This window comes from Roseibium sediminicola, from assembly GCF_023156505.1.
In the GTDB taxonomy this organism is placed as follows: domain Bacteria; phylum Pseudomonadota; class Alphaproteobacteria; order Rhizobiales; family Stappiaceae; genus Roseibium; species Roseibium sediminicola.
On record NZ_JALNMJ010000022.1, the window covers coordinates 1 to 98,652 of the forward strand.

The window sequence follows — 98,652 nt, forward strand, 5'->3', positions numbered from 1 at the left end:
CCGGGAGCCTTGCTTCGAACGGACTGCCACGTACCGCGGATCGTACGGTCTCCGGCCCACTTGGGAGGGCAGCAACCGGCCCTCCCAAAACCAATCTACAAAAATTCAAACAGATAAGGATCCGGCGGCATACGCTGGAACAAGCGGCCGCTCCTTCGAGACAGCGCTGGCGCGCTTCCTCAGGATGACGCTGAAGGAGGGCGGGCTCAGCAAGGGGCCGCCTTTGTGGCAAACCTAAAGAACGGTCTCTCCACACATTCCACCGTCATCCTGAGGAGCGCGCTTGCGCGCGTCTCGAAGGACCGCCCCCCGGGCACCCGAGCAAGCGGCCCGTCCTTCGAGACGCCGCTTTGCGGCTCCTCAGGATGACGTCAATGGGTGTGGCGGCGTCCCGAAATGCAGTCGACCAATACCGTCCCCTGCCCTATTTCGGCTGTGGCCCCGTATCGAAGCGCGGGTTGCCGCTCTTGAGGACCGGGCGCTGCAGGGAGACATTCTCCCGGCTTTCACGCCAGACGACGAAGATGCCGGAGGCGATGATGACCGCCGAGCCGATGCCGACATAAAGATCCGGCGTTTCGGAAAAGAACAGCATGCCGAACAATGTCGCCCACAGGATCTGGCTGTATTGTAGCGGCGCGACCACGGCGGCGGGCGCGGCCTTGTAGGCCGTGATGGTGCCGAACTGTGCAACCACGGACAGAATGCCGATGGCCGCCATCATGCCGAGATCCAGGAGCTGCACCGGCACATAGACCACCGGCAGGGTCATGGACATGGCCAGCATCGACAGGATCATCGGATAGAGAATCAGAACGGCCGGGCGTTCCTTGCCGCCGAGCTTGCGCACCAGAATGGTCGACAGCGAATTGGCAAAGGCCGCCAGTAGGGCTGCCCCGTGCCCCAGTGTCAGCTCGGTCACGCCGGGACGTAAAACGATTAGAACGCCGATCAGGCCGACGATCACGGCGGCCCAACGCTGTGCCCGCACCGTTTCGCCCAAAAGCGGCACCGACAGGGCAGTGATCAAGAGCGGCATGGCAAAAAGCAGTGCATAGACCTCCGCAAGCGGCAGCGCGGTGAAGGCATAAAATCCGCAGGACATGGCGATGATGGCAAGGCCCGCGCGCGACAGCACAAGCCAGGGATGACGCGGCCGGAAATTGTCGACCGCCTTGTCGGCCAGCATCGTCATCGACATCGGCACAAAGGCGAAGAGCATGGAAAAGAAGATGATCTGGAATACGGGATAGCCCGCCCCAAGCGCCTTGATCAGGGCGTCATGGGTGGAAAACAGGGCAAAAGCAATGAGGGCGGCGGCAAGTCCCTTGAGCGTTGCTGACATGGCAAGGCCTTTCCGGTCCGGTGGTCTCCGCCCGCCGGGAGACGAGCTTTTGAACGAGAGGAAGGGGCGCTGCGTGGGCTTGCCACTCCTGACGCCGGGAGCCAAAGGAAACGCGGCTCGAGAGTCTTGTTACCAGACTTTTCCGGTTCGCCAAAGGGGCGCCCCGGGTCTTTGAAGCCGGCTCGCAAGCTGCCGTTATCGATCAGCCTGCGCGGGGCTCAGACAAACACCCTTGCCAAGGCTGCCACGGCAAGTGCGGTCGCTGCCCGTTTCGGCCCGGCAAAATCGGACGCCGCCTGGCCGGGCACCATCAGGTCGATCCGGTTGAGGTCGGTGGCTTCGAGATGATCGAGATCGGCGGATTTGGCTGCTTCCTCGGCGGAAATGCGGATTTCATCGAGCATGCGCACCAGGCCCTGCCAGATGTGCAAGGGCGGCGCCTCATTCGTGCTGCACCAGCGAACAATTTCGTCTTCCGATACGTTCAGAGCCGTAGCTGCCTCTGCCGTCGCCAGTCCGAGATAGCTCATCACATCACTGAAATTGCTCATTCTTTTCCCCAAGAGACGTACAACGCCCCACACAGCTGATCCGCAATGATGCACCGCAATATGTCAAAAATCCAGCGCTTTACGGAATTTGAGTTAACTCCTGCACCGGCAAAGCAATCCGGAGGTCCCGGAATCCTGCGATTCCCGAGCCTCCACTCGGTATAAATCTCAAGAGTGGGACACAGCTTTTGACAAATTGCCTATGCGGAACCTCCAATTGTCTGAAAAACCTTGTAAAAATTGATATCGGTGGAAAACGATAGGCTGCCCGATTGTCCGGTTCGGTTAATGATAGGTTTATCCGACCAAATCACTTTGACCGCTGACGCCGCCGGACCTCTTTGATGAAGTTCAAGGGAAAATCCTTCATTGCGATCGTATTGAGCCCGGAGCCACCCTTCACAGACTGGCTCCAGGAAATCGACCGCATCATTGTCCGCTCGCCGGGCTTTTTCATCGACCGGCCGATCATTCTCGACGTGCGCGGCAGCAAGATCCCGATCGACGAGCTGGAGCAGCTTCTGGAAGAGCTGGGCAGCCGCTCGATCCGTGTCATGGGCATCGACGGCGTTGCCGGCACGCGGCTGAAACCCGGTATGCCGCCGAGCTTTTCGGGAGGGCGCCTGGCCTCGGACATCGATGTTCCGACACCTGCGGCCGGTGGAGCAGCCGAGGACGACGCAGACGAGCCTGCGGCAGGACCCACAGCCGCTAAGGCGGACAAATCTGCGGAAACGCCCAAACCGGCTGCGAAATCCAAGGGCAAGGCTGCTCGTGCGACCGCAGAAACCGTGGCGGCTCCCGCCAGCGTGGTCAGCGGCTCGTCGATCGTGATCACCGAGCCCGTGCGCTCCGGACAGAGCATCCTGCATCCGGAGGGCGACGTTACCGTGATCGGCTCGGTCAGCTCCGGCGCGGAGATCATCGCGGGCGGGTCCATACATGTTTACGGCGCCCTGCGCGGCCGGGCGCTGGCCGGCGTTTCCGGCAAGGATTGCGCCCGCATCTTCTGCTCCAAGCTGGACGCGGAGCTGGTCTCGATTAACGGCCTTTACAAGGTTGCCGACGATTTCGACGGCGCCTTGCGCAACGCGCCGGCCCAAATCCGCTTCGAAGACGAGACCCTTGTCTTCGAAGGGCTGAATTAACCCCGGTTCCAGCCGCCCGACGGCGATGGAACCGACAACAAAAACGGGACGAACACCATGAGCAACGCAACCGTCGTTGTGGTCACGTCAGGCAAGGGCGGAGTGGGCAAGACCACGACCACCGCCGCCATCGCCTCGGCTCTTGCGAAAGAAGGCTATCAGGTCTGCGCCATCGACTTCGACGTCGGGCTGCGCAACCTCGACCTGATCATGGGGGCCGAGCGCCGGGTCGTTTTCGATCTTGTCAATGTGGTGCGCGGCGAAGCCTCCATCAAACAGGCCCTGGTGCGCGACAAGAAGCTGAACAACCTCTATCTTCTCCCGGCCTCCCAGACCCGGGACAAGGACGCCCTGACCGAAGAGGGTGTTGCCAGCGTCATCAGCGAATTGCGCATGTATTTCGACTGGGTGATCTGCGACAGCCCGGCCGGGATCGAGCGCGGCGCGACTCTGGCCATGCGCCACGCAGACGAGGCCATCATCGTGTCGAATCCGGAAGTCTCTTCCGTGCGCGACTGCGACCGGATCATTGGCCTGCTCGATGCCAAGACCAAGATCGCCGAAGATGGCGGCCGCATGCCGAAGCACCTGATGATCACACGCTATGACACGGAACGCGCCAAGACCGGCGACATGCTGGCGACCGACGACGTGGTCGACATCCTGTCCGTGCCGCTGATCGGCGTGGTGCCGGAAAGCAAGGATGTCCTGAAGGCGTCCAACGTCGGCCTGCCGATCACGCTGTCGGACGAGAATTCCCCGGCCGCAAAGGCCTATACGGAAGCCGTCCGAAGGCTGCTCGGTGAGAATATTCCCGTCACCATCCCGGAAGAGAAGAGGAGCCTGCTCGGCAAGTTCTTCAAGGGGAGGGCCGCATGAATCTCCTGAGCCTCTTTGGCAAAAGGGGCGAGAGCGCCTCGGTTGCCAAGAACCGGCTGCAAATTCTTTTGGCCCATGAGCGGGCTGATGACGGCTCCGACGCGGTGCTGATTTCAAGCCTTCGCGAAGACATTCTCGCGGTGGTCGCCAAACGGGTGGCAATCGATCCGGATTCGGTCCGGCTCGAGATGGATCGCACCGGCGATGTCACCACGCTCGGCATCGACATCGAACTGCCCTCAGCCCGGGCTTCCTGAGGAAAAAACCGGCCCTCGCGGCCGGTTGTTCCCATATTCTCCCCTCACCATCGTCATCCCGGCCAAGCGGGGCGCGCGCTGGGATCGGGGAGCCCGAGCAATTTGCCGTTTGTCCGGTATATCACCACAAGGCATCGACTCACCGGTCCCGGATCTTCGCTGCGCTGCGTCCGGGATGACGATGGCTGGGGTTCCGGTTGTTCGACTTACCCCGGCTGGCTGGCCGGCTGGATCGGCACGTGGCGGAAATCCAGCAGGTCGGCGGAATAGACCGCGACCTGCCCCCTGCCCCGCCGCTTGGCCGAATAAAGCGCGACATCGGCCTGGCGCAGCAATTCCGTCGGGTTGTGCGAAAAGGCAATGCCGACACTGGCGCCGATGGCATAGCTGGCGCCCTCCAGATTGACCGGCTGGCTGAGCTGTTCGACGATCGCCCGACCGGCCGACAGGACACGTTCCCGCCTGGCCCGGCCGAACACGATCACGAATTCATCCCCGCCAAGCCGAACCACCGTGTCGTCCGCGTTTGCAAGATCCCCCAGGGCCTCGGCGACATAGAGCAGCATCAGGTCGCCGGTTTCGTGGCCATAGGTGTCGTTGATTTCCTTGAACCGGTCCAAATCCACATAGAGCAGCGCATGACCGTCCGGCAGAGGTCTCTGGCCCTGCAGAAAGGCCAGCTTTTCGTCGAGAAGCCGCCGGTTTCCGAGACCGGTCAAAGGATCGCTTCTGGCCTGGCTCGCCAGAAGTTCGCGCGTCTGTTCAGCTTCCAGCTTGGCCGCCTCCAGCTCTCTCACCGTGTCGCTCGCCCGGCGAAAAAACAGCCTTGCCGCCAGGAACATGCAGAAGAATACGATCAGGACCCCGGCCGCCAGAATGGGCAGCATCCGGAAGCCGGCCAGCGCCGGATTCCAGACAAAATAGCCGATCAGCTTGCCGTCTATGCCCCGGATGTCATAACCCGCCTGCCAATGTGCCGGCGGCATATCCGACAGTTTCAGATTTGGCAGACCGTATTTGGCGGACATTTCCGTCAAGATATCCGCGTTGATGGGGCGTGCGAAAATCAGCACGTGATCCGTGCTCTTGTCGCTTTCCTCGGCATATCCGGTCATCAGGACCGCGCTGGCGAGATAGAGATTGGCAAGGCCGCCGACCATGCCCGTTGCCGGCTCCGGCGCATCGTCCTGTTTCGTCGCGCGGGCCTTGGCAATGAGCACACTTACCGAGTCGCCGTAACGCGCCACAATATCCGCATCCCTGACGATACCCTTCACCACATGCAGTTTCGGCTGGTTGTTGCCGTCGATCACATGCATGCCTTCGATCTGCAGTTCCTCCTGCATGTAGTCGACAAAGGTTTCCCGCACCCAACTCATGTTCAGGTCATAAACGACATTCTCAATGGCATCGTTCCAGTAACCGTATTCCAGCGTGATATCGGCCAGATACTCGGACCGGTCACCGAGCATGGCGGTGAAGATCTGCTGGGAGGACCGGATGGAATTGCGGTCGAGCGTGAAGGACAGAAACGACACGAATGCCATCAGGCTCACCGCGCTGATCAGAACGGTGGCCCAAAACGGCTTGGAAAGACGGCGGATCTCCACCGCTTGCGCTTCCCCCGTGGCCTTTTGAAGCGGGTGCGGTGAATCAGGCCTAATCGGCTCGTGACGCACGTGTTGGTTCACTTTCTTCGCTGCGGTTCCGCAAAGACTTAAATGCTGCAGCTTTAACGATTATCGTAGACAAGCGTTACCGCACTATCAACAAGAGAAAGCTCAATTCAAATAGATACTTAGACGGTTATTCCCCGCAAACACACCAATGGGAATTTTTATGCATAAAAATACCGATAGAAATGTTCACATCACATCTGTACGCCCTCGTAATTATTGCAGGATACAAGAGCCACCACCGCACTCCAGCACGCCGTGGCGCTTGCTCCCCGGCACAGATGACCAACTTGCCGGTAAGAAACGGCGTTGAAATTCCGCAATAAAAGCGGGGCGGCCCATCGCCCAGGGGCGTGACCGGTCTATCTCTGCGGCCCTAGAAGAGCCATGTCGCGCTCGGCCAGAAACAGGTTGGAATACAGGTTGGCGATCCATTGCCGGCCGGAAGCCGTCACCTTCAGATACTGGATCGCCTTCTGGATATAGGGCGCAACGCTGTTCCAGTAGAATTGCGGGTAGCGATGCACCAGATCGGCGGGCGTGTCATAGCCGAGCTGCTTGTTGAGCCCAGCCTCCTCGAACTCGAAATAAAGCGCGTTGGCCTTGCGGATGTAATGCGGATCGCCCAGCTGACCGATGAAATCCGCAGCCCGGACCAGATTGGCGTCTTCGCTCAGCACATCGCTTTCATTGGGGATGGTGCTTGGAAAGCGCGAGCCTTCGATGGCATCGGCAATGCGCTGCGGATCCAGCAGGCCCGTGCCTTCAAGCCGTTCGAACACATAAAGCTTCGAGCGGTCAACATGATAAGCGGTCAGCGCGGCGTCCGACGCCCCGCGTGGCAGCTTCACCGCCTCGCCGCCCGCGTTGATCACATATCCGTCCGGCCTGTCCTTGGGCAGAATGCCCCGGATATAGCCAATATCGTGGGTCAGGCAGGCCACGATCACATGGGCATAGTCGGACGGTGCCATGTGGGTCTGCAGCGCCCGTCCACGCAGGATGTCATGGCCAGCCATGGTCACCAGCATGGTGTGCTCGATATTGTGATAGAGCGCGTCGCTGTTGCCGATGCATTCCATGGCGATACGGGCGATCGAGGGCACCAGTTCGGCCAGCTCCGGCTCGGACTTGCCGAACCGCCGTTGCACATAGGCCGTCAGGAAGTCTCCCAGCGCATCGGCTGCAAGTTCCGGCAAGGTGATCATGGCACGGCCCATCCCAGACTGATCTGACAAAAGGCAAAAACACCTTTGATTTGGCACCTTTGCCGGTGGCTGTGTCAAGCTCGTGGAAATCCGGCAATGAAATTTTTCTTGGAACCCGAGAACTCCGAATAATCTTTACTGGCATCAAAACTAGGGATGCACCTGAATATTTCATCAACTTAAAATAGAAATAATTTGCTCAATGCATGCATTGCTAGTACTCGTAGAGCGTGTATCGGCGCCGGCTACACTTATCAGAAACCCTTTTCAGGGAGGATCTCATGGCAGATCAGATTGTAGATGTTGGCGAAGTTTCCACCGCGACCGCGAACACATCAAATACCTGGAGCTGGTCGCTCAGCTTGTCCAACCTGCGTGGCAATTGCGTCATCAGCTGGTCCTCGAACGCGCCGTTCCGCGCCCAGCAGTCGCAGGTTCAACTGATTGAATTGCCAAGCGGAAATGTCGTTGCCACCGCCTGGGCAACGGATCAGTCCGGGTCCTGGGACACCGGCAAGAACTACGGCCCCGGCTGGGCCGCGCGCTTTATCGCGCAGATCGGCGCGCTGGACGCCAATCCTTACCAGACAGTGCTGGAGACGCCGGTTTCGGAATAGTCGCCGGCGGGCACTGCGCGGGCTGCCCCCCGGCCCGCGCGGTGTTTCCACCCGATTGCAACCTGTCCGATCAGGCCTCGTACACGATCTCGCGGGTTTCACGGAAGGTCACATCCGGGAATTTTTCGGTGACGTGACCGATTTCCCAGGCGTTCTTGAACAGGAACACCGGCTTGTCGTCGCGGTCGTTGGCGATCGACATGCGGTGACCTTCCAGCATCGTCTGCAAGGTCTGCTGATCGGTCTCGATCCATCGGGCGGTGGTATAGGGCACAGCCTCGAAGCCGATTTCCGTGCCGTATTCCGCCTTCAGCCGGTCGACCACCACGTCGAGCTGCAGCGCGCCGACCACACCGACGATCCAGTTGGAGCCGAGATCCGGCTTGAAGATCTGCACCAGGCCTTCTTCCGCCAAGTCCTGCAGGCCCTGGCGCATCTGCTTGACGCGCATTGTGTCGGAGAGGCGCACACGGCGCAGGATTTCTGGCGCGAAGGCCGGCAGACCGGTCACATGGATGTTCTCGCCCTCGGTCAGCGTGTCGCCAACGCGCAGCTGGCCGTGGTTGGGCACGCCGATGACGTCGCCCGGATAGGCGAGATCGGCGATCTCGCGTTCCTCGGCAAAGAAGAAGATCGGCGCGGAGACGGCAATCTGCTTGCCGGCGCGCACATGTTTCAGCTTCATGCCGCGCTTGAACGTGCCAGAGCACAGGCGCACGAAGGCGATGCGGTCGCGGTGTTTGGGATCCATGTTGGCCTGGACCTTGAAGACAAAGCCCGTGACCTTGTCCTCTTCCGGCATGATGACACGTCCGCCCGTGGCCGGCTGGCTGTGCGGTGCCGGGGCATTGTCCGCGATGAAATCGAGAATTTCCTCGATGCCGTAGTCGCGCAGGGCCGAGCCGAAGAAGACCGGTGTCAGGTGGCCTTCCAGGAAGCTTTCCCGATCGAATTCGGCATAGCCTTCCGCGCCGAGTTCCACATTCTCGGTGAGTTCGTCCATGATCCGGTCGAAGACCGTGCCGGTCAGAATCTCGTCGTCAAGGCCGGAGACGTCCTTGGTCTGGGCGTAAGGCCCGCCGCGCTCGCCTTCAGACGTGTGAAACTTCTTCTTCTTCCAGTCATAAACGCCGAAGAAGTCGGAGCCCATGCCGACCGGCCAGGTTTGCGGGGAAACGTCCAGCGCCAGCGCTTCCTGGACCTCGTCGAGGATTTCCAGGGCATGACGGCCTTCGCGGTCGATCTTGTTGACGAAGGTGATGATCGGGATGTCGCGCAGGCGGCAGACCTCGAATAGCTTGCGGGTCTGGGTCTCGATGCCCTTGGCGGCGTCGATCACCATGATCGCTGCGTCAACGGCGGTCAGCGTGCGGTAGGTGTCCTCGGAAAAGTCCTCGTGGCCCGGCGTGTCGAGCAGATTGTAGACGATGCCCTTGCGCTCGAAGGTCATGACCGACGAGGAGACGGATATGCCGCGTTCCTGTTCGATCTTCATCCAGTCGGACCGGGCGCGGCGGCGTTCGCCGCGGGCGCGCACCTGACCGGCGGCCCGGATCGCGCCCCCCGACAGCAGCAGCTTTTCCGTGAGCGTGGTCTTACCGGCATCCGGGTGGGAAATGATCGCGAAGGTGCGCCGGGCTTGATGAGGCGCGGTGCCGTTGAGGCTGCTCATAAAGATCTCCTGATCCGGTTCCGGTCTGGCGGGCCGCGCAAACGCGCCGGAGAACCGGGGCGCAGCCTAAATCTCAAAGCCGGACGGATTGATGTTTCGTTGGCGCATGGTCATAGAGAGAATCCTGCTAAATTTCCAGCATAGAATCATTGATCTCACACCTGCGCGAGGAGCTCCGCGTGAGCCAAAGCAAATGCCTGATCATCGGCGTCCTCATGATCGCCGCCACCGCCGCCATCCTGCTCGCCATGGGACGGATCCCAATCTGCGACTGCGGCTATGTGCTTCTTTGGACCCCGGCGGACGATCTCGCCGGCTCGTCCCAGCACATTGCCGACTGGTACACGCTCTCGCATATCATCCACGGCTTCATCTTCTACTGGGTGCTGTGGCTGGTGTTCCGGCGCAAGAGCGTTTGCGAACGGGCACTCGGCGCGATCTTCATCGAGGCGGCCTGGGAGGTTGCCGAGAACAGCCCCTGGATCATCGACCGATACAGGGAGGCCACCATTGCCGTCGGCTATACCGGCGACAGCGTCCTGAATTCGGTTTTCGACATCGTCTGGATGCTGACCGGCTTTATCTTCGCCTGGCGCATGCCGGTCTGGGTGACGGTTCTGACCGCGATTTTCTTCGAACTTCTGGCGCTCTGGGTGATCAAGGACAATCTGACACTGAACGTGCTGATGCTGGTCTACCCGGTCGAGGCGATCCGGGTGTGGCAGGGCGGCTGAGCCGAAATGGCTTTTCACCATGCCCAACACCTTCGTCATTGCCGGACTTGATCCGGCAATCCATGCCGTGACGGTGCCTCAAGCCAGACCCTGCCTTCAGCCGACCTGAACGGCATGGATACCATGGTCGAGCCAAGGCATGACGAAGACCGAGGTGTTGGTCCTAGAGCTGAAACAGCCTGTGTTTTTTCAAAAGCTCGATCAGCACCTCGCGGGCGTGCTGGCGGTGGCTTCGGTGGCATTCGCGGGCCTTGTCGGCATCGCCCGTCCTGATGGCATCAAAGACGGCCCGGTGATCCTCGTTGGATTTCACCGGCAGCGGCCGGATGTAGAGCGTCATGGCGCGGGCCCGGCGGACCTGGTTGGCCATCATGGAGACGATCGACTGGACCCGGGAATTGCCACCAAGGCGCACCAGCTCGGCGTGGAAATCGTTGTCGGCCATGGCCCAGGCTTCCCGGTCTTCCCGTTTCAGCGCGTCTTCCATGGCCTCGATGGATTGTTTCAGCGCCGCGAGCTCTTCAACGGAATAGCCTTTCCCGGCCGCCTCTTCCGCGGCGAGCGCCTCCAGTTCCGTCAGGACGGCATAGATCTCTTCCATGTCCTTGAGCGACAGGGTCGCGATGCGAACGCCCTTGCGCGGCCGGACTTCCAGGAGCCCCTGCTGGGCGAGCATCAGCGTTGCTTCACGCACCGGTGTGCGCGACATGCCGAGCCGGTCAGCCAGTTCGCTTTCCAAGTGATCGGACCCGGCCGCCAGTTCGCCGTCGAAGATCAGCTGGCGGATCTGTTCCATCGCCTGGGTGGTGATGGTCTTCTGTTTCGGAGCTTCAAGCATGACCGAACTCCCTTATTTTCCGTCCCGTACTGTCTGACTCGTAAATGGCACGTTCAATCGCGATCACCCGCAAATAGTCGCGCGCTTCGTTTTCCAGCGGCGCCCCGTCCAGGACACCGCAGATGACATGATCTATCAGATTCTTGACGCAATCTCCGCCAAAGCCCGTCCAGGACCGCGCGGCCAGCAAGGTGGTCGCCTCCAGGTCGCCGAAATGGCGCAGATGAACAGATCCGTCGCCTGCTAGCGACAGCGTTCCCCTGGTTCCTTCCACCAAGGCTTCACCCAGTGTTGTGCGGCAGTTTTCGGCGGCGTGGTCGAGCAGGCGATTGCCATCGAAAAGGGCTCGGACGCCATTGTCGTAGTCGAATATGAAATAGCCGGCATCCTCGCCCTTGATCACAGGGTTGAGCTTGCGCAGATCCGCATAGACGGCGCTCGGCTCGCCGAACAGATAGCGGAACGTGTCGATCCAGTGGACGCCGGTTTCGTGAATGAGAAGCTTCGGCATGTCCTGGAAATAGGGCTGCCGGTCGAGATAGGCCTCCGGCCCCTGCCCGTCTCCGGTGCGAAGCCGGAAAGTGAGTTGCAGCACGTCTCCGATCAGGTCTGTGTCGAGGGCCTGGCGGATGGTGCGGTACCAGGGCTGGAAGCGGAAATTCTCGTGCACCACGACAGTCACGCCAGCCGCTTCCGCAATTTCGGTAACCGTCTGGGCCTCTTCAAAGGACGTGCAAAACGGCTTCTGGCAGATAATCGTCTTTACGCCGTGGTCTATCGCCTGGCAGATGGCCGCCCTGTGGGTCTGCGGTGGTGTGATGATATCCAGCAGATCGGGCTTGGCCATTTTCAGCATGCAATCAAGTTCGCCGAAAGCGGTCAGGCCGGTCGCTTTGGCCTTGTCGCGGTCACTGTCACAGGCACCGACCAGGTGCACACGGCTGCTGCGCCGCCAGGCGTCATAATGGAACTGCGCGAAATATCCGGCCCCGAGACAGGCAACCCGCAAGGTATCCGCGCCGTTTTTCATCTCTTCCCGATCTCCTGAATCACATTGGCCAGGCAGCTAATCCCCGGTGTTTCACCCGGAGTGCCACCATTAATGGATTTTTGATAGTCGACATTCACCAAGTTGACAAGGGATTGATTTGCGTATACGCAATCGAATGTGTAAATCAATACGGCCTTGGAGCGGCCGTGGGAGGAGACCGAAATGCTTGACAAGAAATCACTCAGCCGCCTGTTCCTGAGCGCGGCGATCCTGGCGGTAGGCATGGGCGGCGCTGAAGCCGTCGAAACGCTGCGCTTCAGCCACACGGACAATCCGGGCGGCTCGCGCCAGGCGGCCGCCGAGGTGTTTGCCGAAAAGGTCGCGGAATATACCGATGGCCGCTATGAGGTGCAGATCTTCCCGTCCGGCCAGCTGGCCAACGATCCGAAGGCGATCGAACTGCTGCAGCTGGGCGGCGTCGACTTCACGGTGTCCGCCACCGGCAGCTATGCCACACACCTGCCCTCCCTCAACCTGACGGCCATGCCGTTCCTGGTCGATACCTATGAACAGGGCTGGGAGCTTTATGACAATTCGGTCTGGCTGCAGGGCGAATTCGACAAGCTTCCGGAAAAGGGGTTCCGCGTTCTATCGACCTGGGAAGCCGGCTTCCGCAGCTTCACCACCAACGAGCCGCTGAATTCGCCGGAAGACGCCAAGTCCATGAAAATGCGCGTCTTTCCGAATGACATGATCCGCTGGTCGATGGAAGCCATCGGCTTCCAGACCGTGGTGATGCCGATCACCGACGTTTACATCTCGATCCAGCAGGGCATCGTCAACGGACAGGAAAACCCGGTCGACACGATCAAGTCGCTGCGCTTCTATGAAGTCGCGCCGTATATCACGCTGACCCGGCACGTCTACAGCCCGCTGCCGCTGACGATTGCGGAAAAGACCTGGCAGTCCTTTTCCGATGAGGACAAGGAAGCCGTCCTGAAGGCCGCCGCCGAATCCGCCGCTTTCAGCCGCAATCTCGTCAAGAGCTCGGTCGACAGCCAGCTGACCGAAATGCAGGAAGCCGGTGCCACGGTCACCGTGCCCGACATCGCGCCGTTCCGCGAAGCCGTCCAGTCCGTCTATGCCAAGGCCAAGGACGTCTATGGAGCGGAAGCAGTCGACAAGATCCTCGCCGATGCAGCAGCAATCCGCGAGAAACTCCCGGCCCAGAACTGATCGAGCATTTGGGCGAAACTAGCCGGAACCCTTCTGGGTTCCGGCCCTTTCTTAAAAGAGAAGAGCCTTGGATTACCGAGAGCATTATCCGGCTGTGCTGCGCTGGCTCAGCCATCTGGTCGACCTGTGCCTTGCGCTTGGCGGCTTTGCCATCGTGACGCTGGTGTTCTGCAATGCCTCCCTGCGCGGCTTTGCCGGCTTCGACCTCGCCTGGTCACTGGAAGTCACCAGTTTCCTGCTGCTATGGAGCACGTTTCTAGGCTGTTCCGCCGCAATCGCGCGCGGCGCTCACATGCGGGTGACCGAAGTCGTTGAAAAACTGGTTCCGCTCACCGGACAGCGGATCCTGTCTGTCGCGATCGACGTCATCATCGCGATCCTGCTGATCTGCCTGATCTACACCGGCTACAACATCTCGGTGCACACCTGGGCGCAGAAGACGACCGTTCTCTACTGGCCGGTCGGGCTGCTTTACGCTTCCATGCCGGCCGGCATGACGGTGTCGCTGATTTTCCACCTCTACAACATGGCGTATGACCTGAAGAACCCGGTCGTGCCCCATGCCACCCATTCCGATGGCGGCGAGGCCCTGTCATGATCCTGCTCTTTGTCGTTGCGGTCTTCCTGACCTCCGTCTTTCTCGGCATTCCGCTGGTCTGGGCGATCCTGATCACCGCCGTTCTGCCGATCATCGTCTTCGATCTCGGCTATCCGCTGCAGGCGCTGTTCCTGAATTTCATCGGCGGCGTCGAACCGCACCACTTCCTGGCGATCCCGCTCTTCATCGTCGCCGGCGAGATGATGAGCCGGGGCGGCGTCGGCCTGCGCATTATCGGCTTTGCCCGCGCTGCCTTCGGCTTCATGGCCGGCGGCCTCGGCATGGTCGTTGTCGGCGCCTCCATGATCTTCGGCGGCATTTCCGGCTCGGCAATCGCGGACAGCGCCGCCATCGGCTCCGTCATGATCAAGAACATGTCCCGCGAGGGCTACAACACCGCGTTCGCGGCCGGGCTGGTTGCGGCGGCCGGGACCATTGGCATCATCATCCCACCGTCGATCCCGATGCTCATCTACGGTTTTGTCGGCAACGTCTCGGTCGCGGATCTGTTTTTGGCCGGCATGGTGCCCGGGGTCCTGTTCGGCGCCATGTTCATGGCCGTCTGCTATTATGTCGGCAAGTCGACAAACTGCGACCCAGGCGGGCGCACCACCTCTTTCAAAGAGCTGACCAGCTCCTTCATCGGCACGGCGCCAGCGCTGTTCATGCCGGTCGTCATCCTCGGCGGCATCTTCACCGGCTGGGTGACCCCGACCGAGGCAGCTGCCCTCGCCGTCGTCTACGGCCTGTTCGTCACCACGGTCGTCTACCGGGATTTCAAGCTGAGGGATCTGCCGCGCCTCCTGATCGACAGCTTCGTCACCAGCGCCGTCGTGATGGTGGTGATCGGCGCGACCACCGTGCTCGGCTGGCTGATCACCCTGGAACAGATGCCGCAGATCCTGGTCGGCTTCGTTCAGGATTTTTCCTCAAGCCCCTGGATGTTCCTGCTCCTGGTCAACATCGTGCTTCTGGTGCTCGGCCTGGTGCTCGATCCGGTCCCTGCGATCCTGCTCACCGCGCCTTTGTTCCTGCCGACAGCAAAGACCTTCGGGGTCGATCCGGTCCATCTCGGCGTCATCATGACCTGTAACGTCGCCGTCGGCCTGTTCACACCACCGGTCGGGGCAACGCTTTACGTCGCCTCGAGAATCTCCGGGGTTGGCGTGCTCTCCATCGCCCGCAAGATGGCCCTGCTTTACATCGCCGCCATCGCCGCGCTTCTTGCCGTCACCTATGTGCCCATCGTTTCCATGGGTATGGTGCATCTGTTCCGGTGACGAGGAGAAAAGAGATGTTCGCAGTCACTGTACTGTTTCAGATCAAGGAGGGGCAGATGGATGCCTTCATGCCCCTCATGATCAACAATGCGCAGACATCCCTGAAGACGGAGCCAGGTTGCCTGCAGTTCGATGTCTGCGCCGACCCCGCCCGGCCGCGGGAGGTCTTTCTCTACGAAATCTACGACGACGAAGCGGCGTTCAAGATGCATCTGACCAGCGCTCATTTCCTCACCTTCGACGCCAAGGTCGCGGATATTGTCGCTTCCAAGGCCGTGCAGACTTTCAAGCAGGTGATGCAATGACGCCTTGGGAAGTTTTCGCGGTCAAATATGCCGACCGGAACGCGCGCACGCGCAAGGACAGTTTCCTGTTCGACGACAATCATGACCAGCCCCATGACATGGACTATTTCCTGTGGGTGCTGCGGCAGCGCGACGAGATCGTGCTCGTCGACACCGGCTACGACATGGAAGAGGGTGAGCGGCGCGGCCGGCCGGTGCGGCTCAACCCGGCAGAAGCCCTTGCCCCGCTCGGCCTGTCGCCGGACGACATCACCACCGTCATCGTCACCCATCTGCATTACGACCATGCGGGTGGCCTGAAACATTTCCCGAACGCGACGATCCACTTGCAGGCGGCGGAAATGGCCTATGCCACCGGCCCCTGCATGTGCCACGGCACACTCAATGCGCCGTTCACCGCCGACCATGTCTGCGAAGCCGTCCAGCGGCTTTATTCCGGCCGGGTTGTCTTTCACGAGGGCGGCGGCGAAGTCCGTGAAGGCGTCACGGTTCACCGCACCGGCGGCCACAGCAAGGGATTGCAGGTGGTGCGGGTCCTGACGGAAGCCGGCTGGCTGTGCCTCGCCTCGGACGCCTCGCACTATTACGAGAATTTTCTGGAGGCCAAACCATTCCCAATCGTGGTCGATCTCGACGACATGCTGCGCGGCTTCAAGACGATCCAGGCCCTGGCCAGCTCCAAGGACCTCGTCGTTCCAGGTCACGACCCACTGGTGCGGCAGCTGTTTCCTGTTCATGGGCCCGACCATATCGTCCGGCTCGACCGCGGCCCGCTGAAAGGGATCGGCTCATGAAACTCGGCGTGATCGCGGATGATTTTACCGGAGCCTCGGACATTGCCCTGATGCTGTCGGAAGGCGGCATGCCGACTGCACAATTCGTCGGCGTGCCGAAGGATCCCGCGCCTGCCTCGATAGAAGCCGGTGTCGTTGGCCTGAAAACACGCACCATCGCTGTACAGGATGCCGTGACGCAGTCTCTCAAGGCCTGTGACTGGCTGATCGAGCAGGGCTGCACCCAGATCGTCTTCAAGGTCTGTTCGACTTTCGATTCCACCGATGAAGGCAATATTGGCCCGGTTGCAGAAGCATTGGCGGACAGGCTCGGTGAAACATCCGTCCTGGTCTGCCCGGCCTTTCCGGAAAACGGCCGCTCGGTCTACCAGGGACATCTTTTTGTCCGCGACGAGCTCCTCAGCGAAAGCGGCATGCAGGATCATCCGCTGACGCCGATGTCCGACCCGGATATCCGCCGGGTGCTGCAAAGGCAGACCACTTGGCCCGTGTGCCATGTCCCGGTCTCCGGCGTGTGGGCGGGGCCCGCGGCCATCAACCTGGCGGCCTCGGCAAGCGGCAAGGCGATGATCATTGTGGACGCCATCCGCAACGAGGACCTGCTCACGCTTGGCCGGGCCGCCGGCACACGCCGGCTTTTGATCGGCGGCTCGGGCATTGCCCTCGGCCTGCCGCAGAATTTCGGCCATGCGCCGGCGGCGTCCACCTGGACCGGCGTTCCCGGCAAGGCCGTGGTCTTTTCCGGATCCTGCTCGCGGGCGACGCGCGGCCAGGTCGAAGCGTTCAGGAACAGGGCCCCGTCGCGGGAGCTGACAGCGGATGACGTTGTCGCTGAAAAACTCTCCCTGCAGGAAATCGTCGAATGGACCCTGCGCCAGGAGACAACGCCGCTGATCTACTCCTCCGCCGATCCGGAGGTGGTTGCCGCCGCTCAGCAAAAATACGGCCGCGAACGCAGTGCCGACGCCATTGAAAGCCTGTTCGCCAACCTGGCCGCCGCGCTTTCGCAGGCCGGCGTCAACCGGATCGTGGTCGCCGGCGGCGAAACCTCGGGCGCCGTTGTCTCCGGCCTACAGGCGGACATTCTTGAGATCGGCCCCAAGATCGCACCCGGTGTGCCGGCCCTAAAGGTGGCGGACCGGCCACTGGCGCTGGCGCTGAAATCCGGCAATTTCGGCGGCCCTGACTTCTTCTCCGAGGCCCTCGCCATTCTGGAGGGCGCGGAATGAGCGCATTGTCCGCCACCCGCGAACAGATCTGCCGGATGGCGAAATCGCTGTTTGACCGGGGGCTGACCCACGGCTCGACCGGCAACATTTCCGTGCGGCTTGACGATGGCAGCCTTCTGGTAACGCCGACCGGCTCCTCCATGGGGTTTCTCGACCCTTCCCGGATCAGCCACCTGTCGGCGGAAGGCAATCTTCTCGCGGGCGACAGGCCCACGAAGGAAATGCCGCTGCATGCGGCCTTTTACGACACGCGCCATGGCACCGGAGCGGTGGTGCATCTGCATTCCTGCCACTCCGTGGCCCTGTCGCTGCTGCCGGAGATCGATCCGGACAACGTGCTGCCACCCCTGACCGCCTACGGCATCATGCAGCTCGGCAAGGTGAAGCTGCTGCCGTTCTTCGTACCCGGCGATCCGGCCATGGGCGATGCCGTGCGCGGCCTTGCCGGCAAGCGATCGGCGGTCCTTCTTGCCAATCACGGCCCCGTGGTCGCGGGCAAGGATCTGGAAGCCGCCGTCTATGCCACAGAAGAACTGGAAGCCACGGCACAGTTGGCGCTTCTGCTGCGGGGCGCGGCGGCAACCTCATTAAACGCACACCAGACCGCCCGCATCGTCGAGCGGTTCGACGTTGATTGGACTTAAGGACATTCCGATGAAAATAGCCCTGATCAAAGGTGACGGTATCGGCGTCGATGTGGCGGAGGCGGCGCTTGCCGTCCTGGAAGCCGCGCTGGACAAGACCGGACAGCCCCTGCCCGTCTACGACGAGATCCAGGCTGGTGCCGGCTATTTCGCAGAGACCGGCCGCGACATTGAAGCCGACGGCGAGGACCGCGCGGGCGCGGCCGACGCGATCTTCCTGGGCGCCATCGGCCTGCCCTCTATCCGGCATGCGGACGGCACGGAAATCTCGCCGCATCTGCGCCTGCGTGACCGGTTCGGGCTCTATGCGGGGGTCCGCCCCGTCAAGGCCTATCCCAACGCACCGCAGCGTCTTGCCGATCCACGCGCCGCCGGGATCGACCTGATCATCTTGCGGGAATCCACCGAAGGCCTGTTCTATTCGGCAGCCGCTCACAAGCGCAGCCTCGTGGTGAGCGACAACGAGGTCATGGACATCCTCAGGATCACCCGCGAGACCACAATCAAGCTGCACGAATTTGCGTTCAGTCTGGCGCGTAAACGCCGCGAGCGTGGCCTTTCCGGCCGGTTGACCTGCGTCGACAAGGCCAATGTCTTCACCTCGATGGCGTTTTTCCGCCAGCTCTTCGACGAGGTGAAGCAGGCCCACCCCGATATGCCGGTCGGCTACAACTATGTCGACGCCATGGCGCTCGACCTGGTGCGCAAGCCCTGGGAGTTTGACGTGCTGGTGATGGAAAACATGTTCGGCGACATTCTTTCGGATCTGGCCGGCGGCCTGGTCGGCGGCATGGGCATGGCCGCCTGCGGCGAGATTGGCGACACGACCGGCCTGTTCCAGCCGGCCCATGGCAGCGCACCGGACATTATGGGCCAGGACAAGGCCAACCCGCTGGCGGCGATCCTCAGCGGCGCGCTGATGCTGGATTACCTGGCTGAGAAACTGGACCGGCCGGTGCTTGCCGATGCCGCGGACCTCATCAATGACGCCGTCATGGCCGGATTTGAGGACAACGCGCTGCGGCCGATGGAATTCGGCGGCGACATGGGAACCAGGGCCGTGACCAACGAACTGCTGGCGCGAGTCGCCAGCCAGGAGCCTGCCCGAAAGACGCTTAGTGCGTGATCGGGGCGCGTGACTGGGAAGCGCCTATTCGGGCGGGCGCCTCCCCCTTCAACCCGATGATTATCGATTCCGCGAAATACCCGCACAGCTCTCCCGGACGATCAAATCGCCATGCAGCAGATGGCGCTGGTGCTCCAGCGAGCGGTTGGCGAGACGGTCGAGCAGGATGGTCATCGCCTTTTCGCCGATGTGCTGGCGTGGCTGGCGGATCGTGGTGAGACCCGGCGAAAAATTGTTGGCGAAGGGAATGTCGTCAAAGCCGAGCACCGAAAAATCCTCCGGAACCCGGTAGCCGCGTAGCTGCAGCGCCGAGATCACACCAATCGCGGTGTTGTCGTTGAAGCAGAAAAACGCGGTCGGCAAGTCGTCCTTGATGAACAGTCGCTCAACGGCCGCTCGGCCGCTTTCTGGCGTCCCCTCGCCTTCCACCCTCCAGTCGCGCAGGGCTTCGGGCGATTCCTTCAAGCCCTGTTGATAGCCGGAATGGCGCAGGTCGCTGCGGATGTCCGCCGGGCCGCCGGAAATGAAGGTGATTTTCCGGTGGCCGAGCGAGATCAGGTATTCGGTTGCCATCTTGGAGGCGGCCACGTCGTCAACGCCGACATAGCTGATATCGGGGTTTGCCAGTGGCCGCTCCGTCGCCACGATCGGTGGCAGCGTGTGCAAGGGTGCCTGCGGTTCGCCGGCGACAGGAATATGTCCTGTGAGCAGCACCAGTCCGTCGGCCATGCCGGTGGACAGGAAGCGCATGTAGCTCTGCTCAAGCCCGGTCGTGCCTTCCGTGTTGCCGATCAGGACGCCATAGCCCCGGTCGGCGGCGGCCTTCTCCAGCCCTGTCAGAATGCCGGCAAAATTCGGATCGGCGATGGACGAGGCCAGCACCAGCACCATCTGCGAGCGCTGCATGCGCAGGTTCTGCGCCATTGCGTTGGCGGTGTAGCCGGTGCGGGCAATCGCGGCGGTGACTTTCTTGCGGGTGCTTTCGGCAACTTTCTCGGGCGAGCGCAAGGCCCGGCTGACCGTCGCGATCGAGACGCCCGCCAGCTTTGCAACATCTTCAATAGTGGCCGGCCGGTCTACCGGTTCGCTCATATTGCGCGTCCAGACATGTTGCAGTGCGGGCATGCGCCAAGCTCATGAATCTCCACACCGTTTACGCTGTATAGTGCGCATTGCACCAAATGAAAAGGTTTACAATGGCGAATGTAAAGGTTTACATCATTCATGAAAACGTTTACATCAATACCATGGCGCAAATGTGGAAGAGGACGTTTTCGCCTGGGAGGAACCAGAAATGAACGTGGAACCAGCCACGCCGGCAGCGATTATCGAGGCCGTCAACATCAGCAAATCCTTTGGCCCCGTGCCGGTGCTGTTCAGCGTCAGCATGGATGTGCGCCCGGGTGAGGTTCACGCGCTGATCGGCGAAAACGGCGCAGGCAAGTCGACCTTGATGAAAATCCTGTCCGGCTTCCACGATCCGACCTCCGGCCAGATCCGTCTGGATGGTGAAAAGACCGCCCTGCCCGCGAATGGCGGCGCTGAGTCGCTCGGCATCGTGCTCATCCACCAGGAACTCAATCTCGCGGAACAGATGACGGTCGAGGAGAATGTCTTCCTTGGCCGCGAGATCCGCTCCAAGGGTTTCCTGGACAAGGCGGCGATGCGCGCCGCCGTCCAGACCTATCTTGACGAGATTGGTCTCGACATTTCCCCGACCGACCGCATATCCGACCTGACCATTGCCCAGAAGCAGATGGTCGAGATCGTCAAGGCCGTCAGCCGCAATGCCCGCATCCTGATCATGGACGAGCCGACCGCCGTTCTGACCGAAGAAGAAACAGACGTCTTTTTCCGCCAGGTGGAGAAGCTGAAAAAAAGCGGTGTCGGCATCGTCTTCGTGTCGCACAAGCTCAACGAGGTGAAAACCATCGCCGACCGGGTCACCATCCTGCGTGACGGTCAGTGGATCGACACCCGTGCCTCGAATGACCTGACCCCGGACATGATGGCCCAGATGATGGTAGGCCGGGAACTCTCCGATCTTTATCCGCCCATGCACGAAGCCGATATCGATGCCGAGCTGGTGCTGGAAGTGGACAATCTCGTCGCTCCCGGGGTCGGCCCCGTCAGCTTTGCCCTGCGCAAGGGAGAAATCCTCGGGTTCTCCGGCCTGATCGGCTCCGGCAGAACGGCCGTTTTCGAGGCGATCTGCGGTCTCAACCCCATCGAAGGCGGGTCCATCAAGCTCTTCGGACGCGACGCCGGCCCCATGACCGTCGCGGCGGCGCGGGACCAGGGTCTCGCCTATCTCACCAAGGACAGGAAGGAAAAGGGCCTGCTGCTCGACAAGCAGATGCAGCCGAACCTGACTCTGTTCGCGCTGCCAAAATTCGTGAAGAATTTCGGGCTCGACCGGAAGGCGGAGGAAGACGCACTGAACCGCGCCATCCGCCGTTTCGATGTCCGGGCCAAGGACCGAAACATCACCGTCGGCAAACTCTCCGGCGGCAACCAGCAGAAACTGCTGCTCGCCAAGATCATGGAATGCGATCCGAAGATCGTCATCATCGACGAGCCCACCCGCGGCATCGATGTCGGCACGAAGCAGCAGATCTATCATTTCATTGCCGCGCTTGCCGCAGAAGGCGTGTCGGTTGTCGTGATCTCCTCCGAAATGCCGGAGATCATCGGCATCTGCCACCGGGTGGTGGTCATGCGCGAAGGCCATATCACCGGCGTCCTGACGGGCGACCACATCAACGAAAACGAAATCATGCGCTATGCCGCCGGGCTGAAACGGGAGGACCTCCAGTGACCATGATGACCGCGTCCGACGATACGGCCACCAAACAGGCCAAACGGCCTTCCGTCGACTTCAAGACCATCGGCCCTGCCCTGGCGCTGCTGATTTTGTGCGTGATCGGGTTCATGCTGAACCCGGCCTTTGTCAGTGAAGGCAACCTGACCAATCTGCTGACCCGTTCGGCCTTTATCGGCATCATCGCGGTTGGCGCGACCTTCGTCATCACCGCCGGCGGCATCGACCTCTCCGTCGGTTCCATGGCGGCGGCCATTGCCGGGGTCATGATCATCATCATGAACGGGGCGGTCGAAACCATGGGCACCGGCTTGGCGACCGTGCTGCTCGGCTGCGGCTGCGCGCTGGTGCTTGGCATCGGCGCCGGCTGGATCAACGGCGCGCTGACAACGAAGGGCAAGATCGAGGCCTTCATCGTCACACTCGGCACCATGGGCATCTACCGCTCGCTGGTGACCTATTTCGCCGACGGCGGCACGCTCTCGCTCAATTTCGATATCCGCGGCACTTACCGGCCGGTCTATTACGACAGCTTTCTCGGCCTGCCCTATCCGGTCTGGGTGTTCATCTGCGTGGCCATCTGTGGCTGGCTGCTTTTGAACCGGACCGCCTTCGGCCGCTACTGCACCGCCATCGGCTCCAATGAAGCGGTCGCCAAATACTCCGCGATCAATGTCGACCGGGTGAAAACGCTGACTTACGTCATCCAGGGCCTGTGCGTTGCTTTTGCCACCATCATCTACGTGCCCCGCCTCGGCTCAGCCTCCGCCTCCACCGGTGTTCTCTGGGAACTGGAAGCCATTGCGGCGGTGATCATCGGCGGCACGGTCCTGAAGGGCGGCTACGGCCGGATCGGCGGCACCATCCTGGGCGCCCTGATCCTGACCACCATCGGCAACATTTTGAACTTCACCGATCTGATCTCGAACTACCTGAATGGAACCATGCAGGGCCTGATCATCATCGTTGCGGTTTTCCTGCAGCGCAGCGACTGGAAGCTCGGCAAGAGCAAGTAAGCCGCCCGCACTGAACTCAAGCGAATAGGGACCCGTCCCCACATTTTGAACCGGCTCGCACCGGACGGGAGAGGTGCGTCCAAATGGAATGGCATTGGAGGAGGAAACGATGCTTTTGAAAAGAACTCTGGGCGCGGTGGCCGCCGTCGGACTGCTCGCCTTCGCCGGGACCGCACTGGCCCAGGACAAGATCAAGATCGGTGTCAGCTACCCGACCCCGACCCACGCCTGGGCCGCCGGCATGAACTGGCACGCGGAGCAGGCCGAAAAACGGCTCGAAGCGCTTTATCCGGATGTCGACCTGATCCTGGTCAATTCGTCGGACCCTGAAGCCCAGGCGAGCGCCCTGGAAGACCTCGTCTCCGTGCATCAGATCGACGCCCTGGTGGTGCTGCCGTTCGAATCCGAACCGCTCACCGATCCGGTGCTGAACGTCAAGAAGTCCGGCGCCTGGATCACGGTCGTCGACCGCGGCCTCAGCCAGCCGGGCATCGAGGATCTTTATGTCGCCGGTAACAACCCGGAACTCGGCAGGGTCTCCGCCCAGTACATGAAGGGCCGCCTGAAAGACGGCGACAACATCGTGGTTCTGCGCGGCATTCCGACCGTGATCGACAATGAGCGCTTCGACGCTTTCATGGCAGAAATCGAAGGCTCGGGCATCAACGTGCTCGACCACAAGCACGCCAACTGGAACCGCGACGACGGCTTCGAGGTCATGCAGGACTTCCTGTCCCGCTTCCCGGACATCGACGCCGTCTGGGCCCAGGATGACGACATCGCCATCGGCGTGGTCGCGGCCCTGAAGCAGGCCGGCCGGGACGGTGACGGCATGTTCGTCGTCGGCGGCGCCGGCATGAAGGAAATCATCAAGGGCATCATGGACGGCGAAACGCTGATCCCGGTGGACGTGCTTTACCCGCCCGCGATGATCGCCACCGCCATGGACCAGACCGTTGCGGCCTTCAAGTCCAACGGCCCGGTTGCCGGCCGCTACATTCTCGGCGCGACGCTGATCACGCCTGAGAATGCCGAGAGCTACTACTTCCCAGACTCGCCGTTCTAGGACGCGAGCAACTCCGAGTGGCCGGGGCTTTTCGCGATGGAGCTCCGGCCCTTTTTTGTCCCCTTCAATCCCCTTTTCGGGAGGCAATCATGAAAACGATAAAAGGCCCCGCTTTGTTTCTCGCCCAGTTTGCCGGGGACGAAGCACCGTTCAACTCCTGGGATTCGATCACCAAGTGGGCCGCCGATTGCGGCTATGCCGGTGTGCAGGTGCCCAGCTGGGACGGAAGACTGATCGATCTGGAAAAGGCCGCCAGTTCCAAGACCTACTGCGACGCGTTTGCTGGCACAGCGCGGGAAAACGGTATCGAGATCACGGAGCTTTCGACCCATCTCCAGGGCCAGCTGGTTGCCGTGCACCCGGCCTATGACACGGCCTTTGACGGCTTCGCCGCGCCCCATGTGCAGGGCAATCCGGCCGCGCGCCAGTCCTGGGCGGTCGATCAGGTCAAGCTGGCGCTCGCTGCCAGCCGCAATCTCGGCATCACAGCGCACGCGACCTTTTCCGGTGCGCTCGCTTGGCCCTATGTCTATCCCTGGCCGCAGCGGCCCGCCGGCCTGATCGAGACCGCCTTCGACGAACTGGCCCGCCGCTGGCGGCCAATCCTCGACTATGCCGACGAGATGGGCGTCGATGTCTGCTACGAGATCCATCCAGGCGAGGACCTTCACGACGGCATCACCTTCGAAATGTTCCTGGAACGCCTGAACGGCCACGCCCGCTGCAAGATGCTCTACGACCCGTCCCACTACGTCCTGCAGTGCCTTGACTACCTGGACAATATCGAGATTTACCGGGACAGGATCGGCATGTTCCACGTCAAGGATGCCGAGTTCAATCCAAACGGGCGCCAGGGCGTCTATGGCGGCTACCAGTCCTGGGTTGACCGGGCCGGCCGGTTCCGCTCGCTTGGCGACGGCCAGGTCGATTTCGGCGCGGTTTTTTCCAAAATGGCGGCCAATGACTTTGACGGCTGGGCCGTGGTCGAATGGGAATGCTGCCTGAAACACCCGGAAGACGGTGCCCGCGAAGGTGCGAAATTCGTCAGGGATCAGATCATCCGCGTCACTGAAAAAGCCTTTGACGACTTCGCCGACGGCGGCAGCGACGCGGCCGCCAACCGGAAGATGCTCGGGATCGGCTGAGGCAAGGTTTCTGTCGGCGCAACGGACTTTCGCCGCCTGGCGACAACCTGTTCTTCAGTCTCAACCCCGGGAGGGCCAGCAGGTCCGCCGCGAAGGGTCGGCGCAGTTCACTGAACAAATAGCCATCCTTCAAGAGCGCAAATTCGCACCTATCCAGGGCACGATTTTCTATGTAATCAGGCTATGTAATCGATTACAGTGCCTCTCACGACGAAACAGAACCAACTTCAGGAGACACCTATGACCATCGAGGGAACAAACAGAGCGCTGACGCGTCCGATCAGGCTTGGCATGGTCGGCGGCGGCAAGGATGCCTTTATCGGTGCGGTGCACCGGATTGCCTCGCGCATCGACGGCAAATACGAGCTGGTTGCGGGCGCGCTGTCCTCGACGCCTGAAAGAGCTCGTGAATCCGGCCACACGCTCGGCCTCAAAGAGGACCGCATCTACGATTGCTTTCTTGAGATGGCCAAGCGCGAGGCAAGGCTGAAGGACGGCATCGAGGCCGTTGCCATCGTCACGCCAAACCACATGCACTATCCGGTTGCCAAGGAGTTCCTGAAGCGCGGCATCCATGTCATCTGCGACAAACCGCTGACCTCGACGCTGGCAGACGCCAAGAAAATGGTGAAGGCCGCCGAGAAATCCGATGCCCTGTTCTTCCTGACCCACAACTACACCGGCTACCCGATGGTGCGCCAGGCACGCGAACTGGTCCAAAACGGAGATCTCGGCCCCCTGCGCGTTGTCCAGGTGGAATATGCCCAGGACTGGCTGTCGGTCGACCTGCACAACAAGCAGGCGGACTGGCGCACGGATCCGGCCCGCACCGGGATCGGCGGATCGACCGGCGACATCGGCACCCATGCCTTCAACCTGGCCTGCTTCATCACCGGACTGAAGGCCGAGAGCCTCGCGGCCGATCTGCAGTCCTTCGTCCCGGGCCGGAAGGTCGACGACAACGCCCATGTGATGCTGCGCTTCGAGGGCGGCGCGCGCGGCATGTTGTGGTGTTCACAGGTGGCGCCGGGCAACGAGAACAATCTCAAGATCCGGGTTTATGGCGAAAAGGCAGGACTGGAATGGTGTCAGGAGAACCCGAACTACCTCCAGTTCACACAATTTGGCGCACCTCAGCAGCTGATTACGCGCGGTGGCGCGGGCATGTCCGCCTCGATCGCCTCGACAACCCGGGTCCCGGCAGGCCATCCGGAAGGCTATCTGGAAGGATTCGCCAACCTCTACAGCGAAGCCGCTGACGCAATCCGGGCCCATCAAAGCGGCAAACCCGCCGCAACGCTGATCCCAGGCATCGAAGAAGGCCTGGCAGGCGAACAGTTCATCGACGCCTGTGTGCGCTCCTCGGCCAGAAATTCCGCGTGGGTGAAGCTGGACGGGTAATTTCCTCCATCGTCGGACCGCGAAGCCCGGGGCACCTGCCCGGGCTTCATTTGTTTTGTCTCGCAGTCATCCCGGCGCAAGCTGGGCCCCAGGGGCCCTCATCGCCTGTTCTTTAATCGTGGATGCCCGGGCGTCCTGTTGGGTTGGACGGGGTCTATGGCATCTTTGGGTCCCGGCTCTCCGCTGCGCTTCGGCCGTGATGCCGGTCTTTGCAATTGCCTCCCCTCGTCATTGCCGGACTTGATCCGGCAATCCATGCCGTTCCGGTGCCCCAAAATGGCCTCTGCAAGTGGCAATGGAACGGCATGGATGCCATGGTCGAGCCATGGCATGACGTCGAACGGAATTGGTAAATTCTTGAATTATCCCAATTTTTTCATAAACTTAACTATTTTCCTCGCAACGCACAACGTCAGACACTTTACAAAAGTAATAAAGTAATACTTAATGACTTTTGTGAGGAGAACAAACTCTGTGGAGGAGACCCTATGAAACTCAAGGCAATGCTTATTGCCGGGGCGATGTCGCTTGCCCCGATGACCGCGCATGCGGCCGATCTGACCATCGGCTTTTCGCAGATCGGATCTGAATCCGGCTGGCGCGCGGCGGAAACCACCGTCACCAAACAGGAAGCGGAAAAACGCGGCATCGACCTGAAATTCGCCGATGCCCAGCAGAAACAGGAAAACCAGATCAAGGCGCTCCGGTCCTTCATCGCCCAGGGCGTTGACGCGATCCTGCTCGCCCCGGTCGTCGCGACCGGCTGGGACGAAGTGCTGGAAGAAGCCAAGGATGCGGAGATCCCCGTGGTCCTGCTCGACCGCACCGTCGATGCCCCGGACGATCTCTACATGACCGCCGTGACCTCCGACCTGGTGCATGAAGGCCGGGTTGCCGGCAAGTGGCTCGCGGACGAAATGGCCGGCGCGAAATGCGACATCGTCGAACTTCAGGGCACGACCGGCTCGTCGCCGGCCATCGACCGCAAGAAGGGCTTCGAGGAAGGCATTGCCGGCAACGACAATCTGAACATCGTCCGCAGCCAGACCGGCGACTTCACCCGCAGCCAGGGCAAGGTCGTCATGGAAAGCTTCCTGAAGGCGGTTGGCGGCGAGAACATCTGTGCACTCTACGCCCACAACGACGACATGGCCGTCGGCGCCATCCAGGCGATCAAGGAAGCCGGCCTGAAGCCGGGCGAGGACATCAAGATCGTCTCGATCGACAGTGTTCCGGACATCCACCTGGCCATGGCCAATGGCGAAGCCAACGCCACGATCGAGCTGACGCCGAACATGGCCGGCCCGGCCCTGGACGCCCTGGAAGCCTATCTCGCGGACGGCACCAAGCCGGCGAAATGGATCCAGACCGAGTCCAAACTCTACACACTCAAAGATGATAACATGGCCATCTACGAGATGAAGAAAGACCTGGGATACTAAAAAGTCCCCGTGCCGGGCGGTCCCGCCGCCCGGTACCAAACAAGGTTTTCTGAACGACACGCCGGGGGAAGGCCATCAATGGCAAGCGCAACCGAGCCTGTGCTGGAATGCAGGGGCATATCCAAGTTTTTTCCGGGCGCCATTGCCCTTGATGCCGTCGATCTGACGCTCTACCCGGGCGAAGTTCACGCCCTTTTGGGTGAAAACGGCGCCGGCAAGTCCACCCTGATCAAATGCCTGACCGGTGCCTACCGGCGCGACGCTGGCAAGATCCTGCTGGATGGCGAGGAAATTTCACCCGGCAGCACCCAGGACAGTCAGAAGCTCGGCATTGGCACGGTCTATCAGGAGGTCAATCTCCTGCCCAACCTGACGGTTGCCGAAAACCTCTTTCTCGGCCGCCAGCCGACCCGGCGCGGCCTGATTTCACAGCGCAAGATGCTGACAATGGCGGGGGATCTGCTCGCCGAATTCGGCCTCAGGATCAATCCGGCGGAACCGCTGTCGGCCTATTCCGTCGCCGTGCAGCAGGTGGTCGCCATTGCCCGGGCCGTGGAACTGTCGGGCAAGGTGCTGATCCTGGACGAACCGACGGCCAGTCTCGACAGGGACGAGGTCCAGCTGGTCTTTTCCGTGGTGGAGAAGCTGAAGGCCCGCGGCCTTGCGATTGTCTTCATCACCCATTTCCTCGACCAGGTGTTCGAGATTTCCGACCGGGCCACCGTGCTGCGCAACGGCCGGGTGATCGGCACCCGCGAGCTCAAGAACACCAGCCAGACCGAGATCGTCACCCTGATGCTGGGCCGCCAGCTGGAAGACCGGATCCAGGACCGCGCGCCGGCCCGGACCGGCGACACGCTGATAGAGCTCAAGGACTTCGGCAAACGCGGGGTCATGGAACCGTTCGACCTGACCGTGCGCAAGGGCGAGGTTGTCGGCCTCGCCGGACTGCTCGGCTCGGGCCGGACCGAAACCGCGGGCCTGATCTTCGGCGCCATTCAGGCGGACCAGGGCGAAGCCCTGTTGGAAGGCCGGAAGATCGGCCTCGGCAGCCCGCGCGAAGCGGTTGCGCACCGCTTCGCGCTCTGCCCGGAAGACCGCAAGAACGACGGCATCGTCGGCGATCTGTCGGTGCGCGAAAATATCATCCTCGCCCTGCAGGCCCGGCAGGGCTGGTTCCGGCCGCTGCCCAAGGCCAAAGTCAACGAGCTGGCCGAGGCGTACGTGAAGGCGCTCGACATTAGGCTTGCCAGTCTCGACATGCCGATCCGGCTGCTTTCCGGCGGCAACCAACAGAAGGCGCTGCTGGCGCGCTGGCTGGCGACAAACCCGGTTTTCCTGATCCTGGATGAGCCGACCCGCGGCATCGATGTCGGCGCTCATGCGGAAATCATCGCCCTGATCGAGAAACTGCGCGAGGACGGCATGGCGCTTCTGGTGGCGTCTTCCGAAATGGAGGAGCTGGTCGCCTATTCAACGCGGGTCATTGTCCTGCGCGATCGCCGTCAGGTGCGCGAACTGAAGGGTGACGAGATCACCACCTCTAACATTGTCGCGGCGATTGCCGATGACACCATGGCGGAGGCGGTATGATGTCGGCGCATGTCCATTCCACCTTCCGGCGGATCATGCCGCAGCTGATCATCCTGATCGCGGTCCTGTTCCTGAATTTTCTGGTGTTTCCGGATTTCTTCCGGATCGAATTCCAGCACGGCCGCCTGTTCGGCAACCTCATCGACGTGCTCAACCGCGGCGCGCCGACCGCGCTGCTCTGCATCGGCATGACACTGGTCATTGCCACAAAGGGCATCGACCTGTCGGTCGGTGCGGTGATGGCGATTGCCGGCGCGGTCGCGGCCTCGCTGGTGGTCGACGGCCATAGCTGGCAAACCGCCCTTCTTGGGGCGCTCGCCGTCGGCGCGATCTGCGGGCTCTGGAACGGCGTTCTGGTCGCTGTCCTGCGCATCCAGCCGATCGTCGCCACGCTCGTGCTGATGGTCGCGGGACGCGGCATTGCCCAGCTGGTCACCGAGGGCACGATCCTGACCTTCGTCAATCCGGGGCTGATCCATCTCGGGGCCGGCACCGTCATCGGCATTCCAACCCCGATCCTGATCTGGATCGCGCTTGGACTGTTGGTCACCGCCGTCGTGCGCAAGACCGCGCTTGGCATGCTGATCGAGGCCATCGGCATCAATGAAAGCTCATCGCGGCTTGCCGGCATCAACAGCCGGGTGCTGATCGTCTCGGTCTATCTGATCTCCGGCTTTTGCGCCGCACTGGCCGGCGTCATCGTCGCGGCGGACATCAAGGGTGCGGATGCCAACAATGCCGGGCTTTGGCTGGAACTCGACGCCATCCTGGCGGTGGTGATCGGCGGCAATTCACTGCTCGGAGGCCGGTTCTCGATCCTGGCCTCGCTGATCGGCGCTCTGATCATCCAGTCGGTCAATTCGGTCATTCTGCTCTCCGGCATGCCGCCCGAGTTCAATCTGGTGATCAAGGCGCTGATCATCATCGCGATCCTGGTGATCCAGTCGCCGACGGTGAAACACGCGCTTTATATCCTGCGCGCCTCCGCGGAACCCCTGCCCTCCGATCCCATCAAGGAAGCGAAAGAAAGTCCGCAATGATCCGCTCTACCCATCTTCCGCTCCTGATCACCATCGCCACCTTCCTGCTGGCCTATACGCTGTGCGCCTCGCAATATCCGGCGATGCTGTCCACCCGGGTCGTGGCGAACCTTCTCACCGACAATGCCTTTCTCGGCATTGCCGCGGTCGGCATGACCTTCGTGATCCTTTCCGGCGGCATCGATCTGTCCGTCGGCTCGGTGATCGCCTTTACCGGCGTCTTCCTGGCTGTGATCCTGAGGGACACCTCGATCCATCCAATTGCCGCCTTTGTCCTGGTACTGGCGATCACCATCTCTTTCGGCGCGGCCATGGGGGCGATGATCCACTATCTGGACATGCCGCCCTTCATCGTCACGCTGGCCGGCATGTTCCTGGCGCGCGGCGCGGCCTATGTGCTCTCGACCGAAAGCGTACCGATCACGCATGAATTCTACGACACGCTGCAGTCGCTCTACTGGAAGGCGCCCGGCGGAGGCCGCTTCCGGCTGACCGGCATGATCATGCTCCTGACCTTCCTGACCGGCATCATCGTCGCCCACCGCACCCGCTTCGGTCAGAATGTCTACGCCATCGGCGGTGGTCTTTCGACGGCCCGGCTGATGGGCGTACCGCTGGCGAAAACCACCATCGGCATCTACGCCACCTCCGGCGGCCTTGCCGGTCTTGCGGGCATCATCTTCTCGCTCTACACCTCCGCCGGCTATTCGCTGGCGACCGTCGGGGTCGAGCTGGACGCCATTGCCGCGGTCGTGATCGGTGGCACGCTGCTCACCGGCGGCACGGGATTTGTCGCCGGGACATTCTTTGGCATTTTGATCATGGGGTTGATACAAACCTTTATCGTCTTTGACGGCACACTTTCCAGCTGGTGGACAAAGATCGTGATCGGCGGTCTGCTGTTCGGCTTCATCCTGCTTCAGAAGGGACTCACTTGGGCAACGACACTGCGCAGAAAACCAGCGACAGAGTTCGCCGCGCAATCATGACATTCGTCGCCACCGGCGGGTTGGGCAGCCAGATCGGCAATCACACCGATCAGGTGGTCGAGCAATTGGGCCGCGCCATCGTCGCCGGCGAGTATCCGCCGGAAACCATGATCCCGCTGGACCCGGACATTTCCGAAATGTTCGACGTGTCGCGCACGGTGGTGCGCGAGGCGAAAAAGACCCTGATCGCCAAGGGCCTGATCCAATCGAAAGCCAAGGTCGGCACCCATGTGCGCCCAGCCTCGGAATGGAACATGTTCGACCCGGACGTGCTGCGCTGGCATGCGGCGCTCAACAACCAGCGTCCCTTTCTGGAAGACCTTTTCGAGATCCGGCTGATCTTCGAGCCGGCGGCCGCCAGCAGCGCCGCGAAACGGGCGACCGACGCCGATTGCGCCGCCCTCGCCAAACTCTGCGACAATCTCGCGACCGGCACCGACCGGGCCGCCGTCGCCGTGGCCGATCTTGAATTTCACAAGATGATCCTGAAGGTCTCCGGCAACCGCTTCCTGCAATCGCTCGGGGACTTGGTCCAGGCCGCGCTCTATTCGCTGTTCATTGCCGAAGCCAATGAGCGCAACGACCAGGAAACCTACGAATTCGTCGAACGCCACCGCGCCATCGTCACGGCCATCACCAAGGGCGATGCCAAGGGCGCCTATGAGGCAATGGAGCAGGTGATTCTGGCCGGACGGAAGATCGAATTGAACATCTGACGCCGGTTCAGCCAAATTCCCGCCGTACGCTTCCCCTTCACACGGTCGATATGCGCCTCTCCGGGCGTTCCCGTGCGAGCGAAACGTGTGCTCCAGAATTCCATGCGACTACAACCTGCGTTCAACCCGGTTCAGTTGTTTCCACCTTTACCGGAAACAAAATAACGCGAAAAAAGTTCTTCGAAAAATCAAACACCACCACCTCCTTCTTAAATAAGATGTAAGAACAATTTTTACTTCCCCTCTAATAATGGTCCGTTCGACGTAATAATTACCCATTCAAAAACATATACTTATCGAACTTCACTCCATTAAAAATTTACTTAAATTACTTGCACCTAATTATTATCCAATTATTGCACTTTTTTCGCCTTATTTGACCAGATTTTTCGCCAAATTGAGGCGAATACATTAAGCGCATAACAACACGTCACCGAAGTTAATCACTTGGGCACCATATCTTTTAACGCCGTGGGCAAGCCGGCGTAGGGAATTTCTTTACCTTGTGGGAGGTCAAAAATCATGCAATCGAACGCCGGAACCAACATCCTTTCTCCTGTCTTCTCAATTGATGGTGACACGCAGTTTTCAGGAGAGAGGGGGGACTATGTGGATACCGGCAATGCCGATGCGCTGGACCTGACCGACGGCACCATAGCCCTCACTTTCAATGCCGATCATGTCTGGGGGGCCCAGGCTCTCTTCTCCAAGGACGGTTCAGGCTATGACGACGGCGGCCATCTGACGGCCTGGATCCAGGAGGGCCGTCTGGTGATCCGTCAACAATCCGCGGACTCGACCGAATATCTGAAAGTTCCCGATCTCTACCTGACCGCCAACACCGACTATCACCTCGCCGTCACCTTCGGCGCCAATGGCCTGATGGTCTATGTCAACGGCCAGCTTCTGGCGGCCGAGCCGGAGTTCAAACAGGGCATCGACATGAACGAGCGCGCCTTCCTGGTCGGCGCCTCCGGTGCCTGGCGCTCCGACGATGCCCACACCGCCGCGCAGCAGTTCAAGGGCACCATCTCCGATGTGATGGTGTTCAACGAGCAGATCGCTGGCGAGGACATGGCGGCCTTGGCGGGCGCCGTGGACCCAAGCTTCGAGGTGGAAGCCCTGGACGCCCTCGCCCAGGACGACCTGATGCCCGCCTTTCAGCAGTTGCATCACGGCTCCGACGAACTCAAGGCGCTCGCGACTGCCTACGGCTTCAACCACGATGGGGAACCGACAACGGGAGCCGCCTACCAGCAAGGCACGGACGCGGGAGAGACGCTGGAAGGCACCGAAGGCGCAGACGCCATCGACGCCGGCCTCGGCAACGACATCGTCAATGGAGGCGGCGGCAATGACGTCTTGCAGGGCGGTTACGGCAATGACGACCTCAATGGCGGCGACGGCGACGATGTGCTCGACGGCGGTCATGGCGAGGATGTTCTGAATGGCGGCGCCGGCAACGACCTGCTGATCTCCCAGGCCGACGGACGCGAAGGCCAGGTTGCCTATGATCCTGACCGGGACGAAGGCGATCCGCTCAATGAGCTCACCAACGGCAAGCTCTATCCGGACCAGCCGATCCCGGCGGACGATATCCTCACCGGCGGATCCGGCGGCGACATCTTCTATTTCCAGACGCTGATCAACGCCAAGAAGCGCTTCATCGAGGAGCACACCCAGGATGACGGCACCATCCGCTGGCACGGCGTTGCCGGAGAAAACGAGAACATCCACGACCACTGGGTCGATGTCATCGGCCATGACGTCATCACCGACTTCAACCGCGCCGAGGGCGACAGGATCGTCATCGAAGGCCACACCACCAAGATCCGGTCCATCACATACGGGGATTCAAACGGCGACGGCGTCGTCGATCACACGGTGATCGCTCTGTACTCGGATCAAGGCTCCGGCGGCGGCGCCCACAACAACGATGATCTGGGTACGATTACGGTCTATGGCGACCTGGTCACCCAGACCGATATTTCTACGACTTCCAAACCCGCCTACGGAATCGTCAGGTCGATTGCCGATCTCGAAGAGGCCCTGCAGCCGATCGAGATGGGTGAGGAACGCACGGATACCCCGGCGCTGCCTGACCTTCCTGACGTCGATGACCTGCCGCTGCCAGAGGGCATGACGCCCGTGTTCGCCATTGCTGGAGAGCATGACTTCTCCGGCGAGCGCGGCGATTATCTCGACGCCGGCAATCCGGATGCCCTGGATCTCACCAACGGCACGGTCGCCCTCACTTTCAATGCCGATCATGTCTGGGGCACCCAGGCGCTGATCTCGAAGGATGGCAGCGGCTATGACGACGGCGGCCACCTGACCGTCTGGATCCAGGAAGGACGTCTGCTCATCCGCCAGCAGGACGCGGATTCGACTGAATATCTGAAGGTGCCGGATCTCTGGCTCAAGGAAGGCACGGAGTATCATCTCGCCGTCACCTTCGGCGAGGACGGACTGCTCGTCTATGTCAACGGCCAGCTTCTGGCGGCCGAGCCGGAGTTCAAACAGGGCATCGACATGAACGAGCGCGCCTTCCTGGTCGGCGCCTCCGGTGCCTGGCGCTCCGACGATGCCCACACCGCCGCGCAGCAGTTCAAGGGCACCATCTCTGACGTGATGGTGTTCAACGAGCAGATCGCTGGCGAGGACATGGCGGCTCTGGCGGGCGCCGTGGACCCAAGCTTCGAGGTGGAAGCCCTGGACGCCCTCGCCCAGGACGACCTGATGCCCGCCTTTCAGCAGTTGCATCACGGCTCCGACGAACTCAAGGCGCTCGCGACTGCCTACGGCTTCAACCACGATGGGGAACTGACAACGGGAGCCGCCTACCAGCAAGGCACGGACGCGGGAGAGACGCTGGAAGGCACCGAAGGCGCAGACGCCATCGACGCCGGCCTCGGCAACGACATCGTCAATGGCGGCGGCGGCAATGATGTGCTGCAGGGCGGTTACGGCAATGACGACCTCAATGGCGGCGACGGCGACGATGTGCTCGATGGCGGTCATGGCGAGGATGTTCTAAATGGCGGCGCGGGCAACGATCTGCTGATCTCCCAGGCCGACGGCCGCGAAGGCCAGGTCGCCTATGATCCGGACCGGGACGAAGGCGATCCTTATAACGAACTCACCAACGGCAAGCTCTATCCGGACCAGCCGATCCCGGCCGACGATATCCTCACCGGTGGATCCGGCGGCGACATCTTCTATTTCCAGACGCTGATCAACGCCAAGAAGCGCTTCATCGAGGAGCACACCCAGGACGACGGCACCATCCGCTGGCACGGCGTTGCCGGAGAAAACGAGAACATCCACGACCACTGGGTCGATGTCATCGGCCATGACGTCATCACCGACTTCAACCGCGAAGAAGGCGACAGGATCGTCATCGAAGGCCACACCACCAAGATCCGGTCCATCACCTATGGCGACAGCAACGGCGACGGCGTGGTCGATCACACCGTGATTACGCTCTATTCGGACCAGGGCTCCGGCGGCGGCGCCCACAACAACGATGATCTGGGCACCATCACCGTCTATGGCGACCTCGTCACCAAGACCGATATTTCTACGACTTCCAAACCCGCCTACGGCATCGTCAGATCGATTGCCGATCTCGAAGAAGCCTTGCAACCCATCGAGATGGGGACCGATCGGGGCCCCATCGCTCCACCGGCGGACCTGCCGGATGTCGATGATCTTCCCCTGCCCGCTGGCATGACGCCTGTCTTCGCAATTGCAGGAGACACCGAGTTTTCCGGGGAATGGGGCGACTATCTTGAGGCGGGCAATCCGGACAGCCTGGATCTCACCAACGGCACTATCGCTCTCACCTTCAATGCGGACAAGGTCACCGGTAGTCAGACCCTCTTCTCCAAGGATGGTTCTGGCTATGACGACGGTGGTCATATCACCGCCTATCTGTGCAACAACCAGCTCTATATCCGCCAGCAATCCGGCGATACCTCCGAGTATCTGAAGGTCCAGAATGTCGAGATAGCGGCGAACACCACCTACCACTTCGCCGTCACCTTCGGCGAAGACGGGTTGATGCTCTATCTCAATGGCACGCTGGTCGCCGCCGAGCCGGAGTTCAAGCAGGGCATCGACATGAACGAGCGCTCCCTGGTGATCGGAGCAACCGGTGCCTGGCGCACGGTTGACACCCAAACGGCCGGCCAGCAGTTCGACGGCACCATCTCCAACGTGATGGTGTTCGACGAGCAGATCGCTGGCAAGGATATGGCCGCTCTCGCCGGTGCGGTCTATCCAGGTTTCGAGGATGCCGCCCTGGCGGTCCTCGCCCAGGACGACCTGATGCCCGCCTTTCAGCAGTTGCATCATGGTTCTGACGAGCTGAAGGCACTCGCCACGGCTTACGGCTTCAACCATGATGGTGAGCTGACGACGGGCGCGGCCTACAGCCAAGGCACTGACGCCGGCGAGACACTCAACGGAACGGATGCGGCCGATGCGATTGATGCCGACCTCGGCAACGACATCGTCAATGGCGGCGGCGGCAATGATGTGCTGCAGGGCGGTTACGGCAATGACGACCTCAATGGCGGCGACGGCGACGATGTGCTCGACGGCGGTCATGGCGAGGACGTGCTGAATGGCGGCGCCGGCAACGACCTGCTGATCTCCCAGGCCGACGGCCGCGAAGGCGCTGTTGCCTATGATCCGGACCGGGACGAAGGCGATCCGCTCAATGAGCTCACCAACGGCAAGCTCTATCCCGATCAGCCGATCCCGGCGGACGATATCCTCACCGGCGGATCCGGCGGCGACATCTTCTATTTCCAGACGCTGATCAACGCCAAGAAGCGCTTCATCGAGGAACACACCCAGGACGACGGCACCATCCGCTGGCACGGCGTTGCCGGAGAAAACGAGAACATCCACGACCACTGGGTCGATGTCATCGGCCATGACGTCATCACCGACTTCAACCGCGAAGAAGGCGACCGCATCGTCATCGAAGGCCACACCACCAAGATCCGGTCCATCACATACGGGGATTCAAACGGCGACGGCGTGGTCGATCACACCGTGATCGCTCTGTACTCGGATCAAGGCTCCGGCGGCGGCGCCCACAACAACGACAATCTGGGCACCATCACCGTCTATGGCGACCTGGTCACCAAGACCGATATCTCGACAACGTCGAAGCCCGCCTACGGCATCGTGCGCTCCATCGCGGACCTCGAAGAAGCCCTGCAGCCCATCGAGATGGGTGAGGAACACACGGATACACCGCCGCTTCCCGATCTGCCGGATGTCGATGATCTGCCGCTGCCAGAGGGCATGACCCCGGTCTTTGCCATCGCGGGGGCTCTGGAACTGGACGGCACAAGGGAGAACCAGATCGCCATTGCCCATAATGAAGCGATGGAGATTGCAGAAGGGACGATTGCCTTCTCCTTCCGCGCCGACCAGATCTGCGGCTACGACGCGCTCTTCTCCAAGGATGCCAGCGGTAATGGCACTGGCGGACATCTGACCGCCTGGGTCACCGAATGGGGCGATGTCAAAGTACGGTTCCAGACCGAGACGTCTGAAATCTGGCTGAAGGCCCAGGACGTCATCGAGGCCGGCACCGAGCACGATTTTGCCTTCACCTTTGGCGACGACGGCATCTTCCTGTTCATCGACGGTGTCGAAGTCGCAGCTGACGAGGAGTTCCGTTCCGACTGGCTCGGCAACGAGGAATATCTGATGATCGGGGCCAATGGCTGGGGCAGCCCTTCTGGCGAAATCGGCTGGACAAACGACCATTTCGACGGCGAAATCTTCGACTTCCGAATTCTGGACGATCAGCTTAGCGCGGACCAGGTCGGTGACAGCCTGTTTGTCTGAGACAGAAACGTAATTCCCATCAGAGACTTCAAACGCCCCTTCGTAAAGGAGGGGTGTTTGTGCTGGAGCCCATGCACATTGCCGCCACGGCCTCAAACCGGACAACATGGCTCGTCATCCGCATGACCACTGGCGGCGCGAACAGATCAAAATTTGCAAGGGGGAGAGTGGTGCCCAGAGCCGGAATCGAACCAGCGACACGCGGATTTTCAATCCGCTGCTCTACCAACTGAGCTATCTGGGCGTGCTGTGCGCGATCCGGGACAAAGCCCGTTCGCCGAAAGCCCGGTCCTTATAGAGGCTGGATCTGACCTTGTCCAGCGCCCCGGCAAAGTTTTTTGCAATTCGAAGGCATCGCAGTTGTTGATAACATGAACCTTTCGCAACTTGCTGAAAAAAAAGGGGTTTCCACCTGCTTCACAAGACCTCGCACGCGGGCGCTCCGGCTCGGTCCGGGGCGCCCGTCCCTGCCAGCCGCTATTGATTTTTTCAAAGGCCAAAACGCAAAAGGCGCGCCGGGATACGGCGCGCCTCCTGTAGGCCGAAAAGCTTCGGTGGCCCTATTTCGCCGTGATGCGGTCGTCGGTGTACGGCGTATAGCCGTCTTTCGCCGACAGATATTCCGAGACGACATCTGCTAGATCCGGGCCGAAGTCGTAGGCGTTCATGCCTGCGGTTTCGAAGATGTCGTAACCATCGCCACCACCGCGCATATAGTTGTTGGAGACGACACCGTAGGTTTTCTCCGGATCGAGCGGCACGAAGCCGTCGCCGTCCTGCACCATGACGTCGGAGACACGCTCACCGGCCGGCTTGGACTTGTCGAAAGTGTATTTCAGGCCTGCGACCTGGGGGAAGCGACCAGCGCCTTCCTCAATCTGGCTGACACCGTTTTCGAGGGCCGCCAACACGTCCGCCCCCTTTAGCTCGAAGGTCGACAGGGTGTTCTGGAACGGCAGCACCGTCAGCACTTCGCCCTTGGTGACTTCGCCCGCATCGATGGACGCGCGCAGACCACCACCGTTCTGGATGGCGATCTGGACGCCCTGGCCCTTCACGCGCTCCAGCATGGCGTCGGCAACGAGAACGCCCATTTCGCAGACCCCTGCCCGGCAGACATCACGCTCGCCGCCGATCGGCCCGGTGGTCTGAGCCACAACTTCCTGGCGGATTTCGTCGAGCGGCTCGGCCAGTTCCTTGATGCGGGAGACAAGCTCGGCATTTTCCGCGATCTGGCCGTCAACGATGATCGGCTCCCCGACGGCTTCGGTAATCACGCCGTTATCGTCGAAGGTGACGTTCAGTTCGCCCAGGAACTTGCCATAGGCATAGGCCTGGACAACCGCGGTCGGCGTACCGTCCGGTCCGTCGATCATGGTCGGGTATGGGCCGGCCGCCTTGTCGGACGTGTTGGACAGATAGGTGTTGGAGTGACCGCCGACGATGACGTCGATGCCCGGTGCCTTGGCGGCGACTTCCTTGTCGACCGCGTAGCCGGAGTGGCTGAGCACGATGATCTTGTTGACGCCTTCGGCTGCCAGTTTTTCCGCTTCGCGCGTGACGGCAGCCACCGGATCGGAGAAGGACACATTCGGACCGGGGCTTGCCAGTTCGTCGGTGTCTTCAGGCGTCAAGCCGATAAGGCCAATCTTCTCGCCGCCGCGTTCAATGACGACGGACGGCTTCAGAACATCGGCCAGCTGCGGCTCCTTGGAGACATCCGCATTGGACATCAGCACCGGAAACTCGACTGCGTCCATGAAGCCGCGCAGCACTTCCGGGCCGTCGTCGAATTCGTGGTTGCCGACGGTCATGCCGTCGTAACCGAGCTTGTTCATGAACTCGGCCGCGGCCTTGCCCTTGTAATAGGTGTAGAACAGCGTGCCCTGGAACTGGTCGCCGCCGTCGACGAGGATCGAATTGTTGCTGGCCGCGCGGCGGTCCTTGATCACCGTGTCGAGACGCGCCGTGCCGCCGAAGCATTTACCTTCGGCATTGTCTTCCGCCTTGCAGGTGGAATCATACTTGTTGATCGGCTCGATGCGGCTGTGAAAGTCGTTGGTGTGCAGGATTGTCAGCGAATAATCGGCATAGGCCGCCGTTGACAGCGCCGTGGAAACGGACAGCACTGCGGCGCTCAAAAGACGTTTGTTCATCGGACCCTCGCCCTTGGATAGGTTGGTGATGCCGCGTCCGGGATTTCTTCCGGTCAACGGCTCCCGGTGTTGTTTTCAACCCGAGGCAACCACCCATGCGGCGTGTCTCTGGTGACAGGACACAACCGCGATCGATGGTGCCGGGCTCGCCGGTATAAGCAGATCTTGGTGCAGTTTTGTGACAGCCGCAAGAGCCGCACACCATGAAACTGAAAAAAATTTTGCTGGATAAATATTTTTGCAGACCTGCCTCGAAAGCGCACAAACACGCCAAATCAGGAGGTGGAAATATAAAAGAATCCGTCACTTCAGGTTGTAAACACGTCCCGAAACGGCGGTAAGTTGCCCGGCGACACCGGACACATACACGTTTGATTTGTCGGCTAAATTTTAGGCAGCTGCAGAGCCCGGTCGGCGTACTGGATCACTCGTCCGGAAAATTGCTCTCGTCGATATCGTCGGTTTCGACGACCGGGATCGTATAGCCTTCGGAGAACCATCGGTTCAGGTCGATCTTGGCACAGCGGTCCGAGCAGAAGGGATAGTCGCCCGGCGTCGACAATTTTGAGCAGATCGGACAGGGGCGCATGCGCCGTTCCGGTTTCTGGCTGTCAGCCATGGACTTCTCCCGAGTTTGACACTGCCTGCGGCCGCGGTCAGGCCGCGGCGGTTGCCCAGCCCTGATGAACCGGGTAACCGGCCGCGCTGAGCAGGTTCGCGGTTTCCACCAGCGGCAGTCCGACGACGGCCGGATAGGAGCCGACCAGCTTGACGACGAAGCTTCCCGCAAGACCCTGGATCGCGTAGCCGCCGGCCTTGCCGCGCCATTCGCCAGAGGCGATGTAGTCGTCCATGTCCTTGCGCGACAGGCGCTTGAAGCGCACCCTTGTCTCGACCAGCTTGGAGCGGACCTTGCCATTGGCTTCTGCAACGGCGACGCCTGTAAAGACGCGGTGGCCGCGCCCGGACAGGAGCGACAGGCACATCAGCGCCTGGTCGGTCAGTTCCGCCTTGGGGAGCGCCCGGCGGCCGACAGCGACCACCGTATCGGCGGCCAGAACGACGCTGTCGCGCAGGCCCTCGGAGGCGTCCGCCGACTGGCGCACGGCCTCGGCCTTGGCCCGCGCGAGGCGGAGCGCCAGGCTGCGCGGCGTTTCGTGCTTCTTGGGCGTTTCGTCGATATCGGCCGGCAGAAGATGATCCGGCTCCAGGCCGATCTGCTGAAGCAACGCCAGACGCCGCGGCGAGGCGGAAGCCAGGATCAACTGTGGGGTAGTGGTCATCTAAGCGCGCGCCTTGAAACGAATGTCACCCGGAACCAGCTTACTTGAAGCGGTAGGTGATGCGCCCCTTGGTCAGGTCGTAAGGGGTCATTTCAACAAGAACCTTGTCGCCCGCCAGGACGCGGATCCGGTTCTTGCGCATGCGCCCGGCAGTGTGCGCGATGATTTCGTGATCGTTTTCAAGTTTTACGCGGAACGTCGCATTCGGCAACAGTTCTGTTACGACGCCCGGAAACTCCAGAGCTTCTTCTTTGGCCATTTGATATCCTGAATAAAGCGGGCCCTGCCCGCGGGTGCCGCGGAACCTAGCGGATTAGGGGGAAAATGTGAACCTTTCTTTCCGCTGCCCTGCAAAGAAACTGCCAGATCCACAGAACAGGCGCCCGAAGACCCGATGAATTGCTGTTTTCCGCGGTGAATTTCAGGCTTGAACGGCCTGTTGCCGCCACTCGTCTTCGAGCAACGCATAGTAAAATTCCTCGTCCCAGCCACCCTTGAACAGCGCATGCTCGCGGAAGTGTGCTTCCCGGCGCATGCCGAGCCGTTCCATCACGCGCCAGGACGCGGTGTTGCGGACATCGCAACAGGCAAAGATGCGGTGTAGGCCGAGATCCTCAAAGCCGATGCGCAACAGCGCCCGGCAGGTCTCGGTGGCATAGCCCCTGCCCCGGACATCCGGATGCAGATTGTAGCCAATGGTGCCTTGCCGGGCCGCGGCATCGGTCACGCGAAGGGAAAAGTCGCCGATGAGCCTTGTCTCCGCCTTTGTGATCGCCGCGAAGGCAAGCGTGCCCTCGCCGTCCAGCCGGCGCATCGTGGTCCACTCGCGAAGCTTCGCCCGGACATCGCCCAGGCTTCTCGGCCCCCAATGGTGATACTGCGCGACCTCGGGCAGGGACTGATAGGCATGCAGCGCCTCCGCGTCGCTCTCCTCCAGGGGCCGCAGAAGGAGCCGCTCGGTTTCAACCGGCTTTGTGATTTCGTATTTCATTGTGATGAGTTCCGTTCACCCGCTCGGCGGAGGTGTCCAGTCGAGCCGCTTCTTGATGCGCATCATCAGCTGGTCACGGACGGTGCGGTATTCTGAAAGGATCTGCTCGCGGCTGCCGGTTGCGAGGGTTGGATCCATTGTCGGCCAGTATTCCACGTCGACGGATTCGGTCCGGGTCATGTCGAGCGCCTTGTGGTGCGCTTCCGGTGCCAGGGTCACCACCAGGTCGAAGCCGGACTCGTCCAGATCCTCGAAGGTCTTGGGTTGATGCCGGCTCATGTCGATGCCGATTTCGGCCATGACCGCATCGACAAAGGGGTCGATCTTGCCGGAGCGCACGCCGGCGGAACGCACATAGATCTGGCCGGGAAACAGTTTTGCCGTCAGGGCTTCGGCCATGGGCGAGCGCACGGAGTTCATCCCGCAGGCATACAAAACCGCAGTCGGACGCAGGCCCGGCCCGGTCACCGCCGTCAGCCCTTCCAGTGCAGGGCGTAAACGAGGGTGAACAGCCGCCGCGCGGTCTGCATGTCCACCTCGATCTTTCCGGCAAGCCGTTCCATCAGGACGGCGGAGCCCTCGTTGTGGACACCGCGCCGGCCCATGTCGATCGCTTCGATCTGGCTCGGGGTCGCATGGCGGATCGCCTCGTAGTAGCTCTCGCAGATCAGGTCATAATCCTTGACGATCTTGCGCAGCGGCGACAGCGACAGAACGTGGGTGACCACTTCCCTGTCATCCTCGGTGCGGATCTGGAAGACCAGCTTCTTTTCAACAACGGAAAGCCTGAGCACATAATTGGCCGCGGGCTGGCCAACCGGCTGGAAGGCATTTTCCTCGATCAGATCGTAGATGGCGACCGCACGGTCATGCTCGACCTCCGGCGTGGAGCGGGCAATCGAGGCTTCGTCCAGGACGACATCGACAAGCCGGCCGCCGGAGCTTTGCGGTTCGGATCCCGGTTGCGGTTCGCTCATCTTGCAGACGTCCTCGTGTTTCGGACTAAAGGTTCAGCCTGATGGAAACAGAGCGCGCGTGCGCCGACAACCCCTCCGATTCACCAAGAGCGATCGCGGCCGGTCCCAATTGGCGCAGATTATCCGGATTGCACTTCAAAATGGACGTGCGCTTGACGAATTCCAGGACGGAGAGACCTGAGGAAAACCGGGCGGAACGCGCTGTCGGCAGAACGTGGTTGGAGCCGCCGACATAATCGCCGATGGCTTCGGGCGTATAATGCCCCAGGAACACCGCCCCGGCATTGCGCACATGTTTCAAGAGCGCTTCCGGGTCGTCGACCGCCAGCTCCAGATGCTCCGGCGCGATCCGGTTGGCAAGCGGCATCGCGCGGACAAGATCCTGGACCAGGATGATCGCGCCGAAATCCTGCCAGCTGGCCCGGGCGACGTCTTCGCGTGGCAGCGTTTTGAGCTGCGCCTCAACGGCCTGTTCGACCTGGTCGGCGAGATCGGCGCTGTCGGTGATCAGGATCGACTGGGCGGCCGTGTCATGCTCGGCCTGGGCCAGAAGGTCGGCCGCGACCCAGTCGGCATTGTTGCCCTGATCGGCCAGAATCAGCACTTCGGACGGACCGGCGATCATGTCGATGCCGACCGTGCCGAACACCCGGCGCTTGGCGGCCGCGACAAAGGCATTGCCCGGTCCGACGATCTTGGCGACAGGGGCAATCGTTTCCGTGCCAAAGGCGAGAGCGGCCACGGCCTGGGCACCGCCGATGCGGTAGATTTCCGAAACACCCGCGACCTTGGCGGCCGCCAGAACCAGCGGGTTCAAGACCCCGTCCGGGCTCGGCACCACCATAACGACGCGCTCGACACCTGCGACACGGGCCGGCACCACATTCATCAGGACAGAGCTCGGATAACTGGCAAGGCCGCCCGGCACATAGACGCCGACGGCTTCGACCGCCGTCCAGAGCGAACCGAGTTCGACACCGATAGCATCCGTGTAGCGATCGTCCTTGGGCATCTGGCGGGCGTGATGGGCGTGGATGCGGTCGTGGGCGAGCTGCAGCGCCGCAAGCGTTTCGGCAGGCACCTGGCTCAACGCCGCTTCGATCTCGGCCTCGCTGACCTTCAGCTCCGCCATGGAGGCGGCGTCGAGGCGGTCAAATTTCCGGGTGTAGTCCAGGATCGCGCGATCGCCCTCGGCGCGCACACGCTCCAGAATATCGCGCACGATCTGGTCGACATCTTCCGAGACTTCCCGCTTGCCGGCGAGAAGCGCGGTGAACTGGTCCTCAAAGCGGGCATCGCTGCTGTTCAGGCGTAGAACCACGCGTATCTTCCTTCTGTCCGGCGCAAGGCGCCGTCGTCTTCAAATCCGAATTCAGCTGAGATCGTGCTGCGGCAGGTTCGGCGTCGACCAGGCAGCGCCGAGATCAGACAGCTGCGCCTCAATGCAATCGACGGCAAGTTCCAGGCTGGCACCGCCGGCAAAGGCGAGCAGGATCTTGCCCGCCGGCTCTTCGCCGGCCGTAAAGGTCACGGCCAGCAGTTCCAGCACGGCGCCCTTGGCCTTCTGATTGACGTTCTGTGCCTTCATGGCCTTGACCTGGGCAAAGGCCAGCGCGGAGCGGCGGCGCTCATGTTCCCTGGAGCGCTTGTCGGCTTCCTTGTCCCAGACAAAGCGGTTCATCACGAACACCGCCTTCTGCTCCTTCGGCAGATAGCGGATGTCGGCAACCGTCAGGACGGCGTCCTGCAGATGGGCGGAAAGAACCTGGAGGTCTTCCTCGTCAAGGGCGGCAAGTTTCAGCTGATCCATGTCGGTCCTGTTCTGGTCCGGTCGTTGGTCTTCGGCAGGAGGCATATAGGCGATTTTCAGCCCATCCCCAAGGCTGTTGACCTAATGGGGAAATCGGCATTTGGCAATGTTGAATGCCGATGGAACAACCTGATTGCCCGTCATGGCCCCTCATCCACCCGCTGGCGCAGGTCCGCCTTGACGTCTTCCAGCGTCGCAATGCGCTTAAAAACCCGTCTGCCGAGCCAGAGGCCGAAGACCACGAGAAACAGGCCGAGCGTCGGCCCATAAGGGGCCGGAACCAGAACAACGGCGGCCATGCCGGCGAAGGCAAAGCCAAGCTGGATCAGAAAACGGATGGTTTGAGCGCCCAAGTCTGTCTGCTCCCTGAACCTTCGGAAAGCGGGTAAGGCGACGGCCGATCATGCCTTGCAATCAGCCTCTTCATTCGGGACAGTGCCCTACCAATGGATCGTGTGCCAGCCCAAGCCGAGTAAATCATGTTGAAACTGCTTCCCGGACTTTTCCTGCTGCTAAATCTTCTTGTTCCCGCCCAGGCCCAGGATGTCCTTCAAAAGGCACTCGGCGAAAGCATTTACGTGCCGGCCTATTCCAGGATCTTTTCCTATCCGACCCGGTCTGACCTTCTGGCGACGACGCTCGCAGTGCACAATGTCGATCCGAAGACACCAATCACGCTGACCTCGGTCGCCTATCATGGCGAGGACGGCAAGTGGCTGCGCAGTCTTTTGGACACGCCGGTCACGCTCGCGCCGTTGCAATCGACCAGCGTGCTTGTCCCGATCAACGACACCTCAGGCGGTGTCGGCGCCAATTTCCTGGTTGAATGGAGTTCAGAGACACCGGCCCTCAGCCCAATCGCCGAGGCGATCATGACCAGCGGCAGCGGCGGCCCCGGCCCGTCCTTCACCTCGCGCGGGCGGGTGATCGAACGGCGGGTGGCCGGCGACTAGAATTCCGTCATCGTCATTGCCGGACTTGATCCGGCAATCCATGCCGTGACCGAAGCCAAAAGCATGACAGTGCCAGATCTGCGACGAAACGGCATGGATGCCATGGTCAAGCCATGGCATGACGAAGGAAGCTCAGATTTCCGGTCGGAGAATGGACCGTGGCGCCCTGCGTGTTATCAGCCGGAAATCCGCTCGATCTGCGCGCCGCAGCGGGTCAGCTTGTCCTCCAGGCGCTCAAAACCGCGATCAAGGTGATAGACGCGGCTGACCGTGGTCTCGCCTTCGGCGGCCAGGCCCGCAATCACCAGCGAGACAGAGGCTCTAAGATCGGTTGCCATCACCGGCGCGCCGCGCAGCGTGGAAACGCCGTCAATGGTGGCGGTGCGGCCGTCAATATGGATCTGCGCGCCGAGACGGGCCAGTTCCTGGACGTGCATGAAGCGGTTTTCAAAAATTGTCTCGGTGATCCTGCTGGTACCGCCCGCCTTGGTCATCAGCGCCATGAACTGGGCTTGCAGGTCGGTCGGGAAGCCCGGGAACGGCTCGGTGGTGACATCCACCGGCTGAATGCCGTTGCCGTTGCGATAGACCTTGATGCCGTCCGGCGTCTGGGTGATGTCCGCTCCGGCCTGGCGAAGCGTGTCCAGGGCCGCATCCAGAAGATCGGCCCGCGCGCCCTGCAACAGGACGTCGCCGCCGGTCATGGCCACCGCCATGGCATAGGTGCCGGTCTCGATCCGGTCGGCGACCACGGCGTGATGGGCGCCATGAAGGCGCGGCATGCCCTGAATGCGGATGGTCGAGGTGCCCTCGCCCTCGATCTTCGCGCCCATGGCCTTGAGGCAGGCGGCCAGATCGACCACTTCCGGTTCGCGCGCGGCGTTGACGATTTCGGTCTCGCCCTTGGCGAGTGTCGCCGCCATCATGATGGTGTGGGTCGCGCCGACGGAAACCTTCGGAAACTCCACCCGGCCGCCCTTAAGGCCGCCCGGTGCGCGCACTACCACATAACCGCCCTCGATCTCGATTTCCGCGCCGAGCGCGCTCAGGCCGTCGATGAAGAAGTCGACCGGACGCGTGCCGATGGCACAGCCGCCGGGCAGCGACACGCGCGCCTCGTGGCAGCGGGCGACCAGCGGGCCGACGACCCAGAAGCTGGCGCGCATCTTGGAAACCAGTTCATAAGGCGCGGTGGTGTCGACGATCTCGCGGGCGGTCAGGTTCAGCGTCTGGCCGGCCAGATCGTCCTGGCCGTTGCGCTTGCCGTTGACCGAATAGTCGACACCGTGATTGGACAGGATCTGCATCAGCTGGGCAACGTCGCGCAGGCGCGGCACGTTGGTCAGCGTCAGGGTTTCGTCCGTCAGCAGCGAGGCGATCATCAACGGCAATGCCGCGTTTTTGGCACCCGAAATCGGAATCGTCCCGTTCAGCTCGACACCGCCAACGACCTTGATACTGTCCATCTCTGTCCCCGAACCGGACCGCACGCCCCGCGCGGTCATCCCATCAAAAGCTCACAACACCGTCGCGGTCTACACGCAACTTATGGCCCATGCAAGGCAGACCCATACCGCCCGCCGGGCAATTTCAGGGCACGGCAAACCGGTCTTTGTCCGGCGTGCACGCCGCTCAGTCGTCCTGGCGCGATTTGGCGGCGCTTTTGCGGCGGCGCAGATTGGCCCGAAGCGCCTCTGCCAGCCGGTCCTCGCGTTTTTTCTTGCTCGAGCTCTCGCCGGTCTTAGGCACCGGGACTGCCTCTTTGTCCCCGTCGCCTTCAACAGACTGGTCTTTCATCTCTTTTTCGCTCATGGCGATCCCATCCGGTGAAGGGCAAGGCTCTTCTTTAGCAAGCTGCCCGCGACAAGGAAAGCACGGCGAGGCAACGTTCACGCGGTGCAAACCGCCGACCAGGCGTGGCGCAATGCTCAAGCCAAGGGACTTGGCGCGGCCGCGCGCAGCCTCCCAGCGTGCCGGCCTGCGTTCCCCGTCCGGCGCCGGCGGTCTCTTTGCCGGTTTGATTAATATCCACAGCTGCCGCGTCAGGGCTGAGGCGCGCGGTTTCGCGCGTTTGAGCGCTTCGCGCACATGTCCGCCAGCCCCACGGATCCGCCTGCCAAAAAAAAGCAAATCACCGCTTGCGTCCCACAGGCTCTTATGGCAAAAGCCCCCTCATTCCGGTCGGCACCGTCGGTCGGAAACAGCCCTTGTGTCCCTAATGACCGGCGTTTCAACGTCCGTCCGGGCCCAAGGCCCGTCTTTTCAAAAAAAGACGCGCAAGCTGCCGTAGCTCAGGGGTAGAGCACTCCCTTGGTAAGGGAGAGGTCGAGAGTTCAAATCTCTCCGGCAGCACCACTAACCATCAGAAAAATAAGAGTTTTTTCCAATTCCCCAAAAAGGGCAAACTGCAGCAAAATGCAGAACAAAGCAGGATTAGCCGCTTATTCTGGCACGTTTTTGACACGCGGGTTTCGGCTCTGTTCACGTCGAGGCCGCGCCCTTTCAACATCATCCGGCGACACCATCGCCCCCGCCGCCTCTTCCTGCCCGGAAGATTTCAAGCTGCTGGACACCCTGCACGGCTGACGGAATCGCCCGCCCCAGAAACGACGAAAGCCGCGCCCATGGGACGCGGCTTTTCTCTTTGTCTTGCCCGTTCCAGCCCGCCGCGCTAAATGAGAACACAACGCGAACAAGAAAGGGGCTTGCCATGTCCAGACGCAGCGGCCGGCGGCTTGTGCTGACCGGAGAAACACTCGCAAAACTCGGCACGGGCCGCGCCGGCGCGGTCGATGTCATGACACGGGCAAAGATCGGATCGCCCGAGTACAAGCGCGCGTCCTACGTTCTCAACGCCGTTGACGATCTGGCTGAAGTCCTGACCGGCGACCACAAGCATTTTCACTCCAGGCCGGCAACCACCGAGCCGCGGGAGTAGGTCAAACCGGCCGGTTCAGCCTGACTGCAAAGCCTCGATTTCGTCTGAGGGCCGCCCTAGAGCGCGGCCTCCTGTTTCAACAACGGGTGCTCGAAATTGGCGATAATCAATTCGCCAAATTCTTTGGGGTCAGCTTGTGCGATTGTATAGGACACCTTGACCGGCTTTATTGTCAGCCCGGCGAAAACCTCTCGGATTTCCGGCGTGTCGTTGATAGAGACAATCGCCTTACCCTCGATCGCGCGCAGCTTGTCAGCCAAGGCTGCAAAGTCGGCGCGATCAAACATGCCCTTCCCATAGTCGTTTTCGCAGCCGAAATACGGCGGATCGCAATAAAACAGAACTTCCGGCCGGTCATAGCGCGCTATGAATTCCTCAAAAGACAGGTTTTCAATGGTTACGCCGGCCAGACGCTCGTGCACATCCTCTAAGAGCGGTGCAAGGGTTGTCAGATTGAAGCGACCATCGCGTTCTTTTGAAACGCCGAAGTTTTGCCCCGTCACCTTGCCACCGAACGCCGTGCGCTGCAGGTAGAGGAATCGCGCGGCTCGCTCCAGGTCGGTCAGTGTTGACGGATCGACTTTCTGCAGTCGCTCGAATTCGCGCCGGCTTGTGATCTGGAATTTCAGGCAGTCCAGGAACTGCGGATAGTGCCGCTGCAAGATCCGGAAGAGGTTCACCACTTCGCCCGAATAATCGTTGATCACTTCGCTTTTGGGCGCGACCGGCCGGCGCAGAAAGACACCCCCCATACCGACGAACGGTTCTGCATAAGTGTCATGCTCGACACTGGCGATGATCCGCACCAGGCGCTTTGCCAGGGCACGCTTACCGCCTATCCAGGGTGCAACGGGATTGACGCCGGCGCCCTCGCGCTCGCCAAATAAATTTGACTCCATGTGAATAGCCTTCCAATAAGCCCCGGTCTGCAGCACGCAGAATCGGCCCTCACGGGCTGATCGCGGGAGTGGTGGAATGCTAAGTGCCATCGGGCCGGCTTCAATCTTGGCGGATAGGTGCCGGCAGTCCGGAGCGTTCCCGCGCTCCGGGCCTCCTGCGTCAAACGCAGAAAGTTCAAGTTGTGAGAAAGCAGCCTGAAGGAAAGCCGATCACGATCGCCGAGGCGCGCGAGCGCTGCAACGGCGTGCAGGTGCATTGCCTGCGCTGCGCGCAAATGACAGTTCTAAGCCTCGATCGGTTTTCGGAAAGCGATGTCGTCGCGGATCTGGCGAAACGCCGGCGCTTCAGGTGCCAGCGCTGCGGCGGATCATGGGTGGCAACGCGGCCGAACTACATCAGCACGAATGACAGCCGAACATGGTACGGCTTGGAGCACGACTAGGCGCCTATCGGCTGCCGACAGTTTTGCCAGTTTCAATAGTCTTCGCGGCCCCAAAAGGTCACCCAGGATTCCTTGCCTGCAATGCGGAAGAGTTCGACAGCGTCGAATGGCTGGTAGATCCGGGAACTGGTGACAAATTTCTGAATGTGAACAGCTCTAACTACACAGAGAAGCGATACTGGACGCACTGGATGCCGCTTCCAGCGCCACCACAAAAACCCTAATCAGAAAGGCCGGCGCATCTCTGCCCGGCCTTTTTGCTTTAGTGAATTTCAACCTCAGTCCTTCCAACCGCCCGACAGCAAGCGGGGCGTTTTTTCACTTCCCGTTGAAAGCCCGCAAGCCTGCCAGGATGGCATCCCACCGAGACACGACCCATGCAGCGGCAAAGAGTACAAACCCGCCGACGATCCAGAAGAACCGGCCCAGCCTGCCCGCCCCCGTCGCTTGCGCTTTCATGTTGGAGAACTCTTCAAGCGTCGGTTTCGCCGCATCCATGGACGAGTTCAATTGCGCAACGTCTTTTTTGACAGCCTCAATCTGATGCTGACTGTCGAGGATCGCCCGCCCCTGCTCTTCCAGTTTCAGATAGACATCGCGGCGGCTGTCCGATGCGCGGCGGTCGCTTTCGTCCAGCTTCGACACCAGGTTTTCGAATTTTCCGTCCAGCCATTTGACCAGATCCGGATCAAGTCCAGGTTGCGGCATGTTTGCCCCCGTTGTTTGGGCCGCAGGTCAGCGACACCCATGCTCCCGTTCCATTTCCAGGACCTCATCCAATGACCCGGCCAGTGTGCCGGACACATGGTCGGCGTCTTCCTCGGTCCATTTAATCCGCGAAAGCGCCTTGCAGACGTCGCCGACTTCGACAGCGGCATCCGGCGTTACGGCTTTGGCGACACCGGCCACCAGATCGGCCGCCGGGCTGTCACCGCCGCCTTGCGTGCCGGCGCAGGCGCTCGCGGATAGCGCCAGGATCGCGGCGAGAAGATGTGTCTTGCGCACGGTCGATTGCCTTTCTGGATTTGAGCTGAGCTTTCAGGATGGCGTTTTGCCGGGTGGTCCGGTCATGGCGCCATTGGCGGAACAGCTCGCCGGCAATGCCGACAAGCCAATCCGTGAAGACGGCCTTGAGGGCCGCCAGGAACGCCGTCATGCCGGCCGACCGGCAATGTCGCCGTCAAGGTCCAGGTCGATGCCGAGACGGGCCTCGAGCAGGTCGTAAAGTCGCGCCTGATCGATGTCGAAATAGGCCAGTGCTTCTGGCACAGCGCCTTGCGCGTAACTGATCGCGTGGCGCAACACCTCGCTGCGGACATCAAAGGTCACCTGCCGGCCCTTGACCTTTGTCAGCACCTTGGCCTTGCCGAACTGAACGGCGTTGAACAGGGCGTCATCGACCTTTTGTTTCAGCTGGCCATCCAACTCAAGGCCGGTGCGTTCCTGGAAGGCGTCGACGGCCTTGCGGGCCAGCCAGAGCGCAAAGGCACCCAGAACGGCCACCACGATCTGCGCGGCCGGTTCGACCAGGCCAGACAGATCAACGGACGTGTCGGCCGCCATGGCCGACACGGGAAAAAGAACGAGCGCCATCAGCGCCGCGCATGCGATGCGGATCATGATAGAAATCTCCAATTGTCGGGGTGATGTGCGACGGCTTTCAGAACGACCGGGCCGCCGGGCCGGATCCTTGTCGGCTAGGCCGCCTGCGCTTTCTCTGCCGCGATCAGCGTACGCCAGACATGGGCAACGACAACGGGCGACGGGTAGAGATCATATTCCTGTTTCAGCTCGACCACGGCTTCGGCGGTCTGACCGCCAAAGATGCCGTCGACCTTGAGATCGACGCCCATGAAGGCGCCGGCGGCGTTCAACAGCTCCTGCAGGCGCTTCACAGCATCACCCCGGTCGCCAACATCGAGTTCCGGATAATCCGCCTTTGCCGCGCCGTCCGTTTCCGGGATCGCTTCCAGCCGTACCGGGTCGCGTCTGCTGAACGGTTCAGTGATGAACCCTTTGCGGTCTAGCGCCAGCACCTTGCGATAATCGAAGACAGGACAGGCTTTGGCCGCGACTTCCTTGTGTCCCCGGAAGCGCATCTGTAGCCCATAGGCCGCGTTAATCTGACCGCAGAGATCACGGAGGCTTTCGAACTGTGCTTTGGTGAAGCGATCTTCTTCAAGGCCATGAAGGCAAATCCCGATGGACCCGGTATTGTGGCCCGCCACATGGGCGCCAATCCGGTTGATCGGCCGGCCGGTCTGCACCGTGCCGTCCTTCTTGATAAAGAAGTGATAGCCGACACCGGACCAGCCCCGCGCCTTGTGCCAGGCATCGATCACGGAAACATCGTCATGCTTCGGATTGTCGGACGCGGAACAATGCAGCCAGGTCGTGTGCACGGTTCGGGCGGGTTTTGCAAAATGGAACATCGCAGGCTCCTGTTGTTTGGACATGAAAAAACCCGCCTTGAAGGGCGGGTCACTTGACGAGCAGAGTTTACGCCGCGCTCTATTCGGCCGCCTCTGCAATCAGGCGCGGATCTGTGCAAGGCGCCGCGGCGATTTCCTCGCAGAACGTCAAAATGTTCCGGTCAGCCATAGCCCATTTGTGCCCTTTGACCAGCTTCGCCAGCAGCGCGTGATCCGCATCTTCAAGCGCAAGAACACCGCTTGCGGCGTCCAGCGCGTCGAGAATGCGCATGTGGCGGCGCATGGCATCAAGATCGATACCTCCCTGCTGAGGCGCTTTGACCAGGTCGCGGATAATGGCCGCATAATCCAGCTGCGCTCCCTTTGCATCCATCTCGGCTTTTGCCTGCTCGCCGGTGATCGCACCGGACTGCAACCGGTCGTTCAGGTCCTGCGGGTCGATCCCCAGGGTTTTCAGTTCGATGTAACGCATCTTGTTTTCCTTTTGAAAAAGGCCCGCGTAACGCGGGCCGCTTGGTTAAATAGATCTTGAAAGTTAGGCCGCTTCCAGGGCGTCCAGACGGGCGGCATGGCTATCCAGGCGCGCCAGAGCTGCCGCAGACAGCATCATCATCACCTGATCGTGTCGCAGGCCGTCGCGGAAAACCGGATTTCCATCCGCGTCCACCTCTTGAACCCTCCGGCTTTTCTCAACCGTAACGGTGACAGCCTCGCCATCGACATCTTTGGTCTCTGTTTCGGTCCACCGCTCGACGGTCATGACCGGGTCCCGGCACCAGACCGCGTAAGCTGCAGGATCAAGCTCCTCGTCAACGAACGCCTGCTCCACGGCCTGAGCCGTCAGACCGAAATGGATGCGCGCGTCCCCAACGCCTTTCTCTTCGATGGATTGAAGCCACTGGAAAGAACCGATGTTCTCGGCAACACGACCGGCGACCGCGATTTCCTTGGCGCCAAGGCTGCCGAGCCAGTTCTTTTCGTTAACATCCGAGGTGTTGATTGTGCCGGTGACCGCATAGATCACGGCCATACGTTTCGATCCGTTACCCAGGTTGCTGTTGTTGTCAGTGGACGGAAGAATATCGTCTTCAACCTTCAGCCCCGGCAACTGCACCATACCGTCTTCCGCACTCCCAGAGGTTCCGGTTTGCGTGAAATCGATAGAGCCGTCCGTACTTGGCGAGAGCTGCCAGATGGTCGAACTGCGCGCCAGTTCCAGGTGATCCTGATAAGTGGCGCTTGACAGGCTCAGCTTGTTGGCAAAGGAAGCGCCGCCAGATCCGGCCAGGTCCCCGGCCAGCGCGGCGTCTCCACTGGCGTCGATCACGAATAAAGGGCTGGACCCAAGGTTCGCGCTCGTTGCTACGGCAAAACTAGCGGCCGCATCGGCTCCGTAATAAATCGAACCACCGGAAGACTGAACGCGGATCGCTGCATTGGTGCCGCTCCGAATAAGGTGCAGCACCGTCGCGTCGAGCGACGTGATCGAAACGGTACCCGTCGAGCGTGCGATTGAAAGCGCTGTACTGAAGGTGGCGCCATCAGCTGATCTTTTAATGGCATAGTCATCATTGCCATCCGCCCCAATTTTCCATCGCTCGGAACCGGCCGTCCTGATCCGGGTCACGGCACTGTTAGCAGCCGCCGCTTTGTCCAGGGTCAGGATCTGGTCATTTCCGTCAATCGACAGCACACCGTCATAGGCATCCAGAAGCCCCTGAACACGGTTCGCCAGATAGGCCGTTGACTGCCGGGACAGGGAGAGACGCAAAATCACATACGACTGGCCGGACTGAGTTGATCCGGCATAGGCCCGGTCGAGTGTGATCGACGTGTCGGAATTGACTGTCGTCACCTCATAGAACGGCCCGGCCAACGTCAGGGCGAACAGGTCGCCCGGAACAATAGCGCTCTCCCATGCGGTGGAGGAACCGGCAAGCGCCGTCGAGCCGTTGGTCACCGTGACAAGCCCGGTGGTGTAACTGGTCATGTTTGCACCTCAGATATGGTTAGGTTGCGCTTGCAAAGCCGAGCAGCAGAATGCGGAAATTGAAGGTGGCGCTTTGCACTGTTGAATGGTTCGAAATGTATTGACGCCCGCCAACAATCAGGTTGCCACCGCTGATCGCGCTGAAGACCTGATATTTGGCGGAAAATCCGCCGGGGCCATTCTCCTGCCAGACGATCAGCGTTGACCCGCCGAACGAATACCAGGCGCTGGTGAAATAACCGGGCGCAGTTAGCTGTCCCATGCCGCTGACGAAGGTGGCGCGCGGGTCGAGTCCGGTCGCCACCGTCGTCGCAAGGTCCCATGCCGCCGTGCTTGACCCGGTGGAGCGAGACGGGAATGACAGACTTCCCGTGTAAGCCGCAAACGGCAGCATCATGCCATTGTCCGGGTCGAAGCCCCCGAAACGGTAGATGTTGTTGGCGAGGTCAATCAGGGTCGACATCAGCCGTCCGCCTTTGCGGTGATCGAGCCGGTCGAGACGCTGTTCGCCTCACTGCTCACATTGCTGTATTGAATTGGCGCCTTTGTCCCGTAGGGGCTTCCGCGGAACTTCGAGCCGTTGAACGTGATAGCCATGGACCGCAGGCCGATGTTTTCGTTGACGAGCGTGCCCCCGCCCATCGGGAAATGGACCGGGTCGCCCGGTCCGCTTTCTGAAAAATGCGTGTCCAGCGAAGAAAACTTGCCGGCAATCTTCAACTCATCCGCGTCGAGCCGGATCAGCTCCGACGACAGCGGTGGATTGACCGTGCCGGACAGGGCGACATTGGTAACGTAGACAGTGAATTTCAGATTGAAACGAAGCACGCTGCCAATTGCGTTGTTCCACATCGTCGTCGCGACAACATGTGTGTCGGTGGCGCAGATATTTGTGTAACCGACCTGCCCATTGGTACCCTGCGCCGGCGGATTGAAGTAGTCACGCGGGTTCGCACGCCAGTTCGGGAACGACAGGTTCGCCGGAATGACGCTCCAAAGCGTTCCATTGATGTCATAGACATTATGGGCAAGCGGGATAATCAGCGGCGTATAGCTGAGGCCGTGCGCAAAAAGATTGACCTGCGAATAATAGCCCCAGGTCGTGTTGCTGGGCGCCGGTATCAAAACCTCCCCGCTGACTTTGTCGACCGCCTCGACATAGGGCAGATCCGAGTGAAAAATCACCCGGTCCATGTTGGCAAGCGGATTATCCTCGACACTCTCGTCGCGACTGCCGGTATAGATCGCGACCATGTTTTTCTGAAGATCAGCCCGGAAGACGGTCACGCCGTGTTCTCCATGTGAATGATGCCGTTTGTCGCATCGATCAGAAACGTAGTTGTTGCGGTGATGTTTTGAATTTTGCCAAGCCTCACAATGCCGAGGTCAACGGAAACGGCACTCAGCGTGTCGGCCGTGATCGACACCGCAACCAGATCGTTCAGGTAAAGCGTGCCGCCCTGGAAAACGAGCGGGGCGACTGCCGTGTCGGTGTCGTTCGGGTCGACGATAAAAAACCGGTCAGCCGCAATACCGAAATCGATGCTGCCGGACCCGTCGCCCTTTTCGATGCCTGTGATCGTGAAACCGCCAACCGCGCCTCCGGCAGACACCGAGAGCACGTATTGCGCTTCAAGTCCGTTTACGGATGACTGCAGTGTCGTGATCGAAGACGTGTGCCCATTAACGGTTGTCGATACCGAGTTGATAGAACTGGCAAGCGCTCCATCGGTACTCGCTCTGACCAAACTTTCCGAGACGATCGAGGCCGCATTCTGATTGACAATCGCCGTCAGATTAAGAATGGACTGTGCGAGGGCGATGTCGCCGGCATCCGTGCGCGCAACCAGAGACGTGACTGCCGTAGCGAACCGCCCCTCGAAATCGTTCCGGAAATCGAGATCCCCAAAGATCCGGTCAAGCAGAGTCTGGCCGTTCAATTCGTTTTGGTTGTTGTTATCGACGCTGATCGACACGATGGACTGCTGGATCTGCCCCTGCAGCGCGTCGATTTCGACCTCCGCCGTGTCGACCCGGCCTTCAACGGCGTCAAGGCTTGCCTGCGAGGCCGTCAATGCAATCGAAGCGTCCAGCCCATCGAGCCGGGTCTCAGCCGTCGTTATACGGCCTTCCGCCACCCCCAGGTCGGCAACAGTCGCTTTAAGCGTAAGGGCCGATTCAACCGCATCAAGATCGGCCTCGACCTCCGAAACACGGGCGTCGATCCCGGCCGTCAGAAGGTCATAGAGCGCATTGGCCGAGACCTCCAGATAATCCAGTTCGTACACCGTCGAGCCGTCACCCAGCGTCAGGCGGAGGCCTTCAACCGTACCGCTCCATTCAGGATTGGCGGCGAGCGAAACGGTGATTTCTGTCATCACCGATGGCGTGTCTGGCTCGGTAATGGCCTGTTCGTACAAGAAGCCACCGCCGGTATCCCATTCGATCTTGCCGGACCAATCCGACCCGGAGATCCGTCGAACGCGGAAGCGAATGAACGTTGCTTCCGCCGCATCGATGTCGAGACCGAAGATCGACAGACCGCTGCCCGCTCCCGTCCCTGTAACCGTTACCGTGGATGTGCCGGCCAACAGTGTCGCATTGACCCCGGACCAGCTTTCAACCGTTCCGTTCCATTCCCATCTGCGGGCTGGCGTATAACTGACCGTCGTGGCGATCAGCTCGGTGACTTCCGAAAGCGAGGCCTTCAACGCAATCTGCGAGTTGGCGGCATCAAGCGAGATTTCCACCGACGACACCCGCGCGTCGTTCTCGCTGACATATTGATCCAGACCGAAGATCCGGACCTTGTTGCCGACAACCTCGATACCGGCCTCTTTCAGGGTCGTTTTCAGGTCCTGCGTATCGAGCAGGTTCTGAAGCAGGCCCTGCGCAGCCTCATTCAATTGCCAGGCAACCGAGTTGATTGCCTTCGGCACCGGGGCGCCTTCCTGCGAAAGACTATCCCGCAGCTCCCGAGCCATCAGCTCGGCGGCTTCAAGATCGCTCAACAGCTCTCCGGCTGGCACTGTCCCGCGAATGTCGTCGTAAATATTGGCGGCGGATTGCACAACGACACCATCCGGCAACCTGATTTCTGCCGGCGCTGCTGCGATTGCAGCAAACTTGTAAGGACCGGGACGGTCTCCGATCGCCTGCATGCGCACCCATAGTGCGTCGCGGAGAACGGCGACGGAAGCGACAGGCAACGAACCTTCATAGACCGGAGCCCATGTCTCTTCGTCGTATGAAATTTCAATTTTGAACGTCTTTGCCCCGGGACCGGGCAGCGCAGATACACTCAGGAAACTTTCCGTTACGCTCAGTTCCCGGGCAACGGTCATGCTCTGAATTACCGGCGCGCCGGAAGAAGGCGGAAGCAACGTGCCGCTCGGATAATCCGGGACCGTCAGGCCATCGTCGGCGAGGTAAACGGCGGCATTGTCGCGAACCACTTCCAGTCGGACCCGTTTGCCCTCAGGCACCATGCCGAGCACAATGCCGTTGAAGGTGAAGTCCACCCCTTCGCCAAGAAGATAGACCGGCGCCTCTCCACCATTGTCATCAAGGTGAACGGCCAACGAACCGAACACGGCCTCAGCCGCGTCATAGTCGTCGCTGTCCAGCGTGACGACGGCGGATCCGGGCGTCCACGTGATTTTGCACGGCCCCCATTCTTCGCCGTTCTTTTGGCGGAAGCGAATATAGGTGTTTCCCGGATCGGTTTCCGGTTCGCGGTCCAACGTGATGGACAGGCCAGCAGCGGCCTTTACGATGCCGGACTTTCCCCACGTCTGAGGCATATCGGACTGAACGCGGATCATGTCACCGCGTGCGAGCAAACGCCCCTCCAACTCAGTTCTAAAGGTCGCCCTTTCGCGCCGGAAATAGTTGTCCGCGGCAAGGTGAATGCCTTCCCGCCAGGCCTGATCGCGGCTCGACGGCCCGATCATCCGGATGCGCGCCGGCGCTTCCGACGTGGACTGCGCGATGGTGCAACGGACCTCTTCCGTCGTCCAGGACGTGGCGTCCATATATTCAACGATCACATCGTCGGCGCTGTCGGTCTGGTGAAGGTCATAAGTGACTTCCAGCGACCCGCGCACGATGTTGCGGTCGGTGAAGACCTGAGACGGCAGGGCGCGCTGTTCGTCGCGCACCATGGAAATCTGGTCACCAGCGAAACGCACACTCGCGCGGCCCGCCCCCAGGATCGTGTTGATCACATCGAACCGGGTCTGGCGCGTATCGAAAATGCCGTCGAAATAGTCTTCCCGCGCATCCCAGAGCGCGTCATAGGCCATGAAGGTCGCAAAATCGATCTTGCTGTCGGCTTCCCCTGCCCCGTAGAGCGAGTTGCGGGCGACATCCACCGCAGCCCATGCAATCGACCTGGTTTCCTGCTCAACCCATGCGACGCCGTTCCAGACAGGCAGAATGCGACATTGGACAAGACGGAAGTCCTGGGAGGATTGCTGGGTCAGCTGCTCGTTCACCTTGACCTTGACGGCCATGGTGGACAGATCCGGAAAGCTTTGCGGCCCGTCCAGATAGGCGCGCAGCCCCGCCCATTCCAGCCGGTCGAAGATCTGGTCGCTGTCCGACCAGGCGTTGATCCGGTCGGCCTTGACCTCATAGCGCCCGGCCGGAACGTCGACCGAATAGGAAAACCGCTGCGGCGTCGCTGTCGTCAGCGTCAAGGTCTGGTTCGTCAGGGTCTGCCAAGCCCCGACCGGCGCGCCCAGACCGTCGATCTCGCGGTACCGGAAATGAAACTGGACGGTCGCGGACTGCTTGGCGCCATCGTTCAAGATGCGATAGAGCCCTTCGGGCAACAGAATGTCGACCGCCAGCTTTTGCGCGGTCTCCCCGGCCGGAACGGCGGCATAAGGCCCGACCGTGTTGCCCTGATCGATCAGCTGGCTGCCGACCTCTGACGACGTCTCGACCTGCACCGGGAAAAGGTCAATCTGTTCGCCCGGCTCATAGAACGCAATCTCGATGTCGTCGATGGCGCCGGTATAGCCGCTGCCTGCTTCCCAGACGACGGTCTCGCCGATCCGCACGTCCTTCGGCGCCGACCGCCCCAGGCCCCGGCCGAACAACAGGAACAGTTTTTGATCGTTGCCCTCGAACTCCTGATAGGGATCGGAGACATAGTCCGGCCGCATCAGGTGCTCGCCGTACTGTACGGGAATCGCCTGGTAGAGCCTCCCTCTGTTGCCGGACGGGTTGGCGGTGTAGGTCGGCGATGCGGCAAGCTCGGTGCTCGCGGTCGACGCCGGTTTCGGTGCCAGCAGCGTGTTGATCAGGATGCCGCCGCCGGCCAGGATAGCCGCCCCGGCGAGGCCAGCGATGATGCCGGTCGAGCTTGCACCGAGGGCACCGGCGATAATGCCGCCCGCCCACGGCGCGAACGCGGACAGGGCGATCAGCGCGACAAGGCCCATCACCGACTTGCTGTCATCGCCGCCGCGCGGAAGCACAACCGCCTCGACCACGTCGGACGGCGCCGGCACCAGGTCCCAGCCGGCGCGCAGCACCGGTTCCCCATTGACCATCACATAGAACGCGACGGACTTGGCCGGGCCGTGCGCCTCGACGATTTCCGAAAGGGACGCGCCCATGACGGCCGGCAAGCGCAACGGTGTGCACGGCGGCAACGGCGCAGGCACCGGGGTCATTTCGGCAGGTGAAACGTGATGCATCGCCAACCAGCGAACCTCAGTTTTTGAAGGGTTTCGAAAGCAACCCCGATATTCGGGAGTGCATGAAGGACGCCGCCGCCGTCCAGATCCAGCCAGCAGCCGACATGTGTGGCGACCGATTGCTTGGCCATCAGAACGGCACAGCCCAGGACGGGTTCCTCGATCTCGCGCCAGCGCGCCCGCTCCGGATGATCGCGCAGCGCTTTGGCACGGTCTGCCAGTGTGGCGCTTTCCGGCACGAAATCCGGCAAACCGGACTGGCCGAGGATCTCTTGCGCCGCGCAGAAGGCGCCCCAGCAGTGAAAGCCGGGCGACCGGTTCTCCGGGTCATAGGGCGCCCCGATCATCCGCGACAGCTGGCCGATCTGGTACGGCATCAAAGCGCTCATGTTGACAGCGTCGGGAAACCGTCCCGGTCATAGACCTTGCCGAACAGACGGTCAGACCAGTTGCCGGGCTGCGCCGTCGCGGTGGCCCGCTGCGAAGTCACCTTCACGTTACGCAGCTCAATGCCGTCGACCCGGTTTTGTGGACCGGCCTGACCGACCACATATTCCCGCCAGGTGACAAACACCGGCGAGCGGATCAACACCGCCTGTTGCATGTGCTTGTGCACTTCGGAGGAAATGTTATCGACCCAGAACTTGACCTGCGGCACCGCGCCCTCTTCGTCAGAGGGCGGATCGAGACCGAAGGGCATGGACGTGAAGGTCACTACCTCGGACGGGTTCATGACCGCGTCGTCTTCCAGCAGCAGATCATGGTTTGCGCCATCAGCCACGAAACGCAGCGCGATCGGACTGCCGCCCTCCTGAAACGCCGGGTGCCTAAGCTCGACGGTTTCCAGGATGATATCGCCCTCGCACGACGCATAGGCCTCGCGGATCGCCTCTTCGTGCGTTGTCAAAGTTCCACCTCCAGCCGCATGGACACAAGCAAGGCGCGCCCCTTCGGCGACACCGTGAACTTGTCCGGCCCGGCCAGCTTCACTGTGTGGCTTGCCATCGCGTAGCCGTTCCAGACATTCATGGTGAAACGCAGCGAGCCCTTGACCAGGTCATCCCGGACATAGGCCTCAAAAGCCGCGTATTCGGTCTGCGTCATCCGGATGGACTGCTCGACAATCCGGTATTGGACAGTCCCACGCGGCCGGTCACGGGAGTTGCCCGCCTCCATGTCGGTGATGTCGTTCTGGTTGAACGGTTGAGAGACCCGGTAGGAAGGCCGCTGCGGCGCATCCGGCACAGTTGCCGGCCAGACAGGAAGAACCATCGACTTACCCCGCCAGTCCGTTGGCACGGTTCAACCCGTACCGTTTACCGATCGCCCTGCCCGTATGGCTGGTACCTTCTGCGATCTTCGTTGCAATCGACCGGTCCACCTGACCGATGATCACATCCAACTCACGCGCACCTCCTGCACCCTGCCGCTCACGGGTAGAGACCTCTTGTCCGGCAGGTGCGTAGATATTGACGATTGGTGCGCCCGACCCCGCCGGCATGGCCGGCGCCGGCCGGCTGGCAAGCGAGGCCAGTGAGCGCAGGCTGTCGGCCGTGTTCTTCTGCATGGCCAGCGTCAGCATGCGCTCATCATCCTCGGCAATGATCGCCCGTTCGCGCGGGCCGATGAAACCGCCGCCATGGCGCCGCTCGGCGCCCGCGAACAAAGACATCGGCACCTGCCGGGTCCTGCCGCCCGGACCAATCCGGCCGCCATCGTGATAAATGCCTGCCGTCGCCTGCATGATAGCCGGTGACGCGGATCGGCCGCCGCCGAGCAGAGACGAGAAAAGCGACGTGATCAGGTTGCCCCCACCGCCACCAAAACCGCCGCTGATCTGACCGAACAGATTACGGAACTGCGAATTCACGAAATCCCTCGCGAGTTGCCGCGCGAGTCGCTCCATGATTTCGGAGAAGCTTTCGGCTTCCTCACCGGCCTCGAAAATCGCGTCCGTCAGACTGTCGCTGATCTTGTCGCCGACGCCCGACATGGTTTCGCCAAAGGACTTTCCAGCCTCTTCCGCAAGGGCCACCTGCGCGGCCAGAGCATCCGCGCCAATCCCGTCCCGGGCCAGATCCCGCAGATGCTCAAGAGCCTCGGCCGTGTCCTCAGCCGCACCGAGATATTCCCGCATGGCGACAACACGCGCGCGTTGTGCCGCGGCTTCGCCCTTGCCGCCGGTCGCTCGGTCGAACAGGCCTTCCGACTGCAGTTCGGCGATGCGCTCAAGCCGTGTCTTCAGTTCGGTTGCCGGTGCCTGACTGGCCTTCAGGAGCGATTGCACCTCGCGCAGGAGTTTGGCTTCCTCCTGCCGACCCGCCCGGCCTGTCTTCTTGATCGCCGCTGCGTAGGTTTTTTCCGCGTCCAACCTCGCAAGAGCTGCATCTTCAGCCGACAGCAAGCCGTCTTTTTCAAATCTTGCGATCTCAGCGAGCGAATTCTTACGTTCCTGGTCGGCCGTCAGGATACGCTTGCGCCAAGCCTCGGCGGCAGCCCGGTCGGCCTCGGTTGGCTCGTTGGACGTGCTGCTCGCACCAAGCCTCCGAACGCTTTCACGATCACGGATTGAAAACTCCGCGCGCTCCCTCGCGGTTAGTTGCCTACGGATCTGCGCCCGCTCTGCTTCCAATTGGCGAATTTCGTCATCAATGACGAAACTGGCAACTCCTGGCGTGTTGCGCCGTTCGCGCGCAATCGCAATTTTCTCCTCTTGCCGCGCCAGGTCCTCGCGCAACCTGTCGAGCGCCGATGTGCGCCCTTTGGACGACTTTTCCTCGAAATCACTAAAGGCATCGCTCAGCACGCCAAGCGCTTCCGAAATCTTCAGCAGCGCCCTTGTTGTAGCGAGCGCAACCGGCGCCAAATTGACAAGCGCCTCCTTGAAGTTGTTGTCGATCTGAAGACTTAGCTTCCGAAATTCCCTATCCGCATCCTCTGCTTTCGAAATCATGTTCTGATCGAAGCCGATACCCAATTCCCGGAACTCACCTACCAGCGCCTCCACCGAAGCAGAGCCCCGGTTGATCAGCTCCACAAACCGCTCACCGCCTGTGCCGCCGAACAGCTCGTCCGCGATGCGGATCTGAGCCGCACGGTCCAGGTCCTCGGTGCGCTTGATGATTTCCACCATCAGATCGGCAGGATTCCGGAGCCGCTCGCTGAGTTCATCCGCGCTGAAGCCAAGCCGCTGAAAAGCCTCAGCCGCCGAACCTTTCCCTGTGACAATGAACTCATCCGCGCGCAGGTTCAGTTCCTTGATGCCATCGGTCAGCGCGTCAATCGAGATCTGATTGACCTCGGCGACATAGGCAAGCTCCTGAAAGTCCTGCGCATCGAGACCGGCGCGGCGCGCCGCATTGGCAACCTCGGTGATCGCGGCGACGGCTTCGCGGCTCCGGTCAGCAGCAACGGTCAACCCGAGCACCAGCGCCCCAATTCCCACAGACGCCGCAAGCCCCACAGGACCAAGAGCCGAAAGCGCCGATCCGAGCGGGCCAACCCTTGCTGACAACCGCGCAGCGCTGGACTTCATTTCGCCCACAGTTGCATCGAGCGCCTTCAGGCCACGGGCAGCGGGCTTGCTCGCTTTCTGAATACGCTGCAGGGCGTCTTCGCCTTCCTTGCCAAATTTGCGCAACTCGCGTTGCACGATCTTCCCGTCCAAAGCGGCAAGGCGAATGCCGACTTGCGGTGTCCTAGGTGCCACTGTCGTTATCTCCATTTTTTGCGGAAACGCGACCCGTTAACAGTCCGCGTTCGAATTCAGTCAGGCATGTCATGACCAGTTTCGGATCCAGAGACTCATCAACGATCCGCACCCTTGCTTCCGAAACATCCAGTCCGATCACTTCACCGGAAAAGGCATGAATGCGCTGCACACCAGGTTGTGACGCCACCTTCACCGCCGCGCGGCCCTCCGGCGTCACGGGTTTGTGTTTCTCGACCGGACAAGCCCGTCCGCATTTCTGATCGGTTTTCTTGCAATTTGCGCAGTAGTCCAGGCCGCCCCGCCCTATCCAGTCGGCGAGGCGGCGGACCCGTTTCCCTCCGAAATCACCTCGTAGAGCCGGGCGTAAGCCGATTTTCGGAACTCCCCGCGGTAGATCGGATCGAGAAGAAAACGGCCGATATACAGTCTGGAGAGCGGTGCTGGGTGACCATCCTCATCGAGCACGCCGCTCCAGTCGGAAACCACACGCTCAAACACCATGGCCAGTGTCAGGAATTGGGATTTGCCGAACGCTTGTTCGAGGTCAGAGAAATCGTTTCCTTCGCTCTCACCCAGACCGAATTCGGAAAGAGTTTCCGCCCCTTCAATAAGGCCGGCAATCAACTTGCCTGCCTCTGCCTCGGCATCTTCCAGATCACTGGAATTCGCCCGGCGCATCGTCACCCAGATTCCGTCTGGAAACTTTACTGCCCCCGGAACCAGATTTGTTTTCCCAAGCCGAACCGCCATATCAGTAAGCCGCGATCTGGTTGGTGAGCGTGACCGTCAGCATGGCCGCGGCGGCCGTCTGATGCGCCTGCCAGTTGAATTCCGCCTCCAGGCCACCGGGACCGGAGATCGGTGCGAAAGGCGTGCGCTCGAACGTGACCGCCGGCATCGCGAACAGGATCTTGGCGTTTGCCGAAATCGCGAATTCCAGCTCCAGCGCGACCGGGTCGCCCGCGTCCATGATGTCGTAATAGCTGTCATTGACATACCGGACACGGTTCGCACCGCTGCAGGTCGCATCGTCGTCCAACTGATAGCCGGACAGGTATTCCGTGCTGTTCAGCGCTTCGTCCGGCGTCGGATTGTTCTGATAGCTGAACGAGCCGCCGAGGAAATGCGCGGCATCCACACTGTCGATCCGCATCAGGCCTTTCGATGCCGGGATCTGGCTCAGCGCCAACTGCGCCGCAGGGTTGCCACCGGCACTTGCTCCAAGCTTGGTCTGACTGCGGCCGACAAGATTGATGGTCGCCTGGCGGAAACCGCCGGCGCGGGCGCTGTCGAAGGAAAAACCGGACGCCAGCAAGCCGATATTCTGGAAAAACGAAGCGCCGGCCCGTTTCTCGATTTCAATTGTGCGATACGGAAGAACTTCCCCGCCACTGGTGAAGACATGGTCGTAAGGCCCGGCGCCGCTGGTCACACCGGCACCGAATAGCGCAGTCAGCCAGTAATAAAGATGGTTGGTGCACATGGGCACGACGATATCGCCGCCCATGGTGATCAAGCCCGGTGCCGGCGCGGTCTGATCGCGGTTGTTTGTGCGGGCTGTGCCCAGGAGCGGATCGGACTCGAGCGGCTCGTTTTCGCCGAGGTTCTCTGAATAGAACGGCGTCGAGATGTAGTCGACCGGCGCCGGCGTCGAAAAGTCGGCCTGATCGCCGAACAGAAGATTGGCGGTCTTGCCGCGCGGGGTTGCACTTGTGGGCATTGCTCAGGTCTCCTGTTTACGCCTTGCCGGCGATCTGAAGGTCGCGCTGACCCGCGAGGCGCACTTTCGCGCCGAGTTCGTCAGCCTTGGTTTGCGTGAGGGTCTGCACGCTGCCCCGCGATCCGAGACCCGGAACGTCTTCAAGCAGCACAAAGGGTTTGCGCGCCTTGTCCGGCGCACTGTCGCGTTTGCTTGTCATGGCAGAATTTGCCTTCCATTGGTTGCATAGGGTAACCTCCAGCAGAACAACCGGAGGGTGAAACATGGGACTGATATTTGTCGGCTATCTTGCCGTCCCTATCTTGATTGGCGTTCTGGCTCAGGCCTGGAAAGGTCGAACCGGAATTGCTTGGGGGTCGGTAACCCTTATTCTCATGGTTGGCGTATGGTTGTTTGCTGCGGCTTCAGGGGTTCTCACTTCGGAGGAAATCGCCGTAAGGACAAACGAACAGCGGCAACTGGTCAATTTTCTGACCGTAGGTAGCGTGACCTTCGTGATTATGGCGCTCGTGGTTGCGACACTTCCCGACAGGCGGTCTTCCGATCCTGGTCAATAAGGAACATCCGAAACAAATTCGCAGGTGATTTCGACGGTTCGTCCGGCAGCTTCGGGATCACCGTCCGTCGCTTGGTTGAGCCGCTCAATTCCGGTGATTTCCCAATTGGCAACGCCGCCGGTTGCGGCCTCCAGGGCGGCATGCACCTTGAACAGGATTGCCTCAAAGGCCGCCCGCCGTTCCGCATCGCTCGGCGCCTTGACGATCAGCTCCAGCAACGCAAATTGACGGATTTCGTACTGACCGCCGGTCACGCCGAGCGCTTCGCTGATCCGCTCCAGATCGCCGTCGACCATGTTGCCATAGGCTTGCGCACCGCCATCGAGTGCCGCAAAAGCGTCGTCCAGGTTCTCGTTGCGCGCGATTTCCGGCACGTCGGCTTCTGCCGCCGCCAGGCCGGTCAAAACCGCGTGCAGCGCTGTCAGGACTGCGTCCGAACTCATCTCAGGAAAGCCTTTCAATCAGACGGCGGGTGATCAGATCGGGATACCGCCGCCGCAGCACGGTCTCGATCGAGGAAACGTCCAGGCGCTTGGAAAGCCGAACCTGTTTCACAAGCACGAACATCAAGACGCGCTCGGACTTCTGCTTGCCGCCCGCCTTCACGCGCCGCGAGCCGCCGCGCTTGCCACGCGACCTGCGGAAGCCCTGATTTGCGAAAGCGAAGACGACGGAACCAGGTGCCTCGGGCGATGCCACAAAGCTCAAGGCATCCTTGCCGAAGGCCTCCCTGAATTCGTCAATGCCCATGCGCCGGCCGCGCGACAGGCGGCGCCGGCTCTTTGGCGCGAAATCCGTTGGAATGGCCAGAAAGGACGCTTTCCTCGGCCGGATGGTCTGGCCCTCATCAAAGGCCCTGACAATCTCGGGCGCCTTGGTGAAGACAAGCGCGGCAGGTTCCAGCGTTTGAACGCCGTGCCGCGGGTAAACGTTGTGCCGCCACGCCTTGGCAAGCTTTCTGCCGAGACCTGCCGCCGTGGTTTGTTGCCGGAACCGAGTCTTGCCGAGCACCGCGACATCTTCGGTCGCCAGCCGCAGACCCGTCGAAATCTCTTTCTCTTCCGCGTCCAGGTGCTTTTGCAGGTCACCGACAAGGGCAAGTCTCAAATCGGTCATCAGACGGCAACCGCCTTGAAGCGCCAGACCAGACGCGCGGTGTCTTCAAGCGCCGGCTCGGCTGCGATCCGGTAGACCTGCCCGCCGTTCGTGAGAGTGAACGTCTGGCCGTTCGCCGGCGAGACCTCCGAAGCCCGCACGCGCAAAACTGTGTTTCGGCCAATCGGCCGGGACCTGCCGCCGAACTCCAGGGCAGTGTCGTCGTCGGACGAAAGCAGGATCTTGCAGTCAACCGGATCGCCAACCGCCGGAGTATATGTCGCGTCAACGCCGAGCTCTTCAAACTCGGCGTCGACGACCTCTTTGTCCAGGTCGAGCATTGCCGCCTAGCTGCTCGCCTGCCCGGACGATGCCGGCTTGGCCTGCTTTGCCGGGTCCGGCTCGGACACCTTGGCCCAAACGGCGTCCCGCTCTTCCGCGGACACTTCAAAGCCAAGCCGCTTTTCGATCTCGGCAACCACCGGTTTCCCGGAGGCCGTGAAGTGGTCCTCGTTTTCAGGGTCAAGGTCCTTGATCGCCGAGACAATCGCCAAATCCAGGGCCTGACCTTTCGGCCGCGGGGTCTCCTTGGCGGTCTCGCCCTTCGCCGGCACTTCACCGTGACGCGCAATCAGCGCGTCCGCCTCTTCGGCGTCCAGTTTAACAGGCGTTCCGGGTGCGTGGGTCTTGCCGCCGAACACCAGCGTGATCGGCAGGCAAACACTCTTCAGTTTCGTTTTCGATGCCATGTCTTTGAAATCTCCGTTGAACTTCAGGGCGGCGGCAACCGCCGCCCCAGGCTCAAGTCCGCTTATCGGACCAGAACGAACTTGGAGCCGTTGACCTCGGTCGGGACCGGCAACGGCGCGGACTGCGTCATCAGGAAGTCGACGGACGGGTCTTCCTGCGCCCAGGTTTTCGGGAAACGGCTCATGGCACGCAGCGCGCGATTGTCCTTGATCGCGCCGTAACACATGTGGCCGGAAAAGACCGGGCGGGCGATAGTCAGACAGCCGTAGCTCGGGAAGAAATCCTGCAACACGCCGGCCTCATCCTCGAATTTCTGGGTGTACTGCCAGAAGTCGAACTGGCCGAAAGACCCGAGATAGGCCGCGACCATGTCTTCCGCCCCGGTCGCGATCGGCCCCATTTCAAGACGGCCGCCAGCTTGACGACGGTTGTCAAGGATTTCCCGCACTTCCGCGTCGCTGGTGAACAGCTCAGCGGCTTCCGCGCCCAGCACCACATCGGTCGGGTTGCCGCCCGCAAGCACGGAAATTTCGGTCGCCCAGGTCCGCAGGTTTGCCTTCGGACTAACACCGGCCTCGCCCCAGCGGTCCCCGCCGGCAAGCTGCGCCGTCAGGGACGCATCGCGGCCGAAATCGACAGTCTGCGCCGGGAAATCCTCGCCTTCGCAGACGACGGCACCCGTAGTCAGGATTTGAGCGCACATCCACTCTTCGCGGCGCGTGACCTCATTGTCCTGGTCGGCAAGCATCTGCATAACGTTCCGGTCGAAGCGCTCTTCGGGCGAAAGATCGCCGTTGATCTCTTCACCCGCAAGGCGCACGAAATTGTCGCCCGGAGACAATTCGTTCTTCGGCTTGACATAGGGCGGGGCGAAGGATTCGACCGACCGGCCACGGGCTTTGCGCGCCTTGCCCGGCACGTGCGGCGACACAAACGGCGCGATCTTACGGCGTTTGGCAACCTTGTCGAAGGCAATTTCCTCCTGAACGAAGTTGATTTCGGTCGGAAAGAACGTGTCGCGCAGCCAGGCGGTCGGACGGTCAAAGGTCTGAAGCGTCGCCAGCAGCGCTGTCGTGGAGTAAAGCGGATCCATAAGGATTCCCTTCCTGATTTATGAGTGAGAAAAGACCGCGCTGCGGCGCGGCGTTAGACGCGCGTCCGGACGAACATCGACCGGCCCGCGAGGCGGAAAGCCGTTTCGACGGTGTCGGCGTCGTGGCCCGTGCCGAACGTCATTTGATCGGCGGCAAATTCGCCTGCGGAGTAGACCGGCGCGACGACGTCGCCGCCGCTGGCGTCGACATCCACCGCCAGCACCTCGGCCGGAGTTTCCGAACCGTCACCGGCAGCCGCCAGGGACAGGATGTATTTGTCCGAGGCCGTGACACGGCCCATGACGGCGCCGCGCGGCTGGACCTGCCCCGAAAGGATCGTCACGTAACGGATCGCAACCGGGAAATCCCCGACGATAAGACCGCCGGGCTGATAGCTTGCACTGGGCATTTCAAGCCCTCCGATTTTAGGGAAGTGGTGTCCGGATCAACCGGCTCGAAACGTGCCGGTCAGCGACCGGAACGGGCGGCTTTCGCCTTGTTTGCCATCGACACAAGGGACGCATCCTTGCCCTTGAAGTTGCCTGCCGAGGCGTTCGGAGCATCCTGCCCCGGCGACTTGTCCTTGCCGTTCATCGCGGCCGACAGGGAACTTTCCTTGGCGCCGGTTTTCAGGATCGTCTTTGCGCGATCCACGGACATCCGGCCGCTGGCCACATCTTCGGCAAGCTCGGTCGCGAGCTTGGTGCGCCCCTTGGCCTCGGGCGACCGCATCAGAGCGAAACCGGCCGCGACGTTCGAAGCCTGTTCGCTGGCCTCGTCTTCGCTTTCGTCGCCGCCGCCTTCGGCCTCGTCGTCGGTGTCTTCATCCTCGGAAGAGGTGTCGTCGGACATTTCCTCTTCGTCGTCTTCGTCTTCCCCGTCTGCGGCCGTGTCGTCGGACGCAGTTGCGGGTGCCGGCTTACCCTGAAGGTGCGCCAGCGCATTGCCAGTTTTCGACATTGGTGTCTCCTGGGTTTGGTGGAAGTCCTGTTTGCTGTTTCAGCTCAGGTCATGTCTGAATGGATTTGACCAGGGCGGCGAACGCCTGGTCGGGTGACATGATCTGATCGATCAGGCCGATTTCCCTAGCCCGATTGAGGTTCGAGGGGCCGTCATACAGCTCAGCCTCGGTTGATAGGATGTCGGCGACGCTGACATCGCGGCCGGCGGATACATGCTTGGCAAAGAGTTCGCGGTATTCGTCGACAACACCCTGCCATTTGGCACGGGCATCGTCGGACAGCGGCATGTAAGGCGAGCCGTCGACCTTGCGGGCGCCGGAATAAATCTGCGAGAGGTTGATGCCGACATCCTCGAACATCTTCGAAAAGTCGCCATGCAGCCGGAAAACGCCGATCGAGCCGACAGCCCCGGTCTCCGGGGCTGCGATCACGTGGGCGGTGCTTGCAATGGCATAGGCCGCACTGGCAGCAAGATCCCGAACGATGGCCATGACCGGCTTCTCTTCCCGGACTTCCCGCAGAAACTCGCAAAGCTCAAAACAACCACTGACAATTCCGCCGGGACTCGAGATATCAAGCGCAATAGCAGAAACATCGGCATCGCGAAGAGCCGCGGAAACCGCAATGCGAATGCAGTTGTAGCCGGTGATGTAGTCGCTTCCATGAAACGGAAGGTTCGGCACAAGCGAGCCGTAAACGCCGATCACAGCGACATGGTCAACAACGGTGTAAAGATCCGACCCGGAACAATGATCGAGCCAGGTCAAATAGGCACAGTCCCGCGTTTCGGCCTGCGCGCGCTCGATCGCCGTGACGAGCCCCATTTCCCGGCCGTCGAGAATGGCGACAAAAGCCCCGTTAAGGGAAGACAGTTCCAGTCCGGTCATTCGGCGCCCCTCTTCTCGTCTGTATCGGACGGATACTTCTGGTCGGCCGTTGCTGCATTGCCCTGCAGCGGCCCTGCCAGACCGCGTCCCGCGAACGCCGCTTCCTCGCGGCCGAACTGGTCGAGGTTCTGTTCCCAATCGCCGCCCTGTTCGGCGGTCTCGCGTTCCAGCGTGGTCAGGCGTGCGCCCATGCGCTTGATTGCGGCGTCCGCTTCCTTCACAGGATCGATGTATCCACGGCCCGGGCCGATCCAGTCGCCGCGCAGATATCCCGCCGGCGCCTCGTAAAAGTCCGCCGCGCCGGAAGGCGGCGTGACGAAGCCGCGGTCGAGCGCCTCTTCCAGGAAGGCCGCGAAAACAAGGTTGGCAGCGCCGGCGATCAGCAAGCCGCGAAGCCGCTGGATGCCCCGCCAGACTTCATTGAGCGCAGCACGGGCCGACGAATAGTTCGTTTTCGACCAGTCCATCGAAAGTTGCTCATAGGACGTGCCCAGGGACGCGGCGAGCGCCCGCAGGAACACTTCCTGAAATGCGGGAAAACCAGCCGTCTGGCGCGGCTGCGTATTCATGTCCAGCCGGTCTGACGGAAACAGAGTGATGAACCGGTTTTCATCCATCACCCGCCGCGACTTGTCATAGAAGTCTGCGCGTTTGGTATTGAATTTGGTCCATTCGGTGGCCGCGTCGACCGTGCCGATGGCCTCGGCCGCGTATTCCGAACCAAGCTGCGTGTAGATCGCGCCGACTACCGACGAATTCAGAACCGCCGCCTGCAGCTCCGATTGCGAGTACCCGGAAAGCATCTTCTGGCCGACCAGGTTGCTGACCAGCCGCGAAATCCCGTGTGTCTGACCGGCCCGGCGCTTGTCGAAGACGTGCAGGACCTTCGGCCGCTGCCAGGTTCCAATCTGATCCCAGCGCGGGAACCGTTCCCATGTCCAGCTGTCCGCGCCATAGGTAAAGACATCGGACGGATGCGCCTTGCGGACGTGATACGCGACCGGCGCGCCGTCTTCGTCAAGCTCGATGCCGCGGCGCATCGTGGCCGTGTCCATCGTGTTGTTCGGATTGGAAAGGCGGTCGGGGTCGATGACGTGAACCGCAGTCGCATAGTCCCGGCCGGGCTTCGTAATCCACCGCAGAACCGCCAGCGCTTCACCGCCGACGAACTCGCGTGCCATCAGCCCCATCAGGCCGGTGAAATTCAGCGTCCGTTCCGCATCGCAACGGAAAATCGGGTCTTCCGCCCACGCCGACCAGGCGTCCTGAATGTCCTGCCCCAGCTGGTCGGCCGAATCCTGATCGATGCCCAGCAGCCGGGCGGACGGTTTGGAATTGAGCCGGAAGGTTCCGCCGACAAGCATGTCGACCTGTCGATCGACGCCGGACGAAACCCAGGGATTGCTTTGGTCCAGATCGCGGATGCGGGCGACGGAACGGTCGCGGCGCGGAAACCAGTCCGCGTCCGCCGACCGGAGCGCCGGCGTCCAGTGCCGCGCGCCCTGCCCTTCGCCGCCATAGGCCTCGAAAAGCGGATCGACGGCAGCCTGATCGCGCAGACGCGCTGTCTCGCCGGTCGCATCGCCGGCTTTCACACGAACAACCGGTTTCATCCCCGCCCCCCGAACGCCGCAATGATCGGCCCGACACCGGACGGGTCGCCGGTCAGCTTCGACAGCTCGACCTTCAGGCGTGCGATTTCCTGATTGATCTCGCCGACCGTGGCGACCTGATATTTCACGCCGCCGCCTTCTGAGCTTGTGATTTCCACACGCTTGGTTCCGGTCAGCATTTTGAGGCGGGCGGCTTCCAGGTCGGAAATCGCCTGCTCGATCTGTTCACGCGTCATGGGAAAATCACCTGTTGAGGTTTGCCAGCGCACCCAAGCCGTCGTCTTTGTCGACGGCCTGTTTCTCGCTGGCTGTCTTTGTGACGGTCGGTTCTGCCCGGACGGGCTTGGCCGCTACGGCGGCGACGGTTTCAGGGCCGAACAGGTCGCCCGGCTCGGCTGCAAGGTCGGTGTAATACGCTGCGCGCTCCGACCACTTGTCGTCGTTCCAGTGCCAAATATTGGCGTAGTGCGTGAGCGCCCAATTGTAGACGCGGCAATCAAGCCAGTGGTTCGCCCCACGCGCCCGCCAGACCCTTGACGGGCCGTGGCGCGTTTTCTCGATGACGACATATTCGGAGACAAGTTGCTTGAAGTACTCGTCTTCCGCGTTCGCCGGAAAGTGGCAATAGCCGAGCGGGATTTCCCTCTCTTCGCCTTCCACGCCACGGCTGAGCAGCGTCATCAGTGTGGACTTGATCCCGTAACCGCCGACCAGCCAGACCTTGGCGCCGTATTTCTTGGCCTTGCCGGCGGAAAGGCCGGTCTTTTTGACCTCGTTGCTTTCCGCCCGGTGGATCGGAAGTTTGGTCCAGCCATCGACACCGCGCACGTTCAGCGCATTCGGGCGGCGTTTGGTCCACGCGTAAACCGCCTCAGTGTGATAGGCGCAGTCAACACCGATATAGTCGTCTTGAATTTTGGCACCGCAGGCATGGACGCAGCCAAGATCGGCGACCTGATCCAGTTTCGGCCAGGCGCCATCGAGCGGCACCGACGTATCGCCAGGCAGAAAGCCGTAATCGATGGTCCAGCTTTCCTTGTTCGGCCCCCAGCCGACCCGCTCCCAATAAATACCCGTCTTCTGCACGTCGGCGGCGAGCGTCACATAGAGGACACCAGCAGGGGCGGTACCGCGTTGCCAGTCCCCCTCGCGTCTGGCCGAAAGCGTTTCCCAGGGTGGTGCGTCGCTCTTGGCCTCATAGGCGTGCCCGAGGCCGGTATTGACGAACGGCTTGACCAGGTCCGGATCTTCGCCGGCTTCCGTTTCGAGGCGGGCCAGCTCGTCCCACATTTCGAACCGGGACATGAAGCCGGTCAGATGATAGCCGGCGCGGTAGACGTTCAGCGGCCGTTCCCGCCAGCGCTTGGCCTCTTCCTTCGTCAGCGTCTTCAACGGCACTTCGCCGTTCTCATCGGCGACGGTCGGGACCCAGCAGGCCCCGTTCTCGGCCGCAAGCATAAAAGTCTTGTCGGCCTCGTAATGGTCCGCCTCGCAGTGGCCGCACTGCACATGGCACTTGAACGGCGGGCTATCGTTCCGGATCACGTCCGGCCAGTCCCAATCGTTCAGCGCGCCGCACGCCTTGCAGGCCATGTAATAGCGGCGCTTGTCGCTGGCCTCGTACTTGCGGTCGATGTTCTCGCCCTTGACGGTCGGGGTGGACACGTCAAGGGACTTTGACAGACCGAAGGCCTTGTAGGTTTTAAGACGCTGTTCGGACAGCTTGTCCGGATCGCCCTCGCCGTCCGCGCTGTCAGTCCAGGCGGACGTATCGTCGCGAACCATGAACCGGATCGAATGCTGGCGAAGGGACGCTGCTGAATTCGCCCCGCCGAACAGGAGGAACCCGCCCCGGAACCGCAGACGCTTGGACGTCGAGCCCTTCGTCTTGGCCTTGACCGGGGTCACGACGCCGCCTTTGTCAGGGTTGAGAACGTCGGTTGCCTCGATCGTCTCGTTTAGCTTTTCCTCTTTCCAGTCTAGCGCCGCCTGAATGGTCGCCTGGATATACATGATCGGCGCCGCGGCGACGTGCATGATGAAGCCGATCCAGTTTTCGGCGATGGCCGACCCGCCTGACTGCGCGGCTTTCATCAGTGCGACTTCCGGAATCGGATCGTCCGGCGACAGCCGATCCATAGGCTCGACCAGATATGGCGCTGTCGAGTTCCGCCAAGGACCGGGAAGAGCCGAACCCTCCGGAAAACGCCGGTGCTTCTCGGACCATTCGGAGACGCGCATGCGCTTGTCGGGACGAAGGCCTTGTGCTGCCGATTTAACCAGCCCGGCCAGATTGCTTTTCAGCAATCGCCGGGTCAGCTTCCTAATCTTCATCGTTGCCGCTGTCGTCCTCTTCCTCCTCGAGGAAGTCCGCGCTCTCATCCAATGCCTTGCGGATTTCGTCACTCAGCATCACGCGGATGGCACGGGCGTCCGGTGCGGCAGCCAGAAGCTCGGCGCAGGTCGCCGGCAGTCCCATCAAACGGTCGCGAATCCGGCGGAAGGTCTCAAACTGCTTGGCATCCGCTTCGTCGCGGGAAATCAGATTGCCGATCCGCTCCTGATAATCGAGCCAGGCAATTTCTGCGTCGATCTCGGCGCGTCTGGCCTTCGCGTCGCTATAGGACTGCCGAGGCGCCCCATTGTCCGAGTCGCTCTGCGCCGGCTGGTCTTCGTCGCCGCCGGCGCCGGCGTCTTCGGTTCCGGTCTGCGTTTCGGGGAGCGCGCCGGTCGACAACGTGTGATCCGGATTGCGCAGCGCCTGCGCCGGGTCGGTCGTGTCCTTCACCAGACGGGCGTAAACCGCCGCATTCACGTGCCGCTCGCGGCCGTTCTTCCGGACTGTCAACTGGCCCGCATCTTCGAACCGCTTGACCCGCTTCGAAACCGCCTGTTTCGAAACGCCGTTCAGCCGTGCCAACTCGGCAATGGAGACCCACACGTCGGCCCCGGTCTCTTCAACCGCGTCAACCGTCATCGTCAACCCTTGGCCTGCGTGAACGTCAACCGGGTCAACCTAGTCAACCCTGCGGAAAACCGATCCATCTACCGAACATACGCGCTCAGCCGCCCCGTATTTATCCTGGCCACCAGAAGGACCCGCTGCCGGTTGGATACGAAAAAGGCCCGCATCACTGCGAGCCGTTCTTACCTATCAGGTGCTTTCGCCATAGAAACCCATTGTGCCAACACCGCCTATTTGGCGTTTCAGTTGGCTGGGTCCGCCGCCTCAGTCGCTCCGTTTGTGTGGTGAATACTCTCACCCGTGCCCGAGGGGTCCGACGAATCGTCCTGCATCTTGGATACATCAGGACGTTTCACAGCGTCAACAGGCACGTCTACCAGCACTTTGCCGATTTTGGTGTCGTGCGTGCCGTAAACGCGCTGCTTGGCTTCGCTATAGCCGGTGAAGGCGAAGTCGATACCAGACCATACACCCTTGACCAAACCGAGCATCGTACCGCCCTCAAGCTGCGCCAGCCAGGCAATGAAACCATCGGGCACCGGCTCGTCTTCAAACGTGCCATGCTCGACGTCAATCACCTCGCACAAGAGCTTCTTGCGGACGCGCGCCGGACGGCCACTTTCCCTAAAGCAGACAACACCTTCGACGCCGTCGCAGGCCCTGACATCATCGACGCTTTGCCCCTTCGAAAGGTCGATGCCGGCAAACAGGTACCGGGCGAACATCGGCCGCTTGACCGTGTAGGTACCGCCGGCCTTTTTGCGTGTGTTCATGCCATAGGGACGCTCGATGCACTCGATCGGCAGATAGGCCAGAAGGCCCTTTGCCATCAGCCCGTCACGCGCCCTCGCCTCGCATTTAGGATTGGTGTGGATAACCAACCATTCGACGGACGACTGGTTCACCAGGGCCTTCAACAGGTCGAGGCTGTGAATGATTTCGGGCCGCTTGACTTTCGCCTTGCTCATTCCACTGCGTCCTTCCGTGTTCGATGGGGTGTGCGTGCCTTGCTCATTCGCCGACCGGCTGGCGCAGCATGTCTTTCATGGCCGCTGCAACGCGCTTGCGCTTGGCGTGGATGCCGTCGATCAGGCGGCCGACAAAGTGATCTTCAGGCGCATGAGCGACATGCTCTTCGATCCGAACATTGACGGACGACGCCACCGCCCGGCACTGGCCGGCCTCGCGATCATCGGGGAGCCGCTTGTGCTCCTGCACGAATTCGACCAGGGAAACGATCCAGTCGCCATCGCAGGCCTTGAGGGCAAGCGCCTCGCCTTCGGCCGCCAGAATGCGCAAGGCCGCGTCTTCCGGCATGCGCATCACCTCGCGCTCCAAAGGCAAGGGCACATTCGGCTTTTCCGTGGCCTCGCGCTTCACCCGAACCTCTTCGCAAACCCGCAGGCAGGCAGACAGCTGCGGCCATGTCTGGGAGTCCGCATTGACCGCGAAATGATCGGCAGCGGCTGCAAGGTCGCGTTCGTCAAACCGGGAAAGCTTCTCTTTCAACAGCTTCAGATAGGCGGTTTCGTCAGCACCCGGCGGACGCTTGAAGACCCCGAGAAGCGGCTTGATGAAATGGGTCTGAACAGGTGAAATCGTCATGCGTCATCCTCCCCAAAAACTTCGGCCATGGCCGCTGTGAACCGCGCGCTCTGCGCATCGTGATCGGAAACGAACCGCCCGGACGGACCGCCGCCCTGCCGTGCTGCCCCCTCTTCTGGAGGCGCCAGACGGCGCTTGTTCGCCCGGCGGATTTCTTCGGTGAAATAGTTGAGCGACGAAACAGGCCCGTCACCGCGAAGGTTTCGGCGACGGCTGACATCGGCAACCACCGGCAGGATATCCAGCTCGAAGTCGAAGCCCTGCGCATGCCAGGTCACCAAGATGGTGAAATCGCCCTTCCAGGACGGATCGCTCCAGGCGATCCCCATGGCCTCGCAAACGCGCTTACCGCGTTCGGCCAAGTCGCCTGAGTGATCGCGTGGCGGGCCGGTGTCATCGTTTCGTGAAACAATCCCAGGACGATGATCCGCGCGTGCGTCATCATCATCATCTCGTTTAAAAGGGGTCGTTAACATAGGTGCCGGTTCTGGACCGGCAGGGGGTGCCGGTTCTGGACCGGCAGGGGGTGCCGATATATCGGCAGGGGTGCCGGTATATCGGCAGGGGTCGGACCCCGATTTTTCGATTATTGTTTCCTCTTCGCGAACAGTGGAAAGATCGTCAATGACCGGATCGAGCACCACGCGATAGAGATGCGCGCTATCACGACCGGAATCGGACTCGACCAAATGCCGCTCCAAATAGCCTCGCGCCACAAGCCGCTCGACAGCATCGAATACGGTCGACCGCGCGCACCCCATTTCCCGCGACATCTTTACTTGGCTTCGCCGGCACCACCCGCCCTTGTCGGTATGCCGCCCAAGCACGCACAAAAGCTGCAGGTCGCGCGGCTTGATATGCGGGTCGGTCGCGGCCGCTGCCGGAATAACAGAAAGCCTAGGCTCGCTCATTCGGCAGCCTCCTTTGTGCTGTCCGGCGACACGTGCACATAAGCCGGGTGATCGGGTGGAAAATCGAAGGGAAAGACGACGGTCATCAGCCCGCCGATATTGCCCGCCTGCAGGTACTTGCGGCGGTGCAGATCCATCAGCACCTGCCACAGCTGATACAGCCCGAGGCCGGTCCGCTCGGCCAGGACACGCGTTTCGATGCGCAGCGGTCCGGCCCTATGCGCCTCGGCCAGGGCCATTAGAACCGACCGCCTAAGGCACGGGTTCGGCAGGGCCTTTTCCGCCCCGCGTTTGATGACGAAACGTTCGGTTTGTTCGCTCATGCCGCCACCTCTCTTTCCGCAAGCTCCGGAACGTTTGCTCCGGCAAGCGCCATCGCGACAGGCGGACAGACCGAGTTGCCGCACATGCGCCCCTGTGCCGATTGACTGAGAGAGATTTCCCCGCCGTCTTCGCCGATGCCGGTTTCGATCCGGTAGCTATCAAGGAACCCCTGCGCCCGGAATCGCTCGCGCGGTGTCAGCATGCGCATGCCGATATCGACCACGGCGAAGGTTTCGCCGTCGATGTCCACGGTCACCAGCGACCGCCGGTCAAGCGTGGTGTCGGTTCCCATTGGCTCAGCGAGACTGTGCGTTTCGCTGCAGCCGTAATAGGTGTGAAGGAAAGCCGCGACGACATTGGCCTTGCCGTCGCCACCCGCCGTCAGGGTCGGGCACGGATCGCCCAGGTCCGCCCCGATCGAGCGCGTGAACTGCCGGTCGAGGTAACACGCCGCGACCGCCTCATGATTGCCGCCCGCCGAATCCGTGCGCGCGGGCTGGTCGGCGGCATAGTCGCGCCGGTCGCTGCCACGCATGGACATCATGTGCGCCGAGACAAGGCCGACAGGCGCCGCCCCGCCCGGGCGCTTGGAAATGCCGTTGGCGGTGATCGTCGGCGCCGGGCCATCCAGCGGCGCACCCGTCGCCCCGGTGTTGTGCTTTGCCAGGAAGGCAGAGACGAGGCACCCGTCCGCCTTGGCCGTCTGCGTGCCGACAGGCATGTCGCCACCCCGCGGCGCGCTCTGCCCCGCCCGGCCGCCACAGCCGACCAGCGACGGTACCAAAAGACAATTCTGGTCTTTCGCACTGGCCGTCAGCGTGTGCAGTGGTGCATTGGCCGGCCGGTTGCCCCCGCCCTGCTGCGCATAGGAAACGACCGGCGCCACCAGCCCGAAGGCATCGCGCGATGCCGTCAGCGTCGGCATAGGCTCATCAAGCCCCTGCCCCCGGAACCAGTCACCGCCGTGATTGCAGACGACCAGGAACGGCTTTTGCGCTTCCAGGACATAGCGCACCACGCCCCGCGCGATCCGCTTCAGGGTCGCCTCGGCAAGCGGCCGCTTTGCCCGCACGCCAAACTTTTCGAAAATCTCGGCCGACGTGTCGAAGATGGATGGGCACGGCAGCGACCAGTCAATGATTTCCGCCGCCGTGCGCCATGGCTTCTTTTTGCCGGCAACCACCGCCGGATCGTCCGGCGCGCCGTGCGTCGGTTCCGGCCAGACGATCGGCTTGCCGTCTCGCCGGGCGATCACGAACAGCCGCTTGCGGATCGTCGGCGCGCCATAGTCGCAGGCACGCAGCTCGCGCCATTCCACCTTGTAGCCGTGCCGCTTCAGATCGCGCACCCAGGCCTTGAAGGTTTCGCCCGCACGGTCCTTGCACGGCTTGTATCCGCCCGCCCCATCGGGCACCACCGGCCCCCAGGTCAGGAATTCCTCGACATTCTCAAGGATGATCACGCGCGGCCGGGCACGCTTCGCCCAGGTGACGACGGTCCAGGCCAGGTCCCGGATGTTACGCTTGACCGGCCGCCCGCCCTTCGCCTTGGAAAAGTGCTTGCAGTCCGGCGACGCCCACAACAGCCCGACAGGCCGGTTGTGACAAAGGTCCATTGGGTCGACCTGATAAATGTTTTTGGACACATGCAACGTGTCCGGATGGTTTGCCCGGTGCATCGCCAGGGCTTCGGCGTCGTGGTTCACCGCAATGTCCGGGTGCCGCCCCAGCGCCTGAAAAATGCCCGTCGACGCCCCGCCACCCCCGGCGAAACAATCGATAATCATTTCCCGGCTTTCGGGACGGCCGGAGATTGCCGGCAGATCGGTCAGAAGGTCCCTCATCAAATCAGCCTCACTTCCGCCCGCCGTGCCCGGCAGGACGCGACGGCGGCAAGCTGCTTTTGGCCGCGCTCGACCTTCACAGGATCGCCGCTTGCGACCAGCAGGCGCGCGCAATGTTCCACCGGGCCGAAACGGTCGGTCTGGACGGCACCGGCCGCCACGGCCAGCGCACGCTTGCTCTTGGCAATGTCAAAATGCACCCAGGAGGCTTTTGGCGGCTGCTGCAGCCACTTGCGGGCAACACCGATGCGGTCGGCCATCTCCAGCAGCTCGGGAAGCGTGTCGGCCCACATGTGGCACATGACCATGCGCCCGAAGCCCGCCTCCATATCGTCGACATAGACGGTCATCCCAGCACCTCCGGAAACCCGTCATGCGTCACGCCGTCCAGGACGCGCCCGGCATTGCCCTTGCCGACCTTGTACGCCAGCACGGAGTTGGTTCCGGGCATGAAGGCCCGACCGCCGGTAATGGCGTCATGCCGCCCGTCGTTCAGCAGAACAAGCTGCGGCACGGTGCAGGTGCGGCCCCAAATGTCGTCGAGCTTGTCCTGATCTTCACCCGGCCGCGCTTTTCGGTTTGACCGGTAAAGCGGCTGATAATCGGCCTCGTCCATCTGATTGATGGCCCACCAAGCCCCCCACTGCTTGAACATGAACGCCACCCCGGCGGCCGCGCACTGGTCGCGCAAGGCGCGCGGCCAGTCGGGATGCATCGGCCGGGCCTTGTCCCCGCTCTCGCCGCCGGCGATGACCCAATCGAGACCAGGCCCGCAGCGTTCGTCATGATGGTGATGCGGAAAGCTCGGGTCGCAATCATGTTTCACGCCGTGAATAACATCGCCACGTCTTCCAACATGCCAATGCTTGCCGCCACAACCGCGCTGTCCACCAATCCAAAGGGTGCCACCCTCGACCGACCGCAAATCCACCGGCCCGAGCAGCGGCTCGGCCGACACGAACCGCACCGCCGCCGGTGTCTTCAGGAGATACGGAATCCGCGTGTCGGCCGTCGCCTGATCCTCGATCGACGTGCCGAGCCAGACATTCGGCAGGAACCCCTTGTTCGCCAGCCAGTCAAACCCGTCATCGTTCAACCCGCGCGGGTCATAGCCCATCGCGCGCGCCTCGCCCTCGATCACCATCCAGCGGAGATCGCGCGCATCCGCGAGATACTTCCGCATCCGCTCCGGACGCTTGGTCAGGATCTGGAATGTATGCTGCGGACAAAGCGCCATGACGGCGAACACCTTGTCGAGCCATTCGTCCGGCACGTTTTCATGAAACAGGTCGCCATGCGCGCAGACGAAAATCCGGCGCGGTTTCTTCCATTTCAGCGGCTGGTCGAGCCACGCGTCGTTGAAGCGCACCTGCCCGTTGAATTGCGCCACCCCGGCGGCGTTCTTCTTGGCAAGCCCCTTGCGCGAGGGCAGGTTCTTCAGCCGCGTTGCCGCCAGATCGGCGGCGTAGCAATACTTGCAGCCATCGGAGACCAGCGAGCAACCGTTGATAATGTTCCAGGTCGCGTCCGTCCATTCGATCGCGGTGCTATCGGCCATCAGCTTTCCCCTTCCTTGGCGGGCGCGCACCGCTCCGCGTATGTCAGCAACACCTCCGCATGGCAGGGCGCATCAAGCGCGCACCAGCAAGCCAGGTCCTTGCCGGCAAGCTCATGAACCGGCAGAAGCGGAATCGTCAGGTGTTCGAACAGGCGGCAAGCCTCGCCGGCATCCATCGCCTGCCCGGTTTCCGGCGACGCCGCCCCGACCACGAACGGATTGCCCCACTTGCTTGTGCGGTCGACAATCACCGCGTCCGGCGCGTCACATCGCCAGGGGTGCTTGCGGGTCATCTGGATACGTTTCGGCATCAACGCCCCCTCGGTTTGAAGTCCGTCACAACGCCACTCGCATCCGCCGCGGGCGCGGACGGCTCGGGATAGGCGTCCAGGTTCTTTTGCAGCGGCCAGGGCAAGGCGGCACAGGCACGGTCGTCCAGTTTGCGCGACCACAGCCGCGGCAACCCGGCGTCCGGATGCGGCTTAACGGTTTCCAGGACACGGACAAGCACGGCCTCGCGCCGCATGTCCCAATTCGCTTTCGGGCCGACGATGATCTGCCGCTTGATATGTTCGCAGAACTGGCGCATCAGCGCGGGCGTTGCCGTCGCCATGGCTTCGGACAGCTCATCCAGCGCAAAGCGCGGCAGCATGAAGGGCGCGAAATAGCGCTCCAGAATGCGCCGGCGTTCGGCATCGCCGGGAGCTGCCAGATCGATCTGGATCTCGAACCGCCGCCAAACCGCCTCGTCTATCCGGTCGCCGAAATTGGTGGCGGCGACGGCAAACGTGTCGAGCGTGTCCAGGCTCTTCAACAGCGTGTTGATCTGGTGATTGTGGTCCTGTTCGGCGACCTGGTTCTTGCCGCCTGTCATCCGCTTGGCGGCCATACTGTCGAATTCGTCGAAGAACAGGAAAACCGGCGTTTCCTGCGCCTGCACGCACTGAAACAGTTGCCCGATCGCGCGGGCACTGGCGCCGACATATTCGCTCAAGAACTGTTCCGGCCGCACCAGCAGCATCGGCAGCCCCAAGCGCGCGGCCAGATGATGCGCCAGCGTGGTTTTGCCGGTGCCGGGAATGCCGGTGAATATGGCCCGGCGGCGCGGCTTCAGGCCAACCGCCTCCAGCTCATCCTTTGCCCAGATTTCCTCAAGCCATTCCATCAGCGCCGCGCGCACCGGCGCGGCCAGGATTGGTTCGGACGCCTCTTCCGGTGTCAGGATATCGCCGAAGCTTTCCAGGCGTTGCGGGACGCGCGAGACCATCAGTCGCCCCCCGGCCCCATGCCGTCCGTGCCGGACGCATCGCGCCAACCCTTGTCAAAGGCCTGCCGGCGCTTGTCGTCCCAGGGAAACGGATTTGAGGTGATAGGCTCATTTGCCTTGTAAGCTTCCGCTCCGAGAACTTCCGCCCCGGCATCATCCACGTCCGGCACTTCCTTGCGCGGTTGCGCTGCTTGCTGCACGGCGGACGATTGCGCGGCCGCCTTCGGCTCGCGATAGTCTTCCGCGTGCGCCTCGCCGTCACTGTCGCGCCAAAGACGGACAGGCGTCTTGCCGATCTTGACGATGATCTCGCCCTTCTTCGGCACCAGTAGCTTGAAAGCTTCGATCACCTGATCGCGCGCCGTAATGTCGACATCCATCAGGCCAACAGCCTGAAACAGCGGTGACTCACGCTCCATGCCGAGCGCGTGCAGATACATGTCCAGCTCCGCCTTGGCCTCGTCATAGTCGCCGGGCTTCGCGTCGCGGATCTTGAGAACATCCCGCACGCGCGCCGGTGTGAAACCGGCGGCCTTCAGCTCGGCAAAAACGGCCTTTTCATCCTCGCCGATTTGCTTTTTCTCGGCGCGCAGGCGTTCGATGCGGTCGATATAGCCTTGCAGCTGAGACGCCGAAACCGTGTTCCGGCCGGGAGACGTTGCCATCAGTTTTGATCCTTCTTCCGTTCAAACAGGGAAATCCGCCCGGCATCGACAGCGTCGGCCAGCGCGCGCAAACCGTCCGGGGTGATGGTGGCAAGTCCCGGTGCCGGTTCGTGCATCAGGCCGAGGGCAACCAGCTTTCGGCAGCGGGCGCGGGTGTCTGCCAGGGCCGCACCCGAAATCACCGCGCTGGTCGTGCCGACCGAGCGCAGCAGCTCCAATTGACGGCTGCCGAGACGGGTCATGGGTTCACCCCCTCAAGTTTGGAAAAAAGCGGCCCGCCATCGACCGGCTCAGGCTTGGCCGTGTCGGCCAGGGCAAGGTCTGCGGTTCTGGAATGGCGCTTTGCCGCGCCCGGCGGTATCCATCGCAGAACCGGCTCGCCGGCGCTGCCGTCCGTGCGCCAGATCACCCAGCAATAAGCCGTCGCCGTCTTGCCGTCCGGGTCCCATTTGCCACGCGCAAGCGGCACGCGCTCGGCAAACACTCCGACCATGGCCGGCGGGTGCGGCAGGAAGAGTTCGCGCGTGCGGTCCAGCGTTTCCAGCCAGCGCAGCTGGACAAACACCGCAATGCCCTTGCGCGGTTCATGCATAAGCGCGCGCTCGACAAAGCGCTGCGGCAGGTCGCCGTAAGGCGGGTTGGTGATGATCCAGTCGAACCGCCGAGGCGAGAACTGCGAAGACTGGTCGAGGCAGAGAAAGTCCCACTGTGCGCCATGGTGCGAATTGTAGCCCCGGTCGAACAGGTCCGACGCGAACACCTCGCCAAAATAGTCGCCAAGCGGCACCGCCATATGCCCGGCGCCGCAGGCCGGTTCCCAAACACTCAAACCGGCACCACCCGGCGCCAGTTCCAGAAGCTCGGCACACAGCGCGCGGGTTGCCCATGGCGGCGTCGGATAGTAGTCGGGCGATTTAGCCGCCTCCAGGCGAGACGCCATCACGGCCCGGTGCGATGCCGGTTCAACCATCAGCCCGCCCCCGCTTCGCTTGTCTCATGGGTGCTTTCCCGTGAAACAGGTTCCACGTAATCGCGCGGGTCGATCTGGTAGAAGTGACACAGCACAACAACCGTTTCGGCACTTGCAAAGATGTCCGGGTGCGCGCGCTCTGCCCGGCTGATCGTGGTCCGGCTTATGCCGGTAACCGCTTCGATACCGCGCAGGCTGATATCCTGCGTCATGCGCGCTTCAAGCAGCGCAGCGCCGAGCGCTTCCCGGTCCAGCCGCATCATCGCCCCACCTCTTCAAGATGCTTGGAAAGCACCACCAGCTGATCAGCAACGCGCAGCCGCGCCTTGTTCGCCGCCTCGACGGCGTCGGCCAGCTCAGCCCCGGCAGTGGCAAGGTCTTTCAGCGCGGCCCGCGCCTCGGCGATATGGTCGACAGGCGGCGCCGGGATAGGTCCGAGAAGCTGTTCGCGGATGTCTTCCACCCACTTGCGCGGCACGTTCTTTTCTTCCGCGACCCGGCCGTCGTCGTAACCGTCGTCAAAGCCCTTCTCAGGACAGAACACGATTTCCAGCGCTTCCAGGATGGCGCGCCGGTCGGCCGGTGTCGGCTCGGGTGGCGGGTCGGCCTTCGGCGTCCCGGTCAAGGTCGTCTGACAGACCGGGCAGGTGTGTTTCGTCCGCTTGGAACCGACAATCCAGCCCGCCCGCTGAAACTTGCGCCGCAGCGGCTCGACCGGCAGCGGCCGTCCGTTCACCCCGCCGCTGGCAAAGACTTCATATGATTTCCCGCAGGCGCAGGTGATCTTGGCATATTGGCCCGCCTTGCCGTCCCGGGTCTTTGCGACGACGTCGAAAAGGGCACTGGAATCGCTGCCGGCCATCAGGACGCCCCCCCGTATCCGGAGCGCTGCAGGCAGACGCCGGCGGCGGCCTGCAAGGCCCGGCGCATACCCTTGCGGGCCGCGTCGATGTCCAGAAAGTCGTCATGGGCGGCGTCCGGAGGCACGCGCCCGGTTTCCTTGCCATAGTCGATAAACGCGTCCAGCCCCGCGTCGACCATGGCATCGGTGATTTTGAGCCGGGCTTTCATCAGGCTATCCCCCGTTCCAGGCGCCGCTGCGCTTCCTCGATCGACACCGGCACGGCACCGCCGCCCGACCCGCGCTCAAAGTCGGCATCCGGATCGGCCACCAGCACCGGCTCCCCGTGCTTCTGTTTGATCGAAAGTCCGTTCCAGGCGGCCAGACGCGCCTGCGTGTCCGCGCTGGAAAACCCGCCGCTAAGGGCGGCAGCGGCTCTGGTCCCGCGGATCCCGGTTTCAGCAGCAACCAGGGCCGCCGCACCAGCAAACGAAACCGGATAACCCCGGCAGCGCAGCAAGTGCTGCGCCCGCGCCCAGGAGAACACCTTCAAGGTCTGGCGAATGTCGCTGGTCGCGATTTGAAGGCTCATTTCCACCGCCTCGACAATTTGCCGTTGCGGCCCCGCTCGGTCCTGCCTTCGATAAAGATCGAACCGCCCCGCTTGTGTCGCCGCGCCTCCGGCGGCGCATAGACAATCGGCTTGCACTCAGCGCACCAGCTGGACCCTTCGGCCCGCCGGTTGCCGCAATAGAATTTTTCTTCCAGCGGCGTGTCTTCCTTGCCCCAGAGCGGGCGCTTGCACTGCCACCCCTTCAGGTCCCAGATCGTCACGCGGGCTTTCTTGCGCGGGTCGCCAAGCCGCGGCGCAGGCAGCACCGGCAGCGGCTCGGCCTTGATCCGTTCCGGCTTCACCGCCTGCACCCGCGCCCGCCTGTCGATCTTTTCCAGGCGGTCGCGGTACCGCCGCGCATCGATCAGGGCCGGATCGCTGTCGAAACCTTCCGCCTCGGCAACGCGCCGCACCTGATTGACGCCGATCGGGCCATAGATGGTCCCGAGCGCTTCGGCGGTTTCTTCCACCGTGTTCCCCCCGGCCAGCTTCCAGTAAACGGCTTCGCTTTTTTCGTCGGCCGTCAGGTCCGCCCAAGTCAGCTGGCCGAGGGCTTCGGCAGTCGTGTGTTCGGCAAGGCTCATTGCGTGCCCCCTTTCAGAATGTCGGAAAAATCGGTCAAGGCTTCGGCGGCATTGGCGGCCAGGTCGGCGCCCCGCCGGTATTCGTCCACCAGCTCGCCACCGGCCCCGCGCGGCGCCATCGCTGCCGACATGGCAAGGCGGGAATGCTGCGTCGAAAGCTCCTGCAGCCAGCCCGCAAGCTCGGCCACGTCACCAGATGAAAACCGAGTCATGCCTCCACCCCCTCGACTTTCACGCGAGGACTTGCTGATATGCAGCCTTTGAAACGGGGGGACCGGACTTGACCGAAACCATCGAAGGCACCGGCCGGCTCTGCATTGCCGGCGAGGACAAAGGTCCGTGCGAATTCCAGATTTACGTCCGCGAGCACGGCGGTTTGAAAGAAGCGCGCGGCGTCATATCTGCGGAAACGAAAATTCTCCACAAGGCGTTTGACGCTGACCGTGGTGTGACGATCAGGCGAGACGACACCGGGTTTGAAATCAAGATCATCATCACCCTTCACGGTGACGGACTCGCCGATATCGATGTCGTCGGCCCGCCCGGATAAAATGTTTTGCCACTTCGCCAGCATTATTCGCCACCCCCGACCGACCGCGCATAGGTCTGCAGCACGACAAGCGCTTCGATTGCCGAGGCCAGCTTGTCGAGAATTTCAAGGTCGGCGATTTCTTCCGGCGTGATCTGGCCGTCGTCATTCAGCGCGGTGCAGATCGCCTCGGCCGCGTCCGCCCCGCGCTTGACCGCCGTTCCAACAGCCGCCGGCCAGTTGGTCACGGCCCCTTGCGCTTTCGGCAACGGCACAAACACGCCGTTGGCGATCCGGCACAGCGCGCGCACCGCGACAGGGTCGTCGGTATCGATGGTCAGATCGGCGACAACGTCGATCGGCGCATGATCGTCCGGATTGTTCGGCGAGCCGTAACGCGACAGCGCCTGCTGTCCCACGCGGGTCGCCTCGGAACTGGCGACACCGCCGCCGCCGACGCGCATCAACTGGCGAAAGGCGGCTTTCAGCGCCGCCCGGTCGTGTTCTGTCGTCGGCCGAAAGGTCATTGCGTAACCTCGACGGATTTACGCGGTGACGCGGTTTCGGTTTGGGGAGATGATTGCGCCAGCTTTTTGAGTTCCGCCCGCTGATCAGGCGTCAAAACCATCGCTTCCAGCGAAAGCGGCTTACCCAATTTGATGGAAAGCAACATGAGCGAAAACATGTGGTCATACGGGATAAACCCGCCGGTCCCCGACCGGGCGCGGTCGTACTGGAACCGGCGCACCGTCGACGGGTTCAATCCCAGATGCTTTGCAACCGCCCCCACACCGCCTAACGCGTCGATGACGGAAGCTGCGGGATCAAGATGCATGGGGGACCTCTGCTCATGACTGGTGCGTTAAGTCAGGCAGATATTGCACGTACTTACCATTTTGGCAACAACCAAAATGGTTATCTTGCAGCCAAAACGGTAACTGACAACCGTTCGAGCAAGATGCACAATTCGCACGCTATGCTCACAGAGAACCAAAAAACACTGAAGCGCTGGCTTCGGAAAGTCCTTGAAGACAAAGAGGAAACGCAAAAGGCAGTTGCGAAGCTGCTAGGCATTTCCGAGCAAACATTTAACAAATCGGTAAGTGGCGATCGCCCCATCAAAGCGCACGAGCTGTTGATTGTGGCTTGTTATTTTGATGCTGAATTACCGATCCTCCCAGGCCACGGCCAAGCCCGAATAGCCAAGCGATCAAACGACAACGACGCAGATGGTATCAACCACTCAAACCCAGATGAAGACCAACTTTGGGCGTTAGCTGAGAAAAAGGTTGAAGAGGAAGAGGCTAAGCGCGGCGTTTATATGACGAATGAAGAATATATTGACCGCATCATAAAGTTGTATGAAACTCTATCTCGACGGAAGGGCGAAATTTAATTAATAGATGTTTTGGATATGCTATGGAAACCCGGCTACACTATCTCAAACCGGTCATTAAAGACAATCATGAAGACAGTCTTGTGGACCTGATATTTCAGGCATGCAAATATGATTGTGTTGATCTGATTGAGTTCGAGTGTTTCAAACTTTATGGCCATGACCGACTAACTGTTCTCAAGCCAGCGCAAGAGGCAGAACTCGTCTTGCGATGCCGGGGGCGAGTGGCCCGGCGCGCACGACACATGGGGCGCAGGCCAAAAGAACAAGGCGATTACGAATGAGCCCGTTTTTGGAACCTATGCCGCTCGGTATGATTGAGCGAGGCGGTCTAGACGAAACAGCACGCTTCCTTTTTCGCATTTGGCGGGAACACAATGGCAATATGCCGCCAAGTCGCGAGCTTATGAAGATTTCGCCGTATCTTGTGATTTTGGACGATCAATTTTCCAACAATGATAGCCCAGACATCCTTTTCTTCGGCTCAGAGACATCGTTTTCACGGCGGTTTCCCGAGGCTCAATATGTCGATGGAGAGCCAAAGGTAGCTTTAAACCATAGTTTTCGAAACTACGTCAGAGAGGGTTATCACAGCGCCCTTATGGGCGAACCAGTGCTAGAATCGATTGGAACCGGGGACCTTCTGGGTCCGCGCAAACCCACGGTTATTTATGATCGGATAACGCTTGCGTTCAAGAAGCGAGTTGGCAGCTATTTGGTCACGTACTCTCTAGTGAGGGACGAGAAGTGGTTATCTCCAAGAGAAGATCTGCCAGATCATCTGCGGCATTCCCCACAAAGGTTAGATCCGCGTCAATTGTGCTCGGGGGTATTTCCCAGTGAATTCCGCGAGCATGGACGGCCCTAAATCCATACGATGGAAATAGGCGTGTTCCTATGTGCTTAGGGGCAACCCATCCGTAAAGGTAATCCGGCTTCCATTCGTCCAAAGCATCAATCTGCAAAAGCTTGGTAATAGCCGAGCCAACACCCGCTTCACGATGGCCAGGTTCCACAAATAGATCTCCTTGGTAGCAGACCCGCCCTGTTATTTTCTTTCCAAATCGCGGTTGACGGTTTGCCAGTTCGGCCGATGGATTATCCACACCTGGATAGCAACGTTTCCAGTATTTTCGCCAATAGTCCACCAGGGTCATTTCCCCTAAGTCATCAAGCCTAACCGCATTTCTTGCCACTATCTCGCCCGCGCTCGTCTCAACGTAGAGCCAAAAAGCTTGAGTTGGCGTGTACGTGTTTTTCTCCGTGGAGAAATGCTCTGTGAGCTTCGGTTTTTCACTTTTGGCAATGCGCGATTCAAGCTCCTCAAAGCAAACGCCCCGGCGGATATGATAGCCCTTCTCCCTGAGATCATCTCTCAGAATGGCCCACGCTTCTCTCAATAAATATGGGTCAAACCCTGCCATAAGACACCAATAGCATCGGTCATTTTAACGATTTGCCTTTCTAGCATTCGTTCTTTTCCTTGTCATTCGCGGTTGACAGCAAGTGCATTTTTTGCATTTATCACCAAAATGGTAATAACCATTCCGGCAATTTTCATCGAAGGGCAGGCCGCACCATGACCGACACCCCCACCCCCGACGATCTGTCCGCCCGCCTCGCGGCGCTTGCGCTTGACCTGTCGCAGCCTTCGTCGGCCACGGTGAACCCTGCAAGCATGGAGCAGCTCAGAAGAGCTGTAGCAAAGTCGCGGCAATTCAAGACGCATTTGCCCGTTACCAGCCGCGGCACGTCGCCAGTCTGCCCGGACACCGGAATGGTGGCTTTTTCCGTTCAGATGCTTACCGGCCACGTTCTGCGGCTAAGCATGTGCGCCGAAGATTTCGACTGGATAGTCCAGGGCATTGAAGGCTATCGCCCCCCCCGTCCGGCCGAGGACCTCGACGACATTCCAAAGCAGGTGGAAGAGGCGCTGGCCAACTCCAAACCGCTTGCCAATTCCGCACTTGGCCGGGCTGTAGGCCGTCGCCGTCCCTTTCGCGGGCTTTGGATTGGCCTCAATGCGCTGCTTGCGATGAACCGCAAGGCTAAGGAGCGCGTGACTGATCGCTTGGGGCGGCTGAACTCATGATTTCAAGGATCTCATCCATAGCTGTTGTGAAGCCGTCGAGCCGTTCGGCCCTCGCGTCTTCATTCGGATCGAGTGTCTCGACATCGATTTTTGCCTGCAACGTCGCGGCAAAACCTTCTTTGTCACCCTTGTTCGTTAGCAACCGCGACGCGAGCAGCCCGACCGCAAGGGACTGCATCTCAACCTTTGCATTCAAAATCTCGAATTCGCTGATCAAAGCAGCATTTGCGTTTCCGGTCATGTTCTCTTCCTTTCTCGACATGGCTGGAACCGGGCGCGCCGCGTCGGGAGCCTGCGGCGCGCCCCTCCCCTTTCCGGTTGATCACCGCACTCAATCACAATTTGCGCTTGCTGCCCATGCCAGGCGCCAGCGGGTAGCGTTTCCGAAGAAGGCACAATCAGGAGACGCAGCCATGACCACGTCCATTCGCAACGCCCGTTCGGCCATCGCCGTTCTGGAACGCGCGATCCAGAGCTTCCGCGACACCCACGGCGCCCCGCCGGTTGCACGTATCGAATGGCATCTCGCGACCCTGCTTGTCAGCGTCAAGAAATGCCTTGCCGGGCTGGCGGCCGAACTGGAGCTTTATCAAAGCGCCAAGGGTACCGGCCGCGCCTACTGGATCACCCAGCCGGACGGCAGCCGCGACCATGTCTGCGGCCAGCAGCTTGAAAGCCTCTGCCTGCCCTTGGCCGATGGCGAGGCCGCCGTCATCCACGGCAAGCCGGAAGCCCTTGCCGCCGTCGCCGCCGCCTTGAACGCGGCCGGCCGCACGCCCATCGGCCCCGCCCCCCTTCACGACATCGCCCGCCAGCTTAGCGAGGCAGCCTTCCACGCGGCCCCAGCCAGGGACACAGCGCCGCCCGAACCGGAAAAGGAATCGGCCCATGGAAAACCTTGAAACCGTTCTCGGCGCCGCCCGCCACGTGGCCCCCTATGCCTTGTTCGGCATTTCCCTGATCTGTTCCGGCATCGCCCTCCTGAATAGCCTTGCCGGCAAAAGCCGCCGCCAGTGGGAAGACGACGCGAATTGCATGTATCCCGGCTGGCGCAAGCTTTATGAAATTTCCGGAACCTCCCCCCAGTCCTCCCCTGAACCCGAAGACGTGCACAAGCAAAGGCCGGTCAGCAGCCGCCTTGCCCTTGCCGCGCGCCTTTCCAATCGGGTTCTAACTGGCCTCGCCGCCGGCGCGCTCGGCGTCGAGGCCCTTTTCTTTTTTCTGCCGCGGGGAGTGCTGTAATGACCTTTCAGCCTCAGCACGATCCGGGCTTTGCCCGCGCCCGCAAGGCGGTTGACGCCTTCACCCAGGAAATGTCGCTCGAAGCGGCATTCATGGACGCCAGCGGCCACAAGAAGGCAGCAAAGGCAATCGTCGCCGTCATCAACGCCACCCGCGCCTGCGCCGACATCCGGCTGAAGGATCGCATGGTCGACCCACGCGAGGCTGATTAATGTCTTGGGTCGGCGGCCTTGCTGAATGGGAAGAAGGGAACACGACCTATTTGTCGGTCGCGTTCACATGGAAGCTCGACGAGGCTTACACCAGGGCTGTGTTTGCCAGGTCCCAGGGCCGCCGCGTCGTGGCCGGCGGCCCGGCTTTGTTCTTGACGAAGATGCAACACCAGCTCGCGGATGTGGCCGAAATTGGTGCGCACCACCCCGACGCGATCGCAAGACACAATCCCGACGCAACCTTCGCAAGCCGCGGCTGCCCGGTCGGGTGCTGGTTCTGTATTGTCCCTGCCATGGAAGGCCGCAACTTCACTTTGCTGCCGGATTTTCCAGTGCGCCCGATCCTGTGTGACAACAACCTGTCAGCGCTTCCTGCTGAATACCAGGATCATATCATCGCCAGGTACCAGGCGGCGCGCGTCACCTTGAAAGACGCGAATTCCGGCTTTGAACCGATCACTTTCGATCGGGAAGTTTACGAGCGATGGAAGCCTCTTGTGAATGCGGGCAAAGGTCCGTGGCGATTTGCATATGACGAAACCGGCGAAGGCAAGGACGTGCGCCGGGTCATGAAAATGCTTTCCGGCGAACCGCAAAAACGGAAGCGGGTTTATGTCCTGATCGGTAATGAACCCTTTGCCGAGTCCATGGCGCGCATTCAGGAAGTTATCGACCACGGCTGCGAACCGCACGTGCAACCGTACATGAAGCTCAACGCCCGCAAGCGGACGCCGCACCCGCGCCATGACTGGAACCATCAGCTTTTGGTCGACGTCGCGCGTTGGGCCAATGGCTGGGTTTGGAAGAAGGCCCCCTTTGCCGACTACAAGCGCTCGCGCAGGACACGCCCGAGGGACCACTACGACAGCCAGCAAGGCCTTTTTGTATAGAACCACGCCGCCCCATCGGCACGGGCCCGGCGAACCGCAAAGCGGCGCCGGGCAAACGGAAACCAGGACTTGGAACCATGAACCGCCAGCAAAAGCTTGACCCGGTCGAAATCGAGTATTTCACTGTGCAGGAAGTTGCCGACAGGTTGCGCAAGTCGCTGCGCTGGCTGAATGGCGTTCTGGCCGAGGACGGCCGCCGCCGGCCGACCGAACAGCGGTTTCAGTTTCACGTCCGCCACGGGAGAACAAGACTTTGGACACCGGAGGCTCTGACCAAACTGCAAAAGGCGGTCGCAAGGGAAAGCGAGCCGGGCGGCGCGCTCGCGGGCTCGCCCCGGTCGACCGTGACGGCGTCTGGCATGTCCATGGAACCGTCCGGGCTGGAAGACGCTCAATCCGCGTTAGAAAAAGTCTTGGCCTTCCAGTCGACCGCGTCTCCCAGGACGCCGCGATCGAGGAATGCCGGCGCTACGAAAGCGAAATCATCGCCGAAGCCACGGGACAAAAAACGCCAGGTGCTTTCGTTTCCGTCGCAGCCGCCGACTACCTGACCCGAACCCGCGAAAAACCCCTCGGCAAGACAACCGTCGATATCGTCCAGGAGATTGCCCGCACCTTCGGCCTGCAGCGGCTGAACGAGATTGCCGAGGACGACTGGCACCGCCATGTCGACCAGCGCCAGAAAGGCAATTCCGCCGCCACCCGCGAACGCTATCTGAATGCGCTCCTGTCTTTCCTGAAATTCTGCCAGGGCAGGAAATACCGGCTCGACCAGCTGCCCGAGTTCGACCGGGACAAGCGCGCTCGCAATCCGAACCGCCGCACCAGGCGCCGCGTGCGCGAGCTGCGCCCCGATCTGGTCGCCCGGCTCATGATGGCCGCACATATCACCATACGCGCACAGATGGCCGTCGAATGGTCGACCGGCGCCCGCGTCTCGTCGGTGCTGCACGGCTGCCGGGTCTGCGACCTGATCCTTGCCGAGGGACGCGAGCAGATAACGTTCCACGACACCAAGAACGGCGAGTCCGTCGACGCCGCCCTGCACCCGACCGCCGCGGCGATCCTGCGCGACTATATCGAGTGGCGCGGCCGCCTGCACGAGCGCGAGGCCCCGCTGTTCCTGACCTACAAGCGCAAACCCTACTCGGACAACGGCGGATCGTCGGGCGGCCAGAACAAGACAGGGTTCAAGGCTGCCAAGCGCCGTGCAGCCGCGGCCGTCCTGCAGGACGCGCAAGAGCGTGCCAGGAAGCAACGCGACCCGAAGCGCCGGCAGGCCATCCTTGACGACGCCGAGGCCGACGCCGCGCTGTTGAAGTCCGTGACCCAGCACTGGTTCCGCCACATGCTGGCAAGCCGCATGCTGCGAGACGGCGACATCCGCGCCGCGATGGAACAGGGCGGCTGGCTCGATCCGAGATCCGTTATCGGCTACACCCACGACGTCCCGGAATTCCGCCGTTCGGTCGTGTCCAAATTCGACGATTTCGGCAAGTCTTTGACACGCGAGGAAGACGAAAAAGAGGTAAAGTAATGAACTTGAATGGAAATTCCGAACTAGACCCGCCCCTTGGTAAGGGAGAGGTCGAGAGTTCAAATCTCTCCGGCAGCACCATTAAAAGCCAGAACATCTCTAAGGGGCCTTGCTTTTCAGCCAATTGCCGTCACTTTGTGCCGACACATTGACCGACACAAGCGACTCTCATGGCTGGCAAGATCCGATATTTCCACGAAGACAAGAACGGCTACTTCGCGCGAAGACGTGTACCGACCGACATCAAGGATCAGATCGGCAAAGAATTCTTCATGAAGGCGCTGGGCACCGGCAAACGCGAAGCCATCGAGAAGTTGCCCGCCGCCCTGGTCGAATTCCAAGCAACCATTGACGACGCCAGGAAGCGACGACTGGCGAGCCGCGAGAACGCAGGCGGGTCAGAGGTAGAACAAACTCCATTCCGGCAGCTGACCGCAAACCAGATAGCAGCGAAGTGGTATCTTAGCCGGATTGAATCAGACAACGCCTGGCGGAACTCAGACGCGCGATACGCGCGCCAGGGGACTTTTGACGAAGACCGTATTCAGACCTTGAAGTCAATTCTCGCCGGAACAGCTGATGACAACGAACTGCTCGAGGCATTCGGTGACGAATATCGAGTGCTGAAGCGTATGGGACACGCAACGGCCGATGCCGGAACGCAAGAATGGCGCTCATTCGTGCGTACGCTCGCGTCTGGAGAGTTAGAGAGGCTCCGCTACACCTTGGCGCTCGATGAGGGCACACCGCCTCCAGAGCCCCCAAAATGGCTCGCTGAAGCCATTGAGCAGCTGAAGAAGCCAGCACCAACTGAAACGGCTCTTGAGCCCGTGTCGATCAGGCTGCTTTTTGAGAGGTGGCGAAAGATTTCACGCGGCAGCGATGAAGAAACATCGACGTGTAGACGCTACCGGCCAGCCATAGAGAGCCTGATTGCATTCGTTGGTCACAATGATGCCCAGCGTATCACGAACAAGGATGTAGCAGCCTGGGTCGAACACCTGATCAATAACGAGAACAAGGCGCATTCCACCGTCAAGAAGGTGCACTTGACCGCCGTCAGCGGCATGTTGCATTGGGCTTCTGACAACGGATTGATCGAGCCCGTCCAGATTAAAACCAGACTGAAAATACCCAGGCAACAGCTCAATCGCAGTAAGGGGTACACGGAGGAAGAGGTAACGCAGATCCTTCGCGCGGCTCAGGCCTACGCACCCTCAGCTCAATCCAAGGAGTCCATGCATCTCAGTAACGCCAAACGCTGGCTACCCTGGCTCATCGCATTCACTGGCGCGCGGATAGGCGAGTTAGCACAGCTTAGGAAAGAGGACGTCAGCGAGCGTGATGGCATCCGATTCCTACTGCTCACTCCTGAAGCTGGCACCATAAAATCCGGCCAGTTCCGCGAGGTGCCACTTCACCCGCAACTGATCGAACTCGGATTCCTCAAATTTGTCGATGCGTCAAAGTCCGGGCCTCTATTTCACGGCCAAGCAAAAAATGGCACCACATCGAGACAACCGGCAGAGAACACCGGAAAACGCTTGGCCGCGTGGCTTCGTGCTGAAGGTCTAACACCGGACGGCGTGGCACCAAATCATGGCTTTCGACATCGTTTCAAGACCATCTCTATAGAACTCGGGCTACCTGGACGCGTGGTGGATGCTATGCAAGGTCACGCATCTGGAAGAGCTGCCGATAACTATGGAGACGTAACACTCGCTGCGAAGTTTAAAGCAGTAGCACAACTTCCGTCGATAAGCCTTCAATGAAAGGCCGATGTTGAGGTAAGGAATCACAACTAGCCAACAACTTTCATCCGACCTACCACAAGCCTTTCAAAAATCCCCCTTGAAGTCCAACGGGTTTCATTTCCTAATTGAGCAGCCCGCGCATATCTCTCGACTGGCGTCAACTTAGCGATATCTGAAATAATTGCTTTGTATTCGGAGAAAAGCTTCTGCATAGCCTCTCTATCACAATAGAACATTTCATCTGACGGATTACTACTCTCCGTCACCGACGAACATTCTGTATAAACCAATATACCTGGAACTTCGTAGTCAGGATAATTGTCTATCGTCCATTGAAAATGCTGAAAAACCTGCCCGATTTCATCTGAGTTTATCGAATTTCCATCTTTCTTCTCAGTTTTGAGCTCAATAGGGATCGCTATATTCTGATGCTTATCTACCCAAAGATTATCCGGACCATCATTCACGTCAGTATCTGGACGCGATGAGTCAAATCCCAACGCAACCCCGATTTCCCTGATAGCTTCTTCTGCTCGGCTGTAAGAGTCGTCTTCAAACGCAGCATGCGTCCGATCAATGAGCTTCGTAAGACGTCTATTTGTTTCCGGGATGCTACCTACGCAATAGGGACGCAAGCCATCTTCCAGGACGTTGGTAGTAGCCTCGACTCCAGCAACATCAGACGAAGACCGTCGCGGAAGAGGCAGTGTACCACCGAGTCTATTTCGAGCCTCGTCAAACCAATCGTACATGGCCTCATGCTCGCTCTCGAAGCAGTTGGCCGCACCCAGCCAAATGGAATACCAACCAGCCAACCTTGGATTTTCCTGCCGCACTTCTTCAACGACGCTTTCAAACTCTGCGATGGCACCGGAATTGTCACCGTGCCAAAGCTTCAAAATAAAATTAGCCTCTTTTTTCGCCAACTTATCGTCAAGCTTTGTGTGCGCTTCTCGCTCCGTAATTCGGCGCTCCTCAATAGGATTCTGCCCTAAGTGCGCCTGGTAATACTCCAACCAGTTTGGATCCCTATCAATTATTTGCCGCACAATAGCATGTATATCATCAAAGGTGACGTCTCCCAGCTGCTCGCAAAACTGCTCGGACAACCCTATTTGCTCCTGAAGGACTTTAGGGAAATACGCCTGATTTGCAACGTTTCTCAACCAATTCTCTACGTCCTTTGAATGAATTATGTAAATACCGTAGTCGTTCTTGCCTCTATTTATTCTACCAAATAGCTGCGTCAGCCTATTTGCGACCCTCGGAAAGAAGGTCTGATCCAGACGAATTCTCTCAAACAAAAAACGTTCGAGCTGACTAGACCCGACAGGAACACCGTCAACAACCATTACCCGACAATCATCATCGGGCAAGTCAATCCCGTCATACCGCCCTACCAACAGAAATGCTCCGGTATCAGCCTGGCGAAATTCATTTAGCTTAGTCGTGAATTCGTCGGCTGACTTAGGAGTTTCTGCCAATCCATCCCAAGTATCTGTGGCGCGCTCACTCGGAACCGCGATGAGAACTTAGAGCTGGCTCGGGAAATTTGCACAGCTGGGATAAGTGGAATTTCTGCCTGACTTTGGCTTAGATGCCGGAAACAGGAGAGACGATGACGAGACGACCGCGCCGGAACCACAGCCCGGCTTT

The 98,652-nt window shown here is 61.0% G+C and carries 111 protein-coding genes and 2 tRNA genes; 38 read left to right on the plus strand and 75 right to left on the minus strand.

The genetic code is table 11. The features are described from left to right. Positions 1-424: 424 nt before the first annotated feature. Together M0H32_RS23380 and M0H32_RS23385 are read right to left on the minus strand one after the other, a co-directional pair. Positions 425-1,345, minus strand: a complete 921-nt coding sequence (locus M0H32_RS23380; RefSeq protein WP_248158107.1) for a DMT family transporter — start codon at positions 1,343-1,345, stop codon at positions 425-427. A gap of 218 nt (positions 1,346-1,563) precedes the next feature. Beyond that, complete coding sequence (locus M0H32_RS23385) at positions 1,564-1,896, minus strand: hypothetical protein (RefSeq protein WP_248158109.1); 333 nt, start codon at positions 1,894-1,896, stop codon at positions 1,564-1,566. Between the two features lie 344 nt (positions 1,897-2,240). Between M0H32_RS23385 and minC the strand changes: the two genes are divergently transcribed. Genes minC through minE form a run of 3 tightly spaced genes read left to right on the plus strand, consistent with a single transcriptional unit; the run spans position 2,241 to position 4,180 of the window. After that, a complete protein-coding gene (gene minC, locus M0H32_RS23390; protein ID WP_248158110.1) occupies positions 2,241-3,044 on the plus strand; it encodes a septum site-determining protein MinC in 804 nt (267 codons plus the stop codon). A 57-nt stretch (positions 3,045-3,101) separates the two neighbouring features. Next, complete coding sequence (gene minD / locus M0H32_RS23395; protein WP_248158112.1) at positions 3,102-3,923, plus strand: septum site-determining protein MinD; 822 nt, start codon at positions 3,102-3,104, stop codon at positions 3,921-3,923. Beyond that, the gene (gene minE / locus M0H32_RS23400; RefSeq protein ID WP_248158114.1) at positions 3,920-4,180 is read left to right on the plus strand and encodes a cell division topological specificity factor MinE; all 261 of its coding nucleotides are present in this window, start codon (positions 3,920-3,922) and stop codon (positions 4,178-4,180) included. Before minD ends, minE begins: the two co-directional genes overlap by 4 nt. Positions 4,181-4,386: 206 nt before the next feature. On the opposite strand, the gene M0H32_RS23405 is transcribed toward minE, so the two are convergent. Together M0H32_RS23405 and M0H32_RS23410 are read right to left on the minus strand one after the other, a co-directional pair. Beyond that, a complete protein-coding gene (locus M0H32_RS23405; RefSeq protein WP_248158124.1) occupies positions 4,387-5,727 on the minus strand; it encodes a diguanylate cyclase domain-containing protein in 1,341 nt (446 codons plus the stop codon). A 491-nt stretch (positions 5,728-6,218) separates the two neighbouring features. Continuing rightward, the gene (locus tag M0H32_RS23410; RefSeq protein ID WP_248158125.1) at positions 6,219-7,064 is read right to left on the minus strand and encodes a metal-dependent phosphohydrolase; all 846 of its coding nucleotides are present in this window, start codon (positions 7,062-7,064) and stop codon (positions 6,219-6,221) included. A gap of 281 nt (positions 7,065-7,345) precedes the next feature. Between M0H32_RS23410 and M0H32_RS23415 the strand changes: the two genes are divergently transcribed. Further along, positions 7,346-7,681, plus strand: a complete 336-nt coding sequence (locus M0H32_RS23415) for a hypothetical protein (RefSeq protein ID WP_248158127.1) — start codon at positions 7,346-7,348, stop codon at positions 7,679-7,681. Positions 7,682-7,751: 70 nt separating this feature from the next. Here M0H32_RS23415 and M0H32_RS23420 read toward each other — a convergent pair whose 3' ends face one another. Continuing rightward, complete coding sequence (locus M0H32_RS23420) at positions 7,752-9,353, minus strand: peptide chain release factor 3 (protein ID WP_248158129.1); 1,602 nt, start codon at positions 9,351-9,353, stop codon at positions 7,752-7,754. Between the two features lie 179 nt (positions 9,354-9,532). Here M0H32_RS23420 and M0H32_RS23425 point away from each other — a divergent pair, with 179 nt between their 5' ends. Next, positions 9,533-10,087, plus strand: a complete 555-nt coding sequence (locus M0H32_RS23425; RefSeq protein ID WP_345779359.1) for a DUF2585 domain-containing protein — start codon at positions 9,533-9,535, stop codon at positions 10,085-10,087. Between the two features lie 163 nt (positions 10,088-10,250). Here M0H32_RS23425 and M0H32_RS23430 read toward each other — a convergent pair whose 3' ends face one another. Further along, a complete protein-coding gene (locus tag M0H32_RS23430; RefSeq protein ID WP_248158131.1) occupies positions 10,251-10,925 on the minus strand; it encodes a GntR family transcriptional regulator in 675 nt (224 codons plus the stop codon). Continuing rightward, a complete protein-coding gene (locus M0H32_RS23435; protein ID WP_248158133.1) occupies positions 10,918-11,955 on the minus strand; it encodes a Gfo/Idh/MocA family protein in 1,038 nt (345 codons plus the stop codon). The genes M0H32_RS23430 and M0H32_RS23435 overlap by 8 nt, the downstream gene beginning before the upstream one ends. Positions 11,956-12,138: 183 nt before the next feature. Between M0H32_RS23435 and M0H32_RS23440 the strand changes: the two genes are divergently transcribed. The 8 genes from M0H32_RS23440 (at position 12,139) to M0H32_RS23475 (ending at position 19,128) form a co-directional block, all read left to right on the plus strand. After that, the gene (locus M0H32_RS23440; RefSeq protein ID WP_248158141.1) at positions 12,139-13,152 is read left to right on the plus strand and encodes a TRAP transporter substrate-binding protein; all 1,014 of its coding nucleotides are present in this window, start codon (positions 12,139-12,141) and stop codon (positions 13,150-13,152) included. Between the two features lie 67 nt (positions 13,153-13,219). Next, on the plus strand, positions 13,220-13,750 hold the full coding sequence (locus M0H32_RS23445; protein ID WP_248158142.1) for a TRAP transporter small permease: 531 nt from the start codon (positions 13,220-13,222) through the stop codon (positions 13,748-13,750). Beyond that, entirely contained in the window at positions 13,747-15,030 is a 1,284-nt protein-coding gene (locus M0H32_RS23450; protein WP_248158143.1) for a TRAP transporter large permease, read from the plus strand. Before M0H32_RS23445 ends, M0H32_RS23450 begins: the two co-directional genes overlap by 4 nt. A gap of 14 nt (positions 15,031-15,044) precedes the next feature. After that, positions 15,045-15,335, plus strand: coding sequence for a putative quinol monooxygenase (locus M0H32_RS23455; protein WP_248158144.1), 291 nt, complete (start codon positions 15,045-15,047; stop codon positions 15,333-15,335). Then, positions 15,332-16,129 carry an N-acyl homoserine lactonase family protein gene (locus M0H32_RS23460; protein WP_248158146.1) on the plus strand — a complete coding sequence of 266 codons (798 nt, stop codon included), beginning with the start codon at positions 15,332-15,334 and terminating at the stop codon, positions 16,127-16,129. The genes M0H32_RS23455 and M0H32_RS23460 overlap by 4 nt, the downstream gene beginning before the upstream one ends. After that, positions 16,126-17,358, plus strand: a complete 1,233-nt coding sequence (gene otnK, locus M0H32_RS23465; RefSeq protein WP_248158148.1) for a 3-oxo-tetronate kinase — start codon at positions 16,126-16,128, stop codon at positions 17,356-17,358. Before M0H32_RS23460 ends, otnK begins: the two co-directional genes overlap by 4 nt. Continuing rightward, positions 17,355-18,002, plus strand: a complete 648-nt coding sequence (otnC, locus tag M0H32_RS23470; protein ID WP_248158150.1) for a 3-oxo-tetronate 4-phosphate decarboxylase — start codon at positions 17,355-17,357, stop codon at positions 18,000-18,002. The genes otnK and otnC overlap by 4 nt, the downstream gene beginning before the upstream one ends. A gap of 10 nt (positions 18,003-18,012) precedes the next feature. Further along, a complete protein-coding gene (locus M0H32_RS23475) occupies positions 18,013-19,128 on the plus strand; it encodes an isocitrate/isopropylmalate dehydrogenase family protein (RefSeq protein WP_248158152.1) in 1,116 nt (371 codons plus the stop codon). A 60-nt stretch (positions 19,129-19,188) separates the two neighbouring features. On the opposite strand, the gene M0H32_RS23480 is transcribed toward M0H32_RS23475, so the two are convergent. Continuing rightward, positions 19,189-20,220: a LacI family DNA-binding transcriptional regulator gene (locus tag M0H32_RS23480; protein WP_248158154.1), complete on the minus strand. Its 1,032-nt coding sequence runs from the start codon at positions 20,218-20,220 to the stop codon at positions 19,189-19,191. Positions 20,221-20,422: 202 nt separating this feature from the next. On the opposite strand from M0H32_RS23480, the gene M0H32_RS23485 reads away from it, so the two are divergent. The 11 genes from M0H32_RS23485 to M0H32_RS23535 all read left to right on the plus strand — a co-directional run bounded on the left by M0H32_RS23485 (position 20,423) and on the right by M0H32_RS23535 (position 38,228). Further along, positions 20,423-21,946, plus strand: coding sequence for a sugar ABC transporter ATP-binding protein (locus tag M0H32_RS23485; RefSeq protein WP_248158160.1), 1,524 nt, complete (start codon positions 20,423-20,425; stop codon positions 21,944-21,946). A gap of 2 nt (positions 21,947-21,948) precedes the next feature. Then, complete coding sequence (locus tag M0H32_RS23490) at positions 21,949-22,965, plus strand: ABC transporter permease (RefSeq protein ID WP_248158319.1); 1,017 nt, start codon at positions 21,949-21,951, stop codon at positions 22,963-22,965. 109 nt (positions 22,966-23,074) lie between these two features. Beyond that, positions 23,075-24,031, plus strand: coding sequence for a substrate-binding domain-containing protein (locus M0H32_RS23495; RefSeq protein ID WP_248158162.1), 957 nt, complete (start codon positions 23,075-23,077; stop codon positions 24,029-24,031). Between the two features lie 89 nt (positions 24,032-24,120). Further along, positions 24,121-25,176, plus strand: coding sequence for a sugar phosphate isomerase/epimerase family protein (locus M0H32_RS23500; RefSeq protein WP_248158164.1), 1,056 nt, complete (start codon positions 24,121-24,123; stop codon positions 25,174-25,176). Positions 25,177-25,416: 240 nt separating this feature from the next. Then, on the plus strand, positions 25,417-26,577 hold the full coding sequence (locus M0H32_RS23505; protein ID WP_248158165.1) for a Gfo/Idh/MocA family protein: 1,161 nt from the start codon (positions 25,417-25,419) through the stop codon (positions 26,575-26,577). A 488-nt stretch (positions 26,578-27,065) separates the two neighbouring features. Then, positions 27,066-28,019 carry a galactofuranose ABC transporter, galactofuranose-binding protein YtfQ gene (gene ytfQ / locus M0H32_RS23510; RefSeq protein WP_248158167.1) on the plus strand — a complete coding sequence of 318 codons (954 nt, stop codon included), beginning with the start codon at positions 27,066-27,068 and terminating at the stop codon, positions 28,017-28,019. A 78-nt stretch (positions 28,020-28,097) separates the two neighbouring features. Further along, positions 28,098-29,612 carry a sugar ABC transporter ATP-binding protein gene (locus tag M0H32_RS23515; protein ID WP_248158169.1) on the plus strand — a complete coding sequence of 505 codons (1,515 nt, stop codon included), beginning with the start codon at positions 28,098-28,100 and terminating at the stop codon, positions 29,610-29,612. Beyond that, positions 29,612-30,652 carry an ABC transporter permease gene (locus M0H32_RS23520; protein ID WP_248158321.1) on the plus strand — a complete coding sequence of 347 codons (1,041 nt, stop codon included), beginning with the start codon at positions 29,612-29,614 and terminating at the stop codon, positions 30,650-30,652. The genes M0H32_RS23515 and M0H32_RS23520 overlap by 1 nt, the downstream gene beginning before the upstream one ends. After that, complete coding sequence (gene yjfF / locus M0H32_RS23525) at positions 30,652-31,641, plus strand: galactofuranose ABC transporter, permease protein YjfF (protein ID WP_248158322.1); 990 nt, start codon at positions 30,652-30,654, stop codon at positions 31,639-31,641. The genes M0H32_RS23520 and yjfF overlap by 1 nt, the downstream gene beginning before the upstream one ends. Beyond that, positions 31,638-32,357, plus strand: coding sequence for a FadR/GntR family transcriptional regulator (locus M0H32_RS23530; RefSeq protein WP_248158170.1), 720 nt, complete (start codon positions 31,638-31,640; stop codon positions 32,355-32,357). Before yjfF ends, M0H32_RS23530 begins: the two co-directional genes overlap by 4 nt. Before the next feature lie 522 nt (positions 32,358-32,879). Continuing rightward, a complete protein-coding gene (locus M0H32_RS23535) occupies positions 32,880-38,228 on the plus strand; it encodes a LamG-like jellyroll fold domain-containing protein (RefSeq protein WP_282449519.1) in 5,349 nt (1,782 codons plus the stop codon). Positions 38,229-38,396: 168 nt separating this feature from the next. Here the strand turns inward: M0H32_RS23535 and M0H32_RS23540 are convergent. From M0H32_RS23540 to M0H32_RS23590, 11 genes are all read right to left on the minus strand, one after another. Next, positions 38,397-38,472: transfer RNA gene (locus M0H32_RS23540), tRNA-Phe, on the minus strand. Between the two features lie 316 nt (positions 38,473-38,788). Continuing rightward, positions 38,789-40,384 (minus strand): bifunctional metallophosphatase/5'-nucleotidase, encoded by a 1,596-nt coding sequence (locus M0H32_RS23545; protein WP_248158172.1) that lies wholly within the window; start codon positions 40,382-40,384, stop codon positions 38,789-38,791. Positions 40,385-40,808: 424 nt separating this feature from the next. After that, positions 40,809-41,003, minus strand: a complete 195-nt coding sequence (yacG, locus tag M0H32_RS23550; protein ID WP_248158174.1) for a DNA gyrase inhibitor YacG — start codon at positions 41,001-41,003, stop codon at positions 40,809-40,811. A 37-nt stretch (positions 41,004-41,040) separates the two neighbouring features. Continuing rightward, on the minus strand, positions 41,041-41,667 hold the full coding sequence (locus tag M0H32_RS23555) for a Maf-like protein (RefSeq protein WP_248158177.1): 627 nt from the start codon (positions 41,665-41,667) through the stop codon (positions 41,041-41,043). Between the two features lie 40 nt (positions 41,668-41,707). Next, on the minus strand, positions 41,708-41,926 hold the full coding sequence (gene infA, locus M0H32_RS23560; RefSeq protein ID WP_006939340.1) for a translation initiation factor IF-1: 219 nt from the start codon (positions 41,924-41,926) through the stop codon (positions 41,708-41,710). A gap of 162 nt (positions 41,927-42,088) precedes the next feature. Next, positions 42,089-42,658, minus strand: a complete 570-nt coding sequence (locus M0H32_RS23565; RefSeq protein WP_248158179.1) for a GNAT family N-acetyltransferase — start codon at positions 42,656-42,658, stop codon at positions 42,089-42,091. A gap of 15 nt (positions 42,659-42,673) precedes the next feature. After that, on the minus strand, positions 42,674-43,126 hold the full coding sequence (locus M0H32_RS23570) for an arsenate-mycothiol transferase ArsC (RefSeq protein ID WP_248158180.1): 453 nt from the start codon (positions 43,124-43,126) through the stop codon (positions 42,674-42,676). A 5-nt stretch (positions 43,127-43,131) separates the two neighbouring features. Then, on the minus strand, positions 43,132-43,635 hold the full coding sequence (locus tag M0H32_RS23575) for a UPF0262 family protein (protein WP_248158182.1): 504 nt from the start codon (positions 43,633-43,635) through the stop codon (positions 43,132-43,134). Between the two features lie 25 nt (positions 43,636-43,660). Continuing rightward, a complete protein-coding gene (gene hisD / locus M0H32_RS23580; RefSeq protein WP_248158184.1) occupies positions 43,661-44,956 on the minus strand; it encodes a histidinol dehydrogenase in 1,296 nt (431 codons plus the stop codon). 51 nt (positions 44,957-45,007) lie between these two features. Then, positions 45,008-45,445, minus strand: coding sequence for a DUF2948 family protein (locus M0H32_RS23585; RefSeq protein WP_248158187.1), 438 nt, complete (start codon positions 45,443-45,445; stop codon positions 45,008-45,010). A gap of 140 nt (positions 45,446-45,585) precedes the next feature. Further along, a complete protein-coding gene (locus tag M0H32_RS23590) occupies positions 45,586-45,798 on the minus strand; it encodes a hypothetical protein (protein WP_248158188.1) in 213 nt (70 codons plus the stop codon). 126 nt (positions 45,799-45,924) lie between these two features. Here M0H32_RS23590 and M0H32_RS23595 point away from each other — a divergent pair, with 126 nt between their 5' ends. Beyond that, on the plus strand, positions 45,925-46,398 hold the full coding sequence (locus M0H32_RS23595) for a DUF3124 domain-containing protein (protein WP_248158190.1): 474 nt from the start codon (positions 45,925-45,927) through the stop codon (positions 46,396-46,398). Between the two features lie 176 nt (positions 46,399-46,574). On the opposite strand, the gene murA is transcribed toward M0H32_RS23595, so the two are convergent. Beyond that, positions 46,575-47,864, minus strand: coding sequence for a UDP-N-acetylglucosamine 1-carboxyvinyltransferase (gene murA, locus M0H32_RS23600; RefSeq protein ID WP_248158192.1), 1,290 nt, complete (start codon positions 47,862-47,864; stop codon positions 46,575-46,577). Between the two features lie 166 nt (positions 47,865-48,030). Further along, positions 48,031-48,486 (minus strand): hypothetical protein, encoded by a 456-nt coding sequence (locus M0H32_RS23605; protein ID WP_248158194.1) that lies wholly within the window; start codon positions 48,484-48,486, stop codon positions 48,031-48,033. A gap of 192 nt (positions 48,487-48,678) precedes the next feature. Here M0H32_RS23605 and M0H32_RS23610 point away from each other — a divergent pair. Further along, a tRNA-Thr gene (locus M0H32_RS23610) sits at positions 48,679-48,753 on the plus strand. 355 nt (positions 48,754-49,108) lie between these two features. Continuing rightward, positions 49,109-49,336 (plus strand): hypothetical protein, encoded by a 228-nt coding sequence (locus M0H32_RS23615; RefSeq protein ID WP_248158196.1) that lies wholly within the window; start codon positions 49,109-49,111, stop codon positions 49,334-49,336. A gap of 56 nt (positions 49,337-49,392) precedes the next feature. On the opposite strand, the gene M0H32_RS23620 is transcribed toward M0H32_RS23615, so the two are convergent. Then, on the minus strand, positions 49,393-50,235 hold the full coding sequence (locus M0H32_RS23620) for a DNA adenine methylase (RefSeq protein ID WP_248158323.1): 843 nt from the start codon (positions 50,233-50,235) through the stop codon (positions 49,393-49,395). Positions 50,236-50,417: 182 nt separating this feature from the next. Here M0H32_RS23620 and M0H32_RS23625 point away from each other — a divergent pair, with 182 nt between their 5' ends. Beyond that, on the plus strand, positions 50,418-50,678 hold the full coding sequence (locus tag M0H32_RS23625) for a hypothetical protein (protein ID WP_248158199.1): 261 nt from the start codon (positions 50,418-50,420) through the stop codon (positions 50,676-50,678). Then, positions 50,654-50,902: a DUF551 domain-containing protein gene (locus M0H32_RS29785; RefSeq protein WP_425607359.1), complete on the plus strand. Its 249-nt coding sequence runs from the start codon at positions 50,654-50,656 to the stop codon at positions 50,900-50,902. Before M0H32_RS23625 ends, M0H32_RS29785 begins: the two co-directional genes overlap by 25 nt. Before the next feature lie 94 nt (positions 50,903-50,996). Here the strand turns inward: M0H32_RS29785 and M0H32_RS23630 are convergent, their stop codons facing one another. From M0H32_RS23630 to M0H32_RS23710, 17 genes are all read right to left on the minus strand, one after another. Then, a complete protein-coding gene (locus M0H32_RS23630; RefSeq protein ID WP_248158201.1) occupies positions 50,997-51,386 on the minus strand; it encodes a hypothetical protein in 390 nt (129 codons plus the stop codon). Between the two features lie 27 nt (positions 51,387-51,413). Beyond that, positions 51,414-51,683: a hypothetical protein gene (locus tag M0H32_RS23635; protein WP_248158207.1), complete on the minus strand. Its 270-nt coding sequence runs from the start codon at positions 51,681-51,683 to the stop codon at positions 51,414-51,416. Between the two features lie 147 nt (positions 51,684-51,830). Continuing rightward, positions 51,831-52,298, minus strand: a complete 468-nt coding sequence (locus tag M0H32_RS23640; RefSeq protein ID WP_248158208.1) for an inadl protein — start codon at positions 52,296-52,298, stop codon at positions 51,831-51,833. Positions 52,299-52,375: 77 nt separating this feature from the next. After that, positions 52,376-53,110 (minus strand): peptidoglycan recognition protein family protein, encoded by a 735-nt coding sequence (locus M0H32_RS23645; RefSeq protein WP_248158210.1) that lies wholly within the window; start codon positions 53,108-53,110, stop codon positions 52,376-52,378. A 79-nt stretch (positions 53,111-53,189) separates the two neighbouring features. After that, positions 53,190-53,582 carry a hypothetical protein gene (locus tag M0H32_RS23650; RefSeq protein ID WP_248158211.1) on the minus strand — a complete coding sequence of 131 codons (393 nt, stop codon included), beginning with the start codon at positions 53,580-53,582 and terminating at the stop codon, positions 53,190-53,192. A gap of 63 nt (positions 53,583-53,645) precedes the next feature. Then, a complete protein-coding gene (locus M0H32_RS23655; protein ID WP_248158212.1) occupies positions 53,646-55,070 on the minus strand; it encodes a tail fiber domain-containing protein in 1,425 nt (474 codons plus the stop codon). A gap of 49 nt (positions 55,071-55,119) precedes the next feature. After that, complete coding sequence (locus tag M0H32_RS23660; protein ID WP_248158213.1) at positions 55,120-55,563, minus strand: hypothetical protein; 444 nt, start codon at positions 55,561-55,563, stop codon at positions 55,120-55,122. Beyond that, positions 55,563-56,387 carry a hypothetical protein gene (locus tag M0H32_RS23665; RefSeq protein ID WP_248158214.1) on the minus strand — a complete coding sequence of 275 codons (825 nt, stop codon included), beginning with the start codon at positions 56,385-56,387 and terminating at the stop codon, positions 55,563-55,565. Before M0H32_RS23665 ends, M0H32_RS23660 begins: the two co-directional genes overlap by 1 nt. Beyond that, positions 56,384-60,727: a host specificity factor TipJ family phage tail protein gene (locus tag M0H32_RS23670; protein ID WP_248158221.1), complete on the minus strand. Its 4,344-nt coding sequence runs from the start codon at positions 60,725-60,727 to the stop codon at positions 56,384-56,386. Before M0H32_RS23670 ends, M0H32_RS23665 begins: the two co-directional genes overlap by 4 nt. Before the next feature lie 53 nt (positions 60,728-60,780). Further along, complete coding sequence (locus M0H32_RS23675) at positions 60,781-61,185, minus strand: hypothetical protein (RefSeq protein ID WP_248158223.1); 405 nt, start codon at positions 61,183-61,185, stop codon at positions 60,781-60,783. Between the two features lie 8 nt (positions 61,186-61,193). Next, positions 61,194-61,715, minus strand: coding sequence for a DUF1833 family protein (locus M0H32_RS23680; protein WP_248158229.1), 522 nt, complete (start codon positions 61,713-61,715; stop codon positions 61,194-61,196). After that, positions 61,712-62,080 (minus strand): hypothetical protein, encoded by a 369-nt coding sequence (locus M0H32_RS23685; protein ID WP_248158231.1) that lies wholly within the window; start codon positions 62,078-62,080, stop codon positions 61,712-61,714. Before M0H32_RS23685 ends, M0H32_RS23680 begins: the two co-directional genes overlap by 4 nt. A 4-nt stretch (positions 62,081-62,084) precedes the next feature. Next, complete coding sequence (locus M0H32_RS23690) at positions 62,085-64,517, minus strand: phage tail tape measure protein (protein ID WP_248158233.1); 2,433 nt, start codon at positions 64,515-64,517, stop codon at positions 62,085-62,087. Beyond that, positions 64,507-64,737, minus strand: coding sequence for a hypothetical protein (locus M0H32_RS23695; protein ID WP_248158235.1), 231 nt, complete (start codon positions 64,735-64,737; stop codon positions 64,507-64,509). The genes M0H32_RS23690 and M0H32_RS23695 overlap by 11 nt, the downstream gene beginning before the upstream one ends. An 86-nt stretch (positions 64,738-64,823) precedes the next feature. After that, positions 64,824-65,270 (minus strand): hypothetical protein, encoded by a 447-nt coding sequence (locus tag M0H32_RS23700; RefSeq protein WP_248158236.1) that lies wholly within the window; start codon positions 65,268-65,270, stop codon positions 64,824-64,826. Position 65,271: 1 nt separating this feature from the next. Continuing rightward, positions 65,272-66,240, minus strand: coding sequence for a phage tail tube protein (locus M0H32_RS23705; protein ID WP_248158237.1), 969 nt, complete (start codon positions 66,238-66,240; stop codon positions 65,272-65,274). 16 nt (positions 66,241-66,256) lie between these two features. Then, positions 66,257-66,439, minus strand: a complete 183-nt coding sequence (locus tag M0H32_RS23710; protein ID WP_248158238.1) for a hypothetical protein — start codon at positions 66,437-66,439, stop codon at positions 66,257-66,259. A 64-nt stretch (positions 66,440-66,503) separates the two neighbouring features. Here M0H32_RS23710 and M0H32_RS23715 point away from each other — a divergent pair, with 64 nt between their 5' ends. After that, positions 66,504-66,797, plus strand: a complete 294-nt coding sequence (locus M0H32_RS23715) for a hypothetical protein (RefSeq protein WP_248158239.1) — start codon at positions 66,504-66,506, stop codon at positions 66,795-66,797. Here M0H32_RS23715 and M0H32_RS23720 read toward each other — a convergent pair. The 33 genes from M0H32_RS23720 to M0H32_RS23880 all read right to left on the minus strand — a co-directional run bounded on the left by M0H32_RS23720 (position 66,791) and on the right by M0H32_RS23880 (position 88,708). Then, on the minus strand, positions 66,791-67,240 hold the full coding sequence (locus M0H32_RS23720) for a hypothetical protein (protein WP_248158240.1): 450 nt from the start codon (positions 67,238-67,240) through the stop codon (positions 66,791-66,793). The two genes, M0H32_RS23715 and M0H32_RS23720, sit on opposite strands and share 7 nt — an antisense overlap. Before the next feature lies 1 nt (position 67,241). Further along, on the minus strand, positions 67,242-67,913 hold the full coding sequence (locus M0H32_RS23725; protein WP_248158241.1) for a DUF6441 family protein: 672 nt from the start codon (positions 67,911-67,913) through the stop codon (positions 67,242-67,244). After that, positions 67,913-68,233 carry a head-tail joining protein gene (locus M0H32_RS23730; RefSeq protein ID WP_248158242.1) on the minus strand — a complete coding sequence of 107 codons (321 nt, stop codon included), beginning with the start codon at positions 68,231-68,233 and terminating at the stop codon, positions 67,913-67,915. Before M0H32_RS23730 ends, M0H32_RS23725 begins: the two co-directional genes overlap by 1 nt. 6 nt (positions 68,234-68,239) lie before the next feature. After that, complete coding sequence (locus M0H32_RS23735; protein WP_248158243.1) at positions 68,240-68,641, minus strand: hypothetical protein; 402 nt, start codon at positions 68,639-68,641, stop codon at positions 68,240-68,242. A gap of 62 nt (positions 68,642-68,703) precedes the next feature. Beyond that, positions 68,704-69,735, minus strand: coding sequence for a major capsid protein (locus M0H32_RS23740; protein ID WP_248158245.1), 1,032 nt, complete (start codon positions 69,733-69,735; stop codon positions 68,704-68,706). A gap of 53 nt (positions 69,736-69,788) precedes the next feature. Then, positions 69,789-70,145, minus strand: coding sequence for a head decoration protein (locus tag M0H32_RS23745; protein WP_248158246.1), 357 nt, complete (start codon positions 70,143-70,145; stop codon positions 69,789-69,791). 59 nt (positions 70,146-70,204) lie between these two features. Continuing rightward, positions 70,205-70,696 carry a hypothetical protein gene (locus M0H32_RS23750; RefSeq protein WP_248158247.1) on the minus strand — a complete coding sequence of 164 codons (492 nt, stop codon included), beginning with the start codon at positions 70,694-70,696 and terminating at the stop codon, positions 70,205-70,207. 49 nt (positions 70,697-70,745) lie between these two features. Further along, the gene (locus tag M0H32_RS23755) at positions 70,746-71,585 is read right to left on the minus strand and encodes a S49 family peptidase (RefSeq protein ID WP_248158248.1); all 840 of its coding nucleotides are present in this window, start codon (positions 71,583-71,585) and stop codon (positions 70,746-70,748) included. Further along, complete coding sequence (locus M0H32_RS23760; protein ID WP_248158249.1) at positions 71,582-73,198, minus strand: phage portal protein; 1,617 nt, start codon at positions 73,196-73,198, stop codon at positions 71,582-71,584. The genes M0H32_RS23755 and M0H32_RS23760 overlap by 4 nt, the downstream gene beginning before the upstream one ends. Then, positions 73,195-73,434, minus strand: a complete 240-nt coding sequence (locus tag M0H32_RS23765) for a hypothetical protein (protein WP_248158250.1) — start codon at positions 73,432-73,434, stop codon at positions 73,195-73,197. Before M0H32_RS23765 ends, M0H32_RS23760 begins: the two co-directional genes overlap by 4 nt. A gap of 7 nt (positions 73,435-73,441) precedes the next feature. Further along, a complete protein-coding gene (locus tag M0H32_RS23770) occupies positions 73,442-75,532 on the minus strand; it encodes a phage terminase large subunit family protein (protein ID WP_248158251.1) in 2,091 nt (696 codons plus the stop codon). Continuing rightward, positions 75,522-76,175 carry a winged helix-turn-helix domain-containing protein gene (locus M0H32_RS23775; protein WP_248158252.1) on the minus strand — a complete coding sequence of 218 codons (654 nt, stop codon included), beginning with the start codon at positions 76,173-76,175 and terminating at the stop codon, positions 75,522-75,524. Before M0H32_RS23775 ends, M0H32_RS23770 begins: the two co-directional genes overlap by 11 nt. Before the next feature lie 230 nt (positions 76,176-76,405). Then, a complete protein-coding gene (locus M0H32_RS23780; RefSeq protein ID WP_248158253.1) occupies positions 76,406-77,131 on the minus strand; it encodes a transcription termination/antitermination NusG family protein in 726 nt (241 codons plus the stop codon). Between the two features lie 43 nt (positions 77,132-77,174). Beyond that, entirely contained in the window at positions 77,175-77,768 is a 594-nt protein-coding gene (locus tag M0H32_RS23785) for a hypothetical protein (RefSeq protein WP_248158255.1), read from the minus strand. Next, positions 77,765-78,679 (minus strand): helix-turn-helix domain-containing protein, encoded by a 915-nt coding sequence (locus tag M0H32_RS23790; RefSeq protein WP_248158256.1) that lies wholly within the window; start codon positions 78,677-78,679, stop codon positions 77,765-77,767. The genes M0H32_RS23785 and M0H32_RS23790 overlap by 4 nt, the downstream gene beginning before the upstream one ends. Beyond that, on the minus strand, positions 78,676-79,002 hold the full coding sequence (locus M0H32_RS23795) for a hypothetical protein (protein WP_248158258.1): 327 nt from the start codon (positions 79,000-79,002) through the stop codon (positions 78,676-78,678). Before M0H32_RS23795 ends, M0H32_RS23790 begins: the two co-directional genes overlap by 4 nt. Continuing rightward, a complete protein-coding gene (locus M0H32_RS23800) occupies positions 78,999-80,846 on the minus strand; it encodes a DNA cytosine methyltransferase (RefSeq protein ID WP_248158260.1) in 1,848 nt (615 codons plus the stop codon). Before M0H32_RS23800 ends, M0H32_RS23795 begins: the two co-directional genes overlap by 4 nt. Beyond that, positions 80,846-81,196 (minus strand): DUF4031 domain-containing protein, encoded by a 351-nt coding sequence (locus M0H32_RS23805; RefSeq protein ID WP_248158262.1) that lies wholly within the window; start codon positions 81,194-81,196, stop codon positions 80,846-80,848. The genes M0H32_RS23800 and M0H32_RS23805 overlap by 1 nt, the downstream gene beginning before the upstream one ends. Further along, positions 81,193-82,404 carry a DUF5131 family protein gene (locus M0H32_RS23810; RefSeq protein WP_248158265.1) on the minus strand — a complete coding sequence of 404 codons (1,212 nt, stop codon included), beginning with the start codon at positions 82,402-82,404 and terminating at the stop codon, positions 81,193-81,195. The genes M0H32_RS23805 and M0H32_RS23810 overlap by 4 nt, the downstream gene beginning before the upstream one ends. Continuing rightward, complete coding sequence (locus M0H32_RS23815) at positions 82,404-82,715, minus strand: DUF4326 domain-containing protein (RefSeq protein WP_248158267.1); 312 nt, start codon at positions 82,713-82,715, stop codon at positions 82,404-82,406. The genes M0H32_RS23810 and M0H32_RS23815 overlap by 1 nt, the downstream gene beginning before the upstream one ends. Continuing rightward, entirely contained in the window at positions 82,715-83,671 is a 957-nt protein-coding gene (locus M0H32_RS23820) for an ATP-binding protein (RefSeq protein WP_248158269.1), read from the minus strand. The genes M0H32_RS23815 and M0H32_RS23820 overlap by 1 nt, the downstream gene beginning before the upstream one ends. Next, positions 83,671-84,336, minus strand: coding sequence for a DUF2312 domain-containing protein (locus tag M0H32_RS23825; protein WP_248158271.1), 666 nt, complete (start codon positions 84,334-84,336; stop codon positions 83,671-83,673). Before M0H32_RS23825 ends, M0H32_RS23820 begins: the two co-directional genes overlap by 1 nt. Further along, entirely contained in the window at positions 84,336-84,578 is a 243-nt protein-coding gene (locus M0H32_RS23830) for a hypothetical protein (RefSeq protein WP_248158272.1), read from the minus strand. Before M0H32_RS23830 ends, M0H32_RS23825 begins: the two co-directional genes overlap by 1 nt. Beyond that, positions 84,575-85,306: a TRM11 family methyltransferase gene (locus M0H32_RS23835; RefSeq protein WP_248158274.1), complete on the minus strand. Its 732-nt coding sequence runs from the start codon at positions 85,304-85,306 to the stop codon at positions 84,575-84,577. The genes M0H32_RS23830 and M0H32_RS23835 overlap by 4 nt, the downstream gene beginning before the upstream one ends. Then, positions 85,306-85,569 (minus strand): helix-turn-helix domain-containing protein, encoded by a 264-nt coding sequence (locus M0H32_RS23840; RefSeq protein ID WP_248158276.1) that lies wholly within the window; start codon positions 85,567-85,569, stop codon positions 85,306-85,308. Before M0H32_RS23840 ends, M0H32_RS23835 begins: the two co-directional genes overlap by 1 nt. Next, positions 85,566-86,168 carry a hypothetical protein gene (locus M0H32_RS23845; RefSeq protein ID WP_248158278.1) on the minus strand — a complete coding sequence of 201 codons (603 nt, stop codon included), beginning with the start codon at positions 86,166-86,168 and terminating at the stop codon, positions 85,566-85,568. The genes M0H32_RS23840 and M0H32_RS23845 overlap by 4 nt, the downstream gene beginning before the upstream one ends. Then, positions 86,168-86,377: a hypothetical protein gene (locus tag M0H32_RS23850; protein ID WP_248158280.1), complete on the minus strand. Its 210-nt coding sequence runs from the start codon at positions 86,375-86,377 to the stop codon at positions 86,168-86,170. The genes M0H32_RS23845 and M0H32_RS23850 overlap by 1 nt, the downstream gene beginning before the upstream one ends. After that, positions 86,377-86,739 carry a hypothetical protein gene (locus M0H32_RS23855; protein WP_248158282.1) on the minus strand — a complete coding sequence of 121 codons (363 nt, stop codon included), beginning with the start codon at positions 86,737-86,739 and terminating at the stop codon, positions 86,377-86,379. Before M0H32_RS23855 ends, M0H32_RS23850 begins: the two co-directional genes overlap by 1 nt. Further along, complete coding sequence (locus M0H32_RS23860) at positions 86,736-87,344, minus strand: GcrA family cell cycle regulator (protein ID WP_248158284.1); 609 nt, start codon at positions 87,342-87,344, stop codon at positions 86,736-86,738. Before M0H32_RS23860 ends, M0H32_RS23855 begins: the two co-directional genes overlap by 4 nt. After that, positions 87,341-87,556, minus strand: a complete 216-nt coding sequence (locus M0H32_RS23865) for a hypothetical protein (RefSeq protein WP_248158286.1) — start codon at positions 87,554-87,556, stop codon at positions 87,341-87,343. The genes M0H32_RS23860 and M0H32_RS23865 overlap by 4 nt, the downstream gene beginning before the upstream one ends. Then, positions 87,553-87,918, minus strand: coding sequence for a hypothetical protein (locus M0H32_RS23870; RefSeq protein ID WP_248158288.1), 366 nt, complete (start codon positions 87,916-87,918; stop codon positions 87,553-87,555). The genes M0H32_RS23865 and M0H32_RS23870 overlap by 4 nt, the downstream gene beginning before the upstream one ends. Further along, complete coding sequence (locus M0H32_RS23875; RefSeq protein ID WP_248158290.1) at positions 87,918-88,400, minus strand: phage regulatory CII family protein; 483 nt, start codon at positions 88,398-88,400, stop codon at positions 87,918-87,920. The genes M0H32_RS23870 and M0H32_RS23875 overlap by 1 nt, the downstream gene beginning before the upstream one ends. Next, positions 88,397-88,708 carry a hypothetical protein gene (locus M0H32_RS23880; protein ID WP_248158292.1) on the minus strand — a complete coding sequence of 104 codons (312 nt, stop codon included), beginning with the start codon at positions 88,706-88,708 and terminating at the stop codon, positions 88,397-88,399. Before M0H32_RS23880 ends, M0H32_RS23875 begins: the two co-directional genes overlap by 4 nt. A 15-nt stretch (positions 88,709-88,723) precedes the next feature. On the opposite strand from M0H32_RS23880, the gene M0H32_RS23885 reads away from it, so the two are divergent. Further along, complete coding sequence (locus tag M0H32_RS23885) at positions 88,724-89,269, plus strand: helix-turn-helix domain-containing protein (RefSeq protein WP_248158293.1); 546 nt, start codon at positions 88,724-88,726, stop codon at positions 89,267-89,269. 719 nt (positions 89,270-89,988) lie between these two features. Here the strand turns inward: M0H32_RS23885 and M0H32_RS23890 are convergent. Beyond that, positions 89,989-90,693, minus strand: a complete 705-nt coding sequence (locus tag M0H32_RS23890; RefSeq protein ID WP_248158294.1) for a hypothetical protein — start codon at positions 90,691-90,693, stop codon at positions 89,989-89,991. A 155-nt stretch (positions 90,694-90,848) separates the two neighbouring features. On the opposite strand from M0H32_RS23890, the gene M0H32_RS23895 reads away from it, so the two are divergent. After that, positions 90,849-91,361, plus strand: coding sequence for a hypothetical protein (locus tag M0H32_RS23895; RefSeq protein ID WP_248158299.1), 513 nt, complete (start codon positions 90,849-90,851; stop codon positions 91,359-91,361). Here M0H32_RS23895 and M0H32_RS23900 read toward each other — a convergent pair. Beyond that, positions 91,318-91,602: a hypothetical protein gene (locus M0H32_RS23900; protein WP_248158307.1), complete on the minus strand. Its 285-nt coding sequence runs from the start codon at positions 91,600-91,602 to the stop codon at positions 91,318-91,320. The genes M0H32_RS23895 and M0H32_RS23900 overlap by 44 nt on opposite strands. 172 nt (positions 91,603-91,774) lie before the next feature. On the opposite strand from M0H32_RS23900, the gene M0H32_RS23905 reads away from it, so the two are divergent. From M0H32_RS23905 to M0H32_RS23930, 6 genes are all read left to right on the plus strand, one after another. Next, positions 91,775-92,263 carry a hypothetical protein gene (locus M0H32_RS23905; RefSeq protein WP_248158309.1) on the plus strand — a complete coding sequence of 163 codons (489 nt, stop codon included), beginning with the start codon at positions 91,775-91,777 and terminating at the stop codon, positions 92,261-92,263. Next, positions 92,250-92,603 carry a hypothetical protein gene (locus M0H32_RS23910; RefSeq protein WP_248158311.1) on the plus strand — a complete coding sequence of 118 codons (354 nt, stop codon included), beginning with the start codon at positions 92,250-92,252 and terminating at the stop codon, positions 92,601-92,603. The genes M0H32_RS23905 and M0H32_RS23910 overlap by 14 nt, the downstream gene beginning before the upstream one ends. Continuing rightward, positions 92,603-92,815: a hypothetical protein gene (locus tag M0H32_RS23915; RefSeq protein WP_248158313.1), complete on the plus strand. Its 213-nt coding sequence runs from the start codon at positions 92,603-92,605 to the stop codon at positions 92,813-92,815. Before M0H32_RS23910 ends, M0H32_RS23915 begins: the two co-directional genes overlap by 1 nt. Next, positions 92,815-93,705, plus strand: a complete 891-nt coding sequence (locus tag M0H32_RS23920) for a hypothetical protein (protein WP_248158314.1) — start codon at positions 92,815-92,817, stop codon at positions 93,703-93,705. The genes M0H32_RS23915 and M0H32_RS23920 overlap by 1 nt, the downstream gene beginning before the upstream one ends. A gap of 253 nt (positions 93,706-93,958) precedes the next feature. Continuing rightward, the gene (locus M0H32_RS23925) at positions 93,959-95,242 is read left to right on the plus strand and encodes a tyrosine-type recombinase/integrase (RefSeq protein WP_248158315.1); all 1,284 of its coding nucleotides are present in this window, start codon (positions 93,959-93,961) and stop codon (positions 95,240-95,242) included. A gap of 170 nt (positions 95,243-95,412) precedes the next feature. Continuing rightward, the gene (locus M0H32_RS23930) at positions 95,413-97,014 is read left to right on the plus strand and encodes a tyrosine-type recombinase/integrase (protein WP_248158316.1); all 1,602 of its coding nucleotides are present in this window, start codon (positions 95,413-95,415) and stop codon (positions 97,012-97,014) included. Between the two features lie 29 nt (positions 97,015-97,043). Here M0H32_RS23930 and M0H32_RS23935 read toward each other — a convergent pair whose 3' ends face one another. Further along, positions 97,044-98,480 carry a helicase C-terminal domain-containing protein gene (locus M0H32_RS23935; RefSeq protein ID WP_248158317.1) on the minus strand — a complete coding sequence of 479 codons (1,437 nt, stop codon included), beginning with the start codon at positions 98,478-98,480 and terminating at the stop codon, positions 97,044-97,046. Positions 98,481-98,652: the final 172 nt, after the last annotated feature.

Bases quoted from the DNA above. Each gene is read 5' to 3' on its own strand.
- M0H32_RS23565 (WP_248158179.1), bottom strand. From the start codon at position 42,658: ATGAAATACGAAATCACAAAGCCGGTTGAAACCGAGCGGCTCCTTCTG.
- M0H32_RS23815 (WP_248158267.1), bottom strand. From the start codon at position 82,715: ATGCCGAAACGTATCCAGATGACCCGCAAGCACCCCTGGCGATGTGAC.
- infA (WP_006939340.1), bottom strand. From the start codon at position 41,926: ATGGCCAAAGAAGAAGCTCTGGAGTTTCCGGGCGTCGTAACAGAACTG.
- M0H32_RS23620 (WP_248158323.1), bottom strand. From the start codon at position 50,235: ATGGAGTCAAATTTATTTGGCGAGCGCGAGGGCGCCGGCGTCAATCCC.
- M0H32_RS23730 (WP_248158242.1), bottom strand. From the start codon at position 68,233: ATGCTCGACCTGGACAAAGAGGTCGTCGACGCCGAGTTTGAAGAGCTC.
- M0H32_RS23800 (WP_248158260.1), bottom strand. From the start codon at position 80,846: ATGAGGGACCTTCTGACCGATCTGCCGGCAATCTCCGGCCGTCCCGAA.
- M0H32_RS23520 (WP_248158321.1), top strand. From the start codon at position 29,612: ATGTCGGCGCATGTCCATTCCACCTTCCGGCGGATCATGCCGCAGCTG.
- M0H32_RS23765 (WP_248158250.1), bottom strand. From the start codon at position 73,434: ATGACGCGTGAACAGATCGAGCAGGCGATTTCCGACCTGGAAGCCGCC.
- M0H32_RS23675 (WP_248158223.1), bottom strand. From the start codon at position 61,185: ATGCCGTACCAGATCGGCCAGCTGTCGCGGATGATCGGGGCGCCCTAT.
- M0H32_RS23865 (WP_248158286.1), bottom strand. From the start codon at position 87,556: ATGACTCGGTTTTCATCTGGTGACGTGGCCGAGCTTGCGGGCTGGCTG.
- M0H32_RS23595 (WP_248158190.1), top strand. From the start codon at position 45,925: ATGTTGAAACTGCTTCCCGGACTTTTCCTGCTGCTAAATCTTCTTGTT.
- M0H32_RS23790 (WP_248158256.1), bottom strand. From the start codon at position 78,679: ATGAGCGAGCCTAGGCTTTCTGTTATTCCGGCAGCGGCCGCGACCGAC.
- M0H32_RS23890 (WP_248158294.1), bottom strand. From the start codon at position 90,693: ATGGCAGGGTTTGACCCATATTTATTGAGAGAAGCGTGGGCCATTCTG.
- M0H32_RS23880 (WP_248158292.1), bottom strand. From the start codon at position 88,708: ATGCATCTTGATCCCGCAGCTTCCGTCATCGACGCGTTAGGCGGTGTG.
- M0H32_RS23905 (WP_248158309.1), top strand. From the start codon at position 91,775: ATGACCACGTCCATTCGCAACGCCCGTTCGGCCATCGCCGTTCTGGAA.
- M0H32_RS23495 (WP_248158162.1), top strand. From the start codon at position 23,075: ATGCTTTTGAAAAGAACTCTGGGCGCGGTGGCCGCCGTCGGACTGCTC.
- M0H32_RS23715 (WP_248158239.1), top strand. From the start codon at position 66,504: ATGGGACTGATATTTGTCGGCTATCTTGCCGTCCCTATCTTGATTGGC.
- M0H32_RS23405 (WP_248158124.1), bottom strand. From the start codon at position 5,727: ATGGCATTCGTGTCGTTTCTGTCCTTCACGCTCGACCGCAATTCCATC.
- M0H32_RS23850 (WP_248158280.1), bottom strand. From the start codon at position 86,377: ATGAAAGCCCGGCTCAAAATCACCGATGCCATGGTCGACGCGGGGCTG.
- M0H32_RS23455 (WP_248158144.1), top strand. From the start codon at position 15,045: ATGTTCGCAGTCACTGTACTGTTTCAGATCAAGGAGGGGCAGATGGAT.
- ytfQ (WP_248158167.1), top strand. From the start codon at position 27,066: ATGAAACTCAAGGCAATGCTTATTGCCGGGGCGATGTCGCTTGCCCCG.
- M0H32_RS23920 (WP_248158314.1), top strand. From the start codon at position 92,815: ATGTCTTGGGTCGGCGGCCTTGCTGAATGGGAAGAAGGGAACACGACC.
- M0H32_RS23450 (WP_248158143.1), top strand. From the start codon at position 13,747: ATGATCCTGCTCTTTGTCGTTGCGGTCTTCCTGACCTCCGTCTTTCTC.
- yacG (WP_248158174.1), bottom strand. From the start codon at position 41,003: ATGGCTGACAGCCAGAAACCGGAACGGCGCATGCGCCCCTGTCCGATC.
- M0H32_RS23855 (WP_248158282.1), bottom strand. From the start codon at position 86,739: ATGAGCCTTCAAATCGCGACCAGCGACATTCGCCAGACCTTGAAGGTG.
- M0H32_RS23440 (WP_248158141.1), top strand. From the start codon at position 12,139: ATGCTTGACAAGAAATCACTCAGCCGCCTGTTCCTGAGCGCGGCGATC.
- M0H32_RS23645 (WP_248158210.1), bottom strand. From the start codon at position 53,110: ATGTTCCATTTTGCAAAACCCGCCCGAACCGTGCACACGACCTGGCTG.
- M0H32_RS23825 (WP_248158271.1), bottom strand. From the start codon at position 84,336: ATGGCAACGTCTCCCGGCCGGAACACGGTTTCGGCGTCTCAGCTGCAA.
- M0H32_RS23735 (WP_248158243.1), bottom strand. From the start codon at position 68,641: ATGGCATCGAAAACGAAACTGAAGAGTGTTTGCCTGCCGATCACGCTG.
- M0H32_RS23505 (WP_248158165.1), top strand. From the start codon at position 25,417: ATGACCATCGAGGGAACAAACAGAGCGCTGACGCGTCCGATCAGGCTT.
- M0H32_RS23670 (WP_248158221.1), bottom strand. From the start codon at position 60,727: ATGGGCGCGTCCCTTTCGGAAATCGTCGAGGCGCACGGCCCGGCCAAG.
- M0H32_RS23745 (WP_248158246.1), bottom strand. From the start codon at position 70,145: ATGCCCAGTGCAAGCTATCAGCCCGGCGGTCTTATCGTCGGGGATTTC.
- M0H32_RS23380 (WP_248158107.1), bottom strand. From the start codon at position 1,345: ATGTCAGCAACGCTCAAGGGACTTGCCGCCGCCCTCATTGCTTTTGCC.
- M0H32_RS23930 (WP_248158316.1), top strand. From the start codon at position 95,413: ATGGCTGGCAAGATCCGATATTTCCACGAAGACAAGAACGGCTACTTC.
- otnC (WP_248158150.1), top strand. From the start codon at position 17,355: ATGAGCGCATTGTCCGCCACCCGCGAACAGATCTGCCGGATGGCGAAA.
- M0H32_RS23415 (WP_248158127.1), top strand. From the start codon at position 7,346: ATGGCAGATCAGATTGTAGATGTTGGCGAAGTTTCCACCGCGACCGCG.
- M0H32_RS23830 (WP_248158272.1), bottom strand. From the start codon at position 84,578: ATGACCCGTCTCGGCAGCCGTCAATTGGAGCTGCTGCGCTCGGTCGGC.
- M0H32_RS23795 (WP_248158258.1), bottom strand. From the start codon at position 79,002: ATGAGCGAACAAACCGAACGTTTCGTCATCAAACGCGGGGCGGAAAAG.
- M0H32_RS23530 (WP_248158170.1), top strand. From the start codon at position 31,638: ATGACATTCGTCGCCACCGGCGGGTTGGGCAGCCAGATCGGCAATCAC.
- M0H32_RS23485 (WP_248158160.1), top strand. From the start codon at position 20,423: ATGAACGTGGAACCAGCCACGCCGGCAGCGATTATCGAGGCCGTCAAC.
- M0H32_RS23435 (WP_248158133.1), bottom strand. From the start codon at position 11,955: ATGAAAAACGGCGCGGATACCTTGCGGGTTGCCTGTCTCGGGGCCGGA.
- minD (WP_248158112.1), top strand. From the start codon at position 3,102: ATGAGCAACGCAACCGTCGTTGTGGTCACGTCAGGCAAGGGCGGAGTG.
- M0H32_RS23385 (WP_248158109.1), bottom strand. From the start codon at position 1,896: ATGAGCAATTTCAGTGATGTGATGAGCTATCTCGGACTGGCGACGGCA.
- M0H32_RS29785 (WP_425607359.1), top strand. From the start codon at position 50,654: ATGGTACGGCTTGGAGCACGACTAGGCGCCTATCGGCTGCCGACAGTT.
- M0H32_RS23895 (WP_248158299.1), top strand. From the start codon at position 90,849: ATGACCGACACCCCCACCCCCGACGATCTGTCCGCCCGCCTCGCGGCG.
- M0H32_RS23660 (WP_248158213.1), bottom strand. From the start codon at position 55,563: ATGTCGACCCTGATTGACCTCGCCAACAACATCTACCGTTTCGGGGGC.
- M0H32_RS23475 (WP_248158152.1), top strand. From the start codon at position 18,013: ATGAAAATAGCCCTGATCAAAGGTGACGGTATCGGCGTCGATGTGGCG.
- murA (WP_248158192.1), bottom strand. From the start codon at position 47,864: ATGGACAGTATCAAGGTCGTTGGCGGTGTCGAGCTGAACGGGACGATT.
- M0H32_RS23910 (WP_248158311.1), top strand. From the start codon at position 92,250: ATGGAAAACCTTGAAACCGTTCTCGGCGCCGCCCGCCACGTGGCCCCC.
- M0H32_RS23500 (WP_248158164.1), top strand. From the start codon at position 24,121: ATGAAAACGATAAAAGGCCCCGCTTTGTTTCTCGCCCAGTTTGCCGGG.
- M0H32_RS23490 (WP_248158319.1), top strand. From the start codon at position 21,949: ATGATGACCGCGTCCGACGATACGGCCACCAAACAGGCCAAACGGCCT.
- M0H32_RS23860 (WP_248158284.1), bottom strand. From the start codon at position 87,344: ATGAGCCTTGCCGAACACACGACTGCCGAAGCCCTCGGCCAGCTGACT.
- M0H32_RS23785 (WP_248158255.1), bottom strand. From the start codon at position 77,768: ATGACGATTTCACCTGTTCAGACCCATTTCATCAAGCCGCTTCTCGGG.
- M0H32_RS23535 (WP_282449519.1), top strand. From the start codon at position 32,880: ATGCAATCGAACGCCGGAACCAACATCCTTTCTCCTGTCTTCTCAATT.
- M0H32_RS23710 (WP_248158238.1), bottom strand. From the start codon at position 66,439: ATGACAAGCAAACGCGACAGTGCGCCGGACAAGGCGCGCAAACCCTTT.
- M0H32_RS23775 (WP_248158252.1), bottom strand. From the start codon at position 76,175: ATGACGGTTGACGCGGTTGAAGAGACCGGGGCCGACGTGTGGGTCTCC.
- minC (WP_248158110.1), top strand. From the start codon at position 2,241: ATGAAGTTCAAGGGAAAATCCTTCATTGCGATCGTATTGAGCCCGGAG.
- M0H32_RS23615 (WP_248158196.1), top strand. From the start codon at position 49,109: ATGTCCAGACGCAGCGGCCGGCGGCTTGTGCTGACCGGAGAAACACTC.
- M0H32_RS23705 (WP_248158237.1), bottom strand. From the start codon at position 66,240: ATGCCCACAAGTGCAACCCCGCGCGGCAAGACCGCCAATCTTCTGTTC.
- M0H32_RS23630 (WP_248158201.1), bottom strand. From the start codon at position 51,386: ATGCCGCAACCTGGACTTGATCCGGATCTGGTCAAATGGCTGGACGGA.
- M0H32_RS23915 (WP_248158313.1), top strand. From the start codon at position 92,603: ATGACCTTTCAGCCTCAGCACGATCCGGGCTTTGCCCGCGCCCGCAAG.
- M0H32_RS23650 (WP_248158211.1), bottom strand. From the start codon at position 53,582: ATGCGTTACATCGAACTGAAAACCCTGGGGATCGACCCGCAGGACCTG.
- minE (WP_248158114.1), top strand. From the start codon at position 3,920: ATGAATCTCCTGAGCCTCTTTGGCAAAAGGGGCGAGAGCGCCTCGGTT.
- M0H32_RS23515 (WP_248158169.1), top strand. From the start codon at position 28,098: ATGGCAAGCGCAACCGAGCCTGTGCTGGAATGCAGGGGCATATCCAAG.
- M0H32_RS23420 (WP_248158129.1), bottom strand. From the start codon at position 9,353: ATGAGCAGCCTCAACGGCACCGCGCCTCATCAAGCCCGGCGCACCTTC.
- M0H32_RS23740 (WP_248158245.1), bottom strand. From the start codon at position 69,735: ATGGATCCGCTTTACTCCACGACAGCGCTGCTGGCGACGCTTCAGACC.
- M0H32_RS23750 (WP_248158247.1), bottom strand. From the start codon at position 70,696: ATGTCGAAAACTGGCAATGCGCTGGCGCACCTTCAGGGTAAGCCGGCA.
- M0H32_RS23685 (WP_248158231.1), bottom strand. From the start codon at position 62,080: ATGGTTCTTCCTGTCTGGCCGGCAACTGTGCCGGATGCGCCGCAGCGG.
- M0H32_RS23770 (WP_248158251.1), bottom strand. From the start codon at position 75,532: ATGAAGATTAGGAAGCTGACCCGGCGATTGCTGAAAAGCAATCTGGCC.
- M0H32_RS23640 (WP_248158208.1), bottom strand. From the start codon at position 52,298: ATGATCCGCATCGCATGCGCGGCGCTGATGGCGCTCGTTCTTTTTCCC.
- M0H32_RS23810 (WP_248158265.1), bottom strand. From the start codon at position 82,404: ATGGCCGATAGCACCGCGATCGAATGGACGGACGCGACCTGGAACATT.
- M0H32_RS23760 (WP_248158249.1), bottom strand. From the start codon at position 73,198: ATGAAACCGGTTGTTCGTGTGAAAGCCGGCGATGCGACCGGCGAGACA.
- M0H32_RS23870 (WP_248158288.1), bottom strand. From the start codon at position 87,918: ATGCTGGCGAAGTGGCAAAACATTTTATCCGGGCGGGCCGACGACATC.
- M0H32_RS23875 (WP_248158290.1), bottom strand. From the start codon at position 88,400: ATGACCTTTCGGCCGACGACAGAACACGACCGGGCGGCGCTGAAAGCC.
- M0H32_RS23720 (WP_248158240.1), bottom strand. From the start codon at position 67,240: ATGAGTTCGGACGCAGTCCTGACAGCGCTGCACGCGGTTTTGACCGGC.
- M0H32_RS23430 (WP_248158131.1), bottom strand. From the start codon at position 10,925: ATGCTTGAAGCTCCGAAACAGAAGACCATCACCACCCAGGCGATGGAA.
- M0H32_RS23805 (WP_248158262.1), bottom strand. From the start codon at position 81,196: ATGACCGTCTATGTCGACGATATGGAGGCGGGCTTCGGGCGCATGGTC.
- M0H32_RS23575 (WP_248158182.1), bottom strand. From the start codon at position 43,635: ATGAGCGAACCGCAACCGGGATCCGAACCGCAAAGCTCCGGCGGCCGG.
- M0H32_RS23725 (WP_248158241.1), bottom strand. From the start codon at position 67,913: ATGACCGATTTGAGACTTGCCCTTGTCGGTGACCTGCAAAAGCACCTG.
- otnK (WP_248158148.1), top strand. From the start codon at position 16,126: ATGAAACTCGGCGTGATCGCGGATGATTTTACCGGAGCCTCGGACATT.
- M0H32_RS23885 (WP_248158293.1), top strand. From the start codon at position 88,724: ATGACTGGTGCGTTAAGTCAGGCAGATATTGCACGTACTTACCATTTT.
- M0H32_RS23780 (WP_248158253.1), bottom strand. From the start codon at position 77,131: ATGAGCAAGGCGAAAGTCAAGCGGCCCGAAATCATTCACAGCCTCGAC.
- M0H32_RS23845 (WP_248158278.1), bottom strand. From the start codon at position 86,168: ATGGCCGGCAGCGATTCCAGTGCCCTTTTCGACGTCGTCGCAAAGACC.
- M0H32_RS23755 (WP_248158248.1), bottom strand. From the start codon at position 71,585: ATGACCGGACTGGAACTGTCTTCCCTTAACGGGGCTTTTGTCGCCATT.
- M0H32_RS23585 (WP_248158187.1), bottom strand. From the start codon at position 45,445: ATGGATCAGCTGAAACTTGCCGCCCTTGACGAGGAAGACCTCCAGGTT.
- M0H32_RS23460 (WP_248158146.1), top strand. From the start codon at position 15,332: ATGACGCCTTGGGAAGTTTTCGCGGTCAAATATGCCGACCGGAACGCG.
- M0H32_RS23410 (WP_248158125.1), bottom strand. From the start codon at position 7,064: ATGATCACCTTGCCGGAACTTGCAGCCGATGCGCTGGGAGACTTCCTG.
- M0H32_RS23555 (WP_248158177.1), bottom strand. From the start codon at position 41,667: ATGACCACTACCCCACAGTTGATCCTGGCTTCCGCCTCGCCGCGGCGT.
- M0H32_RS23835 (WP_248158274.1), bottom strand. From the start codon at position 85,306: ATGGTTGAACCGGCATCGCACCGGGCCGTGATGGCGTCTCGCCTGGAG.
- M0H32_RS23900 (WP_248158307.1), bottom strand. From the start codon at position 91,602: ATGACCGGAAACGCAAATGCTGCTTTGATCAGCGAATTCGAGATTTTG.
- M0H32_RS23820 (WP_248158269.1), bottom strand. From the start codon at position 83,671: ATGGTCTCGCGCGTCCCGCAACGCCTGGAAAGCTTCGGCGATATCCTG.
- M0H32_RS23545 (WP_248158172.1), bottom strand. From the start codon at position 40,384: ATGAACAAACGTCTTTTGAGCGCCGCAGTGCTGTCCGTTTCCACGGCG.
- M0H32_RS23700 (WP_248158236.1), bottom strand. From the start codon at position 65,270: ATGGCGGTTCGGCTTGGGAAAACAAATCTGGTTCCGGGGGCAGTAAAG.
- M0H32_RS23840 (WP_248158276.1), bottom strand. From the start codon at position 85,569: ATGATGCGGCTGGACCGGGAAGCGCTCGGCGCTGCGCTGCTTGAAGCG.
- M0H32_RS23480 (WP_248158154.1), bottom strand. From the start codon at position 20,220: ATGAGCGAACCGGTAGACCGGCCGGCCACTATTGAAGATGTTGCAAAG.